The sequence below is a fragment of the Streptomyces sp. M41 genome, assembly GCF_043673425.1.
In the GTDB taxonomy this organism is placed as follows: domain Bacteria; phylum Actinomycetota; class Actinomycetes; order Streptomycetales; family Streptomycetaceae; genus Streptomyces.
The window spans coordinates 57,672-160,266 of the sequence record NZ_JBIMKE010000019.1; the positions used below are offsets into that span (position 1 = coordinate 57,672).

79 protein-coding genes and 3 pseudogenes (1 of these 82 running past the window's edge) are annotated in these 102,595 nt (G+C 72.6%); 41 read left to right on the plus strand and 41 right to left on the minus strand.

Annotation, left to right across the window (positions count from 1 at the left end; all coding sequences use genetic code 11):
• The 4 genes from ACHBTE_RS22710 to ACHBTE_RS22725 all read left to right on the plus strand — a co-directional run.
• Positions 1-7,075: the 3' portion of an SDR family NAD(P)-dependent oxidoreductase gene (locus tag ACHBTE_RS22710; RefSeq protein WP_394725856.1), read on the plus strand. It extends 7,070 nt beyond the left edge of the window; only the last 7,075 of its 14,145 coding nucleotides appear in the window; the start codon falls outside the window, past its left edge; it ends in the stop codon at positions 7,073-7,075.
• Between the two features lie 71 nt (positions 7,076-7,146).
• Entirely contained in the window at positions 7,147-9,774 is a 2,628-nt protein-coding gene (locus ACHBTE_RS22715) for a thioester reductase domain-containing protein (protein ID WP_394725857.1), read from the plus strand.
• Complete coding sequence (locus tag ACHBTE_RS22720; protein WP_394725858.1) at positions 9,771-10,910, plus strand: alpha/beta hydrolase; 1,140 nt, start codon at positions 9,771-9,773, stop codon at positions 10,908-10,910. Before ACHBTE_RS22715 ends, ACHBTE_RS22720 begins: the two co-directional genes overlap by 4 nt.
• 67 nt (positions 10,911-10,977) lie before the next feature.
• A complete protein-coding gene (locus ACHBTE_RS22725; protein WP_394725859.1) occupies positions 10,978-11,757 on the plus strand; it encodes an alpha/beta fold hydrolase in 780 nt (259 codons plus the stop codon).
• An 87-nt stretch (positions 11,758-11,844) separates the two neighbouring features.
• Here the strand turns inward: ACHBTE_RS22725 and ACHBTE_RS22730 are convergent, their stop codons facing one another.
• On the minus strand, positions 11,845-12,555 hold the full coding sequence (locus tag ACHBTE_RS22730) for a lipoprotein (protein WP_394725860.1): 711 nt from the start codon (positions 12,553-12,555) through the stop codon (positions 11,845-11,847).
• Between the two features lie 103 nt (positions 12,556-12,658).
• On the opposite strand from ACHBTE_RS22730, the gene ACHBTE_RS22735 reads away from it, so the two are divergent.
• Both ACHBTE_RS22735 and ACHBTE_RS22740 read left to right on the plus strand, forming a co-directional pair.
• Complete coding sequence (locus tag ACHBTE_RS22735; protein ID WP_394725861.1) at positions 12,659-13,453, plus strand: maleylpyruvate isomerase family mycothiol-dependent enzyme; 795 nt, start codon at positions 12,659-12,661, stop codon at positions 13,451-13,453.
• A gap of 312 nt (positions 13,454-13,765) precedes the next feature.
• Entirely contained in the window at positions 13,766-14,404 is a 639-nt protein-coding gene (locus ACHBTE_RS22740) for a class I SAM-dependent methyltransferase (RefSeq protein WP_394725863.1), read from the plus strand.
• A gap of 40 nt (positions 14,405-14,444) precedes the next feature.
• On the opposite strand, the gene ACHBTE_RS22745 is transcribed toward ACHBTE_RS22740, so the two are convergent.
• Together ACHBTE_RS22745 and ACHBTE_RS22750 are read right to left on the minus strand one after the other, a co-directional pair.
• A complete protein-coding gene (locus tag ACHBTE_RS22745; protein WP_394725864.1) occupies positions 14,445-16,031 on the minus strand; it encodes a glycerol-3-phosphate dehydrogenase/oxidase in 1,587 nt (528 codons plus the stop codon).
• Positions 16,028-16,630, minus strand: coding sequence for a TetR/AcrR family transcriptional regulator (locus ACHBTE_RS22750; RefSeq protein WP_394725865.1), 603 nt, complete (start codon positions 16,628-16,630; stop codon positions 16,028-16,030). Before ACHBTE_RS22750 ends, ACHBTE_RS22745 begins: the two co-directional genes overlap by 4 nt.
• 73 nt (positions 16,631-16,703) lie before the next feature.
• Between ACHBTE_RS22750 and ACHBTE_RS22755 the strand changes: the two genes are divergently transcribed.
• Together ACHBTE_RS22755 and ACHBTE_RS22760 are read left to right on the plus strand one after the other, a co-directional pair.
• Entirely contained in the window at positions 16,704-18,296 is a 1,593-nt protein-coding gene (locus tag ACHBTE_RS22755) for an FAD-binding oxidoreductase (protein ID WP_394725866.1), read from the plus strand.
• 139 nt (positions 18,297-18,435) lie between these two features.
• Positions 18,436-19,317 carry a YegS/Rv2252/BmrU family lipid kinase gene (locus tag ACHBTE_RS22760; RefSeq protein WP_394725867.1) on the plus strand — a complete coding sequence of 294 codons (882 nt, stop codon included), beginning with the start codon at positions 18,436-18,438 and terminating at the stop codon, positions 19,315-19,317.
• Positions 19,318-19,361: 44 nt separating this feature from the next.
• Here the strand turns inward: ACHBTE_RS22760 and ACHBTE_RS22765 are convergent, their stop codons facing one another.
• Positions 19,362-19,727 carry a helix-turn-helix transcriptional regulator gene (locus ACHBTE_RS22765; RefSeq protein WP_394725868.1) on the minus strand — a complete coding sequence of 122 codons (366 nt, stop codon included), beginning with the start codon at positions 19,725-19,727 and terminating at the stop codon, positions 19,362-19,364.
• Between the two features lie 129 nt (positions 19,728-19,856).
• On the opposite strand from ACHBTE_RS22765, the gene ACHBTE_RS22770 reads away from it, so the two are divergent.
• The 3 genes from ACHBTE_RS22770 (at position 19,857) to ACHBTE_RS22780 (ending at position 23,362) form a co-directional block, all read left to right on the plus strand.
• Positions 19,857-20,582: an ANTAR domain-containing protein gene (locus ACHBTE_RS22770; RefSeq protein ID WP_394725869.1), complete on the plus strand. Its 726-nt coding sequence runs from the start codon at positions 19,857-19,859 to the stop codon at positions 20,580-20,582.
• Between the two features lie 57 nt (positions 20,583-20,639).
• The gene (locus ACHBTE_RS22775; RefSeq protein ID WP_394725870.1) at positions 20,640-21,092 is read left to right on the plus strand and encodes a flavodoxin family protein; all 453 of its coding nucleotides are present in this window, start codon (positions 20,640-20,642) and stop codon (positions 21,090-21,092) included.
• A gap of 242 nt (positions 21,093-21,334) precedes the next feature.
• Positions 21,335-23,362, plus strand: coding sequence for a DUF1996 domain-containing protein (locus ACHBTE_RS22780; protein ID WP_394725935.1), 2,028 nt, complete (start codon positions 21,335-21,337; stop codon positions 23,360-23,362).
• Between the two features lie 162 nt (positions 23,363-23,524).
• On the opposite strand, the gene ACHBTE_RS22785 is transcribed toward ACHBTE_RS22780, so the two are convergent.
• Together ACHBTE_RS22785 and ACHBTE_RS22790 are read right to left on the minus strand one after the other, a co-directional pair.
• Positions 23,525-24,286: a YqjF family protein gene (locus ACHBTE_RS22785; protein ID WP_394725871.1), complete on the minus strand. Its 762-nt coding sequence runs from the start codon at positions 24,284-24,286 to the stop codon at positions 23,525-23,527.
• 107 nt (positions 24,287-24,393) lie between these two features.
• Complete coding sequence (locus ACHBTE_RS22790) at positions 24,394-25,350, minus strand: hypothetical protein (protein ID WP_394725872.1); 957 nt, start codon at positions 25,348-25,350, stop codon at positions 24,394-24,396.
• A gap of 155 nt (positions 25,351-25,505) precedes the next feature.
• Here ACHBTE_RS22790 and ACHBTE_RS22795 point away from each other — a divergent pair, with 155 nt between their 5' ends.
• Complete coding sequence (locus ACHBTE_RS22795; protein ID WP_394725873.1) at positions 25,506-26,696, plus strand: MFS transporter; 1,191 nt, start codon at positions 25,506-25,508, stop codon at positions 26,694-26,696.
• Positions 26,697-26,732: 36 nt separating this feature from the next.
• Positions 26,733-27,305 (plus strand): annotated as a pseudogene (locus tag ACHBTE_RS22800) (YoaK family protein); the annotation flags it as partial.
• Between the two features lie 172 nt (positions 27,306-27,477).
• On the opposite strand, the gene ACHBTE_RS22805 reads toward ACHBTE_RS22800, so the two are convergent.
• The 5 genes from ACHBTE_RS22805 to ACHBTE_RS22825 form a co-directional block, all read right to left on the minus strand.
• On the minus strand, positions 27,478-29,487 hold the full coding sequence (locus ACHBTE_RS22805; protein WP_394725874.1) for a spermidine synthase: 2,010 nt from the start codon (positions 29,485-29,487) through the stop codon (positions 27,478-27,480).
• 95 nt (positions 29,488-29,582) lie between these two features.
• On the minus strand, positions 29,583-30,206 hold the full coding sequence (locus ACHBTE_RS22810; protein WP_394725875.1) for a histidine phosphatase family protein: 624 nt from the start codon (positions 30,204-30,206) through the stop codon (positions 29,583-29,585).
• Between the two features lie 74 nt (positions 30,207-30,280).
• Complete coding sequence (locus ACHBTE_RS22815) at positions 30,281-30,841, minus strand: cytochrome b (protein ID WP_394725876.1); 561 nt, start codon at positions 30,839-30,841, stop codon at positions 30,281-30,283.
• A 69-nt stretch (positions 30,842-30,910) separates the two neighbouring features.
• Positions 30,911-31,903 (minus strand): esterase/lipase family protein, encoded by a 993-nt coding sequence (locus ACHBTE_RS22820; protein WP_394725877.1) that lies wholly within the window; start codon positions 31,901-31,903, stop codon positions 30,911-30,913.
• Positions 31,904-32,077: 174 nt separating this feature from the next.
• Complete coding sequence (locus ACHBTE_RS22825; RefSeq protein WP_394725878.1) at positions 32,078-33,028, minus strand: alpha/beta fold hydrolase; 951 nt, start codon at positions 33,026-33,028, stop codon at positions 32,078-32,080.
• A 105-nt stretch (positions 33,029-33,133) separates the two neighbouring features.
• On the opposite strand from ACHBTE_RS22825, the gene ACHBTE_RS22830 reads away from it, so the two are divergent.
• A complete protein-coding gene (locus ACHBTE_RS22830; RefSeq protein WP_394725879.1) occupies positions 33,134-33,748 on the plus strand; it encodes a TetR/AcrR family transcriptional regulator in 615 nt (204 codons plus the stop codon).
• Between the two features lie 51 nt (positions 33,749-33,799).
• Positions 33,800-35,341 carry a HEAT repeat domain-containing protein gene (locus ACHBTE_RS22835; protein WP_394725880.1) on the plus strand — a complete coding sequence of 514 codons (1,542 nt, stop codon included), beginning with the start codon at positions 33,800-33,802 and terminating at the stop codon, positions 35,339-35,341.
• A 7-nt stretch (positions 35,342-35,348) separates the two neighbouring features.
• Here the strand turns inward: ACHBTE_RS22835 and ACHBTE_RS22840 are convergent, their stop codons facing one another.
• The 5 genes from ACHBTE_RS22840 to ACHBTE_RS22860 all read right to left on the minus strand — a co-directional run bounded on the left by ACHBTE_RS22840 (position 35,349) and on the right by ACHBTE_RS22860 (position 41,802).
• A complete protein-coding gene (locus ACHBTE_RS22840; protein ID WP_394725881.1) occupies positions 35,349-36,848 on the minus strand; it encodes an APC family permease in 1,500 nt (499 codons plus the stop codon).
• On the minus strand, positions 36,845-38,401 hold the full coding sequence (locus ACHBTE_RS22845) for a GMC family oxidoreductase (protein ID WP_394725882.1): 1,557 nt from the start codon (positions 38,399-38,401) through the stop codon (positions 36,845-36,847). The genes ACHBTE_RS22840 and ACHBTE_RS22845 overlap by 4 nt, the downstream gene beginning before the upstream one ends.
• A 98-nt stretch (positions 38,402-38,499) precedes the next feature.
• Entirely contained in the window at positions 38,500-39,966 is a 1,467-nt protein-coding gene (locus tag ACHBTE_RS22850) for an aldehyde dehydrogenase family protein (protein WP_394725883.1), read from the minus strand.
• Between the two features lie 343 nt (positions 39,967-40,309).
• Positions 40,310-41,185, minus strand: a complete 876-nt coding sequence (locus tag ACHBTE_RS22855; RefSeq protein WP_394725936.1) for a DMT family transporter — start codon at positions 41,183-41,185, stop codon at positions 40,310-40,312.
• The gene (locus ACHBTE_RS22860) at positions 41,125-41,802 is read right to left on the minus strand and encodes a DUF6233 domain-containing protein (RefSeq protein ID WP_394725884.1); all 678 of its coding nucleotides are present in this window, start codon (positions 41,800-41,802) and stop codon (positions 41,125-41,127) included. The genes ACHBTE_RS22855 and ACHBTE_RS22860 overlap by 61 nt, the downstream gene beginning before the upstream one ends.
• On the opposite strand from ACHBTE_RS22860, the gene ACHBTE_RS22865 reads away from it, so the two are divergent.
• The gene (locus ACHBTE_RS22865) at positions 41,801-42,823 is read left to right on the plus strand and encodes a hypothetical protein (protein ID WP_394725885.1); all 1,023 of its coding nucleotides are present in this window, start codon (positions 41,801-41,803) and stop codon (positions 42,821-42,823) included. The genes ACHBTE_RS22860 and ACHBTE_RS22865 overlap by 2 nt on opposite strands.
• Positions 42,824-42,927: 104 nt before the next feature.
• Here ACHBTE_RS22865 and ACHBTE_RS22870 read toward each other — a convergent pair whose 3' ends face one another.
• A complete protein-coding gene (locus tag ACHBTE_RS22870) occupies positions 42,928-43,629 on the minus strand; it encodes a response regulator (protein ID WP_394725886.1) in 702 nt (233 codons plus the stop codon).
• Between the two features lie 356 nt (positions 43,630-43,985).
• Here ACHBTE_RS22870 and ACHBTE_RS22875 point away from each other — a divergent pair, with 356 nt between their 5' ends.
• Positions 43,986-44,744 (plus strand): universal stress protein, encoded by a 759-nt coding sequence (locus ACHBTE_RS22875; protein ID WP_394725887.1) that lies wholly within the window; start codon positions 43,986-43,988, stop codon positions 44,742-44,744.
• Between the two features lie 356 nt (positions 44,745-45,100).
• Here the strand turns inward: ACHBTE_RS22875 and ppdK are convergent, their stop codons facing one another.
• Positions 45,101-47,785, minus strand: coding sequence for a pyruvate, phosphate dikinase (gene ppdK / locus ACHBTE_RS22880; RefSeq protein ID WP_394725888.1), 2,685 nt, complete (start codon positions 47,783-47,785; stop codon positions 45,101-45,103).
• A gap of 372 nt (positions 47,786-48,157) precedes the next feature.
• Here ppdK and ACHBTE_RS22885 point away from each other — a divergent pair, with 372 nt between their 5' ends.
• Entirely contained in the window at positions 48,158-49,252 is a 1,095-nt protein-coding gene (locus ACHBTE_RS22885) for a glutamate--cysteine ligase (protein ID WP_394725889.1), read from the plus strand.
• A gap of 88 nt (positions 49,253-49,340) precedes the next feature.
• Here ACHBTE_RS22885 and ACHBTE_RS22890 read toward each other — a convergent pair whose 3' ends face one another.
• Entirely contained in the window at positions 49,341-50,495 is a 1,155-nt protein-coding gene (locus tag ACHBTE_RS22890) for a hypothetical protein (RefSeq protein WP_394725890.1), read from the minus strand.
• Between the two features lie 202 nt (positions 50,496-50,697).
• Between ACHBTE_RS22890 and ACHBTE_RS22895 the strand changes: the two genes are divergently transcribed.
• The 8 genes from ACHBTE_RS22895 (at position 50,698) to ACHBTE_RS22930 (ending at position 56,861) form a co-directional block, all read left to right on the plus strand.
• Positions 50,698-51,201, plus strand: a complete 504-nt coding sequence (locus tag ACHBTE_RS22895) for an SRPBCC family protein (protein WP_394725891.1) — start codon at positions 50,698-50,700, stop codon at positions 51,199-51,201.
• The gene (locus ACHBTE_RS22900) at positions 51,194-52,813 is read left to right on the plus strand and encodes a phytoene desaturase family protein (protein WP_394725892.1); all 1,620 of its coding nucleotides are present in this window, start codon (positions 51,194-51,196) and stop codon (positions 52,811-52,813) included. Before ACHBTE_RS22895 ends, ACHBTE_RS22900 begins: the two co-directional genes overlap by 8 nt.
• A 45-nt stretch (positions 52,814-52,858) precedes the next feature.
• A complete protein-coding gene (locus ACHBTE_RS22905) occupies positions 52,859-53,335 on the plus strand; it encodes a hypothetical protein (protein ID WP_394725893.1) in 477 nt (158 codons plus the stop codon).
• A gap of 135 nt (positions 53,336-53,470) precedes the next feature.
• Positions 53,471-54,352 carry an SDR family oxidoreductase gene (locus tag ACHBTE_RS22910; RefSeq protein ID WP_394725894.1) on the plus strand — a complete coding sequence of 294 codons (882 nt, stop codon included), beginning with the start codon at positions 53,471-53,473 and terminating at the stop codon, positions 54,350-54,352.
• A gap of 113 nt (positions 54,353-54,465) precedes the next feature.
• Entirely contained in the window at positions 54,466-54,720 is a 255-nt protein-coding gene (locus tag ACHBTE_RS22915) for a DUF2945 domain-containing protein (protein WP_394725895.1), read from the plus strand.
• A gap of 11 nt (positions 54,721-54,731) precedes the next feature.
• Positions 54,732-55,220: an MSMEG_6728 family protein gene (locus ACHBTE_RS22920; protein ID WP_394725896.1), complete on the plus strand. Its 489-nt coding sequence runs from the start codon at positions 54,732-54,734 to the stop codon at positions 55,218-55,220.
• Between the two features lie 68 nt (positions 55,221-55,288).
• Positions 55,289-56,149 (plus strand): oxygenase MpaB family protein, encoded by an 861-nt coding sequence (locus ACHBTE_RS22925; RefSeq protein ID WP_394725897.1) that lies wholly within the window; start codon positions 55,289-55,291, stop codon positions 56,147-56,149.
• A 94-nt stretch (positions 56,150-56,243) separates the two neighbouring features.
• Positions 56,244-56,861 carry a TOPRIM nucleotidyl transferase/hydrolase domain-containing protein gene (locus ACHBTE_RS22930; protein WP_394725898.1) on the plus strand — a complete coding sequence of 206 codons (618 nt, stop codon included), beginning with the start codon at positions 56,244-56,246 and terminating at the stop codon, positions 56,859-56,861.
• 46 nt (positions 56,862-56,907) lie between these two features.
• Here the strand turns inward: ACHBTE_RS22930 and ACHBTE_RS22935 are convergent.
• From ACHBTE_RS22935 to ACHBTE_RS22945, 3 genes and pseudogenes are all read right to left on the minus strand, one after another.
• A pseudogene (locus ACHBTE_RS22935) lies at positions 56,908-57,470 on the minus strand (hypothetical protein); the annotation flags it as partial.
• Position 57,471: 1 nt separating this feature from the next.
• The gene (locus tag ACHBTE_RS22940) at positions 57,472-58,131 is read right to left on the minus strand and encodes a DNA alkylation repair protein (protein ID WP_394725937.1); all 660 of its coding nucleotides are present in this window, start codon (positions 58,129-58,131) and stop codon (positions 57,472-57,474) included.
• A gap of 112 nt (positions 58,132-58,243) precedes the next feature.
• Complete coding sequence (locus ACHBTE_RS22945) at positions 58,244-58,894, minus strand: hypothetical protein (protein ID WP_394725899.1); 651 nt, start codon at positions 58,892-58,894, stop codon at positions 58,244-58,246.
• Between the two features lie 160 nt (positions 58,895-59,054).
• Between ACHBTE_RS22945 and ACHBTE_RS22950 the strand changes: the two genes are divergently transcribed.
• Positions 59,055-60,194, plus strand: coding sequence for an AI-2E family transporter (locus ACHBTE_RS22950; RefSeq protein WP_394725900.1), 1,140 nt, complete (start codon positions 59,055-59,057; stop codon positions 60,192-60,194).
• 80 nt (positions 60,195-60,274) lie between these two features.
• Here the strand turns inward: ACHBTE_RS22950 and ACHBTE_RS22955 are convergent, their stop codons facing one another.
• Together ACHBTE_RS22955 and ACHBTE_RS22960 are read right to left on the minus strand one after the other, a co-directional pair.
• Positions 60,275-60,628, minus strand: coding sequence for a hypothetical protein (locus ACHBTE_RS22955; protein ID WP_394725901.1), 354 nt, complete (start codon positions 60,626-60,628; stop codon positions 60,275-60,277).
• Between the two features lie 163 nt (positions 60,629-60,791).
• Positions 60,792-62,528, minus strand: coding sequence for an FAD-dependent monooxygenase (locus ACHBTE_RS22960; protein WP_394725902.1), 1,737 nt, complete (start codon positions 62,526-62,528; stop codon positions 60,792-60,794).
• 308 nt (positions 62,529-62,836) lie between these two features.
• Here ACHBTE_RS22960 and ACHBTE_RS22965 point away from each other — a divergent pair, with 308 nt between their 5' ends.
• Positions 62,837-64,555 carry a SpoIIE family protein phosphatase gene (locus ACHBTE_RS22965; RefSeq protein WP_394725903.1) on the plus strand — a complete coding sequence of 573 codons (1,719 nt, stop codon included), beginning with the start codon at positions 62,837-62,839 and terminating at the stop codon, positions 64,553-64,555.
• A 72-nt stretch (positions 64,556-64,627) separates the two neighbouring features.
• Here ACHBTE_RS22965 and ACHBTE_RS22970 read toward each other — a convergent pair whose 3' ends face one another.
• The 6 genes from ACHBTE_RS22970 to ACHBTE_RS22995 form a co-directional block, all read right to left on the minus strand.
• A complete protein-coding gene (locus tag ACHBTE_RS22970) occupies positions 64,628-65,026 on the minus strand; it encodes a nuclear transport factor 2 family protein (RefSeq protein WP_394725904.1) in 399 nt (132 codons plus the stop codon).
• 57 nt (positions 65,027-65,083) lie between these two features.
• Positions 65,084-65,848: a restriction endonuclease gene (locus ACHBTE_RS22975; protein WP_394725905.1), complete on the minus strand. Its 765-nt coding sequence runs from the start codon at positions 65,846-65,848 to the stop codon at positions 65,084-65,086.
• Positions 65,849-66,001: 153 nt separating this feature from the next.
• Entirely contained in the window at positions 66,002-67,018 is a 1,017-nt protein-coding gene (locus ACHBTE_RS22980) for a DUF5914 domain-containing protein (protein WP_394725906.1), read from the minus strand.
• Entirely contained in the window at positions 67,015-68,124 is a 1,110-nt protein-coding gene (locus ACHBTE_RS22985) for a phytoene/squalene synthase family protein (RefSeq protein WP_394725907.1), read from the minus strand. The genes ACHBTE_RS22980 and ACHBTE_RS22985 overlap by 4 nt, the downstream gene beginning before the upstream one ends.
• Complete coding sequence (gene crtI / locus ACHBTE_RS22990; RefSeq protein ID WP_394725908.1) at positions 68,121-69,692, minus strand: phytoene desaturase family protein; 1,572 nt, start codon at positions 69,690-69,692, stop codon at positions 68,121-68,123. Before crtI ends, ACHBTE_RS22985 begins: the two co-directional genes overlap by 4 nt.
• Entirely contained in the window at positions 69,689-70,999 is a 1,311-nt protein-coding gene (locus ACHBTE_RS22995; protein WP_394725909.1) for a polyprenyl synthetase family protein, read from the minus strand. The genes crtI and ACHBTE_RS22995 overlap by 4 nt, the downstream gene beginning before the upstream one ends.
• Before the next feature lie 234 nt (positions 71,000-71,233).
• Here ACHBTE_RS22995 and ACHBTE_RS23000 point away from each other — a divergent pair, with 234 nt between their 5' ends.
• From ACHBTE_RS23000 to ACHBTE_RS23010, 3 genes are read left to right on the plus strand one after another with little or no spacing between them, the layout of a single operon-like run.
• The gene (locus ACHBTE_RS23000; RefSeq protein ID WP_394725910.1) at positions 71,234-72,421 is read left to right on the plus strand and encodes a lycopene cyclase family protein; all 1,188 of its coding nucleotides are present in this window, start codon (positions 71,234-71,236) and stop codon (positions 72,419-72,421) included.
• 26 nt (positions 72,422-72,447) lie between these two features.
• Positions 72,448-73,161, plus strand: a complete 714-nt coding sequence (locus tag ACHBTE_RS23005; RefSeq protein ID WP_394725911.1) for a methyltransferase domain-containing protein — start codon at positions 72,448-72,450, stop codon at positions 73,159-73,161.
• Positions 73,158-74,714 (plus strand): FAD-dependent oxidoreductase, encoded by a 1,557-nt coding sequence (locus ACHBTE_RS23010; RefSeq protein ID WP_394725912.1) that lies wholly within the window; start codon positions 73,158-73,160, stop codon positions 74,712-74,714. Before ACHBTE_RS23005 ends, ACHBTE_RS23010 begins: the two co-directional genes overlap by 4 nt.
• Before the next feature lie 71 nt (positions 74,715-74,785).
• Here the strand turns inward: ACHBTE_RS23010 and ACHBTE_RS23015 are convergent, their stop codons facing one another.
• Together ACHBTE_RS23015 and ACHBTE_RS23020 are read right to left on the minus strand one after the other, a co-directional pair.
• Entirely contained in the window at positions 74,786-75,118 is a 333-nt protein-coding gene (locus tag ACHBTE_RS23015; protein ID WP_394725913.1) for a DUF3140 domain-containing protein, read from the minus strand.
• A gap of 304 nt (positions 75,119-75,422) precedes the next feature.
• Positions 75,423-76,061 (minus strand): sigma-70 family RNA polymerase sigma factor, encoded by a 639-nt coding sequence (locus tag ACHBTE_RS23020; RefSeq protein WP_394725914.1) that lies wholly within the window; start codon positions 76,059-76,061, stop codon positions 75,423-75,425.
• Between the two features lie 226 nt (positions 76,062-76,287).
• Here ACHBTE_RS23020 and ACHBTE_RS23025 point away from each other — a divergent pair, with 226 nt between their 5' ends.
• Positions 76,288-77,223: a MerR family transcriptional regulator gene (locus tag ACHBTE_RS23025; RefSeq protein WP_394725915.1), complete on the plus strand. Its 936-nt coding sequence runs from the start codon at positions 76,288-76,290 to the stop codon at positions 77,221-77,223.
• Between the two features lie 17 nt (positions 77,224-77,240).
• Here the strand turns inward: ACHBTE_RS23025 and ACHBTE_RS23030 are convergent, their stop codons facing one another.
• The 7 genes from ACHBTE_RS23030 to ACHBTE_RS23060 form a co-directional block, all read right to left on the minus strand.
• Positions 77,241-78,623 (minus strand): cryptochrome/photolyase family protein, encoded by a 1,383-nt coding sequence (locus ACHBTE_RS23030; protein ID WP_394725916.1) that lies wholly within the window; start codon positions 78,621-78,623, stop codon positions 77,241-77,243.
• Between the two features lie 253 nt (positions 78,624-78,876).
• Positions 78,877-79,434, minus strand: a complete 558-nt coding sequence (locus ACHBTE_RS23035) for a Dps family protein (protein ID WP_394725917.1) — start codon at positions 79,432-79,434, stop codon at positions 78,877-78,879.
• A 161-nt stretch (positions 79,435-79,595) separates the two neighbouring features.
• Positions 79,596-82,169, minus strand: coding sequence for a PP2C family protein-serine/threonine phosphatase (locus ACHBTE_RS23040; protein ID WP_394725918.1), 2,574 nt, complete (start codon positions 82,167-82,169; stop codon positions 79,596-79,598).
• Positions 82,170-82,245: 76 nt separating this feature from the next.
• A complete protein-coding gene (locus tag ACHBTE_RS23045; RefSeq protein ID WP_394725919.1) occupies positions 82,246-86,517 on the minus strand; it encodes a HAMP domain-containing protein in 4,272 nt (1,423 codons plus the stop codon).
• Between the two features lie 302 nt (positions 86,518-86,819).
• Complete coding sequence (locus tag ACHBTE_RS23050; protein ID WP_394725920.1) at positions 86,820-87,326, minus strand: GNAT family N-acetyltransferase; 507 nt, start codon at positions 87,324-87,326, stop codon at positions 86,820-86,822.
• Positions 87,327-87,571: 245 nt separating this feature from the next.
• A complete protein-coding gene (locus ACHBTE_RS23055; RefSeq protein ID WP_394725921.1) occupies positions 87,572-88,237 on the minus strand; it encodes a TetR/AcrR family transcriptional regulator in 666 nt (221 codons plus the stop codon).
• Entirely contained in the window at positions 88,234-89,529 is a 1,296-nt protein-coding gene (locus ACHBTE_RS23060) for a PucR family transcriptional regulator (RefSeq protein WP_394725922.1), read from the minus strand. Before ACHBTE_RS23060 ends, ACHBTE_RS23055 begins: the two co-directional genes overlap by 4 nt.
• A gap of 188 nt (positions 89,530-89,717) precedes the next feature.
• On the opposite strand from ACHBTE_RS23060, the gene ACHBTE_RS23065 reads away from it, so the two are divergent.
• The 5 genes from ACHBTE_RS23065 to ACHBTE_RS23085 are packed head-to-tail and all read left to right on the plus strand — an operon-like array spanning position 89,718 to position 94,579.
• Positions 89,718-90,476 (plus strand): ABC transporter ATP-binding protein, encoded by a 759-nt coding sequence (locus ACHBTE_RS23065; RefSeq protein WP_394725923.1) that lies wholly within the window; start codon positions 89,718-89,720, stop codon positions 90,474-90,476.
• Complete coding sequence (locus ACHBTE_RS23070) at positions 90,473-91,279, plus strand: ABC transporter ATP-binding protein (RefSeq protein WP_394725924.1); 807 nt, start codon at positions 90,473-90,475, stop codon at positions 91,277-91,279. The genes ACHBTE_RS23065 and ACHBTE_RS23070 overlap by 4 nt, the downstream gene beginning before the upstream one ends.
• A gap of 5 nt (positions 91,280-91,284) precedes the next feature.
• On the plus strand, positions 91,285-92,166 hold the full coding sequence (locus tag ACHBTE_RS23075; RefSeq protein WP_394725925.1) for a branched-chain amino acid ABC transporter permease: 882 nt from the start codon (positions 91,285-91,287) through the stop codon (positions 92,164-92,166).
• Positions 92,163-93,296: a branched-chain amino acid ABC transporter permease gene (locus ACHBTE_RS23080; RefSeq protein WP_394725926.1), complete on the plus strand. Its 1,134-nt coding sequence runs from the start codon at positions 92,163-92,165 to the stop codon at positions 93,294-93,296. Before ACHBTE_RS23075 ends, ACHBTE_RS23080 begins: the two co-directional genes overlap by 4 nt.
• Positions 93,297-93,301: 5 nt before the next feature.
• Positions 93,302-94,579, plus strand: coding sequence for an ABC transporter substrate-binding protein (locus ACHBTE_RS23085; protein ID WP_394725928.1), 1,278 nt, complete (start codon positions 93,302-93,304; stop codon positions 94,577-94,579).
• Positions 94,580-94,588: 9 nt separating this feature from the next.
• On the opposite strand, the gene ACHBTE_RS23090 is transcribed toward ACHBTE_RS23085, so the two are convergent.
• Together ACHBTE_RS23090 and ACHBTE_RS23095 are read right to left on the minus strand one after the other, a co-directional pair.
• Positions 94,589-97,540, minus strand: coding sequence for a hypothetical protein (locus ACHBTE_RS23090; RefSeq protein ID WP_394725938.1), 2,952 nt, complete (start codon positions 97,538-97,540; stop codon positions 94,589-94,591).
• Between the two features lie 158 nt (positions 97,541-97,698).
• Positions 97,699-98,619, minus strand: a complete 921-nt coding sequence (locus ACHBTE_RS23095) for an amidohydrolase family protein (protein ID WP_394725929.1) — start codon at positions 98,617-98,619, stop codon at positions 97,699-97,701.
• 201 nt (positions 98,620-98,820) lie between these two features.
• On the opposite strand from ACHBTE_RS23095, the gene ACHBTE_RS23100 reads away from it, so the two are divergent.
• The 4 genes and pseudogenes from ACHBTE_RS23100 to ACHBTE_RS23115 all read left to right on the plus strand — a co-directional run.
• Positions 98,821-99,837: an NAD(P)-dependent alcohol dehydrogenase gene (locus ACHBTE_RS23100; protein ID WP_394725930.1), complete on the plus strand. Its 1,017-nt coding sequence runs from the start codon at positions 98,821-98,823 to the stop codon at positions 99,835-99,837.
• 34 nt (positions 99,838-99,871) lie between these two features.
• Positions 99,872-100,678, plus strand: coding sequence for a DeoR/GlpR family DNA-binding transcription regulator (locus tag ACHBTE_RS23105; protein WP_394725931.1), 807 nt, complete (start codon positions 99,872-99,874; stop codon positions 100,676-100,678).
• Positions 100,679-100,905: 227 nt separating this feature from the next.
• Positions 100,906-101,835 (plus strand): alpha/beta hydrolase, encoded by a 930-nt coding sequence (locus tag ACHBTE_RS23110; protein ID WP_394725932.1) that lies wholly within the window; start codon positions 100,906-100,908, stop codon positions 101,833-101,835.
• A 212-nt stretch (positions 101,836-102,047) separates the two neighbouring features.
• Positions 102,048-102,595: pseudogene (locus tag ACHBTE_RS23115) on the plus strand (hypothetical protein); the annotation flags it as partial.

Genomic DNA, 102,595 nt, shown 5'->3' on the forward strand with positions numbered 1-102,595 from the left:
AGACCTCCCAGACCTCCCAGACCTCCCAGACCTCCCAGACCTCCCCGACTTCCCCGAAGCCATCGACGTCCCTGACCACTCCGAAGTCCCGGTGCTCCCTGACCACGCCGAAGTCCCGGAGCAGAAGCAGCTGTTCCCGCTCTCGGCCCGCAGCGAGGCCGGACTGCGCGGACAGGCCGCCGCTCTCGCCCGCCACCTCGCCGCCGACGAGGCCCCGCTGCCGGACGTCGCCCGCACCCTCGCCCGCCACCGCAGCCATTTCGAGCGGCGCGCGGCGATCGTGGCCCGGAGCAGAAGCGAACTGCGTTCGGTTCTCGGCGAGTTGGCCGCAGGCCGGAGCGCGCTCCCGCCGCTCAGGGAGGAGCAGGCCGGCAAGGTCGCCTTCGTCTACGCCGGGCACGGTGGTCAGTGGCCCGGCATGGGCCTGGACCTGATGGCCGAGTCGGAGGCGTTCCGCGAGGAGTTGACCCGGATCGACGAGGCGGTGCAGCGGCACGCGGGCTGGTCCGTGCTCAACGCGCTACGGGCACCCGAGGAGTTCTCCCCGCTGGAGCGCACCGAGTACCTCCAGCCCTCACTGTTCGCCGTGAACGCGGCGCTGACGGCCGCCTGGCGCGCGCTCGGCATCACCCCGGACGCCGTCACCGGCCACAGCCTGGGCGAGATCGCCGCCGCGTACGGCGCGGGCGCCCTCACCCTGGACGACGCGGTGACCGTGGTGACCGGACGCGCCCGCACGGTCGTACCGGTCGCGGGCAAGGGCGGCATGCTGTCCCTGGACCTGCCGCGCCCGCGCGTCGAGGAACTGATCGCGCCCTGTGCCGGGCGGCTGTTCGTCGCCGCCGTCAACAGCCCCCGCTCCACGGCGGTCTCCGGCGACGCCGACGCACTGGCAGCGCTGCGCCGCAGCCTCGACGAGCAGGGCATCGAGGCACGGTCGCTGTCGACCCCGTTCGCCTCGCACACCCCGCTGATGGCGCCGCTGCGCGAGCAACTGCTCGACCACCTCTCCGGCGTCCGCCCCACCCCCACCGACACCCCGCTGTACTCGACGGTCCTCGCGGAACCCGTGCCCGCGGCACGTCTGGACCCCCGCTACTGGTACGCCAACCTCAGCGAGCCCGTCCGCTTCGCGGACACGATCCGCCGCATGCTGGACGACGGTCACCGTTGGTTCGTCGAGCTGAGCCCGCATCCCTCGCTCGGCTCGTCCATCGAGGCGGTGGCGGCCGAGGCCGGGATCGACGCGGTGAGCGTCGGCTCGCTGCGCCGGCAACGCGGCGGACGGGACACACTCCTGCGCGGGGTGGGGGAGTTGTACACGGCCGGTCACACACCCGACTGGCCGGCGCTGTTCCCGGCGGGCCGGCGCGTCGACCTGCCGACCTACGCCTTCGCCCGAGAACGCCACTGGCTGGCACCTGCCCCGGCCGGCAGCGGCGGCGTCTCACCGCTCCTCGGCACCCATGTCGAGGCCAGCGACGAGGCCGACCGGCACCTCTTCCAGAGCGAGGTGGACCTGCGCGACAGCCGCTTCGCCTATCTGACCGACCACCGGGTCACCGGCGAGACCTGGCTGCCCGGTGCCGCCTTCCTCACCATGGCGATCGAGGCCGCGACCGCGACCGCCGTGCGGGACGGCTGCGACGTCAGGCTCACCGACGTCAGGTTCGTCCGGCCGCTGCGTCTGGACGAGTCCCGGCCCACCCGGCTGCAACTGGTCCTGCGCCCCGCCGGCGAGGGCTCCCAGGACTTCACCATCGCCTCGATGCCCACGGGCGGCGGACCGCGCGCCCGCTGGGAACAGCACGTCAGCGGGCGCATCGCCGTCACGTCGTCCCCGGCATCCGTGGGCGAGGCGGACCCGGCGGAGGCCGACCGGTCGCTCGCCGGATTCCGGGCACGGTGCACGGAGCGGGCCGACCTGCCCGCCGTGTACGCCGCCCTGTCCGCCCTCGGCATCGACTACGGCGCCGCCTTCCAGGGCCTGGAGTCCGGCCACCGCACCCGGTCGGCGAGCCTGGCCCGACTGACCGACAGGCCCACCGCCGGCCACCTCCTGCACCCGGCCGTGCTCGACGCCGCCTTCCACGCCGCCGCCCTGCCCGGCGACGCGCCCCAGGGCCGGGCGTTCGTGCCCGCCGGCGTCCGACGGCTCCACCACACCGGGCTGCGCATCGCCCCCGCCTGGGTGACCTGCGAGCTGCGATCCGTGTCCGGCGACACCGTCACGCTCGACCTGCGACTGTACGACGAGAAGGACCAACTGCTGCTGGAGGTCGAGGAGTTCGAACTGGCGGCGCTGTCCCCGCTGGACGGCGCCCTGTTCGAGACCCGCTGGCAGCCCCGCCCGCTCGCCGACGAGCCCCCCGTGCGGGGCAGCTGGCTGATCCTGGCCGACGAGTCCGGCACGGCCTCGGACCTCGTCGAGCGACTGGGCACGTCGGTCCCGTACGTGATCGCCCGCAGGGGCGGGGAGTTCGCTGCCGAGGGCGTCGGCCGCTACGTCCTCGACCCGGCCGATCCGCGGCATCTGGCCCGGCTGCTGGACGAGGCGTTCCCGGCCGAACCGCCCGAGCGGATCGTCCAGTTGTCCGCGCTCGACGCACCCGCGGTCCAGGACGCCGCCACGGCCCGGGCGGCGGCCCGCCTGTGCTGCCTGAGCACCCTGCACCTCGCACGCGCCCTCGCAGACCGGACTCAGAGCCCCGCACCTCGGCTCTTCATCGTGGTCAGGGGCAGCCAAGCCGCCGGGGACAGCCTTCAGGTGACACACCCCCAGCAGGCGCTCGCCTGGGGCTTCGGCCTCGCTCTGGCGCAGGAGCACCCGGAGCTGCGGACCACCCTCGTCGACCTTCCGCCGACGGACGGGGCCGACGCCCTGTGGGCGCAGCTGTGGCACGCCGACGACGAACGGCTCGTCGCGCTGCGCGACGGCGCACGACTGGTACCCCGGCTGGCCCGCACCCGCCCCGACGACGGCGGTCGGGGCGAGATCACCGCCGACGGCGTCTACCTGATCACCGGCGGCCTGGGCGGCCTCGGACGTGTCGTCGCCGAGCGACTGGTCCGCCGCGGCGCCCGCCGACTCGCCCTGATGAGCCGGGGTGCGCCCACCGGGGACGCCGTCGAGTGGATCCGGGACCTCGAAGAACGAGGCGTGCACGTGCACCTGGCGCGCGCGGACGTCGCCGACCGCGACGGCCTCGACGGCGCCCTGAACGCCGTACGCCACGCCCTCGGTCCGATCGCCGGTGTCGTCCACGCGGCCGGTGTCCTGGACGACGCCACCATCGCCAATCTGACCGACGAACGCGTCCTGCGCGTCCTCGCCCCCAAGGTCCTCGGCACCGCCCTGCTCACCGAACTGGTCCCGGAAGCCGAGGACTTCGTGCTCTTCGCCTCGGCGGCGGGCCTGCTCGGCTCGGCCGGACAGAGCCCGTACTCCGCGGCCAACGCCTTCCTCGACGCCTGGGCACACCACCTCTCCCACGGCGACCGCCGGGCGCTGAGCCTGGACTGGGGTGCCTGGGCGGGCGTGGGCATGGTGGCCGGGTCCGGCACCCGCGAGACGGAGACGGCCCGTTCGGGGCTCGTCGCCTTCTCCGCACAGGACGGCGGCGAACTCCTCGACCGGGTCTGGGGCACCGCCCGCCGCCAGCTCGCCCCCCTGGCCCTGGACCGGGAGCTGCTGACCCTCGACCCTGACACGGCCCGCACCCGCCCGATCCTGGCCGACCTGGTCACCGCGCCCACGGGCCCGCCCGGCACGGACGACCTCGTCAAGAAGGTCCTGGCGGCGACCACCGACGGCGAGCGGTCCGTACGACTGGAGGCATACGTGCGCGCCCGTGTCGGCGAGGTCTCCGGCGGCACCGTCCAGGTCGCGGCGACCACGGCCCTGAAGGAACTCGGCCTGGACTCCCTGATGCTGGTGCGGCTGCGCAACGCCTTCGCCCGTGAGCTCGGCGTCGAACTCCCCGCCGCGGCCGTCTTCGCGGCGGCCGACATCCGCGGTCTCGCCCAGGCCCTGGGCACCGCCCTGCCCGAGCGGAGCGCGTCGGCACCGGAGGAGCCGGAACGCCCGACCGAGACTCCGCCGACCGAACTGCGTCCGGCGACCCGCGATGTCGTACGCCTCCTGCGCAGCGCCCAGCCCGGCATGCCGGACGCCGCCCACGCCGTCGGCCTGGCCGTACGCCTCACCACGCCGACCACCCGCGAGGCCCTCACCGGCATCCTCGACCGGCTCACCGCACGGCACGCCGCCCTGCGCACCGCCGTGGTCACCGCCGACGAGGGCGGGCGCCTGCTCCGGGTGGACCGCGAACTGCCCCAACCGCCGCTGCGCTGGACCGTCGTTCCGCAGGGCGCCGCCGACCTCGACACAGGCGACCGGCTGAGGGAACTGCTCGAGCCACCGTTCGACCTGGCCACCCCGCCCCTGTGGCGCTTCGAGCTGCTCGACGGCGGCGAGCACGGCCAGACCCTGGTGTACGGCGCCCATCACGCCGTGAGCGATCTGCAGTCACTGCTGCTGGTGGCGCGCGAGATCGACGCCGAACTGTCCGGTGAGGTGCTCGACGGCACGGTCACCAACCGGGACATCGATCTGCTGATCGCGGCCCAGCAGGTCGACGACCGGGACGAGGGGCGGCCGGCGGCGCGGCTCGGCGAGCGGGCCGACGAACAGGCGGAGTCCGTCGATCGGCGTACGGCGTTCCAGGGCAGTGCCCGTCTCGACCTGGCGCTGAGCCGGCCGCGTCCTGAGTCCCGTTCGTACCGCGCCGGCAGCGTCACCGTGCCGATCCCCGACGGGCTCATGGACGCGGTCTCGGCCGCCGCGAGCCGCCTGGCCGTGACCCCCGCCGCCTTCTGCCTGGGCGTGCTGACCGTCCTGCTGGCCAGGAAGCGCGAGCGTGAACGCTTCGTCCTCGCCGTGCCCGTGGACACCCGCATCCACGCCGACGCCTACGACGCGGTCGGCTTCTTCGGCGTGCCGGTGCCGTTCCCCGCCGAGGCGGGCGCGGGGGAGCGGGTCGCACAGGTGCTGCGCCGGACCGACGGCCGACTCGAGCGGATCCTGGCCAAGGGCACGATGTTCTCCGACGTGCTGCCGGTGCTCGCGCGGGAGGGCCTGTACCGGGCGAACGCGCCGCTGGTGGAGGTCTACTTCAACTACGTGCGCGCCGCGGGACGGCTGCGCGCACTGGAGGTCCTGCCGACGGGGACGGGCTACTCCGACCTCGACCTGATGATCACCATGACTCCGGACGCGGGCCGGATCCGCCTCGACCACAACCTCGACATCCTGGACGCGCCGACGGTCACCGAACTGGGAGAAGAGCTGCTGCGTCTGCTCGGGGAGACCGCGGACGACCCGACGGGCCCGGTGCGGCCCACGGTTGCCACGACGACGCCGACGATGCGTACGACGGGTGCGACGCCGGCGACGCGTACGACGGGTGCGACGCCGACGACCCGTACGCATTCCCTCGCTCTCGCCGCCACCTTCGCCCTCGGCAACCTGCCGCTGATGTGCGAGACGGCCATCGACGAGTCGGCGCGGGACGGCAGCGCGACGACGGTCGCCGAAGCCCCGTACCACCATGTCCTGGCGAGCCTGCGCGACCCCTCCGGAGTGTTCGCCGACCCCTCCGTCACGGCGGGCGTCGTCCTGCTGCGCGGGGCGGACCTGCACCGCTTCGGTGCCGTGGACGACGCGCTGCTCGCCGAGCTGCGCACCGCCTACCCGGCCGCCCTGCGCACGGTGGCCGAACGCACCCGCACGCCGCTGATCGTCGGCTTCCTGCCCGCCGTACACCGGGAGCAGCGCCTTGCCCGGTGGGAGCAGGAAATCGCCGCGGACCTGGCCGACGTGCCCGGCATCGCGGTCCTCGGACCCGACGACTGGACCCGCCACCACCCGGTCGAGGAACGCTTCGACGAGCGCACCGAACGCCTGGCCCACCTGCCGTTCACCCCGCACTTCCAAGCGGCCGTGGCCCTGCACCTCGCCGAGGTCCTGCGAGCGGTACGGCGTCCGGCGCCGAAGGTGATAGCGGTCGATGGCGACGAGACCCTGTGGGGCGGCGTGGCCGGCGAGGCCGGACCCGAGGCCGTGGACCTGTCCGGCCCGCGCGCCCGGCTCGCCCGCCGGCTGTTGCAGTGGCGGGCGGCGGGAGCGCTGCTGATGCTGGTCAGCAACAACGACGAGGACACCGTCCGCGCCGTACTCGACCGCCCCGACAGCCAGTTGAGGGCGGAGCACTTCAGCGTGCTCTCCGCGGAGTGGGGCCCGAAACCGGACCGCCTGGCCGAGGCGGCCCGCACGCTCGGCCTCGGTCCGGACAGCTTCCTGTTCCTCGACGACAACCCGGCCGAAATCGGCAGGATGCGGGCCGCGTTGCCGCAGGTGCTGTCGGTGACCTGCCCGCCGGCGGCCGAACTCACCGACTTCCTGGGCCGGTTGTGGCCGCTGGTCCCCCGGGCGGCGACGGCCGAGGACGCGCTGCGGGCCCGGTTCTACGAGCAGGAGCGCGAGCGGGACGCGATCCGTGAGCAGGCCGGTTTCGAGGAGTTCCTGGACCAGCTGGAGCTGGAGGTCGACATCAGGCCCTTGTCCGACGCCGATGTGCAGAGGGCGGAACAACTCGTGCGCCGCACCAACCAGTTCACCCTCCGCGCCCGCTCGGCCGACGGCGGCGACGTCACCCGCTGGCGTGAGGGGGCCGAGGTCTGGACGGCCGCGGCCCGCGACCGCTTCGGCGACTACGGCCAGATCGGACTGCTCGCCCTGCGCCGCGAGGGCGACCTGCTCGACGTCCTGGCCTGGCTGATGAGCTGCCGCGCACTCGGCCGAGGCGTCGAGGAACGCCTGCTGCAACGGGTGGCCGACCGTGCCGAGGAACTCGACTGCGCCAAGGTCCGCATCACGGCGGAACGCACCCCGCGCAACGCCCCGGCACGCCGCCTGCTGGCGGCACTGGGCGGTGGCGACCAGGACGACGACCGGCTCGAGGCCGTGGTCACGCCGGAACAGCTTCGGACGTTCCGCTCCTGGCGGCGGCCATGACGCCACCGGCGACGCCGGGGACCGTCCGGACAGCATCGACGAAGGAGCAGGCGACACCTTGAAGGGCTCTCATGCGTGAGGTGAACGAGAACGCGGCCGCGACCGCGGACCAGCGGGCGATCGAGGAGGCGATGGAGCGGGGCGGCGGCGGCCTGACCGTGACCGGCCTGCTGGCGAAGGTCACCGGACCGGCCGAGCGACCCGTGCCGCCTGGTCCCGAAGGTCCGCCCATGCCGTCGGGATCAGCAGGGCCGCCCATGCCGCCTGGTCCCGAAGGGTCGTCCACCCCGCCGGGACGCGAAGGGCCGTCCACCCCGCAGCACCGGGCCGACCCGGGCGCGGCCTCGCCCGTCGCCGACGGCAGCGCACCCCCGCCGCCTGACGTCGACGCGCTCGCCGCCGTCATCGCCGCCGTGGCAGGCAGGTACGTCCCCGCTGGGCAACTGTCGCCGGACGCCGACTTCTTCGACGCCGGCGGAACCTCGGTGAACGCGGTGGAACTCCTCGCGGCGCTGGAGGACGAGCTGGGCATGGAGCTCGACCTGGACGAGGTGTTCGCCGACGCCAGGCCGGTCAACCTGGCCCGACGTGGCCTGGAAGCCGCCGGTGCCGCACCCGTGCCGCCGGTGGCACCGGCCCCGGCTGCGACGACGACTGCGGTTGTGCGGCCGGGCCCGGCCGCGACTGGCCTGACCACCACGCCCGCCGTGCCGGCCATCCCGTCGGCTCCCACCCCTCCCGACACACCGGCGGCCACGCACCCCAGCCCCACCCAACTCCCGTCCCCGCCCCCGTCCCCGTCCCCGGGCCCGCTCACCGCCCCCAACCTCACTCCCGGCCCCGCCCCCGCACTACCCCCGCACTCCACGGCCCGCCCCGAAGACCTCACCCAGATCCTCGCCGACCTGGCGCTCGCCGACCGGCTCCCCTTCACCGCCTCGCCCGACCCCGTGCCGCCCCGCCGGATCCTGCTGACCGGGGCCACCGGGTTCCTCGGCAGTCATCTGCTGCTGGATCTCCTGCGCCACAGTGACGCCCACGTCTACTGCCTGGTCCGCGCCGCCGACGAGGAAGCCGCCGTGGCCCGGCTGGGCGCGGCGCTCAAGAGCTATGCGCTGCCCTGGTCCTCCGAGGTCCGCCGCCGCATCACCGTGCTCCCCGGCGACATCCGCCACCCGCGCCTCGGTCTCGCGGACGACGTCTGGCACACCCTCGCCCATGAACTGGACTGCGTCGTCGGCGTCGCCGCCGCCGTGGACTTCCTGCGCGGCTACCAGTCACTGCGCGCCAGCAACGTCCTCAGCGCCCTCACCCTCGCCGAACTGGCCGCGACCGGACGCCCCAAGCCCCTGCACCACATCTCCTCCATCGCCGTCTTCAACGAGGTCGGCATCCCCTCCATGGGCGAGGACGACCCGCTCGCCCACATCGACCGCCTGGTCGCCGGCTACGACCAGACCAAGTGGGCGGCCGAGGTGGCGCTGCGCCGCGCCCGCGACCATGGCCTGGTCGTGACCGCCCTGCGCCCGGGCGGCATCGGCGGGCACACCAGGACCGGCGCGTACAACCCGCAGGACCTCAGCAGCGGGCTCATCTCGGCCTTCGGCCGCTTCCGTACCGTCCCCGCGTTCCGCCATCTCAACGCCGCCCCCGTCGACTGGGTCAGCCGGGTCGCCGCCGCCGTCGTCATCGAGCCGGACGCCTGGGGCTTCGACTACAACCTGACCGGCGTCCCCAACACCCTCGACGACGTCGTACGGGACATGGCCCTGGGCGGCATGCATGTGCGCGTACAGGACTGGGACGAGTGGCGCACCGACGCCCTGAACCGTCTCCAGGCCGACCCCATCCCCGAACTCGCCTTCCTCGCGCGCGTGTTGCAGCGCCCCACCGCACTGAAACTCTGCGAGGCCACGCTCGAGGGCCCGGCCGCCACCGCCGACCGCACCACCACGCTCGTCGAGGCCCTCGGCCTGCCTCCGGCCTCCCGCTACGACGCCCGAGCCCAGCTGAAGACGTTCGAGCGCCTCGCTCACGACGGCCTCGCCCGTCTCCCGGACAAGGACGACCAGCCCTACCTGTGGTTCTCCGAGACCACCGAGGGCACCGTCGGTCCCGTGGGCGCCGACGCCGACACCCCCTGCTCGATGTCCCTCACCCTGTCCATCGCGAGCATGCACCAGCTGGTGACGGACCGCCGCGTCCACGTCCGAGGCCGGCTCAGCTGCCCCGCCGTGCACCCCGAGCCGCTCACCGTGGCACGCGGCGACATCTGGATCCGCCCCGAGGAGGGCATCCCGCACCGCCACGGCCTGCGCCACCCGCTCCTGCGCTATCGCCTCCAGCTCACCGACGCCGACGGGGGCCGCTGGTGGCTGGAGGGTCACAAGTACGCCCGGGCCCGCCGCGACGTCTGGCGCCAGACCCGCGCCCTGACCGTGGAACTGGGCCGGGAGGGCGAACCGGCGAGCCTGGCCGGCGAGGTCGTCGTCCCCGCCGATTCCTACGTACGCGACCAGATCGACGGCATCAAGGTGGACCCGCGGCTGACCAGCCAGGAGAAGCGGGCCGCGAAGCTGACCTGGCTCGCCTGGTTCGGTCTGGAAATGGGCCGCGGACTGCTCGGCCCCTTCGCCCGGGCCGCCGCGGACCTGATGGACCTGCGCCGCACCACGACCCCGACGGAGCACCACCGATGATCTTCCGCACGACGAACCCCAGAGCCTCCAGGCCGCCCCTGCGCAGGGTCAGGACCACCACGGCGCTGCGCCCGCTGCGCCACCGTCTCGATCCGGCGGCGGTCGAGGAGATCCCGTTCCACGCCCCCGACGGCGTACGGCTCGGCCTGACCCGCATCGCCACCGGCGAGCAGAACCGCCCCGTGGTCCTGCTGCTGCACGGACACACCGCGTCCGCCGACATGTTCCTGCTGCCCGAGACCCGCAACCTGGTCGACGTCCTCCTGGACGAGGGGTACGAGCCCTGGCTGCTCGACTGGCGAGGCAGCTGCCGCCTGCCCTACAACGAGACGGGCCACCGCTACACGTACGACGACGTCGCCCTCCACGACATCCCCGAGGCCGTCCGCCACATCCGTGCCCGCATCGGCGAGCGCCCCCTGTTCGTCGTCGCCCACTGCATCGGATCCCTCGCCCTCTCCCTCAGCATGACGGCGGGTCTGGTCCCCGGCCTGGCCGGCGTGGTCTCCCAAGGCGTGTTCCTCACCCCGAAGCTCGCGGGCCGCACCTCCCTGCGGATGAGCCTCGCCGGCGAACTCCTCAAGTCCCGTATCGACCACATCCCCGTCGACCTGCGCAAGGTCGGCCTGTGGTCGAAGTACACGCCGCTGTTCGCCCTGGCCTCGCGCAAGGCGACCTGCCCGGACCCCACCTGCCAGATCCTGCACAACTCGGCCTGGGGGACCGGCGCCTCCCTCTTCGTCCACGAGCACCTGACCGACACCACCCACGACCGCCTCGCCGAACTTTTCGGCCCCGCCCCGCTGTGGATCCTGCCGCACCTGCGCCGCATCGAGCTGGCCCGTACCGTCGTCCGCTGGCACGACACCGACCGGCGCTACCGGGCCCTCCCGCAGAACGCCCTGGACGCGGCGGCCCGCATCGACACCCCCGTCCTGCTGCTCGCGGGCAGCGAGAACGGCCTGTGGCTCGACTCCCAGAAGCTCTGCCACGACGTCCTCGCCCACCGCCGACCCGAACTGGACGTCAGATACACCGAGATACCCGGCTACGGCCACCTGGACACGTTCCTCGGCAGGGGCGCCGCCCTCGACGTGTTCGGGCACATCCTCGATTTCCTGGACGAACGCCGGTGACGGCGGCCGGCCCGGCCGGATACCGTACCGATCAGTAACCCATGATGCGCACTCCAGGAGGCCACCCATGCCGCAGCTCGAAGTCGACGGCGCGACGCTGACGTACGACGACGAGGGCCCCCGCGACGGCGACGGCGTGCCCCTGGTGTTCGTCCACGGCTGGACGGCGAACCGGCACCGCTGGGACCACCAGACGGCCCACTTCGCCGAAGGGCGACGGGTCGTGCGGCTGGACCTGCGCGGGCACGGCGAGAGCAGCGGCTCGGGGGCGCGGCGGGTCGACGACCTGGCGAAGGACGTCCTCGCGCTCCTCGACCATCTGAAGATCGAGCGGTTCGTGATCATCGGTCATTCGATGGGCGGCATGATCGCCCAGACCGTAGCCCTCTCCCACCCGGAGCGGGTCGAGCGGATGGTGCTGGTCAACTCCATCGGCAAGATGGCCTACAGCCGGGGCCGCGCCCTGCTGATGGCCGCCTCGACGCTCGCCCCCTTCAGACTGTTCATCGCCGCGAACATCCAGCGCGCCTTCGCGCCCGGCTACCCGCGCGCGGAGATCCGCGAATACGTCCGCGCCTCCGCGGACACCCCTCGGGAGGTCGTCATGACGCTCTACGGCGCCATGCGCGCCTTCGACGTGCTCGACAGGGCCGGCGAGATCCGCGTGCCCACCCTGATGGTGCACGGCTATCACGACATCCAACTGCCCGTCGCCCAGATGCTGAGGATGGCCAAGAACTACCCGGACGCGGTGATCCGCATCCTGGACGCGGGCCACGAACTGCCGGTGGAGAAGCCGGCCGAACTGACCACCGCTCTCGACCGGTTCCTCACCGACCGCGCGTAGGCCGAGCCTCGTACGGGCACCCAGTGCGGCGACCGGACGGCGTCCGGCACGGCGCCTGCGCGCAGCCGTGCCGGACCCGCCGGTCGCTCAGGCGGTGCGCAGCGTCCGCTTGGCGAGTTCGAACGCCGGCAGCATCTGCCGGTGCTCCTCGGTGTCGAACCCGCCGAGGTGGATGACGACCGGTCCGCGCTCGGTGACGACGGCCATCGCGGCCTCTTCCTTCGTCTCCTCCAGAAGCTTGCTCGTGTAGAGGTACTTCACCTCGACACCGGCCAGGCCGCCGCCCGCGTCGAACGAGCTGTACTCGGCCTTGCTCGTGTTGCGCTCCGCGGCCACGAAGGCCTCCAGCACGGCGCGGGCGTCGTCCTCGCCCGGTTCGCCCGTCCAGACGCGCAGGAAGCCGATGTTCCCGGCCGGCTTGGCGTCCACCTCGCAGGCGGCCGTGACCGGTCCCTGGTGGAGCAGCGCGTCGGCGATCTCCTGGACCAGCTCCTTCCGCTCCGAGTCCGAGCCGCTGCCGCCCGCCTCGTCCTTCTCCTGCCCGGCGTCGACGGCCTTCGCCTTCCAGTCCTCGGCGATGTCGAAGGTGACCGGCAGCTCGCAGGCCGATCCTTCGGCGCCGATGGTGCCGGCGCTCTTCACCGCCGTCACGCCGTCATCCGCGGCCCCGGCCGACACCGAAGCGCTCCCCGACGGCTTCGCGTCGTCGTCCGCCGCCCCCGAACAGCCCGTCAGCACCGCGGCCAGCACCGCCGCCTGGGCCACCCGGCGCCGTACTCGTCCCGCCCCCACCAGCATCCTTCGTTCCCCGCCCTGATTCTGTTTTCCGATCTTGCACAGGCGGCACACAGTATCCGACGCCGCTGACAGCGCGCCGTCCCGCCTGCGGCATCCTGAGGCGATGACCTCGCTGGACTTCGAGCGTTACTGCGACGAGATCGTCTCCCAGACCGAGTTGCTCACGGCCCATGTCCGGGGCGCCGACATGAACGCCCCCGTGCACTCGTGCCCCGGCTGGAACCTCGGCCAGCTGCTGCGGCACGTGGGCGGCGACCACCGCTGGTCCGAGAAGATCGTGCGCACCCGGGCCACCGCCCCCGTCCCCGGTGGTCTCGTGGACGACGTGCCGGCCCACACCGAGGAGGACGAGTCGTCCCTGGTGCCATGGCTCGTCGAGGGCGCCGAGGCCCTCAGCGCCGCCCTGCGCGCCGCCGGGCCCGACGCGCAGGCGTGGAACCCGTCCGAGGACCGCCCCGCGGCGGTGGCGTTCTGGGCCCGCCGCATGACCTACGAGACCGTCGTCCACCGCGCCGACGCCGCCCACACGACCGCCGCGGAGTTCGCCCTGGACACCGGCCTCGCCGTCGACGCCGTCGAGGAGTGGCTGGAGTACTCGACCTTCCCCGAGGCCCATGAGCCGCGGCCGGACCTGCCCGACCTGCTCGCCCCCGACCGGACGCTCGGCTTCCAGGCGCCCGGCGCCGGCTGCTGGCTCGTCGACCTCACCGGCGAGCGCCCGGTCTGGCGCCCTGGCGCGGACGGCGCGACAGCGACGGCGACCGCGACCGCCCGGGGGCCGGTGACGGACCTGCTCCTGTACTTCTACCGACGGCCCGCGCCGGCCGTCGACACCCAGGGCGACCAGGACCTGCTCGACCTGTGGCGGACCCGCGCGGGCTTCTGGCTGGAGGTGTGACGTCCGGCCGTCGAGGCCATCCGTGGGCCAGTGCTCGTGAGACATCGCGGGTGCCGAGGAGTCCTCCACGCATGCCGTGACGCCAACCGCGGCCGGCGCGCCGCGGATCGGCCCGCGGAGCCGGACGGACCGGCTCGAAGGGCGTAGTCCTCCGGTCGCCTCGCCCGCCGGCCGGGAGTTTGCCGAACCGGCAATGCCGATTGCCTCTCCCGAGGTCGTCTCGCAGGCTTCTTCCCTGTGGACCGGCAGCCCCGCGCGAGCCCGAGTCCCTTTCATGACCCCTGCCACGACCCCTGCGATTCGGGAGGCACCATGACCGAGACATCCGCCCTGAGGGCCGCCGACTTCTGGGAAGCCCGCTACCGGGACGGCGGACGTCTCTGGAGCGGTCGTCCCAACGCGCTGCTCGTGCGCGAGGCCGGCGAACTTCCGCCGGGCACCGCCCTGGACCTGGGGTGCGGTGAGGGCGCGGACGCGGTGTGGCTGGCCTCGCGCGGCTGGCGGGTCACCGGCGTCGACATCTCGCGCACGGCACTGGAACGGGCCGCCCGGCACGCCACCGAGGCCGGCGTCGAGGAGCGTACGGCCTGGGAACGGCACGTGCTGGGCGAGTCGTTCCCCGAGGGCTCCTTCGACCTGGTGAACGTGCAGTATCTCCAGTCCCCGGTCGCGCTGGACCGGCGGCGCGTGCTGCGGCAGGCCGCGGACGCGGTCACGGCCGGCGGCACCCTGCTGATCGTCATGCACGCCGGCTGGCCGTCCTGGCAGAGCGAGCCGCCGTTCGAGGCGCGGTTCCCGACGCGGAGCGACGTCCTCGACGAACTCGCGCTGCCGCAGCCGCAGTGGACCGTGCAGACGCTGGACACGGTGCGCAGCGCGAGTGTGTCCCCGGACGGTGTGGAGGGCCACCGAGACGACCACGTCTGGCGGATCCGGCGCGCCGACGGCTGACTCACCGGCCGCAAGACAGGCCCCGCACGACCGCCCCCGCTCACCCCTGCCTGGCCCACGCCTCCCCGAGCACCTCGCGCGCGGCGTCCAGTGCCGCCGCGCGATCGGCCGGGACCAGCCCGATCCGGGTGCGCCGGTCGAGCAGATCGGCCTCGTCCAGGGCCCCTTCATGGCGTACGGCCCACAGCAGCTCGGCCGCTGTGACGGGGTGGCCCGGCAGCACGGGTTCGCCGAGCCGGGGGTCGAGTGCGCCGAGTTCCTGGACGGCCGCCGCCTCGACGCCGTAGCGCTGGACGAGACGACGAGGTGCCCGGACGGCGCCGAGGGCGGCCGGGGACGCGGCGCCGACCAGCGGGAGGGACGCCGTGGGGGAGGGCCCGGCGGTGAGCCGGCGGGCGGCGACGGCGGCGTCCACGGCGTCCTGGGCCATGCGCCGGTAGGTGGTGAGCTTGCCGCCCACCACGGTGATCACCCCCTCCGGCGAGGTCAGGACCGCGTGCCGGCGGGAGATGTCGGCGGTGCGGGGCGCGTCCGCGGGAGCCGCGTCCGGGCTGGTGTCGAGCAGCGGGCGCAGCCCGGCGAACGCACCGACGACGTCGTCGCGTTGGACGGGGACGTCCAGGACCGAGCCGAGGACGTCGAGGAGGAAGCCGATGTCCGTCTCGGGCACCTCGGGGACGTCGGGGATGTCGCCCTCGACGGGCTCGTCGGTGAGCCCGACGTAGATCCGGCCGTCGCCCTGGGGCAGCACGAGGACGAAGCGGTTGGTCTCCCCGGGAACCGGGACGTGCAGCCCGGCGGGCAGCTGGCCGAGGTGGTCGGAGCGCAGGACGAGGTGGGTGCCGCGGGAGGGCCGGATCCGGATGCCCTCCACCAGGCCGCCGGCCCAGACACCGGTCGCGTTGATGACCGTCCGGGCCCTGATCTCGCCCTCCTGGCCGGTGAGTTCGTCACGTACGCGGGCGCCGGACGACGTGAGGTCCAGGGCCCTGACCCGGGTCAGGACGCGCGCTCCGCGGGCGGCGGCGGTGCGGGCGAGCGCGGTCACCAGGCGGGCGTCGTCGGTGAGACGGCCGTCCCAGGACAGCAGGCCGCCGCGCAGGCCCTGGGGGCGCAGGGCCGGAGCCAGATGCCGGGTCTCCACCGTGGACAGGCGGCGCGGGGCGGGCAGCGTGGCCCGGGCCGTGCGGGCCGCGAGCCGCAGGGTGTCGCCGGCCCGGAACCCGGCCCAGGCGAGGGCGGACTGGCCGCGCGAGACCAGGGGGGTCAGCGGCAGTACGAAAGGCTGGGCCCGCACCAGATGCGGGGCCGTGCGCTCCATCAGCACCCCGCGCTCCACGGCGCTCTCGTGGGCCACGTCGAGCTGCCCGGAGGCGAGATAGCGCAGCCCGCCGTGGATCAGCTTGCTACTGAAGCGGGAGGTGCCGAACGCCAGGTCGTGGGCGTCGACGGCGACCACGGACAGGCCACGGGCGGCGGCGTCCAGGGCGACCCCCGCACCGGTCGCGCCGAGCCCGACGACGAGGACGTCGACGACGGGGCCCCCGACGGACTCGGCCAGTTCGCGCGAGCGCCGCGCGGCCGACAGCGACGATCCGGGGGCCGGGGCGATAGGGCTGGGGCTCATGGCGTCAGGGTCCTCTCCAGGATGCCGCGCAGCTCCGCGAGGAACGCCTCGCTGCTCAGGTCGGCGTCGTCCTCGTCGGTCATGGTGCGCAGGGACAGCGTGAAGGACTGCACGATCAGCAGCAGGGCCCGCGCCTGCCGTTCGACATGGCCGGCGCGCACCGATCCGTCGGCGTGGCCCTCGCGCAGGGCGTCGGCGAGCAGCGACAGCAGGGCCTCCTGGCTCGCGCCGCGGCGGTCCAGGACGTAGGGCAGGAGCAGCTCCGGATCGACGTCCACGATCTTGCGGAACAGCGGATGGACGCGGAAGGCCCTTGCCCCGGCCACCAGTCCGTCGACGATCAGGCCGCGCGTCTCGGCTCCGGAGTCGCGCCGCTCGGGCATCGCCGCGGTGGCGACCGCCACCCACTCCCGGGTCATCAGATCCCCGACCAGCGAGCGCACATCGGGCCAGCGCCGGTACAGCGTCATGCGGGAGACACCCGCGCGGCGGGCCACGTCGGTCAGCGTCGTACGGCGGACACCGACGGCCAGGACACAGTCGCGTACCGCGTCGAGCACCGCGTCGCTGTCCGAGTGGTTGTGACGAATAGGCGTCATGTGTAACAGTGTAACGCCTGCGAGGCCGTCCGGGACGCGGCATCGCCCGAATCGATCGGTGAGGACGACAGCCATGGACATGCTGTGGAGCGGCTGGGGCGACCCGGCCAAGGCGGCGCCGCTGCCGGAGACCGTGACCGGGCTGCTGCGCGATCTGCTCGGCGTCAAGCCGCGCACCGCCGGGACCATCGCCCTGGACGACATCTCCGTACCCGAGACCCGCCTCGACCCCGCCGCACACAAGGCCCTGTCCGCGGCCCTCGGCGGCGAGGAACACGTCCGCACCGACGCGGAGACCCGCCTGCGCCACACACGCGGCAAGTCCACCCCCGACCTGCTGCGCATCCGGGACGGCGAGGTCGACGACATCCCCGCGGCCGTCCTGCTGCCCGCCGACCACGAGGAAGTGGTGGCCGTCCTGCGCGTCTGCGCCGAACACGGCCTGCCCGTCGTCCCGTTCGGCGGCGGCACCTCGGTCGTCGGCGGCCTCACCCCCGCCCGGCGCGACTCCTTCGTCGCCCTGGACCTGCGCCGCATGGACCGCATGCTCGCCCTCGACCCGGTCTCCCGCACCGTCACCCTGCAACCGGGACTGCGCGCCCCGCAGGCCGAGGCACTGCTGGCCGAACAGGGCTTCACCCTCGGCCACTTCCCGCAGTCCTACGAGTGGGCCACCATCGGCGGCTTCGCCGCCACCCGCTCCAGCGGCCAGGCGTCCGCCGGCTACGGCCGCTTCGACGAGATGGTCCTCGGCCTGACCCTCGCCACTCCCGAGGGCACCATCGACACGGGCCGCGCACCGCGCTCGGCCGCCGGACCCGACCTGCGCCAGCTCTTCCTCGGCTCGGAAGGCGCGTTCGGCATCATCACCTCCGTCACGATGCGGATCCGCCCCGTCCCCGAGACCCGCGTGTACGAGGGCTGGCGCTTCGCCTCCTTCGAGGAAGGCACCGCGGCCCTGCGGCGCCTCGCCCAGGACGGGCCGCGTCCGACGGTGCTGCGGCTGTCCGACGAGACCGAGACCCTGATCGGCCTCGCCCAGCCCGACGCCATCGGCGGCGCCCTTCCGCAGGACGCCGGATGCATGGCCATCGCCGGCTACGAAGGCACCGACGAGGACACCGCGTACCGCAGGGAGCGGGCCGCCGCCGTCCTGCGCGAGTGCGGCGGGACCCCGCTGGGCGAGGAGCCCGGACAGCGCTGGGCGCACGGCCGCTACTCGGCCCCCTACCTGCGGGACTCACTGCTGGACGCCGGAGCGTTCGCCGAGACGCTGGAGACGGCGACCTTCTGGTCCCGTGTCCCCGACCTGTACGCCGCCGTCCACGACGCCCTCGCCAACACGCTCACCGAGGCCGGCACCCCGCCCCTGGTGATGTGCCACATCTCCCACGTCTACGAGAACGGCGCCTCGCTGTACTTCACGGTCGTCTCCGCCCAGGGCGAGGACCCGGTGAAGCACTGGGAACGGGCCAAGCATGCCGCCAACGAGGCCATCCTCGCGGCCGGTGGCACGATCAGCCATCACCACGGCGTGGGCACCGACCACCGCGACTGGTACGTCCGTGAGGCGGGCCCCCTGGGCATCGAGGCGCTGCGTGCGGTGAAGGAACGGCTCGACCCGGACGGCCTGCTCAACCCCGGCGTCCTCCTGCCCCTCGACTGAGCCGTACCCTCCGCGAGAGCCCCCGGCCTCCCTCCGCGGGAGCCGGGACCATCCTCCGCGAGAGCCCAGACCCACCCCCCACACCCACCCCACCCCGCCCCGCCTCCGGCACCCTCCCGTCGGCCCGAAAGGCACTCCGATGCGACAGTTCACCGCCATCGTCAACCCCACGGCGGGCGGATCCGCCTCAGCTGCCGCGCTGATGACCGTGGCCCGGCCGCTGCGGGAGGCCGGGGCCGACCTGGAGACCGAGTACAGCCGCAGCCTGGAGCACGCCCGGGAACTCGCCCGGGACGCCGCGGAGCGGGGCCGGGTGGTGCTCGCGGTCGGCGGCGACGGCATGGCCGGCGGCATCGGCGGAGCCCTCAGCGGCACCGACGCCGTCCTCGGTCTCGTCCCGGCCGGCCGCGGCAACGACTTCGCGCGGGCGCTGAACCTCCCCACCGAGCCCGCCGCCCTGGCCCAGGTGCTGCTCCACAACGAGCCCCGCAAGGTCGACACCATCGAGGTCGAGTCGGCCGTCCACCCCCGCACGGTCGTCCTCGGCAGCGTGTACGCCGGCGTCGACGCGCTCGCCAACCGTCACGCCAACCACGCCACCCTGCTGCACGGCGCGGCCTCCTACTACGCCGGCGGTCTACGCGCCGTCACCACCTGGCGTGCCGCGCGCTACCGGGTCACCGTCGACGGCCAGGTACACCCGCACACCGGCTACACGGTCGTCGCCGCCAACTCCGGTTACTACGGCTCCGGCCGTCTCATCGCCCCGGACGCCCGGGTGGACGACGGCCTGCTGGACGTGGTGATGATCCGCGACGCCCCGCGCCGGCTGTTCTTCGCCCTGATGAACGACCTCAAGACGGGCGCCCATGTGCACCGCCCCCAGGTGAGCATCCTGCGGGGCAAGGAGATCCGTATCGAGGCCGACCGCGAGGTGCCCTACGGCGCCGACGGCGAGGTCGAGGCGACCCTCCCGGTCACGATCAGAGTCCTGCCGGGAGCACTGCGCGTACTGAGCTGACCAGCGCGGGCCGGGCCGGTGCTCATGGCGCCGGCCCGGCCCCCTCACCCCTCATCCATGGGCATCCGTGGCCGTGCCGTTCTCAGCTGCTGTGCAGCGGTGGTGTGGCCGGCCTCGGCCTGGACGAGCAGGGAGAGCAGCTCGGCCACCCTCAGCCCGGCCTCGGCAGGGTGGCGGAGCACCTTGGCGGGGTCGATCCGATAGGTGTTGGAACGCCCCTCACGCGTGTGCGAGAGATAGCCGTCCCGCTCCAGGTCGGAGATGATCTTCTGGACTGCGCGTTCGGTGAGCCGGCAGTGCGCGGCGATGCTTCGGATCCGAACGTTCGGATTGTCCGCGATCGCCGCCAGCACGCGGGCGTGATTGGTCACGAACGTCCATCCGGTGTGCGGCTCAGGGACTCCGTCCATGCCCCAAGCTTACGACTGACTATTCACGTAAACAAAAACATGCACTGTATTTCATGTATCGGTTGACGTGTACCGCGGTTCGGGTTCAACCTGGTACGGAGACGGGGAGCACCCGAGGGAGAGGCAGTCATGCCGGAGCTCACGTCCTTCGCACCCGCTGAGGAGATCGCCGCGGACGCCGCGCACACCGGCGTCGCGGCATCGGTGAGCGCGTCGCGTCCGCTGGTCGCGACGCTCCGCCTCGACGCCGACCGGGTCGTGGTGAGTGTCTGCGGAGAGCTGGACCTCGACAACAGCGAGCGGCTGCGCGGCACCCTGCGCGACGCTCTGAGCCGTTCGGTCCGCGGTGTCGATCTGGACCTCGCGGAGGTCTCGTTCTGCGACTGCTCCGCACTCAACATCCTTCTCGGCCTGCGCCGACGGGCCCTGAAGCAGGCCAAGACGGTCACCATCCGCACCGCCAGCCCGGTCGTCGACCGGCTGCTGGCCCTGAGCGGGACGCGGAACCTCTTCGCGGGGGGCCCGGTCCACCGGGACGGGCAGCACGCGACGGCCGCGCGGTCCGAGGACGCGGAGACGGCCGAAGAGCTGCGGATCGAGGTCGCCCAACTGCGCCGGGCCATGCAGACCCGGCAGCCGATCGACCTGGCCCGGGGCATCCTGATGGCCGCGTTCCGGCTGAGTTCCGACGAGGCCTGGTCCGTACTGGTCGCGACCTCCCAGAACACCAACACCAAGCTGCACTCCGTGGCCGGGGAGCTCATCACCGCCGTCAAGGGCGGCGTGCTCGCCGATGACGTGCAGGAGCAACTGACGGCCGCCGTCGACAAGGTGACCTCCGCCCCCGGGTACTGAGGCGACACTCGGGCCGCCGGGTTGCGTCACCGTGCGTCGCGACGGCAGGGTTCGCATGTGCCCACCTTGCTGATCGTCCATCACACGCCCTCGCCCAACTGCCAGGCCATGCTCGAAGCCGTCATCTCCGGTGCCACCGCGCCGGAGATCGAGGACGTCCAGGTCGTCCGGCGGCCGGCGCTCGCGGCCACGGCGTCCGACGTGCTCGACGCCGACGCCTACCTCCTCGGCACGCCGGCCAACCTCGGCTATGTGTCCGGGGCGCTCAAGCATTTCTTCGACCAGATCTACTACCCCTGCCTGGACGCGACCCAAGGGCGCCCGTTCGGCTACTACGTGCACGGCGGCAGCGATGTGACCGGAGCCGTACGGGCGATCGACTCGATCACGACGGGCCTCGGCTGGCGCCGCGCCGCACAACCGGTGACCGTGACGGGTGAACCCGGCAAGGCCGACACCGAGGCGTGCTGGGAACTCGGAGCGACCCTCGCCGCCGGCCTGATGGGCTGATCCGAACCGGCCGGAACGGATCTGAACCCCAACGCCCCCTCACCACCAGGCCGTTCTCCCGCTTCCTAAGATATTTCTGTGAATTCGTGAGGCGTTTGAACACAGCGCCACCCGCCTCCGTATAGAGCCAGGGGATATTCATGCCCTGACCGACCACGAGGCGTAGGAGTACTTCCTTGGGACGCAGCACGCGAAGACGCCCCACGGGCGCACGGCGCGCGACCTTTGCAGCGGTCGCGCTGATGTTGGGCGGCGGCGGCCTGGTCGCGGCCAACGTCTATGCCTCGGCCACCGAAGACGGCGCCGAGCCCGTCCAGACACGATCCGGGCCGGCCGGCACCATCGACTGCCCCGACGTCGGCGCCAGGCTGACCGCGGTTCCGGACGGCGCGAAGGAGGACGTCGCCAAGGAACTCGCCCTCCTGGACCAGCAGATCGCCGAGGCCTACCAGCGCCTTCAGGAATCGGCGCAGCAGGTCCAGCAGGACGCGGGCTTCGCCGACAACGCGATCATGACGCCGCTGAAGGACAAGCGGGCGGCGACGATCGAACGGATCGCCGTCGCCGCCGACCGCGTGGGAGACCGGCCGGAAGGCCTGGAGTCCCTCGCCGCCTGTACGCTGCGCGCCGCCGACGACGACGGCGGTGACAAGAGCCAGGGCGGCGCCGGTCAGAACGGCGCCGAGCAGGGCGGCGCCGAGCAGGGCGGCCAGCAGGGCAACGGCGAGCAGCCGCCCGGAAACGGCGGCCAGGCCGGCAACGGGCCGGTCGCCGCCGACTACGTGGACATCAAGTCCGTACAGCCGAACGTGTCCGCTCCGGCCCGTCAGAAGGGCGCCTCCCGCGGCACCTTCGCCACCAGCTGCGGCGTCAACGAGAACGGCCTGTTCAACTCGGACAACATCATCGCGGCCCCGGGTGTCTCCAACGGCGCCCACCACTTCCACGACTACATCGGCAACCAGTCCAACGACGCATTCGCCAGCGACGAGGACCTGGCCAACGCCGAGACGACCTGCGTCGACCAGGGCGACAAGTCCACGTACTACTGGCCCGTCCTGCGCCTCCAGAACGGCACGCAGGAGCAGGACGCCGAGAAGCCCGGTGGCGGCATCGAGGGCAACGCCGGTGAGATCATCACCCCCAAGGACGTCACGCTGACCTTCGAGGGCAGCCCGCGTGGCAAGGTCACCGAGATGCCGCGGCTGCTGCGCATCATCACCGGCGACGCCAAGTCGTTCGTGAACGGCCCCGCCAACGCCAACGCCTCCTGGAGCTGCACCGGCTTCGAGGACCGGCAGCTGAAGGACAAGTACCCGCTGTGCCCGCAGGGCAGCGACGTGGTGCGCTCGTTCAAGTTCCAGAGCTGCTGGGACGGACAGAACATCGACAGCGCCAACCACCGCACCCACGTGGCGTTCGCCGCGGCCGACGGCAGCTGCCCGAACGGCTTCCAGGCCATCCCGCAGCTGGTGCAGCGGATCGTGTACGACATCGACGCGCCGAGCCTTCAGGACGGCGGCCGTACGACCCCCCTGTTCGCGGTGGACTCCTTCCCCGAGCAGCTGCACAAGCCGGTGACCGACCACGGCGACTTCATCAACGTCTTCGACGAGGACCTGATGACGGAGATGGTCGACTGCATCAACGAGGGCCGCACCTGCGGCGTGGGCGCCGGCGACGGCGGCGACAACGGCGGCGGCGACAACGGCGGCGACAACGGCGGCGGCGACAACCCGGGCCAGGAGGAGCCGGGCCAGGAGGAGCCGGGCCAGGACGAGCCGACCGATGAGCCGCAACCGACCCAGTCCGCCGGCACGCCGCCCGCGGGCGACGGCGACCAGAAGCCCGGCGACGGAAAGGACGACGAGCAGACCGAGGCCCCGGCCACCGGGAAGCCCGAGACGCAGGAGCCCGAGACCGGCGAGCCCGAGCCCGAGCAGCCGGCGAGCGAACCGGCGAAGGACGACGAGCCCACCCTGTCCAGCACGGTCGCGCCCAAGGCCGACAACACCTCCCCGGCCCCCGAGGACGCCGGGTCGGGACAGGACGGGGCGGCGGACGACCAGGACGCCGGCTCGGTCGGTACCCCGGCGCAGACCCAGCCCCCCGCGGGCGGCGAGGACGCCGGCAACGGCGGCACGGACACACAGACGGCCGGCGGCAGCCTCGCCGAGACCGGTGCCAAGCTGTGGCCGGCCGCGGCCGGCGCCGTGCTGCTCATCGCCGGCTTCCTGCTGCTGATGCGCACGAGGCGGCGCGCCTACTGACGGTGACAACGCCGCGCGGCGGCGCCTGAGACCCGTGCGTCGACAGGGGCTCGGACCGGACACCCGGTCCGAGCCCCTCGCCGTCTGGTCAACGACGGCCCCGCATTTCGACACGGGCACGGACCGCCGCCCGCCCTGACCGACGGCACCTCGTCCGGGTGCTCAGGGCGTGGGGATGCCCGCCGGACGGGCGGGCCGGCCGAGCCGGACCGGGACACCGGGGGAGTACAGGACGCTGACCGGCGCATCGCTCGGAGCGGGCAGTCCGGCCGCGGCGATCAGGTTCTCCTCGCAGGTGACCAGCTCGGCGCGGTACAACGGCCACCGAGGGTGGTGGTTGGGCAGAAACGCCAGCGGCTCGCGCCCACCGAAGAAGGCGTTGTGCATGCCCCAGCGCGCGGTGAGGAAATGCTCCAACTCGGTCGGTTCCTCGATGCGTTCCCCCCTGCGCACGGTGATCCGGCCGCCCGCGCCGCGCGGGCCCGGCCAGCGGCGGGAACTGGTGTAGGTGACGGTGTCGCCGACCGCGCGGACACTCATTCGGGACCACACGTACGGCAGCCGGAAGCCGAAGCGCCCCATCGCCACCGGGATCAGCCGCGAGGCGTCCATCGACCGGAACACCACACCCCGCCGGCCATGCGCGTCCACCGAGTACAGCCGCACATTGGTCTCGGGAAAGGTCCCGAGATACGGCACGCCGGGCAGCCGCAGCCAGCCGACCCGATGCATGCGGAAGGCGACGAGCCCGACGTAGGTGACGCCGTCATGCGTGTCCGGGACGGTCCCGGCCGGCAACAGGTGCGCCACGACGTCCGGTTCGACGGCCCAGTGGACGAAGGCCAGGTCGAGCCACTGCTGCGTGAGGAGAGGGCGGCGTATGAGGGCCGGGGCGTCCGGGGTGACAGGAGCGGGCTTCGGCATCACGCCAGGATGACAGAGGCAGACAACGAGACAGAGAACGAGGCAGAGAACGAGGCAGAGACGGAGCCCCGCCCCGGCATGTTCTGCACGCGGGTGTCCGCCGCCGGCTACTCACGGCGGCCACTCAGGCGTTTCACCTCTTGCGCGCTCTCCCGCGCCCTGCGCTCGGCCCGCCCGGCCGCGTCGGCCGCCGCCCGGCTGCGTTTCGCGGCCTCCTTCTGCTCGTGCGCGGTGCGCTGGAGCTCCTCCTTCGCCCGCCGCAGCTGCTCCTCCGCGGCGGCGGCATCCCGCTCGGCTTCGCCGTGCCGCTCCCGGGCCTCCTTCAGTACACCCTCGGCGTCGGCCTGTTCGGCCCGTCGGTCGCGCAGCACCTGCGCCGCCTCGTCGGCCGCCGCGCGGGCCCGTTCGAGCTGCTCCTGCTTCTGGCGGCGCCGTTCGGCGACCTCGTCCTTCGTCCGTGAACGAGCTGAGGGCGGCGGCGCCTCGGGCGAGGCCCGCCCCGCCGGGGCCGGCCGGCGCGGAGTGCCGCTCACCGGGGCGACCGCGCTCGGAAAGTCCGACGGCGGCGTCAGAGCGCCCTCCAGGCGGCCCTCGGCCCACAGGTCGGCGGCCTGCGGGTCGGCGAGGACGGCCCTCAGCGTGGACTCGACGTCCCGCTGCGCACCGTCCGACAGTCGTTGCCCGGCCTCCCGCGCCAGCCGCCCGGCCTCCCGGGAGAGGGCGGAGACGACACTGCGGCGCTGCTTGGACAGCTCGGCGATCTCGGCGGCGTCCAGGGCGCGGTACGCCTCGCGCAGCGCCTGCCCGAGCTCCAGAAACCGCCGGCTTTCCTCCGGTTCCTCGCGCAGCAACAGGTTCATGGCCCAAGCGGCGAGCGTGGGGCGGCGGGCGGCGGCGATCCGTCGGCCGTCGTCCGCGTGGCCCGCCGTCCTGGCCGCGGCGACCAGCACCCCGCGACGGGCGACGAACTCGGACGGGAGAACGCCGTACAGCTCGTCCAGCGCCGCCTCCACGTCGTACTGCGCACCGCCCCCGGTGCCGTTGCGCCTGTTCAGGGTGCCCACACCTCCCGACCGGCCGGCTCGTCCCGCACCCCGCGTCCGTCCTTCTCGCACGACGGGCGGACGATCACGCGGTGCTCGGGCATGACACCAGCGTCGCCCGCACCCGGCGGCCCCGCATCCCGGCCGCCCTCTCCTCGCGGGGTTACCGTCAGGCCATGGCCGGTGATCGCCGAGGGTGGCTCGCGTGTTCGCTCAGCGGTGCGGTGTTCGCCGTCTGCATGGCAGGCACGACGCTGCCGACCCCCCTCTACCCGCTCTACCAGGAGAAGTTCGGCTTCTCCGAGCTGACCGTGACGATCGTCTACGCCGTGTACGCCTTCGCCGTCATCGGCGTCCTGCTGCTGGCGGGCAATGCCTCGGACGCCGTGGGCAGACGAGTGGTGCTGCTGTGGGGGCTGGCGTTCGCGGCGCTGAGCGCCGTCTGCTTCCTGTGCGCGACCGGGCTGGAGTGGCTGTACGCCGGACGGCTGCTGTCGGGGCTGTCCGCCGGTCTCTTCACCGGGGCGGCGACGGCGTACGTGATGGAACTGGCACCGAAGGGCGGCGCATCCCGGGCCACGTTCGTCGCGACGGCCGCCAACATGGGCGGGCTGGGCTGCGGTCCGCTGCTCGCCGGCGTGCTCGCCCAGTACGCCGACTGGCCGCTGTACCTGCCGTTCGTCGTGCACCTCGCCCTGGTGGCGGGCTCGGCCGCCGTGCTGCTGTCACTGCCGGAGACGGTCCCCGAGCTGCGGCCGCTGAGCGCCGTACGACCGCAGCGGCCCGCTCTGCCGCCACAGGTGCGGTCGGTGTTCGCGCCCGCGGCGATCGCCTCGTTCGTCGGGTTCGCGCTGTTCGGGGTGTTCACCTCGGTCAGTCCCGCGTTCCTCGCCGAATCGTTGGACGTGGACGACCACGCCGTCAGCGGACTGGTCGTCGCCCTGGCCTTCTTCTCCTCGACGGCCGGACAACTGGCGGTCGGCCGGGTCGGGCTGGGGCGATCGCTGCCGCTGGGCTGCGCCGGGCTGCTGGCCGGACTGGCGTTGCTCGCCGGGGCGCTCAGATGGGACCTGATGGCACTGGTGGTGCTGAGCGCGCTCGTCGGCGGCGCCGGGCAGGGGCTGGCGTTTCGCGGGGCACTGTCCGCGGTGGCCGAAGCCTCCCCGGCGGACCGTCGCGCGGCGGTGATCTCCACGCTGTTCGTCGTGGCCTACACGGGCATCTCGGTCCCGGTGATCGGCGTGGGCCTGCTGACGGGCCCGATCGGACTGAAGAGCGCCGGGCTGGTGTTCATCGCGTGCATGGCGGTGCTGGTGTCGGTCGCCGGGGCGTATCTGCTCCGGCGGCCGGTGCCGGCGGGGACGTGAGCGGGCGTCAGGGCGAGGCGCCGGAAGGGAACCCACATGTCCGTACCGGCGAGGCCCGATCCGCTGCCGAAGGCGCTGGTCGTGCTGACCCTGACCACCGGGATCGTCAACGCGGTGGCCTTCCTCGGCCTCGGGCAGATCTTCACCGCGTTCATGACGGGCAACATTCTCTTCCTCGGTTTCGCGCTCGCGGGTGGCGAGGGGCTGCAACCCATGGGTTCGCTCACGGCCCTCGCCTCCTTCGCGGCCGGTGCGGTGGCCGGCAGCAGGCTGGGCGCTGCCGAGGCCGGCCGTCGTCGCCGATGGCTGATGGTGTCCGCCACCATCGCCGCCACCCTGCTGGTGGCCGCCGCTGTGACAGCGGTCGGCCTGCACAGCGTGACCGGTCGCCTCGTGCCGAGGCACTACGCCGTGATCGCGCTGACCGCGCTGGCCATGGGGGTGCGCAGCGCGACGATGTGGCGGCTCGGGGGGATGCTCAACACCACGCTCGTGACCGGCACGCTCGTCACCTGGATCAGGAAGTCGGGCGTGGGCGGCGGCACCCCGGACGCCGCCCAGCCCTTCCGGTTCGCCGGTCTGCCGGCGGTCTTCTCCGGTGCGGCCGTCGGCACGCTGCTGCTGCGCGTCAACCTGACGGCCGCGCTGCTGGTCGCCGCCGCCGGGTCCTGGGCGGCATCGGCGGCTATGTGGCCAACCCGGCATCACGCCGGACGCCGGACGCCTGAGCCGGGGGCTCGACGCCGCCTCGCCCCCGGCTCGCATGGTCAAGAACCCGTCCCTAGGTCTTGGCGGCCACCGTCTCGTCCGGCTCCGCCGTCGACTGCCCGCCCGTCCCGTTCCCGGCGAAGCGCATGGCGATGCACGCGCCGAGATACAGCAGGGCGACGACCAGCAGCAGCGCCTGATAGCCCGTCACCAGAGCCAGATACTCCAGCGCTCCGCCGGTCAGCGCGCCCAGCAGATTCGCGCCGAACGCCGACGTCGGGTCGGGGGCCAGCGCGAGGCGGTCCGAGAAGATGAGGTTGGCGCAGAAGATGGGCGCGAAGGCCAGGGCGATGGCGGCGGCGAGCCGTCCGGCGAACGGCAGCGACAGCACGGCCTGGGTCGGCACGAGCCAGGCCACCGCGAGCGAGCCGAACAGCATGACTTGCAGCAGCAGCATGTTGACCGACCGCAGTCTGCGCCGGACCTCGACCGCGGCCAGGACCGAGAGCAGGACGCCGAAGAAGACAAGGGCGTTGACCAGCCAGGTCGTGCCGAAGTAGAGGGCGAAGCCGATCACGTTCTTCGTTTCGAGCAGCATGAACGCCGCGCCCAGCAGGAACATGTCGAAGTAGCGGAACGTGCTGCGGATGCGCACCCCGGCCAGCCGTACCGACAGCAGCGTCACCAGCAGGATCGCGCCCAGTGCCCCCAGGTAGATGGTGGGGATGCTGCGGTGCAGCAGATACGGGAAGGGGTGGTCGTCGGTGGCGGCCTCCGGCACCGGGCCGCTGGGCTGCCAGGTCTGCTTGCAGGACTGGTCGGCGGGCGTCATCCCGGCCACCAGTACGGCGGCGTTCCGCTTGAACGTCGTCATGCACGGGGCGTGGCCGTAGAGGTCGTCGAGGTCACCGGCGAAGCGGTCGACCAGCCAGGCCTGGCGGTAGTAGTTGTACATCGCGAACGCGCCGTTCGGCGTCAGATGGTCGCGGGCGGCCTCGAACGCCTGCCGGGTGAACAGATAGCTCTCCAGCCGCAGGTTGCTCGCACCCGACACCAGGGTCAGGGAGTCCGGGAGAGCCAGGATGATGAGGTCGTACTTGGCGTCCGTCCGTTCCAAAAAGGCCCGTCCGTCGTCGATGTACACATGCACCCGGGGGTCGTCGTACGGCCGGGCGGGGTGCAGCTCGGCACCGATCTCCTGAAGCCGGGGATCGATCTCGACGGCGTCCACCCGCTCCGCCCCCTGCGCCAGCGCGACCGCGACGTCGTTGCCGTTCCCGGCGCCGATGACGAGCACCCGCTTGTGCGGGTTGCGGGGCGTCTGTTCGTACGCCTGCCGGTAGGGCGAGTTCTCCCGCAGCAGCACGTCCAGCGGCGCGGTGCTCTGGTGCGGGACGCCGTTGGCGGAGATGTAGTAGGTGCGGGTGGTCGTCGGCGAGGCCTTGAGCTCGATCTTGTAGTACGGCGACCAGGAGATGCCGGCCGTGGTCGTCTCCAGGAACAGCGCGGCGACCATGGCCGTGAGGGGGATGCCGTACATCAGGGTGTTGCGGCGTCCGCCGAGGATCAGCAGGGCCACCGCGGCGAGTACGCCCCAGGCCACCGAGGGGGCCCGCAGCCAGGACAGTACGGCGAACGAGACCGAGCCGGTGATGCTGCCGAGCAGGTCGTAGCGGTAGGCGTCGAGCGAGGGCAGCTGACGGAAGAGGTCGGCGGTGATCTTGCCGATGCCCGCCATGATCACCGCGGTCAGCAGGAAGATGGCCGGCAAGGTCACCCACTGGGGCAGGCCGGTGGTCCGTACGGCGGTGAAGTAGATGACCTCGGCGCTGCTCTGACGCACCTGCACCGGGTACGCGCGTACGAAGATGATGAGCAGCGCGAGCGGGATCGGCGTCCAGCGTTTCAGCCACTGACCGCGTTCGGCGGGGATCAGGAAGCCGATGCCGATGCCGAGGAACGACCCCAGCAGGATGAAGTTCGAGAAATAGCTGAGGTGGACGACGTTCGCTCCCGCCCATCTGATCAGCGCCAGCTCGACGAAGAGCATGGTGGTGCTGGCCAGCACGAGCCTCCAGCGCACCGAGCTTACTTTTTGCCCGGTTTTTGTCAGCTTCATGGGGGTTTACGGTGCCAGCTTCGGCCGGGTGAGTCGAGATGCCTTGCCGATGGATCGGATCAGATGTGCGCCTCGGGGGGAAATCCTGTCCAGCGCAGCTCGGTGGGCAGGTGCCGCATGTCGTTGGAGAGGAGGACGGTGGCCGGCCGGCCGGGGGCGTAGCGGATGACGGTGAGCGCCGCGTTGCCGTGATTCAGGCCGAGCCAGCGCCACTTCGGTGCGTACATGGCGTCCCGGACGAGCCAGGCCACCAGGAAGTTGTGCGTGACGAGCAGCTCGTGCCGGTCCTGCTCACCCTCCACCGGCCCGGTGAACAGCTCCAGCGCCCGGCGGGCCAGGGCGGGTCCGTGCTCCCGCTCCTCCTCGGACGCACCGGCGAGGAAGCGGAGGAAGAAGTCCGCCGACTCGGCCGGGAGCTCTTCCCGTGTCGGCACATGAGGGACGTAGTCGCCGGCCGCGTCCGACATGTGCAAGGGGACGCCCTTGAGCTGCTCGCCTATCTGACGCGCCGTCTGCTCGGCCCGGGGGAGCGGACCGTGGTGAACGGCGGCGAGCGGTACGGCCCGCAGTCGTTTGCCGAGCAGCGTGGCCTGCCGGCGACCTGCCTCCGTCAGCCCGCTCTCGTCCGGCGAAGCCTCGCCGTGCCGGACGAGATAGAGGTAACGGGTGGCCGTGCCGGTCATGTCGAGACTCCTTCGCGGAGATGATCTTGTCGATGGAGGGACGTCGTCGCGTCGGACGTCGGTTCCCGCCGGTCTCAGATCATGCGGTCCAGCAACTGGTCACAGTCGACCAGCTGATGCTTGAGCACCAGCGCGACATGCACCGCGACCGACGCGTAGAGGACGACCTGGGCCGCGATGTGGAGGGCGAGCAGGTCGTCGCCCGCCGGCAGCAGGGCGATTCCGGTGACCGGCACGGCGAACGTCGCCGTGTACAAGGCAGTCTCGGTGGTGTGGGCGAGGCGCCTCTCCCGGGCGGAGAGGGTCGGCGCCCATGGGGGCAGCGGTGTGGCCAGCCGCCAGGCGAGGCGGGCGGCGCCGAGCAGCAGCACGGTGGCGCCCAGCACGACATGCACCGTGAGCAGCGCGTCGTCCCCGAAGGGGTCGTACGCGTCGTCGCCGCCTCTGCCGCGCCCTCGACCGTGACCCGAGTCCTCACCCCGCCCGCGGCCACGCCCGCGCCCTCGGCCGCTGTCGTCCGCGTCGAGCAGATACCCCACCGCGACCTGCACGGTGAGGGCGACGAACACCAGCCAGTGCAGCGTCTTCGTGACGACCCCGTAGCCATGCGGACCGTTGCGCAGGTGGAGACCCATGGGTCCAAAGTGCCCCACGGCGGGCTTCGGCCAACCATGGCCGACGCCGACGCGGCCACGCCGTCCCGGTCAGCCGCCGATCAGAGGTGCCGAGAAGCCGCAGCGCAAGGGCTTGGGGTGCGCGGGGTCGAGGGCGTTGAGGACGAGTTGGAGGGCGTTGGAGTCATAGGCGATCGAGATGTGCTCGGAGCGGTCCTGTGGACAGACGTCCTGGAGCGTGATGTTCCGTACCTTCGCGCCCGGCCCCGCTGTGAGGAACTGGTGGTGGTACGGCGTGACGACCTCGTCGTACCGGGTGGCGATCACCGTGTAGGTCACCCCCGGCTGTGTGTCGCCGCCCCGGTCGAGCGTGGTGTTCACCGCGGAACCGACCATCTGGTCCGCGTACGCCTGCCCGGCGAGGAGGGAGACCGGCCGGTCGAGGCCGAGCTCGGTGGTGAGGGTGCCCAGTCCGGCGACGGTGGTGCCGTGGTTGGACGGGGCCAGCCCGATGAGCCGGCGCACCTTGTTGCGGGCCGGCTTCGCGGGGTCGGTGCCGCCCTCGAAGCGCAGGTACCACCGGGGCAGCACACCGCCGCCCTGGGAGTGCCCCACCAGGTCGACCTGCCGGGCGCCGGTGGCGTCGAGCACCCGGTCGACATAGCGGGCGACCTCCCGGGCGGAGTCGGGGACGTGCCGCGTCGCCTTGAGCGGAACTCCCGGTTCACCTCCGTAGTTCGGGGCGAAGACGCAGTACCCGGCGCGCTTCAGGCGGGGGGACAGCATGCTCCAGTTCATGTGGGCGTTGGTGTAGGTCGCGTGCAGCAGCACGACGGGGCGGGGGTGCGCGGCGGTCGGCCTGCATGTCCAGTCGTTGGCCCCGGCCGGCGGGGCCTCCGGCTGGAGCGTGCCGCGGACGAAGGCCGCGGGAGCGGAGCTGCCCGCCCCCACGGGCGGCCTGGGGGTGTCGGCCGCGACCGACTCGGCCGGCAGGCCGAGCGTCAGCGCCGATACCGCGCCGACGGTCGCCCACCAGGTGAGCAGTCGGGAACGCGGCGTGGGTCGGACAGGGCGATGGAACATTCTTCCCGCTCTCGTCGGATCTGGTCACCAGCGGACGACCAAGATCTTCAAGGAGCGCCCGCCGGGACCACGGCCGATCCGCACCCGACCCACCCGTTGGGGTTGCACCTTTCAGCCGTGCGGGTCTGCCCGCCCCCGCGTCGGCGTGGATCCGCGCAAGCCGGCGCCCCCGCGTCACGCCGCCCGGACGGCCCGCCCCAGGTGGTGCAGGATCTCGTCGGCCAGCCGGTCGTCCAGGGCCGTGGGGAGCGTGTGGCCCATCCCCTCGACCAGCACCAGGCGGGCACCGGGAATCGCGGCGGCGGTGGCCCACGCGTGCTCGGGCGGGAACATCGGATCCTCGGTGCCGTGCAGGACGAGTGTCGGCGCGCTGACGCGAGAGAGGGCCGCGGTGTCGTCCCCGCCGGCGGCCCCGGCGAGCGTGTGGTTGAGCGCGGCCTGCAAGTCGGTGGCCCGCTCGTACACCCGCCGCTCCATCGCGCGGTACTCGTCCTCCGGGAACGGCAGCACCGGTCCGTGCAGGACTCGCCACAGCGGCAGCCGTGCGGCGAGATACTCCTCCGGGCCCGCCTCCGGCTCGGAGAAGGCCGAGGTCAGCGCCGCCAGCAACTCCGGGCGGGGAGGGGGCAGTTCGCCGGGCAGTGGAGCCGCTCCCGACAGGGCGCGCTGCACCGCCGCCGCCGTGTCCGTCCCCAGCGGCTGGGACGACAGGCTGGTGAGGGTCAGCACTCGGTCCGGACGGGTGACGGCCAGCCGCTGCGCGATGATGCCGCCGAGCGACGCGCCGACCAGATGAGCCCGATCCGCCCCGAACGCGTCCAGGACGGCGAGCGCGTCGGAGGCCATGTCGGCCACGGTGTACGGACGGGCGGCGAAGTCGACCCGGGAGGAGCGCCCGGTGTCCCGGTGGTCGTAGCGGATGACCCGCAGACCCCCGTCGACGAGCCGGCGGACCAGGCCGTCGTTCCACTGGACGCCTTGCGCCTGCGCGCCCATCACCAGCAACAGCGTCGGATCCCCGCGGTCACCGAAGTCCTCGGCCCACAGCTCGAGTCCGTCCTTGGTGCGCACGGCCCGTTCGCGGCCCAGGAGGTACCCGTTCTTCGTCTTCTTATTTTCCTGCATGGTCGTTCAATATAATGGTCGGGTGCCGGTGCCGCACCCGCTTTTCCGGTCCGCCGGCAAGGAGCGAGTTGGACGCGGCGGGTCCGCCCGGGCACTCTGATCCCCATGGCCGGAGTCAAGGGGCAGGTGCAGAAGCGGGGCGTGGAGCGGCGCCGTGCCATGGTGGACGCCGCGATCGAGCTGTTCGCGCGTCAGGGCGTACGCGGCACCGGGGTGGCGGCGATCGCCGAGCGCGCCGGTGCCACCCCGTCCGCGCTCATCCACCACTTCGGCAGCAAGGACGGACTCGTACGGGCCGTCCTGGAAGAGGCCGACCGGCGCGCCCTCGCCCGGCTGTCCGTCCCGCCGGACGCCGAGCCCACCCTCGACCAGGCCTTCGACTGGTTCGTCCGGGACGCCGAGCACACCGCCGCCACCGAGCGCCAACTGGCCGCGCTGCACACCACGCTCACCGCGGAGAACCTGGAGCCCGGCTCCGTCCTCCACACCTGGTTCAGGGACCGCGGCCGGGCGCTGCGGACCCATCTGGTCGCCCTCTTCACCCGCGCCATGGCCGACGGATCGGCCCGCGCGGACCTGGACGCCGCGACACTGGCCGCGGAGGCCGCCGCGTTCATCGAGGGGGCCCACCTGTTGTGGCTGCTGGACCCCGGGCAGGTGGATCTGACCGAGGTGCACCGCAGCTACTTCGCGGGGCTCGCCGAGCGGCTTCGGCCGTGACACCGGTACAACCTCCGGGCGGCTCGCCGGTCTGACTCACCGGGGTGCTTCATGGGAGCGGACCAACAAATCGCCTTCTTCCTGCGCGAGTTGAAGGACGGCGACACCTGGCGGCGGGCCGCCGCGGCCAAGGGGCTGGGCAGGGTCGGGCGCGGCGAACACGCCGGGGCGCTCGCCCCAGCGGCCGACGACCGCGCGCCCGAGGTGCGTGAGGCCGCCGCCCTGGCGCTGGGCCGACTCGGCGCCGTCGAGGCGGGCCGTGGGGTGCTGCCCGGCCTGATGCGCGACGAGGACCCCTGGGTGCGGCGCCGGGCCTCGCGCGCCGCGATCCGGCTGGGGCTCGACGGCCCGGCGATCGTGGACGCCTTCTCCGGCCTCCTCCGCGACCCCGACCACCACCTGCGCATCAACGCCCTGGACGGACTGGAGGCACTGGGCGTCCCGGGCGACGTCCAGGCGCTCGTCCAGGCCCTGGGCGACTCCGAAGGAGCGGTATGGGGGCGCGCCCGAGCCCTGGTGTACCGGTTCCGGGACGATCCGGCCGTCCACGCCGAGGTGGTGCGCACGGCCGAACAGGGCACGGGGGCCGCACGAGTGGAGGCCCTCGGCATGCTTCCCGGGGAGTGGACCGAGCGCCTCCTGCCCTCCCTGCCGGCCGGACTGGGCGACGAATCCGCCGACGTGCGGATCGCGGTGACGCGGCGGCTGGTCGACGCGGCGGACGACCGGACCCGGGACGCCTTGGTGGCGGCCCTGGAGACCGAACGGGACCCGAACGTCGCGGCCTCGTTGCTGCGTGGACTCGGCCGGCTCGGCGACGAACGCGTGATCGAGCCCGCGGCGCGCCGGCTCACCGACGCCGTCGCCGGTCCGTCGGCCGCCCACGCGCTGGGAGCGGTGGGGACCTGGACCGCCGCCATGGTGCTGCGTACGGCCGTCATCGACCCCGAGCTGCCCGGCCGGACCCGCGCGGCCGTCGCCGAGGCCGTCGGGCAGGCGGGGCGCTGGGATGCAGTCTGGCTGCTGCTGCCTCTCCTGGACGCCGCCGACGGGGATGTGCGCGCGGGAGCGGTGGCGGGCCTGGACGCGCTGGTGGACAACGGACTGCGCCCTTGGGAACGCCGTCCGGTGGCCCGCGCGTTGGTGGCCCAGCTCGTCGCCGACCCGAAGACGGTCTGGCGGACGCACAACGCGCTCGTCGGTCTCGCCGAAGCGCTGCCTTACCTGCGGCGGACGGTGGACCGGACCCCGTCGGCCGACGTCCGCGCCGCCGCGCTCTCCCTGCTCGACCCGGACAGCGCCACCGACCAGGACACCGGACGGGACCTGCCCCGCCTCGTCCGTGCCCTGGACGACCCGGACGAGACGGTGCGCCGCTGCGCCACCGAGAGCCTGGCCCACTGGCTGGCGGCCACCGGCCGGCGTCCGCAGGACGAGGACCGGCTGCGCGCCCGGCTCACCGCCCTCGCATGGGACGACACCGGGACGGTGGCCCGCGCGGCGGAGCAGGCGCTTCGCGTCCTGGACGGTCGTGAGCCCGCCTCGGAAGGATCTCGCCCCGACTGGGACGGCTCTCGCCCCGAGCCGTTGTGACGGTGGCTCAGGCGGGACCCTGTGACGACTTCGAGGTGCCGTCTCGGTCGTCCGGCACCGCGTCGCCGGCCGGTGCCGTACTGCGGCCGTAGTGATGCGTGGTGAACATGTAGACCAGTCCCGTCACCAGCACCACCGCCCCGCACAGCAGGACGATCCAGTTCTCGTACCAGGGTTTCTCCGGGGTGCGGGCCCAGCAGATGTTGACGATGGCGAAGATGCCGTAGGCCAGGGCCCCGATGTTCACCGCCAGGCCCCAGCGGCCCAGGGTGAACTCGCCCGCCGGGCGCCAGCCCTTGAGCCGGGCGCGCAGCGCGGCCAGGACGACCATCTGGAACGAGCCGTAGATGCCGAGGATCGCGAACGAGACGATGTTGGTGAGGGCGTCCTCGGAGGCCAGCGAGGCGAAGGCGATGAGCAGCGGCACCGCCGCGGAGACGAACAGAGCCCAGCTCGGCACCGCGCGCGCGTGGACGAACCGCCGCAGCAGCCGGTGCCCGACGATCATCTCGTCACGGGCGTAGGAGTAGATGAGCCGCCCGGCCGCGGCCTGGAGGCTGATCGTGCAGGACAGGAAGGAGATCAGCACCACGGCCATCACCAGCCGCGCCCCGGTCTCACCCATGGCGTCGTACAGCACGTCCACCACCGGGTCGGCCTGCTCGCCCGAGATGACGGCGTTGAAGTCGGTGACCGACAGCAGCAGCGACAGACAGGTGAACGTGGCCGCCGCGCCGCCGATGTAGATGGTGCGGCGCATGGCCTTGGGGATGACGCGCCCCGGGTGCTCGACCTCCTCGGCGGTGTCGCCGCACGCCTCGAAGCCGTAGTACTGGTAGAAGCCGATGATGGCCGCGGCGAGGAACACCGGAAGGTAGGAGCCGTCTCCCTCGGTGCCGTAGGTGTCGAAGATGACGCCGAGGTTGTGGTGGCGGTGCGTGGCCAGCAGATAGATGCCGACGACGAGAGCGCCGATGAGCTCGCCCGCGAAGCCGATGATGGCCGCCAGCGACAAGGCCTTGGTACCCATGTAGTTGATGAGGATGGCGACGACGATGAGCACGGCTGTGCACAGCACGGTGGTGTGCACGGTGGGGTCGAAACCGAAGAGGATGGCGATGTAGGGGCCGGCGCCGTAGGCGACGGAGGTGATGGTCACCAGCAGCGCCCACATGTAGACCCAGCCGGTCATCCACGCCCACCGCTTGCCCCACAGCCGTCGCGCCCACGGGTAGACGCCGCCGGCGATGGGGTACTGGGCCACGATCTCGCCGAAGATCAGCGCGACCAGGAACTGACCGCAGCCGGCCAGCACGAACGCCCAGATCATCGGCGGACCGCCCTCGGCGAGCGCGGTGCCGAAGAGGGTGTAGGTGCTCACGACCGGGGACAGGTAGGTGAAGCCGAGGGCGAAGTTGGCCCAGGGGCCCATGTCCTTGCGGAACTCGGAGCCCGGCTCCCCTCCGGGGACGCCCGACGCCGGTGCGGGAGGCTGGGTACCGGTCACTGCTGCGCCCTCCGTTCGGCGGCGATCAGATCGGCGGCGCGTTCCGCGGCGAGCAGGACGGTCACCATCGGATTGATGGTGGGCATCGTCGGGAAGACCGACGCGTCGACGATGCGTACGCCCTCGAAGCCGAGCAGTCGCAACTCCGGGTCGCAGACTGCCATACGGTCGTCCGGGGCGCCCATACGGCAGGCGCCGGCCGGGTGGTAGACGGTGTGCGCGGCGCGGCGGCCGTACTCCGACAGGTCGGCGTCGGAGACGACGTCCGGTCCGGGCGCGACCTCGCGGACGAGCCAGTCGCGCAGCGGGTCGGTGGCGGCGACCTCGCGGGCCACCTTCAGTCCGTCCACGATGGTGCGCTCGTCGTAGCCCTCCGGGTCGGTGAAGTACCGGAAGTCCAGGGCGGGATGCTCGGCCGGGTTGGCACTGCGCAGCCACATGCGGCCGGTGGAGCGGGCCCGCGGCACGTTCGGCGTCATGCACACCCCGTGCTGCGGCGCCGGGTAGCCGAGGCGTTCGGTGTTGACGGTGAACGGCACCTGGTAGAAGTGGAACATCAGGTCCGGGCGGGGTTGGTGCGGGTCGCGGCGCAGGAACAGGCCCGCGTCGGAGTCCATCGCGGAGTTCGGCGGCAGCGGTCCTTCGGTCTCCCAGACGATCACGGACTCCGGGTGGTCCAGCAGATTCTCGCCCACGCCGGGCAGGTCGGCCCGTACGGCGATGCCCAGGGCGCGCAGGTCGTCGGCCGGGCCGATGCCGGAGAGCATCAGCAGGCGCGGGGTGTCCACGGCGCCCGCGCACAGCAGGAGTTCGCGTTCGGCGCGCACGGTGGCGGGCTCGCCGTCGGCTCCCCGGACGGCGACCCGGGTCAGCCGGCCCGCCTCGTCGGGGATCAGCCGGTGCGCCCAGGTCTCCAGCAGGAGCGTGAGGTTGGGCCGGCCGAGGACGGGGTGGAGGTAGGCGACGGACGCGGAGGAGCGCAGATTGCCCTCCGGCTGGTAGGCCAGCGAGAAGAAGCCGGTGCCGTCGGCGAAGGGTTCGGCGTTGAAGTCGTCGACGACGGGCACCGACAGGGCCCGGGAGGCCGCCGTGACGAAGTCCTTGGCGATGGGATTGCGGTCCGCCTCGGCCACCGGGACGATCTCGCAGAGCAGCCGGTCGCGGTAGGGGAGGATCGTCGCCGGGTCCCAGCCGGAACAGCCCCGGCTCACCCAGTCGTCGAGGTCCTGCGGCAGCGGCATGAAGCTGATCAGCGTGTTGTGCGAGGAGCAGCCGCCCAGCACGCGGGCCCGGGAGTGCAGGATGTGGGAGTTGCCGCGCGGCTGCTCGACGGTCGTGTAGCCGTAGTCGAACTCCGAGCTGAGCAGGTTGATCCAGTTGCGCAGTCGCAGGATGCGCTCGTCGCCGACGTCACTGGGGCCGCCCTCGACGACACAGACCCGGCAGTCGGGGTCCTCGCTCAGCCGGGCGGCTAGCACACAGCCGGCGGTGCCGCCGCCGACGATGACGTAGTCGTAGGCGGACTCGGGGCCGTGCGAGGGGGTGGTGGCCATGCGGTGCCTTTCTTCGGTGGCCGTGTGCCTGGGACGGGCGGTTCTTCATCGGTGGCCGGGACGTGCCACCGGGCGGGCGGACGGTGTGCTGCCCGCGGTCAGCCCTTGAACCAGCCGGACGGGGCGGGGGCGAGGTTCTGGTAGATGTGCTTGGCCTCCTGGTACTCGCGCAGCCCGGTGGGGCCCAGCTCCCGCCCGACACCGGAGCGGCCGAAGCCTCCCCACTCGGCCTGCGGCACATAGGGGTGGAAGTCGTTGATCCACACGGTGCCGTGCCGCAGCCGCTGCGCGACGCGCTGGGCGCGGCTCGCGTCGGAGGTCCACACGCCGCCGGCGAGCCCGTAGCGGGTGTCGTTGGCGAGCTCCACCGCCTCGTCCTCGCTGCGGAAGCGCTCGACGGTGACCACCGGGCCGAAGACCTCCTCCTGGACGATGCGCATGGTCCGGTCGCAGTCGGCGAAGATCGTCGGCCGCAGGAAGAAGCCGCGACTGAGGGCGGGGTCGTCGGGGCGGGCGCCCCCGGTGACGAGCCGGGCTCCCTCCTCCTTGCCGATGGCGATGTAGCCCTCGACCTTCTCGCGGTGTTCGGCGGAGCTGAGCGGGCCGCTCTCGGTGCCCTCCTCCAGCCCGTTGCCGAGCCGGATCGCCGCCGCGCGACGGGCGTACTCCTCGACGAACCGGTCGTGCAGCGAGTCCTCGACGAGCAGTCGCGAGCCGGCCGAGCAGACCTGCCCGGAGTGCAGGAAGGCGGCGTCCAGCGCGTAGTCGACGGCGGCGTCGAAGTCGGCGTCCGCGAAGACGATGTTGGGGTTCTTGCCGCCCAGTTCCAGGGCGATGTTCCGCGGGCCCTCGGCGGCGCTGGCCATGATGGCCCGGCCGGTGTTCAGGCCGCCGGTGAAGGACACCAGATCGACGTCGGGGTGGCTGGTCAGGGCCGCGCCCACGGTCGCCCCGGAGCCCAGTACCAGGTTGGCGACGCCGGGCGGCGCCCCCGCCTCCTCGATGAGCCGGATCATGGCGATCGTGGTGAGGGGTGTGGTCTCGCTGGGCTTGAGGATGAAGGTGTTGCCGGCGGCCAGCGCCGGGGCCACCTTCCAGGAGGCCTGGAGCAGGGGGTAGTTCCAGGGGGCGATGAGCGCGCACACCCCGACCGGCTGGTAGACGACACGGCTGAGCACGTCCGGGCCGACGTCCACGATCCGGCCGCCGTCCTTCCCGGCGAGCTCGGCGAAGTACCGGAAGGCGTTCGCCACGTCCTCCACGTCGATACGGGCCTCGGTCAGGGTCTTGCCCGTGTCGAGGGTCTCGGTGCGGGCGATCTCCTCCTGGTCGCGCAGCAGCAGATCGCGGACGCGCAGGAGCAGGTCGGCCCGCCGGCGGGAGGGCGCGTGCGCCCAGTCCTCCTCGGCGAAGGCACGGCGGGCGGCACGCACGGCGCGGTCCACGTCGGTGGCGTCGGCCTCGTCGACGGTGGTGACGACGGACGCGTCGTAGGGGTTGACCACGTCCCGGCGTCCGCCGGCCGCCGCCTGTGTCCACTCACCGTCGATGTACAGCTCACCCACCGCGGGGCCTCCTTCGCATCCGGCGCAGCCGATCGGCTCGACGGTCAGCAACATGGCCCATCGGACGGGTCGCGGCCACGGGGCACACCGCCGTGACGGTCCACCGGGGGTCCAGAGGACCCGGGTGGGCTAGGGAGGGCCCCGTGTGGGGTGCGATGGGGAGAGCCGGTTCGGGCTGCGCCGGGGAGAGCTGGTGTGGTGCGCGCGGGTGGGGCGTGGTGCAGCGAATCGCGCGAGTGGTGACCACTGATCGCGGCTGCCCAGGCGCCCCCTGGAGCCGGACGTGCAGGACCGGACGCACCCGGCCGGGCAGTCGGACATGGGGTACCGGCGACGATTGCGGCTAGGGCGCCTGATGGTGCTGCTGCTGGGGACGGTCCTGCGCCCGGCGCTCCTCCTGCGTCCGTTGCTCGTCCTCCGGAGCGACCACCGACTGGGCGAGCGGGATCCGCGCCAGTGCCAGGACGCCGGCGGCGATCAGCGCGACGCCGAGAAGCTGCGGCAGCAGCCACCACCCGGAGCGGATCTCCTCCTCGTACAGGGTGATGCCCAGGGCGAGGCTCACCAGCGCGTCGCCGAGGGTGAGCGCGGGCTGCGAGGCGACCAGCGGGCCGGCCTGAAGCGCGTTCTCCAGCAGGAACAGGGCGCATACGCCGGTCGCCGCGAAGGCGTACGTCTGCCAGGCGGTGAGAAAGGCGCCGAGTCCCTGTTCCTCGAGGATGTGCGTGGCGGCCTTCATCAGCGCCGCGGTCAGCGCGTAGCTGATCGCGGTCGCGGCACCCAGCAACGCCGCCCGGGCGCGGCCTTCCGGGCGGCGCAGGGCGGCGAGGGCGAGTCCGACGACCAGCCCCATGCAGACGGCGAGCGCGGGCACCCAGCGGTCCAGCGGGACATGGGTGCGATTGCCGCTGGGAGAGGCCGCGAAGAGCGCGACCGCCAGCCCCGCCACCACCACCGCGACGGCCAGCCAGCCCCTGCCCGACAGATGCCGGTGCATCAGCAGTGAGGCGACGATGAGCGTGAGGGGCAGCTCCAGCACGAACAGCGGCTGCACGATCGTGAGCGGCCCGGTCGCCAGCGCCAGTGCCTGGCAGACGGCGGCGGCGATCACCGCGAGGATGCCGGCCAGCCAGACGGGGCGGCGCAGCAGATCGAGGATCAGACCGGCCCGGAAGCCCTCGGAGCGGGGCACGGTGAGGGCCGCCTTGCGTTGCAGCACCGTCGCGACGCCGTTGCTGAACGCCGCGCACAGCGCGAACAGGACGGAGAGCGGGGTGTGCAGGGCGGCCACCTCCCGGGTCGGCGGGCATGTGACGCCGGCCGGCTGGTCTGCTCCTGCCATGGTCGCCCGGGTCGGGCCGGGGGCGCGATCGGAGCCACGCCCCGGGCCCGGCTTCCGGGCGGGCCTAAGTCGATGATGTGCAGCCGGGCGTCGGGCTCGCAGTGGCTGCATGCCCGTAGCCCCGCGGAGAGCAGCCGTCGGGCCTCGTCGCGGCTGATCGCACGGCGCCGCCGGCCCGCCATGTGGCAGTCACCGGCGTGCACCTCGACGGGGCTGCCGTCGGCGCCGATGCCGAGTTCCACGATCCACTCCGCCGGCCGCGGGCGGTCGCGCCGGCCGCGTTCCTGTTCCGCCTGGCGCCGGAGCAGGGCGGCGATCTTGTGGTCGATGCGCTCCACCCACAGGGCGTGCCAGACGCGCAGGGTCTGGAGGCGCTCCAGGTCGGGCGGCAGGTCATCGAACATGTTTTTGATTCTATGTCCATGATCCGCGTCTGCGTCACTCGCGTGTTCGATTATTCGTTCGATAACCTGAGGGTGGGAGGTGACCGCCATGACCGCGGAGGCAGGAGCACACCGGATGCCGCCACACCGGGTGTCGACGGTGATGCACGTGCGCTGTCCGCACGGCCTGCCGGAGGAGACGTACCGGCGGGTCCTGGAGATGCTGGCCGACCTCTCCCCGGTGGTGCAGGCCCTGCCGCCCACCGCGGCCCTGGTGGAGCTGAAGGGCGCCCTGCGCTACCACGGCACCGACGCCCGCCGCCTGGGCGAGACGCTGCGGGTGCGCACGCTCTCCCGGCTGGGTGTCGACGTACGCATCGGCGTCGGCCCTTCGATCACCGTCGCGGCCACCGCGTCCGCGTGGATCCCCGGACCCGGGGGAGTGCTCGCCGTCGACCCCGGCCAGGTCGCCGCCTGGCTGGGCGGGCTGCCGGTCGAGGCCCTGCATGGCATCGGACCCCGCCAGGCCGAGACGCTGCGCGAGTACGGCATCCACTCCGTCGGCGTGCTCGCCACGGTGCCGCCCGCCACCGTCCAGCGCCTGCTGGGCGGTCGCGCCGGACGCACCGCCGCCGACCGCGCCCGGGGCATCGACCCGCGCCCCGTCGTCCCCCGCACGCTGCCCGCGTCAGCGACGGTCCGCCGCACCTTCCCCCGGCACGCCGTGGACGGCGCCGAGGTCCGCGCCGCCCTGCTGGAACTGGTCGTCCGGCTCGGGCGGTCGCTGCGCCGCCGCGACCAGGCGGCCCGTGCCATCACGCTCACGCTGACCTTCGTCGGCAACGGCACCTGGGAGCGGACCCGCCGCCTCACCGAACCGTCCGCCCACGACGACGACCTGCGCCTGCTCGCCTACCAGCTGATGGACGCCGCCGGCCTGCAACGGGGCCGGCTGAGCGCGCTCACCCTCAAGGGCGAGGACCTCATCGACGCCGACCAGGTCGCCGAACAGCTCAGTCTCGACGAGGCCCGCGAGGCGCGGCTGGTCGCCGAAGCGGCCGTGGACCGCGTCCGGGACAAGTTCGGCCCCGGCGTCATCGGGCCCGCGGCCGTCTTCCGCGACGCCTCGTGACGCGTACGGCGCGTACGGCGCGTACGGCGGTTCCTGCGCGCAGGGGGGGCCGGTGCGGAGCGTCGCTCGGCCGCGCGTGCGGGCGCCGGGCGGGCTGTCGCGGCTCACCGGTGGTGGCGCTCGCCGGTCCCGGACCGCTCCACCTGGGAGGCCAGGACCGCGGCCTGGACGCGGCGCTGGACACCGAGTTTGGCGAGCAGCCGGGAGATGTGGTTCTTGACCGTCTTCTCCGACAGGTAGAGCTTCTTGCCGATCTCGCGGTTGGTCAGGCCGTCGCCGATCAGCGCCAGGATGTCCCGCTCGCGCGGTGACAGGCCCGCCAGCTCGTCCGCGACGACGGGCGTACCGGCGGGGTCGGCACGCAGTGACCGCATCAGCCGTGCAGTCGTCGCGGGGTCCAGCATGGACTGGCCCGAGGCGACCGTGCGGACCGCGGAGACCAGGTCGGAGCCCCTGATCTGCTTCAGGACGTAACCCGAGGCACCGGCCATGATGGCGTCGAGCAGCGCGTCCTCGTCGTCGAACGAGGTCAGCATCAGACAGGCCAGTTCCGGCATCCGGCTGCGCAGCTCACGGCAGACCGTGATGCCGTCGCCGTCCGGGAGGCGCACGTCGAGCACCGCGACGTGCGGTCGCAGGGCAGGGCCGCGTACCAAGGCGTGTTCGACGGTGTCCGCGTCACCGACCACCGAGATGTCCGGCTCGGCTTCGAGCAGGTCGGTGATGCCGCGTCGTACGACTTCGTGGTCGTCCAGCAGGAAGACCCGGATCGGATCGCGTTCGGTGAAGGTGCCTGGCTCGGTCATGACGACCCCTTGATCCCGGTGGTCCTCGGCCCACCGCCTGCCGACGACGGACCTCGAACCGCTCATGTGCCGATCATGGCCCGCCGCAACCGGATGCACCAGGGCCGACCGGCCCAACCGAGCGCGCGGACGGGGCCCCGGATGCCGTTCGTGGGCTCCCCGCCTTGGGCTCCCCGCCTTGGGCTCCCTGCCTCTTCCCTCGCGCCGCGCACACCGCACATCGCGCCGTGAGCCGAACGGCCCTGACTCCAGGGGCCGTTCGCCCGCGATGCGGGTGCCTGGTGGCTCCTGCCCCCGGTGCTGCGGACGACCAGCATCGTCGGTGGCCGGACAGCGCGCAGAAGGGAAGCAGGTCCATGACTCTCCAGCACGTGGCCGTCGGGATGGACGGCTCAACGGTCTCGGTACGGGCGCTGGACCAGGCCGCCGACGAGGCGTACCGGCGCGGTGTCCGGCTGCGCGTGGTGTACGCCGTGGCCGATCGCGACGCGGCGGGACCGGTCCTGGCCTGCGCCGCCGCGCGCGTGCGTGAACGGTGTCCCGCGCTGTCGGTGCAGACCGTGGCCCGCGAGGGCGGTGCCGTCGAGACGTTGACGCGCGCGAGTGCGGACGCGACGCTCACCGTCGTGGGCACGCGCGGACTCGGCGCGTTGACCGGCCTGGTGTGCGGTGCCGTGACCCGGCGGCTCGTCGCCCAGGTGCGGGGCCCGCTGCTCGTCGTACGCGGCGACCGCCCGCACGACGACCGCCGTGAGGTGCTGCTCGGTGTGGAGAGCGACCTCGACGCGGACGCGGCCGTCTACGCCATGGAGGATGCGGAGCGACGCGGGGCGCGCCTGCGGGTCCTGCACTCCTGGGCGCACCGCCGCACGGCGCCGCCCGAAGCGCCTTCGCCGCTGTCGGCGACCCGCATCGGAGGGTTACGAGGGCGCCATCCCGGCGTACAGGTCAAGGGCCGTACGGTCCGCACAGCCGCGGCGCACGCACTGGTCGAGGCGAGCCGGCAGGCGGCCGTCGTGGTCATCGCAACCCACCGAGGAAGGCGCCCGGGACCGGCCGCGCACGCCCTCCTGCACCATGCCCACTGCCCCGTGGTCGTCGTCCCCAGCGGCTGACCGCGCTCCGGGAGGGGCTGCTCGGATGCGGTTCAGATCGGGCCCGAGCAGCCCGCACGCGTCCGTTGATCGATGGGGGTCGGCCTCGTGGGCGGCGACGACATCCGGATCGTCGGCCCGCAACGTGGGCGAGGCCCGGGGCCGACGTCATCGCGCGTGCTGATGACGATCTCGCAGTCGTCCGGGGCGTGGTCGACCGGGCGGGCGTACGGCCGGCAGGGCGTGCTCGCCCGCAAACGATGCGTGCAACGACGGAGCGACACCGCGGGGGATCGGTGCCGCTCCTGCTTCCACTGTCCCTCGCGCGGAGCCCGCCGCCAAGGGCCGACGGGCCCTGGTGAGAACCGGAACGGCACTCACCGGCCGGCGTCGCCGCCCCCGGGCAGTGCCGCGCGGCCCGCCTCCAGGCGTGCCACCGGCACCCGGAACGGTGAGCAGGACACGTAGTCCAGTCCCGTCGCGTGGAAGAAGTGGACGGAACCGGGGTCGCCGCCGTGCTCACCGCAGACCCCGATGGTCAGGTCCGGGCGCGTGGCGCGGCCCTCGTCGACCGCGATCCGGACCAGCCGGCCCACGCCGTCACGGTCGATGGCCTCGAACGGCGAGACGGGAAAGACGCCCTTGTCGAGGTAGGCGGAGAAGAACTCCGCTTCGACGTCGTCGCGGGAGAAGCCCCAGGTGGTCTGGGTCAGGTCGTTCGTGCCGAAGGAGAAGAACTCGGCCTCCTCGGCGATACGGCCGGCGGTGAGCGCGGCGCGCGGCAGCTCGATCATCGTGCCGATCGGGCAGTGCACGGGAACGCCGGACTCGCCGGACACCTCGGCGAGCACCCGCTCCACTTCCGCCCGCTCGATCCGCAGTTCCTCCACCGCGCCGACCAGCGGCACCATGATCTCGGCATGCGGTGCGCCCCCGGCTCGCGTGCGCGCCACCACGGCCTCGGCGACGGCCCGTACCTGCATGGCCACCAGGCCCGGAATCACCAGACCCAGACGCACGCCCCGCAGCCCCAGCATCGGGTTCTCCTCGTGCATGCGTCCCACTGCTTCGAGCAACGCCTGCTGATGCGGGTCCGGTTCCTCGCCCCGCGCCTCGGCGGCGGCGACCCGCACGGCGAGTTCGGTGTGGTCGGGCAGGAACTCGTGGAGCGGCGGATCGAGCAGCCGGATGGTGACCGGCAGCCCGTCCATGGCCGCCAGGATGTCGGTGAAGTCCTGTCGCTGGAGCGGCAGGAGCGCCGCGAGCGCCCGCTCGCGCTCGGCGTCGTCGCCGGCCAGGATCATCTCCTCGACGAGCTTGCGGCGCTCTCCGAGAAACATGTGCTCGGTACGGCACAGTCCGATGCCCTGCGCACCGAATCTGCGCGCGCGCCGCGCGTCCTCGGGGGTGTCGGCGTTGGCCCGCACCTCCAACCGGCGTACGGCATCGGCGTGTTCGAGAGCGCGGGCCACGGCGGCCACCACACCCGCCGACCGTTCGCCGGTCTCCAGGAACCGCATGACCGCGGAGTCGGCAAGCTGCGCGGCCCCCGGGTACACGGCGCCCGCGGAGCCGTCCACGGAGATGACGGTGCCCTCCGCGACGACCGTGCCGGCACGGGTGGTGAAGCGCCGCGCCGCGGGGTCGACCGTGAGTTCCTCCGCGCCGCACACACAGACCTTGCCCATGCCGCGGGCCACCACGGCCGCGTGACTCGTCTTGCCGCCACGGCTGGTGAGGACCGCCTGGGCGGCGATCATGCCCGGCAGATCGTCGGGGGTGGTCTCCTGGCGCACCAGGACCACCTTCTCCCCGGCCGCGGCACGCCGAACTGCCTCGGTGGAGTCGAAGACGGCCGCGCCGACCGCGGCGCCCGGGGAGGCGGGGATGCCACGGGCGAGCGGCTCGCCGGTCGCGGCGGCGTCGAAGCGCGGGAACATCAGCCGGGCGAGCCCCTCGCCGTCGACCCGGGACAGGGCCTCGTCCGCGGAGACGATCCCCTCGTCGGTCAGCTCGGCGGCGATGGCGAACGCGGCCTCGGCGGTGCGTTTGCCGACCCGGGTCTGGAGCATCCACAGCGTGCCGCGCTCGATGGTGAACTCGATGTCGCACAGATCGCGGTAGTGCCGCTCCAGGGTCTGCATGTGGGCGAGCAGTTGCCCGTACGACCCGGGATCGAGGCGCTCCAGCTCCGCCAGCGGCACGGTGTTGCGGATGCCGGCGACCACGTCCTCGCCCTGCGCGTTGGGCAGATAGTCGCCGTACAGACCGCCGCGGCCGGTGGCCGGGTCACGGGTGAACGCGACGCCGCTGCCGGAGTCGGCGCCGAGATTGCCGAAGACCATGCGCTGCACGGTGACCGCGGTGCCCAGATCGTCGGGGATGTGCTCACGCCGCCGGTAGATCCGGGCGCGCTCGCCGTTCCAGGAGGCGAAGACCGCGAGGATCGCCCGGCGCAGCTGCTCGGCCGGGGACTGCGGGAAGTCCTCCCCGGTCTCCTCGCGGATCAGCTGCTTGTACGCCTCCACCAGTTCGGCGAGGTCGTGTGCGTCGAGGTGCAGGTCGTCGGGGGCGTCGCGCAGGCCCTTGAGCGTCGTCATGGCCCGCTCGAACAAGGCTCCGTCGACGCCCATGACCGTGCTGCCGAACATCTGGACGAGCCTGCGGTACGAGTCCCAGGCGAAGCGCTCACTGCCGGAGACCTTGGCCAGCCCCAGGACGGAGCCGTCGTTGAGACCGATGTCCAGCACGGTCTCCATCATCCCCGGCATAGAGAACCGTGCCCCGGACCGCACGGACAGCAGCAGCGGGTCGTCACGCTGCCCCAACCGGCGGCCGGCCCCGGCTTCGAGGGCCGACAAGTGACGGGAGACCTCCGCCGACATGCCGTCCGGTTCCGCACCGGTGGCGAGGAACGCCCGGCAGGCGTCCGTGGAGACGGTGAACCCCGGCGGGACCGGCAGGCCGAGCCGGGTCATCTCGGCGAGGTTGGCGCCCTTGCCGCCCAGCAGGTCCGCCATGTCACGGCGGCCCTCGTGGAAGTCGTACACGTAACGGACCATGACGCTGTGCTCCTCGGCTCGGCGGGTACGGTCCGGCCGTCGGGCCGCGACTCCTCTCCAGCGTCGGACGACAGCGGCCGATCGGCATGTGCCGGCCGACCCCGGAGCGGGGCCGAACGGCCCGGGCACCGGGAGCCGGGCACGGCAACCGGCCCCGTCGGCCCGGGAACCGGATCGGCGGGCGCCGGACCGGGTCGGGGCCGGGGAGCGCCCACTTGTCCCTCTCCGGCTGTCCCAGGGTTTGTAGTGCGCCGGTTGCGGCACTCGGACACCCACATATGCGAGACCCGTAAGGGGAGGTCATCGCGGTTCGGGATGCGACGGCCGGACCCATGGGGATCCGGCGGCGCCGGGCGGAACAAAGGGCGGTCGATGACGACGATCGGCGTGGAAGAGGAGTACCTGCTGCTCGACCCGGCAACGGGTCTGCCGGTGCCGAGGGCGAAGGAGGTACGGGCCGCGGCTGGGCTGGGGAGCCTGGTGAACGACGAGGAGGTGCAGCACGAGCTGCTGCAGGCCCAGGTCGAGGTGGCCACCCCGGTGTGCGACACGCTGGAGGAGGCGGGCGGGCATCTGCTGCGGCTGCGGCACGCCGTCGCGGTGGCCGCCGAGGAACACGGCTGCCGGCTCGCGGCCTGCGGGACCTCGCCGCTGCGGCGCGCGCGCCCCGTGGCCGTGACCGACGAGGCCCGCTACCGGGCGATGGTCGAGCAGGCCCCGCAGCTGGTGGCGGAGCAACTGGTCAACGGCATGCATGTGCATGTGGCCGTGCCCGACCAGGAGGCGGGAGTGCAGGCCCTGAACCGGATCCGGCTCTGGCTGCCCGCACTGACCGCCATGTCGGCCAACTCCCCTCTCTGGGACGGCCACGACACCGGCTTCAGGAGCTGGCGCACGGTGGTGTTCAGCCGCTGGCCGGTGAGCGGGATGCCACCGCCCTTCGAGGACGCCGCGGACTACGAGCGCCGCGTGAAGCGGCTCGCGGACGCCGGCCTGATCGCGGACACCGGTCAGCTGTACTGGCAGGCTCGCCTCTCGCAGCGCTACCCCACCATCGAGGTGCGCTGCTCGGACGTCCAGCTCGGCGCGGACGAGGCGGTCATGCTCGCCGGGATCATCCGGGCCCTGGTGGTGACCGCCCTGTCCGAGGCGGACGGCGCGGTCCCCGCCCTCGACCACGACCCGGAGCTGCTCCAGGCCGCCATGTGGCATGCCGCCCGGCACGGCCTCGGCGACACCCTGGTCGACCCCGGCGGCACGCTGAAGCCGGCCGGTGAGGTCCTGCACAAGCTCCTGAGCCATGTGAGCCGCGCTCTGGACTCGGCCGGCGACACCCGGCAGGTGACCGCACTGGTGGACCGGCTCCTGCGCGACGGCACCGGCGCGGACCGGCAACGCGCCGCCCTCGCCGACGGCGGCCTCCAGGCGGTCACCGACCTGATCAGCGTCCGGAGCACCGTCCCGTGACCGGACGGTCGCGCTCGACCGGGACCCCCGTGCGCACACCCGGCGACCACCTCACCGGTCGCCGGGCACCAGCTCTGGCAGGACCGCCTCAGGCTTCGAGGCGTTCGGTGTACGCCTCGGTCGGCGGAGCGGGCACGGGGCTCGTCATGCCCACCGACCAGAAGCCCGTGGTGCCGCGGACGGCCGTCACATCGTTGAGGTACGGCGCCGGCGCCGCGCCGACCGGGCCGCGCGCGAGCGTCCAGGCGCCGCCGTCCCTGCGCAGATATGTACTGCGGCTCTGGTCCTGGTAGTTCCAGCCCGAGATCCACGCGGCCCGGCCCTGCGCATCTCCGGCGATCCCGGTGAGCGACCCTGCGACGAAGCCCGCCTCCACCCGGGTCCAGGCCGTCCCGTCCCAGTGGCTGAGGGAGGGGTTGCCCGGGCGGCCCGGCGGCCCGCCGACCCCGGCCTCCGTGCCCACCGCCCACACGTCGTCCGGACCGGCCGCGTGGACGTCGGCGAGGCCCAGGCGCAGACCCGGAACCGGAGGGAGGACCGTCCAGGCGCCGTCCCAGCGGGCCACGAGGCCGGACCAGCCGCCGCCCGCGGCCTGGTCACCGCACACCCAGATCTCACCCGGCGCACGCAGGAAGACCCGGTACAGATTGGCGCTCGCGACCGGCAGCGGGTCCAGCCACCGCCATCGCCGCCCGTCCCCGGACAGCAGGCGAGCGGCTCCGCCCCGGCTGCCGCTGACCCACACCCTGCGGTCGGGGCCGACCGCCACCGCGGTCAGGCGGACGCCCGTCTCGTTCATGCCCGGGAACGCGGTCTCGCGCCAGGTGGTCTCGTCCCACCGCAGCAGCGGGCTGCCGGTTCCGGCCGGCTGGCCCACGCTCCAGGCAAAGGCCGCGCAGACACCGGCGACATCGGTCAACCGCGTGTGGCTCAGATGCGCCAGGTCGGTCTTGGTCCAGGCACTGCCGTCCCACTGCATCGCCAGCCCGCGCCCCCGGGACGGCCCCGCCAAGCCCTCCTCACCCACGGCCCAGGCCAGCCCGGGCCCGGCGGCGATACGACGTAACTGCGCGGCAGGTGTGCTGCCGGGCGCGGGCACGGCCTGCCAGCCCTCAGCACGGGAAACCGGCGACCGGTTCCGCGTACCGGCGGGCGTCGGTTTCACGGCCGCGGACGGGACGGTGCCGAGCGCGATCCCCGAGACCGCGCCGATCGCCCCTGCCACAAATCGCCTGCGTCTCACTGCTGGATCCCTCCCCATCGACCGGGCGGACAGGAGGGACCACCGTGAACCAGCGCACCTCGGCGGTCTAGATACGTACGTGACAAAGCGGGAAGCCCGGCGCGGACCATGACCTTCCCGATTTGGTTGGGATCCGCCCCGCGCGGGCACTCGGGGCCGGGCCGACGGACCACTGGGGTCCAGCCCTCTGGAGGAGGTCTCCGTGGCCGTACGCCATCGACTGATCCGAGTGAGCCCGGGCGCCGTATGGGCCGTCCTCGCCGACGGCACCCGGTACGCGGACTGGGTGGTGGGGACGTCGGGGTCCCGCCCGGTCCGCGGACAGTGGCCGCAGCTGGACGCTGCCATCCGCTACGAAGTCCGGCTCGGTACGGCCCGGCTCGTCAACGAGACCGTCGTGCGCCGCTGCGACGAAGGTGTCTGTCTGGAGCTGGAGGCCCAGGCCGGGGCCCTGGGCACGGCACGTATCGCGATCGAGCTGCGGCCGTGGGGCGAACACTGTCTGGTGATCGTGGACGAGCACCCCCTGCGAGGAGCGGGCGGGCGACTGCACAACGTCGGCTTCGAGGTGCTGATCCAGCTGCGCCACCGCGCCATGCTCGCCCGCCTGGCGAGGCTGTGCGAGAGCGAGGCAGGCGACGACGCCCGCTCCGCATCGCGAGAGGCGGCGGCGGTGTCCGACGTGAGCGGAGCCGACCATGCCTGACGCCGTGGTGATCGGCGCGGGGCCCAACGGCCTGGTCGCCGCCAACGTGCTGGTGGACGCCGGGTGGAGCGTCGAGGTGCTGGAGGAGCAGCCGGAACCGGGCGGCGCGGTGCGGCACGACCGGGGCGTCGACCCCGACTTCGTCAACGACGTCTTCAGCTCCTTCTACCCCCTCGCGGCGGCCTCGCCGGTGCTGGCCGCACTGCGCCTGGAGGACCACGGGCTGCGCTGGAGCCACGCCCCCAGCGTGCTGGCGCATCCCCTCCCCGACGGCAGCTGCGCCGTGCTGGACCGGAACGTAGAGATCACCGCCGCGTCCCTCGATGCCTTCGCGCCGGGCGACGGGTCGGCCTGGCGGCGACTGCACGACCTGTGGCAGCGCCTTCAGCCCGACCTCCTGAACACCCTGTTCACCCCGTTCCCGCCGGTGCGCGCCGGGGCGCGGCTGGCGTGGCGGCTGCGGGCCGCGGGCGGACTGCGCATGGCCCGCTCCCTGATTCTGCCCGTGCGCCGCCTGGGGGAGGAGGAGTTCCGCGGCCAGGGCGGCCGACTGCTGCTCGCCGGGAACGCCCTGCACGCCGACCTCGCCCCGGAAGCGGCGGGCAGCGGCGGCTTCGGCTGGCTGATGGCCATGCTCGGACAGACGTACGGCTTCCCCGTCCCCGTCGGCGGCTCCGGAGCCCTGACCCAGGCCCTGACCCGACGCCTCACCGCACAGGGCGGCCGGGTGCGCTGCGGGCAGCGCGTCGAGCGGATCGTCGTCCGTGACGGACGGGCCGTCGGCGTGCGTACGGCCGCCGGTGAGGCGGTCACGGCACGCCGGGCCGTCCTGGCGGACGTGTCGGTGCCCGCCCTGTACGGCGACCTCGTCGAGCCCGCGCATCTGCCCGCGCAGCTGCTGGACGACCTGCGCCGGTTCCAGTGGGACTTCGCCACGTTCAAGGTGGACTGGGCGCTCGACGGCCCGGTCCCCTGGCAGTCGGAGCAGGCGACCCGGGCCGGCACCGTGCACCTCGCCGACGGCATGGACGAACTCACCCGCTTCGCCGCACAGATCGCCATGCGCCAGGTCCCCGACCGCCCCTTCGTGCTGTTCGGCCAGATGACCACCGCGGACACCACCCGCTCACCGCTCGGCACCGAATCGGCCTGGGCCTACACCCACGTCCCCCACGAGATCGGCGCCGACGCCGCCGACGAGGGCATCACCGGAAGCTGGGACACCAAGGACCAGGAAGTCATGGCCGACCGGGTCGAACGCCAGGTGGAACGCTTCGCACCCGGCTTCCGCGCGCTGATCCGCGCCCGCCGCGTCCTGGCACCCCCGACCCTCGAGGCCCTCGACGGCAATCTGACCGGCGGCGCCATCAACGGGGGCACGACCGCGATCCACCAACAGCTCGTCCTGCGCCCCGTCCCCGGCACCGGACGCCCCGAGACCCCGGTCCCGGGTCTCTTCCTCGCCTCCGCCGGGGCCCACCCGGGCGGCGGTGTGCACGGCGCCCCGGGCGCCAACGCCGCCCGAGCCGCGCTGCACCGCCACCGGCCGCCCGGTCTCGCCGGCGCCCAACGGCTCCTGACCCGCCGCGACCGCACCGGAAGCAGACGCTGACCCGCACCCGCCTCACCGCCGCGGACGCACCTCGCAAGGAGGCCCATGAACGCCGACCGACACGTTCCCGACAGCGCCGAGGGCCCCGACCGCGACCACCGGCGCCCCGCAGGCGTGGACGACAAGACCGTCGAGGCCCTCGGAGCCCTCTCCAAGGCCCTGGAGACGACCGAACGGGCCAGAGGCCGCCTGTACGACTTTCATCAACTGACCGGAACCGCCGACCTGCAGTTGGACAGTGCCGTCCGGCTGCTGCGCGAGGCGGGTCACCCCGAGTGGGCGGAGAAGGTGCGCTCGGAGATCCTCGGCCGCAACGTCATCCCCGGGCACTGGACGTTCCAGATGATCGAGGCCTACGACGCCACCTACTACCAGCCGTTCCGGCAACTGGAGGCCAGTGTGGTGCGGGAGCTCGCGCAGGGGCGTGACCACCTGTACGAGGCGGAGCTGAAGGAGCAGCGCCGCACACCCGGTCACCCCGATCACACCGCGCGCCCGCCGACGCCCGGTGCGCAGACCTGACGCGCGCCGGCGACGCCGCGCACCCGCAACCCCGCGACCGGAGGTCCGCGCATCCGGACACCGCCTCCGCAGGGAAGTGGCTGATGAGACGTCCGATCCGAGCGACAACGATCCGAGCGACAAGGAGGGCAGCCCGTGCCCAGCAGTCCGCTCGCCGGCCGAACGGTCGCCGTCACCGGTGCCGCCCGAGGCGTCGGCGCGGCCCTGGCCCATGAGCTCGCCCGCCGCGGCGCCCGGGTCGCACTGCTCGGCCACGAAAAGGCGAGCCTGGACGCGGTGGCCGCGTCCCTGCCGTGCCCGGCCCTGCCCGTCGAGGTCGACGTCACCGACCCGGCCGCACTGGACGCCGCCGCGGACACGGTACGGACCGGCCTCGGGCGTCCCGCGGCCGTGGTGGCGAACGCGGGCATCGCCGAGGGCGGCCCGTTCCTCGCCTCGGATCCGGAGGCATGGCGCCGCGTGATCGACGTCAACCTCACCGGCAGTGCCCACACGGCTCGGGCGTTTCTGCCCGACCTGCTCGACACGGCGGGCTACTTCCTCCAGGTCGCGTCCCTGGCGTCGATCGGCGCCGCCCCCATGATGAGCGCCTACTGCGCCTCCAAGGCGGGCGTCGAGGCCTTCGCCCACTCCCTGCGGGCGGAAGTGGCCCACCGCGGAGTCGGTGTGGGCATCGCCTATCTCAACTGGACCGACACCGACATGATCCGCGACGCAGACCGGTACGCCGTCCTGCGCGAACTGCGCACCCACATGCCCCCGCCGGCCCGCCGGGTCTACCCCGTGGACATGGTCGCCGCCCGCCTGGTGCGAGGACTGGAACGCCGCCGTACGGCCGTGTACGCGCCCGGCTGGCTCCGCCTCACCCAGCCGGTCCGCGCCGCCCTGCCGCCCGTGGTGCTGCGCGTGTCCCGGCGGGCGCTGCCACGCCTGGAGGCCGAGGAACCCGTGACCTGCACCGGCCCGCTGGGAGCCGGCGGCCGGGCCGACCGCGCCGCGTCCGAACCGCGCGCCTAGCCGCCGGCGACCGCGCACAGGGAAACGAGAACGAGGACGAGAACGAGGACGAGGACGAGGACGAGGACGAGGACGAGGACGAGGACGAGGACGAAAAAGGAGAGCACAGCACCATGGCGAGAAAAACGAAGAAGACGAGTGACGCAGCCAAGGGCAACAAGGGCAAGAAGCTCACCCGAGGCGACGAGGTCGAGTGGGACAGCCACGGCAGCACCACGGAGGGCACGGTCGAGCGGAAGATCACCCGCCGTACCGAGGCCGCCGGCCGCACCGTGGACGCCTCGCCCGAGGATCCGCAGTACGAGGTGCGCAGTGACAGATCCGGCAGGTCGGCGGTCCACAAGCCGTCGGCGCTGCGCAAGAAGTGAGCCGGTGACCGATGCAGACGTTCCTGCCCCACCCCGACTTCCGGCAGACGGCCCTGCTCCTGGACCGACGCCGGCTGGGCAAGCAGCGCGTCGAGGCGTTGCAGGTCCTGCGCGGTCTCACCGTCCCGGGCTACGGCTGGCGCCGGCATCCCGCCGTACGGATGTGGACCGGGTACGAGGAGGCACTTGTGCGCTACGGCCTGGAGGTCTGCCGGGTCTGGCGGGACAAGGGGCACCAGGACAGCTGCGCCGCCTCCCTGGTCGCCGGCCTGGCCGCACACCGCCCCGGCGCCGCGGTGCGCGGCCAGGCCGACCTGGCCGCGGCCGGCGAGCTGCCGCCCTGGCTCGGCGACGAGGCCTTCCACGAGAGCCACCGCTCCGCCCTGGTCCGCAAGGACCACGAGGTGTACGCCGACCTGTTCCCCGGCGTCCCCGACGACCTGCCCTACGTATGGCCGGCATCGGACCGCGAACCGCGGCCCGCTCCCACCGGACCGTGAAGGACACCGGCGTTCCCGAATACCGGCCGGCATCGCGGACACTGGCAGCAGGAGAGGGGAGGCCGCCCATGCTGACCGTCGTCCGTGAACAACTGGGCCAGGCCTTGTTCCGCCGCGTCGCCGGCCCCGACGGATCCGCCACGCGTGCCCGCATCCACCACACGCCGGGCCCGCGCTGGTTCGGACCGGACCGCCCGATCCGCACGGTCCACGGCGACGCCTCGATGTTCATCGGCGGCATCAGCGCGCTGCTCCTGCAGTCCCTGCACCCGCGGGCCATGGCGGCGGTCGCCGGGCACTCCGGCTTCCGCGGCGACCCCTGGGGCCGGCTCCAACGCACCAGCACCTTCCTGGCCGTGACGACCTACGGCACCGCCGACGACGCCCAGCTGGCCGTCGACCGCGTCCGCGCCATCCACGACCGCATCCGCGGGACCACGACCGACGGCGAGCCATATCACGCGGGCGACCCGCACCTCCTGGGCTGGGTGCACGCCGCCGAGACCGACAGCTTCCTGCGCGCCCACGAACGCTACGGGGCGCACCCGCTGGACCCGGCCGACTACGACGCCTACGTCGCCGACACCGCGCGCGTCGCCACGGCGCTGGGCGTGTCCGACCCGCCCCGTGACCGACGCGAGCTGGCCGAGCGCCTGACCGCCTACCGCCCCGAGCTGCGGGCCACCCCCGAGGCCCGCTCCGCGGCCCGCTTCCTGCTCTTCCAGCCGCCCCTGCCCCTGCCCGTACGCCCCTTCTACGGCGGCCTCGCCGCCAACGCCGTAGCCCTGCTGCCGCCCTGGGCCCGCGGCATGCTGTGGCTGCCCCGGGTCCCTGTCATCGAGGACCTCGCCGTACGCCCCACCGGCCAGGCCCTGACCCGCACCATCCGCTGGGCCATGCGGCCACCGGGCCAGTCCCGGCCCACTTGAGCGCCCGACCCGGAGGCGCGTGGCCCGCGGCCTCCGGGACGGCGCCGGCGAAAACTCCGTGCCCCGCGGGCCCGTCCAGGAGCAGAATCTCCCCATGGCGGACATGGGAGCGTTCCGGGACGCGGTCGCCGGCTGGGCGGCGGGCGACGCCGGTGGCCCGGCGAGCGAGCTGGCCGACCGACTGCGGCTGCGGACCGCCGTACTGCTGGAAGGGCCCAGCGACCTGGCCGCCGTAGAGGCGCTCGCGGCGCGCTACGGCCGGGACCTGCCCGCCGAGGGAGTGTGCGTCATGCCCATGGGCGGAGCGATGAGCGTCGGCCGCTATGCCGGTCTCCTCGGACCACCGGGTCTCGGCCTGCGCCTGACCGGCCTGTGCGACGAGGGCGAACGCCGTTTCTACGACCGCGGCCTCGAACGGGCCCGCGCTGCGCGCCACGGCGTGTTCGTGTGCGTGTCGGACCTGGAGGACGAGCTGATCCGTGCCCTGGGCGTGCCACGGGTCGAGGAGATCGTCGAGGCCGAGGGCGAACTCCAGGCTTGGCAGACCTTCCTGCGCCAACCCGCACAGCAGGGCCGCCCGCCGCAGCAGCAGATGCGGCGCTTCCTCGGCACGAAGAAGGGCCGCAAGATCCGCTACGGCCGCCTGCTGGTCGAGGCCCTGGACGGCGCGCGCGTACCCGCCCCTCTCGACGACCTGCTCGCGAGCGTGTGACCAGGGTGGCACGCGGGCCGGTCAGGGGCCGGACGGAGTGAACCGAGGCGCCCGCGTCGTCGACGTACAGGAAGGGCTTCTCCCGTACGGTCGGGGTCCGGTCGACCGTGGTGTACGGCGGGTTGGGGAAGCTGTTGCCCGGCACGCCCTGGCTGCCGACGAAGACCATGTTCCAGTTGGCGCCGGTCCAGCCGCCGAGTTGGGAGTTACGGGTCAGCCACTGCTGCTGGGTGCCCGAGCGGACCTGTCCGTCGATCTTGGTGTCGGCCATGAAGCCGCCGCTGGACCAACCGCCGTCACTGAGTTCGAGGTTGCCACGGACATGCATGCGCCGGTACGCGGACGCCTGGGAGACCGCCCATCGGTCGGTGCCGCCCGACGGGTTCACCGAGAGGTTCTCCGCGCCGCGCCAGAAGTTGTGAGTGGTGTTCTGCGGCGGGAACCAGTCCGCCTCCACGTGCACGGCGCCGTTGACGGTGACCGAGTCCGGTGATTGGCCCAGGCCGAGCACCTGGGTGTAGAAGCCGACGTTGACGTCAAGCGCTGCGCGGCCGTGCCGTTGCAGGTGTACTGCACCAGTCGCACGCTGTCGGACGTCGAGGCGCCGGGATCAGGCCACCGGTTCGTCGGCGCCCTGCCGTCGGCGCACCATCTCGGTGATCCAGATCGGCGCGAACGGCGATGTGCAGCCCGGTGAGGTCGGGTAGTCCTTGAGCACCTGCAGGCGCTCGCCGATGCCGAGGGCACGGGTGCGGTGTTCGGGGTGCTCGATACCGATCTGGGCCAGACAGTGGTTCATCGCCCACTGAAGGCGGTCCGGGGCGTCCTTCATCTCCGCCTCGATGACGTCGAGCAGGCCGGTGAGGTCGAGGCCCTCGGCCTTCTTGGCGACGCGCTCGGTGGTCAGCGCCCAGCCCGCGCTCGCGACCACCGGGTCCGGATCGGCGGACCAGGCCAGGCGCAGCTCCTCGGCGTGCGGGCTCTTCTTCACCACGTAGTTCATGAGCCAGTCGTGCACCTTGGGTGTACGCGCCTGACGCACCATGGCGTCCAGCTCGTCCGGCTGGAACGCCTTCGGCCGGCAGATCAGAAGGGCCAGCAGTCGCGCCGCGGTGTCCTGCGTCTCCCAGAGTCGGCACGCGAGGTCCTGCTGCGTCTTCAGCCGCTTCGCGAGCGCGCGCAGCTTGCCGAGGTTCACACCGTGATCGTCACCGTGCCTCTCGTTCACGGCACGAGCCTTGGGGTCCTCGAGCTCGGCCAGCTCGGCCATCACCTCGGCGACCGTCGTCCCGCCCGGCGTCGTCCCGGCCACCTGGGCCCTCCCGTCCCTCGTGTGCGGAAGTCACCCTACGACGGAAGCCGGGCTCTCGGCCCCTGCTGCCCTACCCGGTGAGGCCCGCGAGGGCCAGCGCCCCGGTGATGGCACGTAGATCCAGCGGATCGCCATCGGGGCCCGTGCGACGCAGGCCCCCCGACAGCAGAGCGGGCGCCAGCCGCCCGGCCTCCGCATCCGCCAGAAGCCCGTCCGCGCCGGGCGTCCCGACCGTGCCGTCGATGTAGAGGCCCAGTTCCCTGAGCAGGCAGGCGCGGTCGACGAAGTCGCTCATACCGCAGTCCAGGCCGTCGTCCCCGAGGCTGTCGGGGTAGGGCGCCCGGGCCCAGGAGCCGTGCTCGTACCAGTAGACGCAGCCGAGTTCGTACCCCTCGAGCCGGTCGCGGAGTTCCTCGTACGGCAGCCAGTGCGGGCCGCCCGCCAGCATGTCGATCGGCGGCCTGTGCCACTTCACGCCGCTCGACTCGTCCTCGCCGTAGAGGACGAACCGGCCCTCGCCCCTCCTGGACATGACCCACCAGGTGCAGCCGGAGTCGTCGTGATTGAGGCCCGAGGCGTCGATCCAACGCCCGGTCCGGCGAAAGCCCAGCCGCCCCTCCTCGTCGACGGTCGCACCGAGGGCCGCGAGCAGTGCCCAGCGCCCCCACAGCACCTCGCCCGGTGGCAGGTCCTCCGGCAGTCCTGGACGGTGAATGGTCATCTGTGCCCCCGTGTGGTCCTCGTCCCGATGATGATCACGGCAACGGTACGGCGGCCCAGGTCTGTGAGCCGCCCCGCCCCCTCGTCGCGTACGGGGTGCCTTCGGGCGAATTCCGGGCCGTGCGCGCGGGTCGGCGGTCGGTGGGTGGTACGGGCATGAGATGTCCACGCCCCCCGATCCGCCCGCCTCGCCGCTCGGACGCCTGAGCGGCGCGGAGGCGCGTGTGCCGGGCGCGCTGCGGACCGCTGCCGCGTACGCATGGCGGATCATCGCGATCGGCATCGTCGTCCAGGCCGCCTTCTCCGTCCTGGGGCAGTTCCACCGGATCGCGGTCGCCGTCTTCCTCGGTCTGGTCGTCGCCGCGGTGCTCCGCCCCGTGGCCGGCCTCATCGCCCGCGTCATGCCCCGGCCCCTCGCGGTCGCGACCGCGCTCATCGGCGGCACCGTCCTGGTCCTCGGGGTGCTGGCCCTGGTCGGCGAGGTCGTGGCGGATCAGCGCAGAGGGTTGCAGCGGGAGTTCGTGGCGGGCATCGACCGGATCGAGCGCCGGCTGGAGGACCCTCCCTTCCGGCTGCCCGCCGACACGTTCGCCGATCTCCAGTCCCGCATCGGCAAGCTCCTGTCGAGCCATCGCTCCACCGTCATCAGCGAGGCCCTCAGCGGCGCGAGTCGGCTGCTGGAAGTGCTGACTGTGCTGGCGCTGGCCCTGTTCTGCGCGGTCTTCTTCACCTACTCCGGCGAGCGGCAGTGGCGCTGGCTGTGCGACCAGCTCTCGACGCCGGCCCGTGAACGGTTCGCCGTCGCGGGCGAGGCGGCCTGGCGGACCTTCACCGGCTACACACACGGCATCCTGCTCGTGGCGGCGACCAACGCGGTCCTCGTCGGCATCGCGCTGTTCGCGCTGGGCGTCCCCCTCGCCATGCCGTTGGCGCTGCTCGAATTCCTGGCCGCCTTCATCCCGCTGATCGGCTCACCGATCGCGCTGGCGGTCGCGGCCGTCGTGGCGCTGGCGACGAAGGGACCGCTGATCGCCCTGCTGGTGGTCGCCCTGATCGTGATCATCGGCCAGATCGAGGGCCACCTGCTGCACCCCATCGTGATGAGCTGGGCGGTCCGTCTGCACCCGGTCGTGGTCGCGCTGGCGGTCGTCGGCGGGGCGGTCGCGGCAGGGGTGATCGGCGCAGTGGTGGCCGTGCCGCTGGTGGCCGTGCTGTGGTCGGTGTACCAGGCCCTGCGGGAGCGGGCGGCCGGCCCGCAGGAGGCGGCGGCCCGCTCCGGTGAAAAAGCCCCCGGAGAGTGAAATCCCCGACCGGGCCCGCCCGGTCGGGGATGTGCACGACTCGGTCCTCGCGGCGCTCGAATTCGCCGGCCGTAATGCCATCAGGCCCGGTTGAGACGGGCCGCGATTCCGTGGCCGATCAGCAGATAGAGGGCGGCCGGGAGACCGTAATTGAGAACGACGCGCAGGGATTCTGTGTCCATGGTGAAAATATCCTGTGCCCATCCGGAAAGCCAGTCAGCCACCGCGTGTACGAACTCGACGAATGGATTGGCCTGGTTCGCGTCGAGCAGATGGAGCAGGACCCACAGCCCGAGGAAGCCGGCCGCGATATCAGCGATCGTGCAGATGGCAAGGGCCGCTCTACGAGTGGTGGCCTCGTTGCGGGCGGAGCGCTCGGGCCCCGGCGGCTGGTCGTAGGTCGGGTATCCGGAAGCCGGACCGATGTCGTTCACGGGGCATCCAATCTGACGCGCCGCATTGACGCGCTGCATTGTCGGAAGGCCCGAACCGGGCGGCGGGATCCGGCCTCGGCCCATGGCCTGTTTCTGACCGATTCAGCGCCTCGTAATAGCCGCCGTGTTACACCACGCTCCACGGCGGCCCATATATGCCGGCCTATTCGGCCACGTCCCCAAATGCCGGTTCGCGAGGTACATTTCCGGGTGGCTCGGAAGGAAGGTCGAAGACACGTCCGAGAACGTCGGACAGCGCGGCCACCGCTTCCGGGGTGGTGAGGGGGGACAGCCGGGCCGCGAGGTATCCGTCCGGTCGCACGAGGAGCGCGGTCGCGGCCCCGAGGCCGTACAGCCGCCGGCACTCCGCCGCACCGTCCAGGAAGACGGGCAGGTGCCAGGCGTCGGCCAGTGCCCTGGCCTTTCGCGCCGTGTCCTCGTGGGCGGCGATGACGAACGCGGCCACCTTGTCGCCGGCGATCCGGTGCACGGCCGCGGCGATCTCACGGCAGGCGGTGACCGCGTCGGGCGAGTCGGCGTAGAGCACCAGGACGTGCCCGCGGTCGCGCAGCAGGTCGTAGAGGCGCAGCGGTGCCGCGGCCACGCCGGCGGTGAGGCCGCGGCAGTCGGGGGCCCGCTCGCCGGGGCGCGGACCAAAAGAGCCGCCCGGGTCGCCGTCCCCGCGCCCGGCGCCGTCTGCCGAAACCAGGGGACTGCCGGGGTAGGCGACGAGCAGCTGTGCCTCGCGCAGCATCACCGTGGTCATGTCGTCCGGCCCGGCCCGTATGCCCTCGGTGGCGTGCCGGACCGTGCGCCCCACCACCTCCGCGCCGACGGGCCGGCGCTCGGCGTCGTAGCTGTCGAGAAGCCGGGGACCGGCGCCTGCCTCCACCGCCGACGCCAGCTTCCAGGCGAGGTTGTAGGCGTCCTGGATGCCCGTGTTCATGCCCTGGGCGCCGGTGGGCGGGTGGATGTGCGCGGCGTCCCCGGCGACGAAGACCCGTCCGACGGAGTACCGGTCGACCAGGCGGTGACTGATGCGGAACACCGACGACCAGCGCATGGCGGACGCGGTGGTCGGCTCGGGGGAGAGCCGGTCCAGAACCGCCTGGATGTGCTCGATCCGGGGCGCACGCCCGCCCTCCAGGCCGTGGGCCACCTCGCCCGGCCCGGCCCCCGCGTCCCTCGCGGACAACTCGGGCGGCACCATCATCGACATGCGGTAACGGCGGTCACCGGGCAACGGGACACAGACCAGGACGTCGTCGACACGGCCGTCCCCGTCATGGTGCATGGCGCGCAGGCCGTAACCCTCCGGAAGGCCCCAGTCCACCTCCACGTCGGCGAGCATGTACTCCTCGGGAAAGGCACCCCCTTCGAAGGTGAGCCCCAGCCCCTTGCGGACGCCGCTGTGCGCCCCGTCGCAGCCGACCAGGAAGCGGGAGCGCAGCTCCTGCTGGGCACCGGACGCCGTGACGATCCGGCTGACGACCCCGCCCTCGTCCTGCGTGAACCCCACCAGTTCCGTGCCCCGCTCGATGCCGGTGCCGAAACGCGCGAGATGCTCCTCGATGATCCGTTCCGTCTCGTACTGGGGCAGGGCGGCGAAGCCGTACGGGACCTCCGGCGGCAGCCGCAGCTCGAACCGCGCCTGTTCGACCCCGTCGGCGTACATCAGCTGCCCACGCAGCGGCACGGCCACCTCCAGAGCGGCGCGCACCATGCCCATCCGGTCCCAGATCTCCAGCGTCCGCGGCTGGACGCCCACGGCCTTGGCGTACGGCAGCCGGGCCGGAAGCCGGTCGATCAGCCGGCAGGCGACGCCCTGCCGCCGCAGCTCTGCCGCCGCGGTCAGCCCGACCGGTCCCGCGCCCACGATCAGTACGTCTGTGTCAGCCACCGGCGTCTCCCGCGAAGACCCCCCTTCGGACCCCCTTCGGAACCCGCCTCCATCGTCCACCGGCGAAACGGCACCGGCGACCCGTCGAGTGGGGCACGAGGCGGTGCGCGGCGGACCGCGCTCCTTTCGGTGCTGGCCGGCTCGTGCCCCGTACTCGGGCGGCAAGCCTGTGACAGCTGATCCGGGAGTGAAGCCGAGTGAAGCCTTGGCAGGACGTGGAATTCCCGCATGCTTGGGCATACAGGGAGGACGGACAGACAGGGCACACCGGCGAGCGGGGCGCCGGCCGGGAAGGGGAGGTGGCCGCGATGGCGGGAGCAGAACGTACGGGGACCGTCCACGGGCCGTTCCGGCCGACGGTGTCCCCGCGGTTGTCCGGTGCGCTGGAGCCCATCGGCACCGGCGCCTACATCGTGGACGAACAGGGCTGCATCCTCGCCGTCAACGCCCACGCCGAACGCCTGCTGGGCCGCCCCGCCGGTGAACTCCTCGGTCACGACGCGCACGACCTGCTGCATCGCGGTCCACTGGGAGAACCGCTGCCGAGGACCCGCTGCTCCATGCGGCAAGCGTTCCACGCCGGACGCACGGCCCAGGCCGACGAGGACTACTTCGCACACGCCGACGGCTCCGTGCTGCGCATCTCCTGGATGATCACCCCGTACGACATGGGCGACGACCAACCGGGCACGCTCGTCGTCTTCCATACCCCCGGCCACCCGGAGGAGCCCGCTGAGCAGGAGGAACCGACGGCTCAGCCGCTGTCCGAACTGCACCGGCTGGCTCTGCTGGCCGAGACCACCGCGCAGCTGACCTCCACCCTCGACGTCGACGAGGCGCTGGCCAGGCTGGTCACCCTGGTCGTGCCCCGGCTGGCGGACTGGGCGGTCGTCGACCTGATCACCGAGCGCGACGAGGTGTGGCGTACCGTCGTGGCCCACGCCGACGGCGACACGCTCGTGCATCACGAGGACCTCCAGGGACCGATGCCGCCCATCCCCGAGGAATCCCCGATGCCCCTGTCCAGAGCCCTGCGCGGGGTCGCGTCCACCATCGCCGGTCCACAGACCTACCAGGGGCCGCCGGACTCCGGTATCGCCGTCGAACAGCGCCGCCTGTTCGACGCCACGGGGATGCACTCCGCGGCCATCGCCCCCATCCGCAGCACCCGCGCCGTCCTGGGTGCGCTCACGCTGGGCCGCGGCGAGAACCCGGCCGCCTTCACACACACGGACCTGCCTCTGATCGAGGACATCGCGCGCCGGGCGGGCCTCGCCCTGGACAACGCCCGCCTCTACCAGCGCCAGCGCAAGGTCGCCGAGACCATGCAGAACCATCTGCTGCCGCAGATGCCGGGCGTCCCGGGCCTTCAGTTGACCGTCCGCTACCTGCCCGCCCCCGACGCCTCACAGGTCGGCGGCGACTGGTACGACGCCTTCCCCCTGTCGGACGCCTCCACCGCCCTGGCCATCGGAGACGTCGTCGGCCACGACCTCGAGGCGGCAGCCGGCATGGCGCAGGTGCGCAACATGCTCCGCGCCTACGCCTGGTCCCAGCACGACCCGCCCAGCCGGATCGTGGAACGGCTCGACGAGGCGATGCAGCACATCACCGACGTCACCATGGCCACCATGATCTTCGCCAGAATAGAACCGGCCGAGACCGGCGACTGGCGGCTGTCCTGGACCAACGCGGGCCACCCTCCACCCCTGCTGATCAGTCGGGACGGCCTGGCAAGCTACCTCACGGACGGCCACGGCATCCTGCTCGGCAGCCAGACGGACAGTGGGCGGCCCGACGCCACCGCGCTGCTCCCGCCCGGATCCACCCTGGTGCTGTACACCGACGGCCTCATCGAGTCACCCGGCGACACCATCGACACGGGACTGAGCCGGTTGCGCCGGCACGCCGCCGCCCTCGCCCACCGCCCCCTCGCCTCCTTCACCGACCAGCTCCTGAGTCGCGTCCGCCCGGTCGACAACGACGACGACGTCGCTCTGCTGGCCTTGCGCGTGCCCAGGGACTGAACCCGCTCGCGACGACGACGTCCTCGCCACCGGCGGTCCGCCGTGCCAGGGACGATCGTGGCCGCGCCCCCCTCATTCCGTGACCGTGTCGCCATGACGATGGGCCACCCGCCACTCACCGTCCTCGCGGCGGTACACCTGGGTCGCCCGCAAGGTGTAGGTGCGCGGTTCTCCGTCGACGCTGGCGGAGGTGTGTTCGAGGCCGGTCGTGTAGGCCATGTCTCCCGCGACGTCGTACGCCACCAGCTCGAACACGTACGACGTGCAGTCGGAGAAGGTCCTGCCGAGGCCGGCGAAGAGCTCGTCCAGCTCCCGCCGGCCATGGGCGCTGCGCCACGCCCCCATGACGCTGACGGGCTCCCTGCGCGACCAGATCGCCTGGCGGGGCGCGGCGTCGCCGTTGTGCAGGGCGACCTCCGCGTCGTGAAGAGCGGTCCTGACCCACGTCAGGAAATCGTCGCGGTCGCTCATGCCTTCATCATGCGCCCGTGGATCGGGGGCGACCATTTGCGCCCGCACCCCGGTGGTTCAAGCCTGCGCGGCTGCCTCCCACGGCCGGGGACCGGTGCCGTCCGTCCAGGCCCGGAGGGTCTCGCCGTCCACGCACACGATCCCGCACTGCTCGGCGTATTCCAGCGCCGGTGTCGTGAAGTCGCTCGTGGTGACCAGTACGGCCATGTCGGCCCCGTGGACGGTGAAGCAGGTGCCGCCGAAGCGCTGGAGATCCTGGGAGCCGACCCGGTGGGCGGGGTCGTAGCGCTTGCACTGGATGACGACCCGGCTCCCCTCGGGCGAGACGGCGAGGACATCGGCGCCCAGGTCGCCCGCGCCTCCTACGACCTCTACGGCGGAGCAGCCGTCCCGTTCGCACAGGGCGGCTATCGCCTCCTCGAACTCCTCAGGGGTCAGGGCGTCGTAGGCGCAGACTCCGGGACCCGGCGCGTCGTACGCCACGGTGACCTCGGCGGCGGCGACCGGGCGCTGACGGGGAATCACCGGAGCCTCCAACTCGTCCGCCGCCCTCCTCGCCGCCTCGTCGAGCGCCGCCGCGGCCCGGCGTGCCGCCCCGGCCAGGTGCCATCGGCGTCCCAGGCCCGTGGAGCCCGCGATGCCCACGGCGACCAGGGCGAACATCCAGGCGGGGCGCTGCTCGACCGCGTCGGCCACGGTGCGGGCGGCGAGACCCAGGACGCTCAGGGCCACCGCGAGTAAGACGAAGAACAGGGCGGTCGAGCGAAGGTTGAACCTCTGCCGGCGGTTCGCGGGCGGCGTGGGGTCCGCGGGTGCGGTCACGGCATGCCCCCTCTCATAGGGCCACGGGAAGATCACTTCCGCCGTTTGCCCAAGATCGGGGATCTTGATCATGCGCGTCTCACATGGACCTGACATGCATCGAAGCCACCGCGCCCACCCGCGCGGCGCGGGGACCGTATGTCTCGCCGCGCCTCACCCGGGGAAACGCCCCGTCGAGCGCAGCTCCCAACGCCGCTCCGCGTAGGCGAGGTCGTCGCGCCACAGGCGTCCCGACGCCGCGGCCACCAGCGGACGCAGCAGCGGTGCCGCCGTGCGGGCGACCGCGAACCCCCGGCGCTCGGACGTCGCCACCACCGCTTCGACGACCGCGGTGCGCGGGCGCCCGTGCCTGTCCGGTCCGAGCGGGGTCGCATGGGTCTCCACGACCGAGCCCGCGCCGTCCCCGGCATCGATGCGCATGACGACCGTGCGTGGCTCGGGAGCGGTGAAGACCGCCCGGACGGGCACGACCAGCCGCCCGGCCACCTTGAAGGAGACATCGACGACGAAGCAGTCGTCACCCGCACCCGCACCCGCATCGGGCGTACTGACCACCTCCAAGTCGACGAACGAGTACGGGTGGTACCACGACCCGTGCCACGGATCGAGACGATTGGCCATGACGTCCTCGGGCTCGCACGTCCCGGTGCCGACGTGGACAGCCGTCAGCGCACGGCCGGCCGGGGGCCGTCGGGGCACGACCGGGGCGTCGAGCGGCGGTTCCCCGCCCACCTCGTCGAGCCGGACCCAGGTCAGAACGCCGTCGTCGTGCACCGGGAACGGGGTCCAGCCCGCGTACGGTGTGCCGTCGAGGGCGAGTCCGTGCCAGTGGCACACCAGCGTGCCGCAGTGCACGGGGCTGTCTCGCAGAGGTGCTCCCAGATGGGGGCACATCCCGGGACCGCCGACGGGGCGGCCGTCGCCGCCGCGCCAGACGACCACCTCGCGCCCCGCCACGGTCCGGGCCAGCGGACGGTCGGCGCGCAGGTCGCTGGAGGCACCCACGACATACCAGTTCCCCGACGGACGAGCGTGGGCGCGCTTGAGCGCCTCGGCGATCACCGCGGGCCTGGCCTCGCGCCACGTGGGCCGCTGACCGGACCAGGGAACGGGTCGGCGGCGTACGGACAGCGGGAACCGGCGGCGCCGGCCCGGCGGGTCGTGGGTCATGCGACCTCCTCCGATGCGGATCTGCCGGCGCCCTGGGCGGTCCGGGCGGCCCCCGCACTCCGTTCGTCGGCTGCCGCTGCCGCTGCCGCTGCCGCTGCCGCTGTGGCTGTGGCTGTGGCTGCGGCTTTCGGCGTTCGAGGCGGCACCGGTCCGCCGGGGTGGCGATGCCCGCCGCCCGCGCGGAGACGGGCGGCGACGACCCGGGCGAGCCCGGCGGCGGCCACCGTGGCCCGTCGCCGGCGCGGGACCACCGACCGGCGGTGCAGGACCGCGTAGCCGTCACGGGCGACGGCGTCCAGAATCCCGCCGTAGAGCACGAACGCGGTGCTGATGCACGGTCGTGCCACCGGATCGAGCATCTCGATGCCCGGGGCCGCCTCCCGGTACACACCGCGCGTGAGTGCCTCGAACTCCCGCAGCGCGCCGCCGATTCGGCGGTCCTGGCGGCCCGTGTCCCGGCTCCAGCGCAGCAGTTCGCGGTCGACGCCGTGCCGGGCGAGCAGATCCCCGGGCAGATACACCCGGCCCCGGTCGAGATCTTCGCCCACGTCCCGCAGGAAGTTGGTGAGCTGGAAGGCCACTCCCAGCGCGGCGGCGTGGGGCGCGGCCTCTTCCCGCGGGGCCACCGTGCCGAGCACCGGCAGCATCTGAAGCCCGATGACCGCGGCCGAACCGTGCATGTAACGGCGCAGGTCGGTGTAGGTGGGGTAGTCCGTCACCACCAGATCGGAGCGCATGGCCGCCATGAAGTCGTGGAAGTACGCGTGATCGATGGCGTACCGGCGCGCGGTGTCGGCCAATGCCAGCACCACCGGCTCGACGCTGTGCCCGTCGCGCAGCCCGTCGTCCAGGCTCTGCTGCAGCGTTGTCAGGGCGGCGAGGCGGCCGTCGGCGGACACATCCGCGTCGAGCGTGTCGACGATGTCGTCGGCCCAGCGGGCGAAGCCGTACAGGGCGTGCACGGCCGGCCTGCGTTCGACGGGCAGCAGCCGGGTGGCGAGGAAGTAGGTCCTGCCGTGCCGGGCGTTGAGCGTGCGGCAGTGGCGGTACGCCCGGCGCAGCGCCGGGTCGGCGATCCCCGCGGCGTCGAGTTCGCGCTCGGTCATGCCGGAGCCTCCTTCGTGGCGATCTCCGACATGGATGCCGTGGCCCGGATCGCCTCGGCCGACCGGGTACGGACCGCTCGGCGTGGCGGGCGGCCGGTGATCCGGGAGGCCGCCAGCTTCCCCGACAGCAGCACGGTCGGCACGCCGACGCCCGGTGTCGTGCCGCAGCCGGCGAGGAGGGCGTTCTCGGTGCCCCGCACGACGTTGCGGGGTCGGAACGGCCCGGTCTGGAAAAGGGTGTGGGCCGCGGAGAAGGGGGTGCCGGCGGCGTGCCCGTCGGCGTGCCAGGACGCGGGCGTGACCAGCGACTCCTCCTCGATCGCGGCCTCGATGCCGTCGAGACCGCGCCGCTCGAGCTCGGCGAGGAGCGAGGCCCGGTAGCGCGGACCGAGCTCGCCCCAGCTGGCTGCCGCGGGCCCGATGTCGGTGTTGGGGCAGGGCGCCAGGACGTAGTGCAGATGGCGACCGGGGGGAGCGAGCCCGGGATCGGTGGCGGTGGGCCGCGTGATGAGCAGCGAGGGATCGCTCATCAGCCGTCCCGTGCGGGTGAGTTCGTCGAAGGTGCCCCGCCAGGCCGCGCCGAACGAGAGCGTGTGATGGGCGAGATGCGGCCACGTCCGGTCCGTCCCCGCGTGCAGCACCACCGCGGAAGGCGAGTGCCGCAGCCGCACCGGGCGACGGGGGCGGCGGCCGAGGAGCCGGTAGGTGACGGGCAGGTCGGGGGTGAGGACCACCGCGTCGCAGGGAATGCGGTCCCGCTCGGTGATCACGGCGGTGATGCGCTGCCCCGACCGTTCCAAGCTCGTCACCCGCTCCGCGAACCGCAGTTCGGCGCCGGCGTCCCCGGCGGCGTCCGCCATGGCCCGCGGCAGCGCGTGCATGCCGCCCTTGGGGAAGTACACCCCGGCGACGGTGTCCATGTAGGCGATGACGGCGTACGCGGCCAGCGCCCGTGCCGGGGGGACGCCGGCGTACAGGGCCTGGAAGGAGAAGACCCGGCGCAGCCGCTCGTCGCGCAGGAAGCGGCCGATACGGGCGTCCAGCCGGCCGAAACCGCCGAGGGCGGCCAGCCGGGCCAGGTCGGCGTGGAGCAGGCTCAGGGGTGAGTCGAAGTCGACGTCGATGAAGCTGCGCATCTGCACCCGGTAGAGGTCGCGCAGCCAGCGTCGCAGCCGCAGGTAGCCCGCCGCCTCGTCGGCCCCGGCGAAGCGCTCGACCTCCGCGGCCATCGCCTCCGCGTCGGTGTGCACGTCGAGCGTGCTGCCGTCCGCGAAGCAGGCCCGGTAGGCCGGATGCAGGGCGATCAGCTCCACTCGCTCATAGAGACTGTCGCCGACCGCGGCGAAGGCCTCGTCGGCGAGTTCGGGCATCGTCAGCACCGTCGGGCCGGTGTCGATCCGATAGCCGCCGAGATCGAGGCGTCCGGCACGGCCGCCGGGACGCATGTCGCGCTCCACCACGGTGACGCGGCGCCCCGCGCCCAGCAGATGCAGGGTGGCCGACAGCCCGGCGAGTCCGGCGCCCACGACCACCACGTGGTCGGTCCTTCCGGGCACGACGGCGGTCATCGCACGCCCTCCTCGGTGGCGGTGGCGGTGGCGGGAGTGGCGGTGGCGGCAGTGACAGCGGCAACTGTGGCTGTGGTCCCGCCGACCGCCGCACTCAGCAGCCGGCGCAAGCGCGCTCCGCCGTGCGGGTCGAGCAGGGCGGCGTCGAGATGCCGCAGTCCCTGTGCCACCAGACGGTCGATCTTCGTCACTACCGTGGCCCGTGCCGCCGTGCGCTCCAGCACGGTCCGCACGTCGTCGAGCCCTGCCTCGGTCAGCCCTGCGTCGCCCCGCGACCGGTCCAGCACCGCGAGGGCATCACGGTCTCCGGCGGCCTCGGCGCGGGCCCGTGCCAGCGCGAGCAGATACGTCGGTTTGCCCTCGCGGACGTCTCCGCCGGACACCTTGCCGGTCCACCGGGGATCGCCGTACAAGTCGTCCAGGTCGTCGCGCAGCTGGAACGCCATGCCGACGCAGCGACCCGCCGAGCACAGCGCCCGCGTCGTGGCCTCGTCCGCGCCGGCCAGAGCCGCGCCGAACGCCAGGGGCCGTTCGACGGAGTACCGGGCGCTTTTGAGACAGGCGGTGCGCAGGGCCCGAGGCAGGGATCCCGAAGCCGTGATCTGGCCTTGGACGTCGAGATACTGACCGGCCACCATCTCCGTGCGCATGTCGCTCCACAGCCGCCGCACCTCGGCCCCCGCCCGGTCGCTGAGCGGTGTCGCGGCCACCAGGTCGTCCGCCCAGGCCAGCGCCAGGTCGCCGGCGAGGATCCCGGCGGCCTCCCCGAACCGCGCGGCACGGGTCGCGGGCCCCCAGCCGTCGTACTGGGACCGCACCTGGGCATGCAGGGCGGGCCGCCCCCGGCGGAGAGCCGATCCGTCCATCACGTCGTCGTGCACGAGGGCGCAGGTCTGGAGCAGTTCGAGGGCCGCGCCGATCCGCAGTGCGGCGGCGACGGATCCTTCGCCGCCGCCGCAGGCCCGCAGGGACCACCAGATCAGCTGCGGCCGGACCCGCTTGCCGCCCGCCTGGGTGAAGCGCGCGACCCGCACGGCCAGATCCTCCGCGAACAGCGGGTCCAGGGCCTCGGCTCGGGCGACGCGGTCGGCCAGGACGTGCTCCAGGACCCCGGCGACGGCGGCGGACACGTCCGCGTCCACCGCTTCGGCGTCGAGCGCGTCGCCGGGGAGGAGGACGGCCCCGGTGTCCGAAGCGTCGGAAGACGCGCGGGCGACACGCACCCGGCCGTCTCCCGACGCGGGGACCAGGTGCGGGACGGCCGGCGGCCCGGCCGTGGGGTGATCCTTCGCCGGTGTGGGACCCATCCTGTTCCTCTCGTGCCGGTGGTGGCGCAGCGGTCGTTCCCTCACCGACCTCCTTCACCTCGTACGCCGCACATGGATGCGGCCCGGTCCCGATTCCCCGGATCGGGCTCGCGCCCCCTGCCGATGGACCGCCTGGCGGAAACATCTCGGCGCGTACGAGTGACTGCATCCGTCGGGCCGCACACGGGGGAAGACCGGACGACGAACACTCGGAGCGGGACGGAAGGAGCCGCGGTGCTGGAGACGGACGTGGCTGTCGTCGGGGCGGGGGCCGCCGGACTCTCCCTGGCCCACCGGCTGTCCGGGCACCTGACCGCGATGCGTACGCCCTCCGTGGTGCTGGTGGAGGCGCCGCCGGGTCCGCTACGGCCGCCGCCCCGCACATGGTGTTTCTGGGAACCGGGCCGTGGCCGTTTCGACGCGGCCGTGACGGCCGAGTGGGGCCGGCTGCGCGTACGCCCGCCCACAGGTGCTCCCGTCGAGGGCGACATCACTCCGCTGCGGTACAAGATGATCCGCTCGGACGACTTCGAACGGATGGTCGCGCGGCAGTTGCGGCGCAGTCCGAACGTGCGCCGTGTGGAGGCCACCGTCGAAACCGTGGAGGAAGTCCGCGAAGGCGCCCACGTCCATCTGCGCGACCCCGCGGGAGGACGCCGGGTGCTCACCGCGCGCTGGGTCTTCGACTCCCGCCCCCTCGGCAGCCTGCCGGCCGCCCGCACGACCCTGTTCCAGCAGTTTCACGGCTGGTTCGTCCGCACGGCCCGGCCGGCCTTCGAGCCCGGCGCCGCGGACCTCATGGACTTCCGCACCGCACAGCCCTCCGACGGCCTGTCCTTCGGATACGTCCTGCCCATCGGGGCGCAGGAGGCCCTCGTGGAGTACACCGAGTTCGCGCCGAGGCCACGCCCGGCCGACGGCTACGAGAAAGCCCTCCGGGACTACGTCGACGACGTGCTGCGGCTCGGCGACCTGCGCATCACCGCGACGGAGACCGGAGTCATCCCGATGACGGACGCCCCGATGCCGCGGCGGGCCGGGACGTCCGTCTTCCGTATCGGTGCCGCCGGCGGCGCCACCCGGCCGTCCACCGGCTACACGTTCTCCGGCATCCAGCGTCAGACCCGGGCCGTCGCCGACGCGCTGCGCCGCGGACGACGCCCGGTACCACCCGCCGCCCACTCGGCCCGGGCCCGCGCCATGGACTCGGTACTGCTGCGCGCCCTCGACAGCGGCCGGGCCGACGGTCCGGCGCTGTTCTGCGGCCTGTTCGGGCACGTGCCGATGGAACGGATCCTGCGCTTCCTCGACGGCCGCACCACGCTGCGCGAGGACCTGCACATCGGCCTGCGCACGCCGGTCGCCCCGATGCTCCGGTCCGCCCTGGAGCTGCCCGGCCTGCCCCGCCGTCCCTTTCCCTGAGCCCGCCCCCGGCATCCGGAGCCCACATGACCTTGCTGCGCGACGAAGACCTCGCCACCGCCTTCGACCACGCCTCCCGCAGTTACGACACGCTGGTGGCCGCCAACCCCGGCTACCACGCCCACCTTCGGCGCTCGGTGCGCCGGCTCGGTCTGCCCGGACACGGGGAGGGGCTGCGCATCCTGGATCTCGGCTGCGGCACGGGCGCCTCGACCGCCGCGCTCCGCCGGGTCCTGCCGGGCGCGGACATCACGGCCGTGGACGCCTCCGCGGGCATGCTGCGACGGGCTGTGACCAAGCCCTGGGCGGACGGCGTGACCTTCGTGCACACGCCGGTGGAGAGTTTCGGCGGGGCCGGCGGAGAGTTCGACGCGGTCTTCGCCGCGTACCTCTTCCGCAACGTCTCCGACCCCGATGCCGTACTCGCCATCGCACGCGATCTGCTGAAGCCCGGAGGACGGCTCGGCGTGCACGAGTACACCCTCAGCGGCCGTCGCCGTGACCGGGCGGTCTGGACCCTGGTCTGCCGCGGAGTGGTCCAGCCGGCGGCGACCGTGCTCGGGGACGGCGAGCTGTACCGCCACCTGTGGCGGAGCGTGGTGCGCTTCGACACCGCGGACCGCTTCAGCAGGCGCGTCCGAGCAGCCGGTTTCGAACAGGTACGGGCCCTGCCCCTGCCGGGCTGGCAGACGGGGATCACCCACACCTTCCTCGCTCGCCGCGCGCAGGACGAGCGGTGAACGCCGTACCGCGTCGTGCCCACGGCGCTCGCAGGGGGCGCGACCGGCGAGCCCGGGTTCTGCCGGCAGCCCCGGGCGCCGCGCGCGTCGGCGGCGCCCCGCCCAGCACCGCGGTCGTCGGCGGCGGCATCGCCGGGCTGGCCGCCGCGACCGCCCTGGCCGAACGCGGCGTCGCCGTGACCCTGTACGAGCGTCAGCCTTACCTCGGCGGGCGGGTCGGCGGCCGGCCGACCGTGTTGCGGGACGGCACCACGGCCACCATGAGCCGTGGCTTCCACGCCTTCTTCCGCCAGTACTACAACCTGCGGGGCCTGTTGCGGCGGACCGACCCCGCTCTGGAGCGGCTGACGGGGCTGCCGGACTATCCCCTGCTCCACCGCAGCGGTCTGCGCGACAGCTTCCGTCACCTTCCGAGGACGCCGCCGCTCAGCGCCCTCGGCTTCGTCGCGCTCAGCCCCAGCTTCGGCCTGCGGGACCTTCGCACCGTCGACCCGGTCGCGGCCCTGCCGCTCCTCGACGTCCGCGTCCCCGAGGTGTACGCCCGTCTCGACGACATCAGCGCCCACGATTTCCTCGACGCCGTCCGCTTCCCCGCCCGGGCCCGCCACCTGGCGTTCGAGGTCTTCTCCCGCAGCTTCTTCGCCGACCCGCGGCAGCTGTCGGCCGCCGAGATGGCGCTGATGTTCCACATCTACTTCCTCGGGTCGGCCGAAGGGCTGCTGTTCGACGTGCCCCGAGCCCCTTTCCCGGCCGCCCTGTGGAATCCGCTGGCCCAGTACCTGCGCTCGCACGGTGCCGAGATCCGCACCTCCACCGCGGTCGAGCAGATCACGCCGCGGGGCGGCGGCCACGAGGTCGTCACCGAACGGGACGAGCGGCGTTACGACAGCGTGGTGCTGGCGCTGGACCCCGGTGGGCTGCGCGGCCTCGTCGCCCGCTCCGGCCGACTGGGCGGCGAGGCATGGCGCGAGGGGATCGCACGGTTGCGCAACGCCCCGCCCTTCCTGGTCAGCCGGCTGTGGCTGGACCGGCCCGTCGCGTCCCACCGGCCGGGATTCCTGGGCACCAGCGGATTCGGATGCCTCGACAACATCAGCGTCCTGGAGCGCTGGGAGGACGAGGCCGCCCGCTGGGCGGCCCGTACCGGTGGATCCGTCGTCGAACTCCACGCCTACGCGGTGCCACCCGAGAGCGCCCGGGACGTGGCGGAGAAGCGCCTGGTCGACCAGCTGCACCAGGTCTGTCCCGAGACGCGGGGGGCCACCATCGTCGACGTCCGCCACGAGTGGCGCGACGACTGCCCCTTGTTCCCGGTGGGCGGGTACCTCGACCGCCCGACCGTGCGCACCGCGGACCCGCACCTGGTCGTCGCCGGCGACGTGGTGCGCACCGACCTTCCGGTGGCCCTGATGGAACGCGCGGCCACCACCGGCTTCCTGGCCGCCAACGCCCTGCTGGCACAGTGGGGCGTACGGGGCCAGACCCTCTGGACGGTGCCCACCCGCGGGCGCAGCGCCCTGCTGCGGGGGCTGGCCCGGTGGACGAGCGGGTGAGCGGATGCGGGCCGAGCCGGGTGTGAACCCTCCGCCCGCGCGGTAGCCGTTCGGGAGCGTCCGTCCCGGGGTCACTTCAGGGGGTCATGACCCCAGTTCATCAGTGAGTACCGCCATCGGGTGTCCGTCACGTCGCCGTCGGGCCGCTGGGCCAGATGACGACTGACATAGCCGCCGACCTTGCGCATGTGCCGGTAGTCGTCGTCCGTCAGATCGGCCTTCTCGGTCCGCAGAATCTCCACGATGCTGCGCCCGGACGCGTGACCGGTCGATTCCCCGCCGTCCTGATGCTGACCCGCGTCACGGGACCGATCACTGTCCAGCCACTTCTCCAGCTCGGCCGGCGACATGTTCACCGACTCACGGAACCGGTCCCAGGCCGCCTTCTGCTCTTCGTCGTCCACCCTGCCCGCTTCCGATTCGGCGCGGCCGAGTGGTGCACCGCGGATCCGTGCAGCGAGACGTACGAGTCGTACGACCGCCTTGTCCAGAGTGCGGGCTCGCCGCCCATCGTGCAGCCCGGGGCACCGAGAAGGGCCCCGAGGAGCGCCGACTCTCCCCGGGGCGCCGAGGCCCTGAGTGCGAGCTCTCGGCGGCGCCGCTGTGCTCGGCACCCTGCGGCGCCCCTGGACCCACTGCACCCCAGTGCCCGGACATGCAGCGTTCATGCATCGATCACGTCAGGCGGCGGCAAGGGACCCTCAGTCCTCATCCCACGGCCTCCGGTTGGAGGCACGCGCGCAGCAGGAGCATTCCGCGCCGGGCATGGCTCTTGACCGTGCCCAGCGGCCACCCCGTGCGCTCGGCGATCTGTGTCTGTGTCAGGTCCTCGAAGTACGCCAGCCGCAGCACCCGCTGCTGCGGTGCCGGCAGTCCGGCGAGCGCGTGCCGGACCAGTGCACGGTCCAGGACGGCCTCGGGCCGGCCGACGGCGCCGTCGGCCGGCACCAGAGCGGAGCCGGCCGAGGCCAGCAGGTCCCTGCGGCGGGTCCGCGCGGCGAGCGAGTCGGCGATCTTGCGCCTGGTGATGCCCACGATCCAGGCGGCGAGCGTGCCGCGCTCGGGCCGGAAGCCGTGGCGGCCACGCCAGACGCCGAGGAAGACCAGCTGCGTCACGTCCTCGGCCTCCTTGGCGTCCCCCAGGGAACGCCGGGCCAGTGAGTGCACCATCGCCGACCAGCGGTGGTACAGGGCGGTCAGGCACGCCTCGTCACCGGCCACCAGGCCCCGGGCCAGTTCCTCGTCGCCGTAGGTCTCCTCGTCCGGCAGCCACAGTGGGCCGTCGACGGCATCCCGCGGCTCGCGATCTGCTCGCATACGCGGGGCGGTGCTCTGCTGCGGACTCATCGGAGGGCTCCTTGCTCCACTGCCGGACGGACGCGACATGTCGGGCTTGCGGGTCTCGTCAGCGTGCGTGCGGCGCGTGAGGCGAGGCAACTCGCATCGTTTCTGCATCGATATAATGGATGGCATGCACGGATCCGCGGACCGCAAGGGCACGGGCGGCGTCGCTGGGTCTGCCGGGCCTGCCAGTCCTGCCGGTTCTGCCAGTCCTGCCAGTTCCGCGGCGCCGGTGTCCGAGGCGCCGCTTGCCACCGGAGCCGTGGCCCGCCGGATCGGGGTGTCGCCCACGACCCTGCGCTCCTGGGACCGCCGTTACGGCATCGGCCCGACCGGCCGGGGCGGCGGCCGGCACCGGAGGTGGAGCCCGCAGGACGTGGCGGTGGTGGAGGCGATGTGCCGTCTCACCTCGGCCGGGGTGCCGCCTGCCGAAGCCGCCCGCGTGGCCAGACAGGGCGGCGTCCCTGCCTCCGCGCCTCCGGCAGGACCTCCCTCGCGCGCGGCCGGCACACTGCCGCTGGGCGGCGACGTACGCCAGGAATGCCGGGGGCTGGCCCGGGCCGCCGTACGGCTCGACGCACCCGCCGTGCAGGACCAGCTCGCCGCCGCCGTCACCCGGCACGGAGTCGTCGTGGCCTGGGAGGAGATCATGGTGCCCACGCTGCACGCGGTGGGCCGCAAGTGGGCCTCGTCGGGGGACCGTTACGTCGAGGTGGAGCACCTGCTGTCGTGGCATGTGTCGACCGTGCTGCGCGGCTCCACGCTCGCTCCGGCGCGGCGGGGGAGCAGCGCCGGACCGGTCGTGCTGGCCTGTGTGCCCGGAGAACAGCACACCCTTCCTCTGGAGGCCCTGAACGCCGTGCTCAGCGAACAGGGCGTCCCCACGCGCATGTTCGGCGCGGCCGTACCCGTCGAGGCGCTCACGGTGGCGGTGCGGCGTATCGGGCCCGCGGCCGTGGTCCTGTGGGCGCAGGCCCGGTCCACGGCGAGCCTGCCCCTGGCCCGGCATGTCGCCGCCACCCAGTGGGGCGTCCGGGGCGCCCGCAGGCAGCCCCTGGTGCTGCTCGGCGGCAACGGCTGGGCCGGGCGCCACGCCGCCGGGATGATCAGGCCCGCCGGCTTGCGGGAGGCACTGGACGTGCTGGCCGGCTCCGCCGCTGACCTGTAGCCCCGATCACCGGTGGGTCACTCGCCCCGGTGGGACTCGCGGGCTTCGCGGAAGCGGTTCAGGCCGGCCGCCAGGTCCACGATCGGGTCGGGGTAGTCGACCGCTGCCCGGTCCAGGCCGCTCAGTTTCCACGGTTCGTGCACCGCGGGGCCCGCCACGCCGGCGAGCTCGGGCACCCAGCGTCGGACATAGGCGCCGTCCGGGTCGTAGCGCTTCGCCTGGAGGATCGGGTTGAGGACCCGGTTGGGACGGGTGTCGGTGCCGGTCCCCGCGACCCACTGCCAGTTGAGCTGATTGTTCGCCACGTCACCGTCGACCAGCAGATCGAGGAAGTGACGGGCGCCGACGCGCCAGTCGACGTACAGCGTCTTGGTCAGGAAGCTCGCGGTCAGCAGGCGGGCGCGGTTGTGCATCCACCCCTCGTGACGCAGTTGACGCATGGCCGCGTCGATCACGGGGTAGCCCGTACGGCCCTCCTTCCAGGCGGCCACCTCCGCCTCGGCCTCCCGCCCCGAGCGCCAGCCGTCGTGCCGGGTGCGGTAGTCGGCCCGGGCGGCGTCACGCCGGGCGGCCAGGACCTGCCGGTGGAAGTCACGCCACGCCACCTGCCGGACGAACGCCTCGGCGCCGGGTCCCCCCGCCCGGCGCGCCCGGTGCACGATCTCGACGGGGGAGAGGGTGCCGAAATGCAGGTGGGGCGAAAGCCGGGACGTGGCGTCACCGGCCAGATCGTCGTGCCGGTCCTCGTACGCGGCGACACCGCTGCGCAGCCAGGCCGACAGTCGTTCGCGTCCCGCCGACTCGCCGCCCGGAACCAGGCCCCGGGACAGGTTTTGCAGATCCGCCCGGGAGGGCAGCGCCTCGGAGTCCACGCCCTGCGGTACCCGCACCGCGCGCGGAGCGCCGAGGACACCGCGAAGATGCTGCCGGGACCACTGCCGGAAGTACGGGGTGAAGACGGCGAAGTGGTCCGACGCGGAAGGCGTCACGCCGCCCGGTGCGACCACCGTGGTCACCGTGTCGTGGACGTGCAGCCGGCACCCCTGTGCCTCCAGGGACTGCCGCAGCCGCTCCTCACGATGGTGGGCATATGTGCTGAACTCGGACGCCATGTGCACTTCGTCGGCGTCCACCTGCGTCACCACCCGGCACATCTGCTCGACGAGATCGCCGGAGCGGACGATCAGCCGCCCGCCTCGCTCCCGCAGCCCGGCGTCCAGGTCACCCAGGCAGTCGGCGAGGAACGCCAGCCGGTTCGGAACGGCGAAACCGGCGGCGTCGACGGCACGGTCCCGGACGAACAGGGGCACGACCTGCCCGTTGCCGTCCCCGGCCGCCCGCAGCGCGGGATGGTCGTGCAGCCGCAGGTCGGAGGTGAACAGGACGACTGAGACGTTCATGGCACGCGCTCCAGGACGGGAGGTGAGGCGAGGGGTGGGGCGGGCGGTGAGTCGGGGCCGAGAGGAGGTCGAGGGGCGTGTGGCCGTCCGCCGCCGTGCTGCCGGGCACGGGGCGAACGACCGCACCTCTCGGTCGTTACTTCCGCCGTCCGTCCCGTCCCGGATGCGCCGAGGTCCCGGACGGCGCCGACGTCCCGGATGCGCCGACCTCCATCGACGTCACCCTGCCGCCCGCGCCTTCACCTGACTCTCGTCACCCCTTCGCGGCCCTGGCCGCCGCCTCTTCCGTGTCCGCCCGGCCGGTCGCCAGCGTGCCGCCGGCGCTCTCGAGATGGGCCCGGACGAACCACTGGAACTGTTCCAGGTCCCGCAGCTGTTCGATGAGCAGGTCCTCCGTCGCCGGGTCGATCTCCCCGACGACCTTGATCGCGGCGCGGACGTCCTCGATCAGACCGGTGTAGACGATGTCCAGGGCACCGAGGTGGGCGATGGCGTCCTCGCGGCCGATCGAGTAGTCGTCCCAGGTCCGCTCCTTGACCAAAGTGCCCGGCGTGCCGTGCGCGACTCCGCCGAGCGCGGCGATGCGCTCGGCCACGTCGTCCGCCATGTCGCGCACCCTGTCGACCTGCGGGTCGATCATCTGGTGCACGGCGATGAAGTGCGGGCCCACCACGTTCCAGTGCACGTGCTTCAGCGTGAGGTGGAGGTCGTTGAGGGCGTGCAGCCGCAGGCGGAGGACGTCGATGAGCCGACCGGCGTCCTTGCGCTCGATGCCCGGCACCGTGTACTTCGGGGTGAGGTCCTTCGCCATGTCCGATACTCCTTCTCCGTAGGGTGAAGTCGGAGTTCAGGTGCCCGGATGCGGCGATCACAGACCTGTGACGTCGCTTTCATTCACTGAACGGACCATGGCGGTGGTCCGGTCGGGTGAGCACCGGGCCCCGCGATGCCCGCCTGATCCGGACACCATCCCTAGGCCACGCGCACGCCCACGATGCAGGTGTCGTCGTCCGTGTCGGACTTGCTGTAGGTGAGCAGCCGGTCCAGCTGCTGTTCGAGCGTCGGCGGCACCGTACGGGCAGCCACCAGCAGCTGGGTCAGCGACTCCTCCATGGAACGGTCACGGCGTTCGATCAGACCGTCCGTGTACATCAGCAAGGTGTCGTCGACGGCGAGTTGGACCTCGTGTTCCTCGTATGTCGCCTCGGGCAGCGCACCGAGCAGCAGGCCCTTGACCAGGGGCAACGACGTCGCTTCGCTGTCGCGCACCAGGACGGGCGGCAGATGGCCGGCCCGGGCCCACCGCAGGGTCCGGCGGTCCGGGTCGTACAGTCCGCAGACCGCCGTGGCGGTGACGGCGCCCGTCAGATGGTGGGCCACCATGTTGAGCCAGGACAGCAGCTGGGCCGGCCCGGCGCCCGTCACGGCGAGTCCGCGCAGCGCGTTGCGCAGCACGACCATGCTGGTGGCCGCCTCGATGCCGTGCCCGGCGACGTCCCCCACGCACAACAGCACCAGCCGGGACGGCAGCACGACCGCGTCGTACCAGTCACCGCCGACGAGCTGCTGGGTCTCCGCGGGCCGGTAGCGAACGGCCACGCGCAGACCGGGCGCCACCAGCGGGGCCTGCGCCGGAGGCATGATGGCGTGCTGCAACTGGAGGGCGAGCCTGGCGCGTTCGAACGCCTGCTGCTCCGTGTGGGCGAGCTGGTCCCGCGTCGCGGCGAGCGCGACCTCCGTCCAGTGGTGGGCGGAGATGTCCTGGTAGGCGCCCCGTACGACGAACAACCGGCCGTCGGAGTCGAGCTCCGGCTCGGCCACCACCCGGATGTGCCGGGTCACCCCGTCGGGCCGTTGGAGCCGGAAGGCCGTGGACGCGGGGCGGCGATGGTGCAGCAGCGTGCGCAGAAACCTGCCGATGGCGACCGCGTCGTCGGGGTGTGCGTGCGCGGCCAGGTCCTCCAGGGAGATCGGGCCGCCGGCGGCGGGCTTGCCGTAGAGGCTGTACAGCTGGACGTTCCAGGTGATCTCGCCGGTGAGGAGGTTCTCCTCGAAGCCGCCGATCCGGCCGAGGCGCTGGGCGTGCTGGAGAAGGCTCGCCAGCCGCGCCACCTCGTCCTCTATGCGCCAGATGAGCAGAATGCTGCCGCCGTGCCGGCTGATGTTGATGTCGGCGACCGCCGCCAGCGGAACGTCGTCGACCAGCGAGGTCAGCCGCATGCGCTGGGCGCGGAACGGCTCGCCGGTGGCGTAGACCCGCTCGATCTGCTCGAACAGCTCGCTCTCACCGGCGACCAGCGGATACGCCTCCAGCAGCAGCGAGCCGTTGACGATGCCGCGCGGCCGGCCCATCGGGTCGAGGAAGCGGCCGTTGACGTGGTGGATCCGGAAGTCGACGAGTTCCCCGGCGCCGTCCAGATGCGGGACGAGCACCAGCGCCGGGTCGTGCAGACCGTCGGCCAGGTCCATCAGCTCGGCGATGTCCGGCAGGACGCCGGGCCGCGCATCCGCGTCCGGGCGATACAGGGCGGAGGTCTCCAGCGTGTGCGCGCACAGCTCGGCCAGCGCCTCGACCTGACGGACGATCTGCGGGGGCTGCGGGCCCAGCCGGCCGGGCCAGACGATCTCCAGCACCCCATGGATCCGGCCGCCGGTGCCCGCGGGCACCGCGACCCGGCCGCCGTCGGGGTAGTGGTGCTGGCCGATGGTGGGCAGTCCGGTCTCCGACAGACAGCCGAGCCACTGGCTCGTCCGCTCGCCGAGCCCGCGGCGCGCCACGGTCGCCACGCCCGGCGGTACGTACCGCCAGCGCCCCGCTTCGGCGGCCGAGAACCCCGCACTGCCGGCCAGGGTGAGCGAGCCGTCACCGCCCAGCGCCCAGATGGCCACGGCCTCCGCACCGAGCGGCCGCAGCGCGTGCTCCATCAGGGAGTCGGCCACGGCCTGGGCGTCGTCGGCGGCAAGGGCACCGCTCTCGGCGGCCCGCAGCCGTACGGCGCAGGAGGCACTCTCCGACGTGCTCCCCGACGCGCCCCCCGCCGACTCGGCGGCGTCGGCCGCCGTGCCTGTGCCCGCCGTGCCCGCCGTGGCCGCGAGGAAGGCGCTGGTCGCCTCGGAGAGCCGGTCGCGCGAGGCCTGGTCGATGACCTCCACCGCGAAGGCGAGCGGTGTCATGCCCGCCTGCTCGGTCAGTGCGGCGAGCTGCCGTGCCGCCTGCGCGGGACCGCACCCGAGCCGCTCGACGAGGATGCCCTTGGCCAGCTCGATCAGGGCCCGCCCGTCCGCCTCCGCCTGTGCCGCCCGCACCTCCTCGCGCAGCCGTTCCACGGTCGCCGCGAGCCTGCCGACGGGGGAGGAGCGGCCGTCCGCGGCCCGGTCCTGCTCATCGGACCCGGACCGGCCGTCGCCACCACGGGCGACCGGCACGGTGGCGGGCCGGGCGGCGGCGAGGAGCTCGACGCCCGTCGTCGGGTCGTCGGCCGACGCACCGCCGGCCGGCTCGGCGCCCGGGTTCTCCGGCTCGGTCGGCTGCTGGGGATCGCTCACGGTTGCCCTGTTCCTCGGCTCGGACGTCCAAGAACGCCAGGTGGTCGGCCGGCGCGCACGGTGGCGCAGCCGCCCTTCACACCGTCAGCCAGCGCTGGACGCGGCTGATCAGGTCGTTGGTGTCGACAGGCTTGGTCACATAGTCGTTGGCGCCGGAGGCCAGGCTCTTCTCCTGGTCACCGGGCATGGCCTTCGCCGTGACCGCGATGATCGGCAGGTCGGCGTAGGCGGGCATGGCACGGATCTCCGCAGTGGCGGCGTAGCCGTCCATCTCCGGCATCATCACGTCCATCAGGACCAGCGAGACGTCCTCGTGAGCGAGCAGTGTCTCGATGCCCCTGCGGCCGTTGTCGGCATGCAGCACGCGGAAGCCGTGCAGCTCGAGTGCCCCGCTGAGTGCGAAGAGGTTGCGCGCGTCGTCGTCGACCACCAGCACCGTACGGCCACGGAAGGCGTCGTCGACGACCTGCGCGATCGACCGCTGCGGTTCCTCGATGCGCACCAGCGACAGCACGTCGCCCGGCTCCTCCGCGGACAGATGCAAGGTGACGCGTTCGCGCAGCTCGTCCAGGCTGGAGAGGAAGTCCAGCGGACGGCCGGCCGCCCGGGAGCGCAGCAACTGCTCCTGCGCCTGGTCCACATGATGACCGGTGTGCACGAGCACGGGGACGCTGGCCAGTGCCGAGTCGCCCTCCATCGCCTGGAGCAGACGCGCGCCCTCGCCGTCCGGCATGTCGAACTCCAGAACGACGCAGTGGCAGGGATCGGCCGCCAGGGTGCTCGCCGCTTCCTGTGCCCCGACCGCCGTGATGACGTCGATCGCCCCGAGCGGGTCGTGCGAGTCGGTGGCGATGTCCGCGACCGCTCGCTCGGCGACCAGCGTGAGCAGCCCGCGGGGGCGGCCCTCCACGACGAGCAGCCGGCGCCTGCGCTGCTCCCCGGTTCTGTGAGAAGCCGTCTCCGACGCGGAGGCCGGCAGCAGCTCGGCGGGGCCGTCCTGCGGTTGCTCCGTCTGCACTCCGCCACCCTCGAGCAGCTCCTCGAAGTCGGCGCGGGAAACCGGAAGGTAGAGGGTGAAGGTGCTGCCCTGCCCGGGCGTGCTGTCGACGGTCACGGCGCCGCCGAGCAGATGGGCGATCTCCCGGGTGATCGACAGACCCAGGCCGGTGCCGCCGTACTTGCGGCTGGTCGTGCCGTCCGCCTGCTGGAACGCCCCGAAGATCGTCTCCAGCTGCTGCTGGGGGATGCCGATGCCGGTGTCCTTCACCCGGAAGGCCACGACGGGGCCGCCGCGCAGGACGCCCACCGGAACCTCCCGGTCCGCGGCAGGTTCGATCCGCAGCTCGACGCCGCCCTGCTCGGTGAACTTCACCGCGTTCGACAGCAGATTGCGCAGGATCTGACGCAGCCGGGAGCCGTCCGTGAGCAGATCGGCCGGGGTGCCCGGCGCGGTCGCCACCGTGAAGTCCAGACTCTTCTGCGTCGTCATCGGCCGGAACGTCGCCTCGACGTACTCCAGCAGCTTACGCAGCGGGATGCGCTCGGGAGCGACATCCATCTTGCCGGCCTCGACCTTGGAGAGGTCGAGGATGTCGTTGATCAGCTGGAGCAGGTCCGAGCCCGCCGAGTGGATGATCCCCGCGTACTCGACCTGCTTCGGGGTGAGGTTGCGTGAGGGGTTCTGCGCCAACAACTGGGCGAGGATCAACAGGCTGTTGAGCGGGGTACGCAGCTCATGGCTCATGTTCGCCAGGAACTCCGACTTGTACTTCGACGCCAGCGCCAGCTCCTGCGCGCGGGTCTCCAGTTCCTGCCGGGCCTGCTCGATCTGGAGGTTCTTGGCCTCGATGTCGCGGTTCTGCGAGGCCAGCAGGGAGGCCTTCTCCTCCAGTTCGGCGTTGGAGCGCTGGAGTTCGTCCTGCTGGACCTGCAACTCCTCGGACCGTGCCTGGAGCTCGGCCGTCAGCCGCTGGGACTCACCCAGCAGCTCGTCCGTGCGGGCGTTGGCGACGATGGTGTTGAGATTGACGCCGATGGCCGGCATCAGCTGGGCGAGGAAGTCCTGGTGGATCTGGGTGAACGGGGTGACGGACCCGAGCTCGATCACACCGAGCACCTGGTCCTCGACCACGATGGGCAGCACCACCAGAGCGCTGGGCACGATCTGCCCGAGCCCGGAGGAGATCGTCACATAACCGGGCGGCAGCTCCTCCACGCTGATGGGGCGCCGATTGCGTGCCGCCTGCCCGACCAGTGAACGCCCGACCGGGATGCGCTCGGGCCGGTCGATGCCGTCCGGATAGCCGTACGAGCCCACCAGCCGCAGCTCGGGTCCGCCCTCGCCGTCCTCGGCGAGGTAGAAGGCGCCGTACTGCGCGGTGACCAGGGGCGCCAGCTCGTCCATGACCAGCTCGGCGACGACGGGCAGATCCCGGTGGCCCTGCATCAGGCCGGAGATCCGGGCGAGGTTGGTCTTGAGCCAGTCCTGCTCCTGGTTGGCCCGCGTGGTCTCCCGCAGGGACCCCACCATGGAGTTGATGTTGTCCTTCAGCTCGGCGACCTCGCCCGACGCCTCCACCGTGATGGAGCGGGTCAGGTCGCCCTCGGCGACGGCGCTGGCGACCTCGGCGATGGCACGGACCTGACGGGTGAGGTTCCCGGCCAGTTCGTTGACGTTCTCCGTCAGCCGCTTCCAGGTGCCCTCGACCCCTTCGACCTCCGCCTGCCCGCCGAGGCGGCCCTCGCTGCCGACCTCACGGGCGACACGGGTGACCTCGGCGGCGAACGAGGACAGTTGGTCGACCATCGTGTTGATGGTGGTCTTGAGCTCCAGGATCTCGCCGCGGGCGTCGACGTCGATCTTCTTCGACAGGTCTCCGTTGGCCACCGCCGTCGTCACCAGGGCGATGTTGCGGACCTGCCCCGTCAGGTTGTTGGCCATGGAGTTGACGTTGTCGGTGAGGTCCTTCCAGGTGCCCGCCACGTTCGGCACATGCGCCTGACCCCCGAGGCGGCCCTCGGTGCCCACCTCACGGGCGACCCGCGTCACCTCGTCGGCGAAGGCGGACAGCGTGTCCACCATCGTGTTGATGACGTCCGCCAGGGCCGCGACCTCGCCCTTGGCCTCGACCGTGATCTTCTGCGACAGGTCACCGCGCGCGACGGCCGTCGCCACCTTGGCGATCGAACGGACCTGGCCGGTCAGGTTCGACGCCATCACGTTGACGTTGTCCGTCAGGTCCTTCCAGGTGCCCGACACCCCCCGGACGATCGCCTGACCGCCCAGATTGCCCTCGGTGCCGACTTCACGGGCGACGCGGGTGACTTCGTCGGCGAACGCGGAGAGCTGGTCGACCATCGTGTTGATGGTGGTCTTCAGCTCCAGGATCTCGCCGCGGGCGTCCACGGTGATCTTCTGCGACAGATCGCCCTGCGCGACGGCGGTGGCCACTTGTGCGACATTGCGGACCTGAGCGGTGAGGTTGCCCGCCATGAAGTTCACGGAGTCCGTCAGGTCACGCCAAGTGCCCTTCACACCCTTGACGTCCGCCTGGCCGCCGAGGCGCCCCTCGGTGCCGACCTCACGGGCGACGCGGGTGACCTCGTCGCCGAACGCGGACAGCTGGTCGACCATCGTGTTGATGGTGTTCTTCAGCTGAAGGATCTCGCCGCGGGCGTCCACGGTGATCTTCTGCGAGAGATCGCCCTGTGCGACGGCCGTCGTCACCTGGGCGATGTTGCGGACCTGGGAAGTGAGGTTTCCCGCCATGAAGTTGACCGAATCGGTGAGGTCACGCCACACACCGCCCACACCGGGGACCTGAGCCTGGCCGCCGAGGCGCCCCTCGCTGCCGACCTCACGGGCGACCCGGGTGACCTCGTCGGCGAAGGCGGAGAGCTGGTCGACCATCGTGTTGACGGTCTCCTTCAGCTCCAGGATCTCGCCGCGCGCGGGGACGTCGACCTTCTGCGACAGGTCACCCTTGGCGACCGCGGTCGCCACCTGCGCGATGTCGCGCACCTGCGTGGTCAGATTGCCCGCCATCGCGTTGACGGAGTCGGTCAGGTCGGCCCAGGTGCCCGAGACGCCCGGCACCTCGGCCTGACCGCCCAGGGTGCCCTCGGTGCCCACCTCGCGCGCGACTCGCGTCACCTCCGAGGTGAACACCGACAGCTGGTCCACCATGCCGTTGAAGACCGTGGCGATGTCGCCGAGCAGGCCCTCGCCGTCGGCGGGCAAGCGGGTGCCGAAGTCGCCGTCCCGTACGGCGGTCAGGCCGGCCAGCAGCTGCCGTAGCTCCTGCTCGCCCGGGGGCCCCTCGACGGCCTCGATCGTCTTGCTGCTCATGCGCACCCTCGTTCCGCTCCCCAAGAGCCCCCACGCCGAGGGCTCGGAACCGCGCCGGGCCCCTGGAGGCCCTCTGGCCGCCCGTGTTTGCGCTGTTCACACGGCTCGGCCGGTTGAGAAAATCCCGTGAAGATTAACTCAGTTGCCGGGCGACAACAAAAGCCCGGGGTGGAGGTTCCGCTTGCGCGGGGAAATGCCGCCGGGGAGGCATGGCCGAAAGCATTCGAGGTACTCGAACCGGTCTTCCGCCACCGTCGGACGGCAGGCGCGGGGCGCTGTGCCGCGCCCCGCGCCAGGGTGGGTCAGATACCGAACGGCGCGGCGTAGCGCACGGTTCCGCCGGGCAGCGGGTGTTCGGCGTCCAGAGCCAGGGCCATGAGGGCCTCGTCCGGTACGTCGATGGTCAGGCCGATGCCGTGGGCCGATGCGCGGGTGAAGCCGAACCGGGGGTAGTAGCCGGGGTGCCCCAGCACGATCACGTAGCGCTCGCCCCTGTCCTTGGCGGCGGCCAGGGCGGCACGGACGGCCGCGGAACCGGCTCCGCTGTTCTGCTGCTCGGGCCGGACGGCACACGGGGCCAGGCACAGGGCCGGGGTGTCGCCGATGTGGCAGCGCGTCAGCAGCGCGTGGCCGACGGGGCGGCCCTCGTCGTCCGTGGCGACGAGGGACAGGCCCTCGATCCAGGAGGAGTCGGCCCGCAGGGCGTCGACCAGGTCGGCCTCCGCCGAGGTCTCGAACGCGGCCAGGACGATGTCACGGACGGCGGGGACGTCGGCGCTGGTCTCAGCGCGCGTGATCCAGTTGCGCATGATGGATGAGGATCCGTTCCAGAAGGTGTTCGTGTGGACGCCCGGCGAGCTCACGCTCCCCAGCCGGGCGGGTGGGACGAGGACGAGGACGAGATCAGGCCACGGCCCGGAACGTGAGGGAGACCCGGACGCGGCACAGGGTGGCCCCGAGCGCGGTCATCGACCTCACCTCCCTGTTTTCCCACAGCCTTGCCTCGGCACGAACAGGATCGAGGATACACAGGCGCCGTGCCGGTGCCGGGGGCTCAGCCGGGCGCCGTCGACAGGTGGGTGAGGATGCCGCACACCTCGTCCACGATCTCCCGGGCCTCACCCTCGTCCGCGCAGTCGCACAGCTCGCGCGCCGCCCCTCCGATGACGGTGGTCAGCACCCGTACCCGGACCCGGCCGGCGCGGCGCTTCTCGTCGACTTCGAGGAGCCGGGCGTTGCGCCGCACCCACACCCGGTCCCACTGGCGGCGCAGGACGTCGAAGCCGGCCGGACCGTCGTCCTCGGCGAACAGCCTGCCGAGCCGCCGGTTGGCCCAGGCACCCTCCAGGTACGCCCTGGCGCCCGCGACGAACAGGTCGACGGGGTCGTCCGTGCCGGAGCCGCGCGCGGCGGCCAGGGTGGCCGCGGTCCTGCGCTCCTGCTCCTCCCGGAACTCCTCCCACAGGGCGAGGTACAGGCCCTGCTTCCCGCCGTAGTGCTGGAAGAGGCTGCCCATCGGGAGGCCGCAGCGGGCCGCGATCTCGGTGAGAACGGCGTCGGTGTAACCGCGCTCGGTGAACACCTCCAGCGCCGCGTCCAGCAGGATGTGACGGACGGAACCGTCCCGCCCGGCCTGCTCCTGTGGCAGCCCCGTCCGACCGTGCCGCTCCGGCGACCGCAGTGCCGTCCCCGTCTCGGCAGGTTCCATGATCCCGCTCACCGGCGTTCCCCACCTTCCGCGGCCCCGTCGCGGATGGCGAGGGCGACCAGTAGTTCCACGAGGTCGGCGATCTTGCGCGGATTGTGTCCGGTGCGTTCCTCGATCCGGCGCAAGCGGTACTGCGCCGTGTTGTGATGTATCCGCAGCCGGTCGGCGGCCAGCCGGAGATTGAGATCGGCCTCCGCGAAGGCCCGGATGGTCGCCACCAGGGTGTCGCCGCGTCTGCGGTCCTCCTCCAGCAGCGCACGCACGCGGGGATCGACCAGCTGACGGGCGAGGTCGTCGGCGCGCAGCGCCAGATAGTCGAACGGCGACAGCCGCGGCAGCGCCGCCACCCCACCCCCGTGCGGCACCAGATCGAGGGCGGCCCGCGCCTCCTGGTAGGCGCGGGGCAGTTCCCCCGCGCCTAGGGCGACGGTGCTGATGCCCATGGAGAGGATGGTGCCGTCCCGCGCGAGACGCCGCTGCACCGCCTCGAAGTGGGCGCAGATGTCCTCCGCGTCCATCCCGACGCGCACCACGGGCACGGCCACCACCTCGCCGTGCCGCACGACCACCAGGGTTCGGCCGGCCCAGGGCCCGGCGACGCCGATGGACGCGCTCGTCGCGTACCCGTGCTCCGCCAGGGTCAGATCGCCGGTGCGGGTGTCGCCGACGCACACCGCCACGACCGCCATCATCGCCGAGCGCGGACCGATGCCGTACGCCTGCGCCGCGGCGAGCAGCGGACCGCGCGCCGGGGCGGCGCCCGCCAGCAGCTGGTCCAGCAGGTCCCGCCGCTCCCGGTCCGCGTCCGCCACCACATGCTGCTGGTACTCGACATACGCCTGCGCGGCATGGGTGCTCGCGTAGTCGACGTACCGCATCAGCGGGGTGACCAGGGACAGCGCCGCCTGCTGTGCCGCTGTGGAGGTGCCGGCGCAGTCCAGCAGCGCGTCCCACAGCACCTGCCGGCCGACCCGGAACGCACTGATCCAGTCCTCCAGACCGAAACCGGCCCGCGCTCTGCGCATGGCCGCCGCGCGGCTGAAGACCAGGTCCTCCGGGGCGAAGTCACGCTCGCCGGCCAGCGCGCCCAGCTGCATCCGGTAGTGGGTGAGCACCTGGTCGCGTACGTCGTCGAAGAACTGCTCGTTCTGCAGCGCGTAGGACGGGATCTCCGTGCGCATCACGGCGATGGCCGTCTCCGCCACCTCCTCGATGCGTTCCTGGACGGCGCGCAGGATCCGCCGCCGCTCCCTGCGGAGCGGTTCGGAGAGTGTGGGAGTGCCCTGGGCGGGCCCGCGTGGCATGGCGCCGATCGTCGCCCTCGTCCTCGTGTCCCGTCAACAGGCCCGGAGGCGGACTTCTCGGGGGCCTTGGGCGCGGCGCACAAGTCGACGACCGCGAAGTTGGGTGCTCGTACCCAATGTGCGTGGTGAAGGCCCCGACCTACTGTGACGCTCGCCCACCCCCCAGGACTTCGGAAAGGGCGTCACTCATGCTCGCGGTCGACGGTATCACCGTGCGCTTCGGCGGGATCACGGCACTGGACGGTGTCGCTTTCACCGTTGAGCCGGGCACCGCCGTGGGGCTCATCGGACCGAACGGAGCCGGTAAGACCACCTTGTTCAACTGCCTGACCAGGCGCTGCACTCCGGACGCGGGGACGGTGCGGTTCGAGGGCGAGGATCTGCTCGCCATGGCGCCGCACGCGGTGGCCGGACGCGGCATCGCCCGCACCTTCCAGAACCTGGGCCTGTTCCCGCGGCTGACGGTCCGGGACAACGTCATGGTCGGAGCCCACAGCCGGGGGCGTGCCGGACACCTCGCCGCGGCGCTCCGGCTGCCCCGCGTCCGGCGCGAGGAGGCTCGACTGCGTGACCAGGCCGACGACCTGCTGCGGCGGCTCGACCTGGCGGACGTCGCCGACCACCCCGCCTCCGGGCTGCCGTTCGGAACCCTCAAACGCGTCGAACTCGCCCGGGCGCTCGCGGTACGGCCCCGGCTGCTGCTGCTCGACGAACCCGTCAACGGCCTCAGCCACGGCGAGGTGGGCGAATTCGCGGATCTGGTCCGGGCGGTGTGCCAGGACCACGACCTGACGCTGGTCGTGGTCGAACACCACATGGGGTTCGTCATGGGCCTGTGCGACAAGGTGGTGTGCCTCGACTTCGGGCGCAAGATCGCCGAAGGCCCGCCGCAGGAGATCCAGCGCCACCCGGCCGTCATCGAGGCATACCTGGGGGTGGCCGCATGACCGGGCCCACCCCCGCGAGCGCCCCCACCCGGGCGGACGAGAAGCCCGGCTTCCTGGAGGTGTCCGGCCTGCACGCCGGGTACGGGCAGGCCCGGGTCCTGCAAGGGCTCGACTTCACGGTGGCACGCGGCGAGGTGTGCGCGATCCTCGGACCCAACGGCGCCGGCAAGACCACCACCCTGCGAGCCCTGTGCGGCATGCTGCGCGGCCGTGGTTCGGTGACCCTGGACGGTACGCAGCTGCTGGGCCGCTCGCCCGAGCAGGCCGCCCGCCTCGGTGTGGCCCATGTGCCCGAGGGCCGGGGCACCTTCAACGAACTCACCGTCGAGGAGAACCTGCGCGTCGGCGCCCACCTGCGCACCGGTCACCGCGGACGGGGCCGCGCCGAGCGGGCTGCCGTGGCAGCCGACCTGGACCGGATCTACGGCTACTTCCCCAAGCTGCGCGAGCGGTCCCGGCAGGCCGCGGGCAGCCTCAGCGGCGGAGAGCAGCAGATGCTCGCCCTCGGCCGGGCCCTGATGCTGCGGCCCTCGCTGCTGCTCCTGGACGAGCCGTCGCTGGGCCTCGCGCCGCTGGTCACCCGTGAGTTGTTCGAGATCGTCCGTGCCGTGAACGAGGAGGAACGCACCACTGTGGTCGTCGTCGAGCAGAACGCCCAGCTCGCCCTGGACATCGCGCACCGGGCCCATGTCCTGGAGGCCGGCCGGCTGGTGCTGTCCGGTCCTGCCGACCGGATCCGCGAGGACGGGCAGGTCGCCGAGGTGTACCTCGGTGTCTCCGTCCGTACCGGAAAGGACGGGTGAGCAGCGTGACCGAACTGCTTCAGCAAACGGTCGAAGGGATCGGGTCCGGCGCCGTGTACGCCAGCCTGGCGCTGGCCCTGGTCCTGATCCACCGGTTCACCGGCATCGTCAACTTCGCACAGGGCGAGCTCGCCATGATCTCCACCTATGTGGCGTGGCAACTCGTCGCCTCCGGAATGCCGTTCTGGCTGGCCCTGCCGGTCACCCTGGCGGTGTCGTTCGCCGGCGGCATGCTGATCGAGCGGATCGTCATCCGTCCTGTGCAGGGCGCGCCCGAACTGACCGTGGTCATCGTCACGGTCGGCCTGTTCATCTTCGTCAACGCCATGGCCGGCCTCATCTGGTCGTTCACCGTGAAGGACTTCCCGCAGCCCTTCCCCGACGGGGCGATCGACCTCGCCGGTGTCCGCGTGGACTGGTCGACCCTCGGGATCATCGCGGTGGTGGCCTGCGTGATGGGCCTGCTGTATCTGCTGTTCCAGCACACCTCCGTCGGCCTGGTGATGCGGGCCGTCGCCTGCAACCCCGCCTCCGCCAGGCTCTCCGGCATCCGCGTCGGCCGGGTCCTGATGCTCGGCTGGGGACTGGCCGCGACGGTCGGCGCGCTGTCGGGCGTGCTCGTCGCCCCGCTGCTGTTCCTGGAGCCCAACATGATGGGCGGAGTACTGATCTACGCGTTCGCCGCGGCCACCCTCGGCGGCTTCGACAGCCCCGTCGGCGCGGTCGTCGGCGGTCTGCTCGTGGGCGTCGCCGAAACACTGGCCGGCGCCTATGTGGACGTCATCGGCGCCGACCTCAAGGTGGGCGTCCCCCTGGTGATCATCCTGGCGGTGCTGCTGGTGCGGCCCCAGGGCCTGTTCGGACGGGCGGCGGTGGAGCGCGCATGACCACACTCACCGCCCTCGGAACCGACCGCGTCCGACGTCTGCACGTTGCACTGACCGCACTGCTCACGGCCGCCGTCGCGATCGGCGCGCCCTTCTACTTCGCCCCGTTCCAGGTCTTCCAGCTGACCATGGTGCTGCTGTACGCCGTGGCGCTGGCGGGACTGAACCTGCTGGTCGGATTCGGCGGGCAGATCTCCCTCGGCCACGGCGCGTTCTTCGCGGCCGGGGCGTACACGGCGGCGGTCATGCTCGACCGGTACGACACCGGCCATCTGGCCACGCTGCCGGTCGCCGCCGTCGGATGCTTCCTGCTCGGCCTCGGCTTCGGGGTGCCCGCGCTGCGGCTGCGCGGGCTGTATCTGGCCCTGGTCACCCTCTCGTTCGCGGTGTTCCTGCCGCCGCTGCTGAAGCGGCTCGAGGCGGTGACGGGCGGCTCCATGGGCCTGACCGTGGACAAGCTCCAGCCGCCCGCGTGGAGCGGCCTCGCCGAGGACCAGTGGCTGTACCTCGTCGTGCTCACCATCACCGCCCTCGCCCTGCTGCTCGCCCGCAACCTGCTGCGCTCCCGGGTCGGCAGGGCACTGCTCGCGGTACGGGACAACGAGAGCGCCGCGGAGGTCATGGGCGTACGGCTGTCCCTGCACAAGACCCTCGCCTTCGCGTGGAGCGCCATGTTCGCCGGGGTCTCCGGGTGTGTGTACACCTGGGTGATCGGCTATGTCTCGCCCGACTCCTTCAGCTTCGTGCTGTCCATCACGCTGCTGGCCGGACTGGTGGTCGGCGGACTCGCCTCCCTGTACGGGCCGTTGCTCGGGGCGGCGTTCGTGATGTACGTCCCGAGCGTCGCCCAGGACATCAGCGACGCGGCGCCCGGGGTGGTGTTCGGCCTGCTGATCATCGTGGCGATGTTCGTGGCCCCGACGGGCCTGGCCGGACTGGTGGGCCGGGTCCGGGGCGTCGTCGCCCGCCGACCGGCCCGCACCGCGACCGCCGCAGACCGGAACACCGAGGCCGAGCCCGCGCCCGACGCGACGACCCCGTCCGAATCCTCCGCGCCCCCCACTTCCGCGGATCCCCCACCTGCCGATGCCGAACCCGTGGGCGCACCGCCCCGCACGGAAAAGGAATGAGTCACATGCGCAAGACGACAGCCCTGCGGGTGGCCGCAGCCGCGTCCACCGCTCTGCTCCTCGCCACCGCCTGCGACAGCCGGCGCGGTGACGACGCGCAAGGCACCGCCGCCGACGGCGCGTGCAAGGGGGAGCAGACCACCGGCATCACCGACACGACCATCAAGCTGGGCGGCATCTACCCGCTGTCCGGACCCGCCTCCGCGTACGGCACGATCAGCAACGGCGTCAGCACCTACTTCAAGCACGTCAACGACAAGGGCGGCATAGACGGCCGCAAGGTGGAGTTCGTCGTCCGCGACGACGGCTACCAGCCGCCCAAGGCGGTCGAGGAGGCCCGCAGACTGGTCGAACGGGAGAAGGTGTTCGCCCTGTTCCAGAGCCTGGGCACCCCCTCCACCGCGGCCGTGTGGGACTACCTCAACGAGCGGAAGGTCCCGCAGCCGTTCGTCGCCACGGGCGCCTCCGCCTGGGGCACGGACGACAAGCACCCCTGGACCATCGGCTGGCAGCCCGACTACGTGTCCGAGGCGCGGGTGTACGCCAAGTACCTCAAGGAAGAGAAGCCCAAGGCCAAGGTCGCCGTGCTCTTCCAGAACGACGACTTCGGCAAGGACCTGCTCGGCGGATTCAAGAAGGCCGTCGCCGGCAGCGGCATCGAGGTCGTCGCCGAGGAGAGCTACGAGGTCACCGACCCGTCCGTGTCGGCACAGATGACGAGCCTCGCCCGGTCCGGGGCGGATGCCCTGCTCAACGTCACCACACCGAAGTTCGGCAGCCAGGCCCTCGCCGCCGACGCCAAGAACACCAAGTGGAACCCGCTGCACATCGTCAACAACGTCTCCTCGTCCGCCTCCGTGCTCGAGCCCGTCGGTTTCAAGAACGTGCAGGGCGTGGTGTCCGCGACCTACTTCAAGGACCCGGCCGACCCGCAGTGGGCCGACGACCGGGAGATGAAGACGTACAACGAAGCCCTCGACAAGTACGCGCCCGACTCCGACCCGACCAACCAGTTCAACGCCTACGGCTGGGCCGCCGCCTCCAGTCTGCACAAGGCCCTGGACGCCATGGAGTGCCCGACCAGAGAAGGGCTGCGGGACGCGGTGCGGAACCTGAAGGACGTCGAGGTGGGCATGCTGCTGCCCGGTGTCACCCTGTCCACCGGGCCCGACGACGCCTTCCCGATCGAGACGATGCAGCTGATGCGGTTCAAGGGCGAACGCTGGCAGCTGTTCGGCGACCCGGTGGACACCCGCAAGGAGTTCGGGGCCCCGGGCCACTGAGCCGTCGGCTCACTCCTCTCGGCACACGGTGTCCGGGTCGGCGCCCTTGCGGCCCGGAGGTGCCGAGAGGGGCTCATCACTGCCGGCCGGCCGCCCGCACACGGTCACCGAACGCACCTTGTGACCTCGGTACGTCACCCGCACGATCTTGTAGGCGTGGCCGCGCTGCTCTGCGTAGGGCTGACTGCCGGCGAAACTGACCGTGCCGACCGGCAGGTTCGGATTGGGACGCCAGCGCAGGTCCGCCCAGGTCTCCGGGGCGGTCTGCGGGGCGTCTCCGTTCTTCGAGGCCCGGTACAGCACCGCGGTCGCGCTGTAGGACAGCACCGTCTGGCCGCTGGAGAACAGCGCGTCCTCCCAGGGCCGGGCGGGGTCGGCCAGCGCGGGCGCGGTGGTGCCCGCGGGGAGCAGGTCGCCGAGCACCCGGTGGGAGTCCGCGTAGAAGCCGGTGGCGCCGACGAGGTCCATCGGTGCCAGCGCGAAGTGATAGAGGGTGACCTCCGACGGGATGCGCAGACTCTCGCCCTCGTCGTAGTTGCTCTTGGCCAGGTCGTCGCCGGTGAACACGGTGATGTGCCGGCCGGAGCAGCCGGGTGTGGAGCCCAGCTGGGACATCAGGTTGGGTACGTCCTCGACGCGGCCCGCGAAGTACAGGGCCCTGGGCACCGGGTCGCTCGCGCAGATGTCCTCGACCGGGTCGGTGAGTTCGGGTTCTCCGCTGGGGCTCAGCCGGTAGGAGCGGGCGGGCTGCGGGGTGAAACCGGCCCGGACCAGCATCCCCTTGCCCACCCTGGCCTGTTCGGTCGTGTAGAAGTCCTTCTCGCTGCCGACCTTGCGGGCCAGTACGACGCCCCGGGCACCCTTCTCGCGCCGGGCGAGCTGCCTGGCGACGACGAGCAGCGCGTCCGCCTCCTCCTCGTCGGTGGCGGCCAGCCCGAACCAGTTCGACAGCTTCCGGGCCAGATGACTGCCGGAGTTGGTGGTGCTCACCACGGGCAGCCCCGCGCCCTTGAGGATTTCCACGGCGTCGTCGCTCTCCGTCGTGTCGCGTCCCAGGCCGACGACTCCGACGACCGAGCGGTCGCGCCGGGCCAGCTCCGCTATGTGCCGGGCCATGGGCATCACCTGGAGCATGTTCTCGCCGGCGTTGGCCAGCAACACCTTTATCTTCGTCGGCTGGTGGGTGCTGACGTTGGCGTAGTGCTGGTAGAGGTAGACGCCCGTGATCTCCTCGAGCCCCTTGCGGGTGCCGGACTCGTCCGCCGCGGTGATCGGACCGGCGTAGACGATCGTCACGTACGCGTCCTCGGGGCCGATCTTCGCGTTCTCCGCTCTGATCGCCTGCTCGACGGCGTCGAAGGTGATGCCCTTGCCGCCGCCGTACAGTTCCAGCTCGTTGCCCGCGGCGAGCCGTACGTCCCCGGTCGCGACCCCCACGCACTCGCCGCCGACCAGGACGGAGTCCGTGTTGGAGCCGATCAGCCGGCCCTGGCAGTAGCGCTCGGCCATCCACCGGTTGCCCAGAAAGCCGAGGGCGAGCGCGATGGCCAGCACCACCGCCAGACAAGGCCTCGACCACAGCAGCCAGGCGGCCGTACGGCGGATCCGGGTGGTGGAGTGCTGCGCGGAGTGCAGGCGGCGCAACCCGTCGGCGGGCAGCGGTATCCACAGGATCCACGGCAGCGCGGCCGACCGCCCGGGGGACTGGCCGATGTTGAGGCCGGTCACCCACTCCTGGTATCTGGCGTCCGCCGCGAAGGCGCGCTCCGGGTCGCCCTGCGCGGACCCGTCGGGCACCGGCAGGGCGAGCCGGCCCGCATCCTGCGATCCCTGTGGCCGCAGCCGCTCCGCCGCCGGGAGCGCGGCCAGCACCAGCAGCGGGTCCACCTCGCTGCGGCGGGTGCGCACATTGCTGATCGCCCGCAGCAACAGCAGACCACCGTCGTCCTCGGTGGCACACGGCAGATACACCACGGGCGGAACCGTGCGCTTGCGGCGGCGCAGGTCCAGGGCCCGGGGCCGGAAGTTGTCGCGGAGATCCTCCAGCAACGCCAGCACCCGCAGCTCCAAATGGAACTGACGAGCCGTCATATCCCCTGCCTGGGCGGCTACCACCTGCTGGGCGACGGCGAACGCCCGCCCGCGGATCGTCTCCCAGGACTTCGTGGGCCGCCACCGGGACCATTCGGCGGCCTCCGGCCGGTCGCTCGACGGCGCCAGGAAGGTGGTGGTCGCGAACCAGCGGCTGGCCCGGCGCAGCCACAGCAGCGGCGGCGCGCTGCGCGCCAGCAGGTGCACCACGCCGAACGCCGCCAGCGCCAGGGCCCCGCCCCACACGGCCGTCTGCCAGCCGCCCTCGCCCAGCAGCACGCTCAGGCAGGCGATGAACATCGCGCCCGCGAAACCGGAAGGGTTCACCACAGCGCCGACGGTGTCCGCCAGCGCCGAGACCCGGCTGTCGTCGTCGGCTTCCTCCGGGTCACGGCCCGGCCGCCAGCGCAGCTCGGCCAGCCGCCGCATCAGCCGTTCGCGCTGCTGTGCGGCGGACCACACCGTGCTCACGTCCCCGCCGACCTCCGGCGCGGCCTGTTCAATGGCGCGCAGCAGCCGCGAGCGCGGAAAGCCGAACGGCTTGTACTGCGAATGGCTCTCGTTGTCCCAGGGGTGCTCGCACAGCTGGCGCACCATGTCGATCGCCGAGGAGTACGCGTCCGCTCCGCCTCCGCCGTCCAGCCGCTTGGCCATCAGCCCCCGCGGCTGATGGCCAAGCCGGACGAACTCCACGACCTGCGCGACCCGCCGGTCCAGGGTGCCGGTGTCGTCCTCCTCGCCCGCCTGAAGAACCACCAGCGGTGTCACCGGCGGATTGTCGCGGAAGTTGTCGATGAGCCGTCTCATCAACTCGAACACTGCGTCGGCCGCTTCGATCCCCGCGCTGCCGCTCCACGCCTCTTTGGCCACTCGCCCCGCCCCCGTCGCGTCCACCCGACCCGGCACTCCCGGATCCGATGCTGATACCCAGCCCGAAACCCCCTGCACCGTACGGGGATTGCCTTTCTCACGACCTGTCAGAGAGCTTCAACCGTCCGACACACGAGCAGCGCCGGCCGAGTCGGATGTCACAGCCCGAACAGTCCTACGGCGTTGTCGTGGCACACCGCCCTCAGCCACTCCTCCCCGAGGCCCAGCCGCTCCAAGGCGTGGAGCTGATGCACATACGGATAGGGGATGTTGGGGAAGTCGGAGCCGAGCAGGACGCGGTCGCCGAGGTCGGCCAAGCGCGGCAGGGCCCGGCGGGGGAACGGCATGAGCTCCTCGGAGAAATCCGTGAACGCCATCGTCGTGTCCAGCCGCACCTGCGTGTACCGCTCGGCCAGACCGAGGAACTCCTCGTACTCGGGCATTCCGAGATGCGCCACGATCAGCCGCAGCCGGGGGTGCCGGGACAGCACGCGCGCGATCGGATCCGGGCCGGTGTGGCTGCCGGGCGCGGGGCCGGAGCCGCAGTGGATCACCACGGGGATCCCGGCCTCGGCCAGCAGCCCCCACGCCCGGTCGAGGAACTCATCGGCCGGGTCGTACGCCCCCACCTGGACATGCGCCTTGAAGACGCGCGCCCCCGCCGCCACGGCCTCCTCCACATACGCTTCGGCGCCCGGCTCGGGATAGAGCGTGGCGGTGTGGAGGCAGTCCGGGGTGCGGCGGGCGAAATCGGCCGCCCAGCCGTTCAGCCAGCGGGCCATGCCGGGCTTGTGCGGGTAGAGCAACGAGGTGAAGGCCCGCACGCCGAACTCCCTGAGCAGCGCGGTGCGTTCCTCCTCCTCTTTGCGGTAGGTGATCGGCCATTCGAGCCCTCCGGTCAGCGGCCCGAGCGCGTCGAAGTAGCCCCAGACCTTGCGCAGCACGCGCTCGGGCATGAAGTGCGTGTGGACGTCGACCAGCCCGGGAAGGCCCAGTCGCCCCCAGAAGCGCCGTACCTCACCGGCCTCCTCACAAGCGGGCTCGGTGGGGTCGCCGGGCGCCATGCGGTGATCGTTCATGGCGCTCACGATCGCCTCTGGTGAGGTGCGGGGTCCAGACTGAGGAGTAGTTCACGCAAAATGTGTTAACAATGGCTCGATGTTCTGCTAACAATGCTGTCCGTCCCCGTTCGCTCGACGAAACCCAAGGGATGGCCCGCCATGCACCCTGCCCCCGCCGGCCCCCCGGCTCCTTCCGGACCCGCACACATTCCGTCCACCATGCGTGCCGCGGTGCTCAAAGCCCCGAAGGAGCTGCGGATCGAGGAGCGGCCGGTGCCCCGGCCGGGCCCCGGCCAGGTCCTGGTGCGCGTCGAGGCGGTCGGCATCTGTGGCTCCGACGTCCACTACTACGAGCACGGCAGGATCGGCGACTTCGTGGTGCGCGCCCCGATGGTCCTCGGCCATGAGCCCGGCGGAACCGTCGTCGCGCTCGGTACGGGAGTCCGGCGCCTGAAGGAAGGGCAGCTGATCTCCGTCGAACCGGGTGTGCCGTGCGGCCGGTGCGCCCAGTGCCGGCAGGGCCGCTACAACCTCTGCCCCGATGTCTCCTTCTACGCCACCCCGCCGGTCGACGGCGCCCTGTGCGAGTACGTCGCCGTCGACGAGGACTTCGCCCACCCGGTCCCCGAGCCGCTGACCGCCGAGACGGCAGCCCTGCTCGAACCGCTGTCCGTCGGGGTGTGGGCCAGCCGCAAGGGCCGTATCACGCCCGGCAGCAGAGTCCTGGTCACCGGCGCCGGCCCCATCGGTCTGGTGGCCGTGCAGACGGCCCGGGCCTTCGGCGCCACCGAGGTCGTCGTCACCGACATCGCACCCCACCGGCTCGACCTGGCAATCCGGCTGGGGGCCACCGCCACGGTCGACGTACGCGAGACACCACTGGCCGACACCGGGTACGAACCCGACGTGCTCCTGGAGTGCTCGGGTGTACCGGCCGTCGTCGACGAGGCGATCCGCACCGTCGGGCGGGCCGGCCGGGCGGTGCTGGTCGGCATGGGCGGCGACCGCGTGCCCTTGCCGCTCGCCCATGTGCAGAACTTCGAGATCGAGGTCACGGGCACCTTCCGCTACGCGGGTACCTGGCCGACCGCCATCGCGCTGGCCGCCTCAGGTGACGTACGACTGGACCGGCTCGTCACCCACCGCTTCGGCCTGGAGGAGGCGGAGCTGGCACTCACCGCGTCGGCCCGTGACGACACGACCGTCAAACCCCTGGTGTGTCCGCGTCCGAGCTGACCGCCGTCAGGGAAGCAGAGGGAAGGAGACCCACGTGCCGGCCCGAACACGACTGTCCCAGGCCGCCGTCGAGCAGCGCCGGCAGGAGATCCTGAAGTATGTCGTCGACCACGGTGAGACCCGTATCGACGAACTCGCCACCCGGTTCGACGTCAGCCTCATGACCATGCACCGGGACCTCGACGACCTCGCCGGACGTCGGCTGCTGCGCAAGGAACGCGGCCGGGCCGTGGCCTTCCCCGCCCTGACCATGGAGACCGCCACCCGCTTCCGTGAGGGCGTCTGCCTGGCCGCGAAGACCGCGATGTGCGCCGTGGCGGCCCGCCGGATCCGGCCGGGCTCCACGGTGCTCCTGGACGATTCCACCACCCTGTATCCGCTGGCCGGCATCCTGGCCGCGATCGACCAGCTCACCGTGGTCACCAACTCGATCGGCCTGGCGCAGCGCCTGGGCGCGGTACCCGGCGTGGAGGTGACCCTGCTCGGCGGCCGTTACCGGAGCGACTTCAACTCCTGCACCGGCCCGGAGGTCACCCGGGCCCTGTCCAGGATCCACGCCGACCTCGCCCTGATGTCCGCCACAGCCGTCCTCGACGGCCGGGTCTTCCACCCGCTCCGGGAGTACGTCGAGGTCAAGGAGGCCATGCTGGCCGCCGCCGATGCGGCGCTGCTCCTCGTGGACCACTCGAAGTTCGGCAAGACCGCCACCCACGCGTACGGCACCGTCGCCGCCTATCAGTCGGTCATCACCGACACGCTCACCGCCCCCGACGAACTCGCCGCCCTGCGCGTTCTCGACGTCCCGGTGGAGACCGTCACCCCCGCGGAAGCGTCCTCGTGAGCAGCCGGAGCCGGAGCCGGAGCCGGAGCTGGAGCCGGAGGGCGGCAAGGGCCTGAGGGCTTTGCCGACAAGACCGGTGACATTGCCGGTCCGCGCCCGGGGGCCGGTCCCCGACAGTGGCACCGCCAGCCCAACGGCGGTGCCCCGCCGCGGACATGCGGCCGACGCCCCATGTCCCGTGTGTCCCCGGCACGGGCCGACCGCCACGACAGAGAGGACGACTCGTCGTGCAGTTCCACCCCCACAGCACTTCAGGCAAGCACGCCTCCGGCACCCGGCAGCGCCGGTCCGGGCGACTGGCCGGCGCCGCAGCGGCAGTCGCCGCGGTCCTCGGTCTCGCCACCCTGACCGGTCCGGGCGCGCATGCGGCGGACAACCCCTACGAGCGCGGCCCCGCCCCCACCACCTCCAGTATCGAGGCGCCGCGCGGCCCGTACGCCGTGTCGCAGACAACGGTCTCGTCGCTGTCGGTCACCGGATTCGGCGGCGGCACCATCCACTACCCGACGTCCACCAGCGACGGCACCTTCGGCGCGGTGGCCATCTCACCCGGATACACCGCCTACGAGTCCTCCATCGCCTGGCTGGGACCGCGCCTCGCCTCGCAGGGCTTCGTGGTGTTCACCATCGACACGCTCACCACGCTCGACCAGCCCGACTCCCGTGGCCGTCAGCTGCTGGCCGCCCTGGATCACCTCACCCGGCGCAGCCCGGTCCGCAGCCGCGTCGACGCAGGTCGCCTCGGTGTCATGGGCCACTCGATGGGCGGCGGCGGCAGCCTGGAGGCCGCGAAGTCGCGTCCGGCCCTCCAGGCGGCGATCCCGCTGACCCCGTGGAACCTCGACAAGACCTGGCCCGAGGTCACCACACCGACCCTGATCCTCGGAGCCGACGGCGACACCATCGCCCCGGTCGCCTCGCACGCCGAACCGTTCTACGCTGGCCTGTCCTCCTCGCTGGACCGGGCCTACCTGGAGCTGAACTCCGCGACCCACTTCACGCCCAACTCGTCGAACACGACGATCGCGAAGTACAGCATTTCCTGGCTCAAGCGGTTCATCGACAACGACACCCGCTACGAGCAGTTCCTGTGCCCGCTGCCAAGGCCGAGCCTGACCATCGAGGAGTACCGGGGCAACTGCCCGCACACCTCCTGACGCCATCCGGCACCCCGGCCGCGGACGTGCGCCTGGCGTCCGCCGCCGGGACTGTGCCGGTGCCCGGTCGCGGCGACGGGAGGCTGGGCACCGGCACAGTGCGGGGGTCCGGCCGCGCGCTGCCGACGCGCAGGTGACACCGTAGGTCTGGGGCACCGGCAGGCCGGACGTCAGCCTTCCACTCCGCATTACGCACAAGTAACGTCCTGTGAATGACCGGAGACTGGAGCGATGTGCCGACGGCTCCCCGCGCTCGGAGCCGGAGTGGACCGGACAACGCCGGATCGGTCGCCGTCCACCGCGGCGATGCGGAACTCGACCGTGGCCGGAGGCAGTTGGGGGACGGGCCGGTCGGTGATGCCCGCGCCTCCCTGTTGCTGGCCGCCTCTCTCCTCGCCGCCGACGCCCCGGACCGGGCCGATGCCGCCCGGCTCCTGGCGGTGGACGCCGCCTGGGCCGCGGGGGACGTCACGGCCTGCCTGAGCACGCTCGACGGCACCGGCGGGGGAGGGCATGAGGCGAGCGGCCCCTCGGGGGTGTCCGCCGATGGGCCCGAGCGTCGCCGGAGCCGGGCCCACGACGCGTTCCTGCGGGACTACCGTGCCGGCATGCGGGCCATGCTGGCCCGGCAACCGGACCGCGCCACCGGGCCGTTGCGGCGCGTGCTGGAGCACGCGCGCACCGAAGGCGGACCACCCGAGCAGCTCCTGCGCGCCGCGGCGGCGGCCCTGCTGCTCGGCGACGTCCACGCCGCCCGTGC

Bases quoted from the DNA above. Each gene is read 5' to 3' on its own strand.
- ACHBTE_RS22720 (WP_394725858.1), top strand. From the start codon at position 9,771: ATGATCTTCCGCACGACGAACCCCAGAGCCTCCAGGCCGCCCCTGCGC.
- ACHBTE_RS22875 (WP_394725887.1), top strand. From the start codon at position 43,986: ATGACTCTCCAGCACGTGGCCGTCGGGATGGACGGCTCAACGGTCTCG.
- ppdK (WP_394725888.1), bottom strand. From the start codon at position 47,785: ATGGTCCGTTACGTGTACGACTTCCACGAGGGCCGCCGTGACATGGCG.
- ACHBTE_RS22940 (WP_394725937.1), bottom strand. From the start codon at position 58,131: ATGGCCGAGCTGGCCGAGCTCGAGGACCCCAAGGCTCGTGCCGTGAAC.
- ACHBTE_RS22950 (WP_394725900.1), top strand. From the start codon at position 59,055: ATGTCCACGCCCCCCGATCCGCCCGCCTCGCCGCTCGGACGCCTGAGC.
- ACHBTE_RS22755 (WP_394725866.1), top strand. From the start codon at position 16,704: ATGGACATGCTGTGGAGCGGCTGGGGCGACCCGGCCAAGGCGGCGCCG.
- ACHBTE_RS23020 (WP_394725914.1), bottom strand. From the start codon at position 76,061: ATGAGTCCGCAGCAGAGCACCGCCCCGCGTATGCGAGCAGATCGCGAG.
- ACHBTE_RS22820 (WP_394725877.1), bottom strand. From the start codon at position 31,903: ATGTTCCATCGCCCTGTCCGACCCACGCCGCGTTCCCGACTGCTCACC.
- ACHBTE_RS22765 (WP_394725868.1), bottom strand. From the start codon at position 19,727: ATGGACGGAGTCCCTGAGCCGCACACCGGATGGACGTTCGTGACCAAT.
- ACHBTE_RS22825 (WP_394725878.1), bottom strand. From the start codon at position 33,028: ATGCAGGAAAATAAGAAGACGAAGAACGGGTACCTCCTGGGCCGCGAA.
- ACHBTE_RS23100 (WP_394725930.1), top strand. From the start codon at position 98,821: ATGCGTGCCGCGGTGCTCAAAGCCCCGAAGGAGCTGCGGATCGAGGAG.
- ACHBTE_RS22785 (WP_394725871.1), bottom strand. From the start codon at position 24,286: ATGCCGAAGCCCGCTCCTGTCACCCCGGACGCCCCGGCCCTCATACGC.
- ACHBTE_RS23030 (WP_394725916.1), bottom strand. From the start codon at position 78,623: ATGAACGTCTCAGTCGTCCTGTTCACCTCCGACCTGCGGCTGCACGAC.
- ACHBTE_RS22730 (WP_394725860.1), bottom strand. From the start codon at position 12,555: ATGCTGGTGGGGGCGGGACGAGTACGGCGCCGGGTGGCCCAGGCGGCG.
- ACHBTE_RS22770 (WP_394725869.1), top strand. From the start codon at position 19,857: ATGCCGGAGCTCACGTCCTTCGCACCCGCTGAGGAGATCGCCGCGGAC.
- ACHBTE_RS22860 (WP_394725884.1), bottom strand. From the start codon at position 41,802: ATGGCGGTCACCTCCCACCCTCAGGTTATCGAACGAATAATCGAACAC.
- ACHBTE_RS23060 (WP_394725922.1), bottom strand. From the start codon at position 89,529: ATGCCACGCGGGCCCGCCCAGGGCACTCCCACACTCTCCGAACCGCTC.
- ACHBTE_RS23005 (WP_394725911.1), top strand. From the start codon at position 72,448: ATGACCTTGCTGCGCGACGAAGACCTCGCCACCGCCTTCGACCACGCC.
- ACHBTE_RS22900 (WP_394725892.1), top strand. From the start codon at position 51,194: ATGCCTGACGCCGTGGTGATCGGCGCGGGGCCCAACGGCCTGGTCGCC.
- ACHBTE_RS22905 (WP_394725893.1), top strand. From the start codon at position 52,859: ATGAACGCCGACCGACACGTTCCCGACAGCGCCGAGGGCCCCGACCGC.
- ACHBTE_RS22965 (WP_394725903.1), top strand. From the start codon at position 62,837: ATGGCGGGAGCAGAACGTACGGGGACCGTCCACGGGCCGTTCCGGCCG.
- ACHBTE_RS23050 (WP_394725920.1), bottom strand. From the start codon at position 87,326: ATGCGCAACTGGATCACGCGCGCTGAGACCAGCGCCGACGTCCCCGCC.
- ACHBTE_RS22920 (WP_394725896.1), top strand. From the start codon at position 54,732: ATGCAGACGTTCCTGCCCCACCCCGACTTCCGGCAGACGGCCCTGCTC.
- ACHBTE_RS22930 (WP_394725898.1), top strand. From the start codon at position 56,244: ATGGCGGACATGGGAGCGTTCCGGGACGCGGTCGCCGGCTGGGCGGCG.
- ACHBTE_RS22815 (WP_394725876.1), bottom strand. From the start codon at position 30,841: ATGGGTCTCCACCTGCGCAACGGTCCGCATGGCTACGGGGTCGTCACG.
- ACHBTE_RS22735 (WP_394725861.1), top strand. From the start codon at position 12,659: ATGACCTCGCTGGACTTCGAGCGTTACTGCGACGAGATCGTCTCCCAG.
- ACHBTE_RS22870 (WP_394725886.1), bottom strand. From the start codon at position 43,629: ATGACCGAGCCAGGCACCTTCACCGAACGCGATCCGATCCGGGTCTTC.
- ACHBTE_RS23045 (WP_394725919.1), bottom strand. From the start codon at position 86,517: ATGAGCAGCAAGACGATCGAGGCCGTCGAGGGGCCCCCGGGCGAGCAG.
- ACHBTE_RS23070 (WP_394725924.1), top strand. From the start codon at position 90,473: ATGACCGGGCCCACCCCCGCGAGCGCCCCCACCCGGGCGGACGAGAAG.
- ACHBTE_RS22810 (WP_394725875.1), bottom strand. From the start codon at position 30,206: ATGACCGGCACGGCCACCCGTTACCTCTATCTCGTCCGGCACGGCGAG.
- ACHBTE_RS23065 (WP_394725923.1), top strand. From the start codon at position 89,718: ATGCTCGCGGTCGACGGTATCACCGTGCGCTTCGGCGGGATCACGGCA.
- ACHBTE_RS23080 (WP_394725926.1), top strand. From the start codon at position 92,163: ATGACCACACTCACCGCCCTCGGAACCGACCGCGTCCGACGTCTGCAC.
- ACHBTE_RS22780 (WP_394725935.1), top strand. From the start codon at position 21,335: ATGTTGGGCGGCGGCGGCCTGGTCGCGGCCAACGTCTATGCCTCGGCC.
- ACHBTE_RS23095 (WP_394725929.1), bottom strand. From the start codon at position 98,619: ATGAACGATCACCGCATGGCGCCCGGCGACCCCACCGAGCCCGCTTGT.
- ACHBTE_RS22915 (WP_394725895.1), top strand. From the start codon at position 54,466: ATGGCGAGAAAAACGAAGAAGACGAGTGACGCAGCCAAGGGCAACAAG.
- ACHBTE_RS23085 (WP_394725928.1), top strand. From the start codon at position 93,302: ATGCGCAAGACGACAGCCCTGCGGGTGGCCGCAGCCGCGTCCACCGCT.
- ACHBTE_RS22845 (WP_394725882.1), bottom strand. From the start codon at position 38,401: ATGGCCACCACCCCCTCGCACGGCCCCGAGTCCGCCTACGACTACGTC.
- ACHBTE_RS23035 (WP_394725917.1), bottom strand. From the start codon at position 79,434: ATGGCGAAGGACCTCACCCCGAAGTACACGGTGCCGGGCATCGAGCGC.
- ACHBTE_RS22795 (WP_394725873.1), top strand. From the start codon at position 25,506: ATGGCCGGTGATCGCCGAGGGTGGCTCGCGTGTTCGCTCAGCGGTGCG.
- crtI (WP_394725908.1), bottom strand. From the start codon at position 69,692: ATGACCGCCGTCGTGCCCGGAAGGACCGACCACGTGGTGGTCGTGGGC.
- ACHBTE_RS22985 (WP_394725907.1), bottom strand. From the start codon at position 68,124: ATGACCGAGCGCGAACTCGACGCCGCGGGGATCGCCGACCCGGCGCTG.
- ACHBTE_RS22835 (WP_394725880.1), top strand. From the start codon at position 33,800: ATGGGAGCGGACCAACAAATCGCCTTCTTCCTGCGCGAGTTGAAGGAC.
- ACHBTE_RS22885 (WP_394725889.1), top strand. From the start codon at position 48,158: ATGACGACGATCGGCGTGGAAGAGGAGTACCTGCTGCTCGACCCGGCA.
- ACHBTE_RS22715 (WP_394725857.1), top strand. From the start codon at position 7,147: ATGCGTGAGGTGAACGAGAACGCGGCCGCGACCGCGGACCAGCGGGCG.
- ACHBTE_RS22760 (WP_394725867.1), top strand. From the start codon at position 18,436: ATGCGACAGTTCACCGCCATCGTCAACCCCACGGCGGGCGGATCCGCC.
- ACHBTE_RS22830 (WP_394725879.1), top strand. From the start codon at position 33,134: ATGGCCGGAGTCAAGGGGCAGGTGCAGAAGCGGGGCGTGGAGCGGCGC.
- ACHBTE_RS22865 (WP_394725885.1), top strand. From the start codon at position 41,801: ATGACCGCGGAGGCAGGAGCACACCGGATGCCGCCACACCGGGTGTCG.
- ACHBTE_RS22750 (WP_394725865.1), bottom strand. From the start codon at position 16,630: ATGACGCCTATTCGTCACAACCACTCGGACAGCGACGCGGTGCTCGAC.
- ACHBTE_RS22945 (WP_394725899.1), bottom strand. From the start codon at position 58,894: ATGACCATTCACCGTCCAGGACTGCCGGAGGACCTGCCACCGGGCGAG.
- ACHBTE_RS22725 (WP_394725859.1), top strand. From the start codon at position 10,978: ATGCCGCAGCTCGAAGTCGACGGCGCGACGCTGACGTACGACGACGAG.
- ACHBTE_RS22925 (WP_394725897.1), top strand. From the start codon at position 55,289: ATGCTGACCGTCGTCCGTGAACAACTGGGCCAGGCCTTGTTCCGCCGC.
- ACHBTE_RS22745 (WP_394725864.1), bottom strand. From the start codon at position 16,031: ATGAGCCCCAGCCCTATCGCCCCGGCCCCCGGATCGTCGCTGTCGGCC.
- ACHBTE_RS22970 (WP_394725904.1), bottom strand. From the start codon at position 65,026: ATGAGCGACCGCGACGATTTCCTGACGTGGGTCAGGACCGCTCTTCAC.
- ACHBTE_RS22740 (WP_394725863.1), top strand. From the start codon at position 13,766: ATGACCGAGACATCCGCCCTGAGGGCCGCCGACTTCTGGGAAGCCCGC.
- ACHBTE_RS22980 (WP_394725906.1), bottom strand. From the start codon at position 67,018: ATGACCCACGACCCGCCGGGCCGGCGCCGCCGGTTCCCGCTGTCCGTA.
- ACHBTE_RS22995 (WP_394725909.1), bottom strand. From the start codon at position 70,999: ATGGGTCCCACACCGGCGAAGGATCACCCCACGGCCGGGCCGCCGGCC.